Source organism: Mycobacterium sp. NTMscope_Eco_3, assembly GCF_976985685.1.
On the sequence record NZ_CDRJYZ010000001.1, the window covers coordinates 513,141 to 626,781 of the forward strand.

103 protein-coding genes, 2 tRNA genes and 4 pseudogenes (2 of these 109 only partly in view) are annotated in these 113,641 nt (G+C 67.9%); 62 read left to right on the top strand and 47 right to left on the bottom strand.

Features of this window, described 5'->3' with window-relative positions:
• Positions 1-68, bottom strand: the start of a protein-coding gene (locus AC0KTM_RS02545; protein ID WP_225327442.1) for a DUF2771 domain-containing protein. Its footprint begins 421 nt before the window's first position; the window shows 68 of its 489 coding nt (coding positions 1-68); the start codon lies at positions 66-68; its stop codon lies off the left edge, out of view.
• A gap of 8 nt (positions 69-76) precedes the next feature.
• A complete protein-coding gene (locus AC0KTM_RS02550) occupies positions 77-1,726 on the bottom strand; it encodes an MFS transporter (RefSeq protein WP_225327348.1) in 1,650 nt (549 codons plus the stop codon).
• A gap of 130 nt (positions 1,727-1,856) precedes the next feature.
• On the opposite strand from AC0KTM_RS02550, the pseudogene AC0KTM_RS02555 reads away from it, so the two are divergent.
• Positions 1,857-2,639 (top strand): annotated as a pseudogene (locus tag AC0KTM_RS02555) (DUF3027 domain-containing protein); the annotation flags it as partial.
• A 176-nt stretch (positions 2,640-2,815) separates the two neighbouring features.
• Here AC0KTM_RS02555 and AC0KTM_RS02560 read toward each other — a convergent pair.
• Complete coding sequence (locus AC0KTM_RS02560) at positions 2,816-3,280, bottom strand: SRPBCC family protein (protein WP_225327347.1); 465 nt, start codon at positions 3,278-3,280, stop codon at positions 2,816-2,818.
• Between the two features lie 23 nt (positions 3,281-3,303).
• Complete coding sequence (locus AC0KTM_RS02565) at positions 3,304-3,579, bottom strand: DUF2530 domain-containing protein (protein WP_225327346.1); 276 nt, start codon at positions 3,577-3,579, stop codon at positions 3,304-3,306.
• 192 nt (positions 3,580-3,771) lie between these two features.
• Between AC0KTM_RS02565 and AC0KTM_RS02570 the strand changes: the two genes are divergently transcribed.
• From AC0KTM_RS02570 to AC0KTM_RS02580, 3 genes are read left to right on the top strand one after another with little or no spacing between them, the layout of a single operon-like run.
• Entirely contained in the window at positions 3,772-4,203 is a 432-nt protein-coding gene (locus AC0KTM_RS02570) for an Rv0880 family HTH-type transcriptional regulator (RefSeq protein ID WP_225327345.1), read from the top strand.
• Positions 4,200-5,078: a TrmH family RNA methyltransferase gene (locus AC0KTM_RS02575; RefSeq protein WP_225327344.1), complete on the top strand. Its 879-nt coding sequence runs from the start codon at positions 4,200-4,202 to the stop codon at positions 5,076-5,078. The genes AC0KTM_RS02570 and AC0KTM_RS02575 overlap by 4 nt, the downstream gene beginning before the upstream one ends.
• Before the next feature lie 10 nt (positions 5,079-5,088).
• Entirely contained in the window at positions 5,089-5,367 is a 279-nt protein-coding gene (locus AC0KTM_RS02580) for a DUF2537 domain-containing protein (protein WP_374109696.1), read from the top strand.
• Between the two features lie 60 nt (positions 5,368-5,427).
• On the opposite strand, the gene sepH is transcribed toward AC0KTM_RS02580, so the two are convergent.
• The gene (gene sepH, locus AC0KTM_RS02585) at positions 5,428-6,198 is read right to left on the bottom strand and encodes a septation protein SepH (protein WP_225327342.1); all 771 of its coding nucleotides are present in this window, start codon (positions 6,196-6,198) and stop codon (positions 5,428-5,430) included.
• 134 nt (positions 6,199-6,332) lie between these two features.
• Positions 6,333-7,451: a phosphoserine transaminase gene (serC, locus tag AC0KTM_RS02590; protein WP_225327341.1), complete on the bottom strand. Its 1,119-nt coding sequence runs from the start codon at positions 7,449-7,451 to the stop codon at positions 6,333-6,335.
• 247 nt (positions 7,452-7,698) lie between these two features.
• Here serC and AC0KTM_RS02595 point away from each other — a divergent pair, with 247 nt between their 5' ends.
• Together AC0KTM_RS02595 and AC0KTM_RS02600 are read left to right on the top strand one after the other, a co-directional pair.
• Positions 7,699-8,724, top strand: coding sequence for an AurF N-oxygenase family protein (locus tag AC0KTM_RS02595; protein ID WP_225327340.1), 1,026 nt, complete (start codon positions 7,699-7,701; stop codon positions 8,722-8,724).
• Positions 8,725-8,745: 21 nt separating this feature from the next.
• Positions 8,746-10,434, top strand: a complete 1,689-nt coding sequence (locus tag AC0KTM_RS02600; protein WP_225327339.1) for an FAD-dependent oxidoreductase — start codon at positions 8,746-8,748, stop codon at positions 10,432-10,434.
• On the opposite strand, the gene AC0KTM_RS02605 is transcribed toward AC0KTM_RS02600, so the two are convergent.
• Both AC0KTM_RS02605 and AC0KTM_RS02610 read right to left on the bottom strand, forming a co-directional pair.
• On the bottom strand, positions 10,431-10,889 hold the full coding sequence (locus AC0KTM_RS02605; protein ID WP_225327338.1) for a VOC family protein: 459 nt from the start codon (positions 10,887-10,889) through the stop codon (positions 10,431-10,433). The genes AC0KTM_RS02600 and AC0KTM_RS02605 overlap by 4 nt on opposite strands.
• A gap of 135 nt (positions 10,890-11,024) precedes the next feature.
• A complete protein-coding gene (locus AC0KTM_RS02610) occupies positions 11,025-12,146 on the bottom strand; it encodes a citrate synthase 2 (protein ID WP_225327337.1) in 1,122 nt (373 codons plus the stop codon).
• A gap of 117 nt (positions 12,147-12,263) precedes the next feature.
• Here AC0KTM_RS02610 and pdxH point away from each other — a divergent pair, with 117 nt between their 5' ends.
• From pdxH to AC0KTM_RS02625, 3 genes are all read left to right on the top strand, one after another.
• Complete coding sequence (pdxH, locus tag AC0KTM_RS02615; RefSeq protein ID WP_225327441.1) at positions 12,264-12,893, top strand: pyridoxamine 5'-phosphate oxidase; 630 nt, start codon at positions 12,264-12,266, stop codon at positions 12,891-12,893.
• Between the two features lie 30 nt (positions 12,894-12,923).
• On the top strand, positions 12,924-13,823 hold the full coding sequence (locus tag AC0KTM_RS02620; protein WP_472414890.1) for an amidohydrolase family protein: 900 nt from the start codon (positions 12,924-12,926) through the stop codon (positions 13,821-13,823).
• Between the two features lie 271 nt (positions 13,824-14,094).
• Positions 14,095-15,390, top strand: coding sequence for a citrate synthase (locus tag AC0KTM_RS02625; protein WP_225327335.1), 1,296 nt, complete (start codon positions 14,095-14,097; stop codon positions 15,388-15,390).
• A gap of 44 nt (positions 15,391-15,434) precedes the next feature.
• Here the strand turns inward: AC0KTM_RS02625 and AC0KTM_RS02630 are convergent, their stop codons facing one another.
• The 5 genes from AC0KTM_RS02630 to AC0KTM_RS02650 all read right to left on the bottom strand — a co-directional run bounded on the left by AC0KTM_RS02630 (position 15,435) and on the right by AC0KTM_RS02650 (position 21,008).
• Positions 15,435-17,036, bottom strand: coding sequence for a phytoene desaturase family protein (locus AC0KTM_RS02630; protein ID WP_225327440.1), 1,602 nt, complete (start codon positions 17,034-17,036; stop codon positions 15,435-15,437).
• A complete protein-coding gene (locus AC0KTM_RS02635) occupies positions 17,033-17,296 on the bottom strand; it encodes a DUF2630 family protein (RefSeq protein ID WP_225327334.1) in 264 nt (87 codons plus the stop codon). Before AC0KTM_RS02635 ends, AC0KTM_RS02630 begins: the two co-directional genes overlap by 4 nt.
• Before the next feature lie 53 nt (positions 17,297-17,349).
• On the bottom strand, positions 17,350-18,687 hold the full coding sequence (locus tag AC0KTM_RS02640; protein ID WP_225327333.1) for a sensor histidine kinase: 1,338 nt from the start codon (positions 18,685-18,687) through the stop codon (positions 17,350-17,352).
• A gap of 15 nt (positions 18,688-18,702) precedes the next feature.
• Positions 18,703-19,413 (bottom strand): two-component system response regulator PrrA, encoded by a 711-nt coding sequence (gene prrA, locus AC0KTM_RS02645; protein ID WP_007777113.1) that lies wholly within the window; start codon positions 19,411-19,413, stop codon positions 18,703-18,705.
• Positions 19,414-19,526: 113 nt separating this feature from the next.
• Positions 19,527-21,008 carry a carboxyl transferase domain-containing protein gene (locus AC0KTM_RS02650; RefSeq protein WP_225327332.1) on the bottom strand — a complete coding sequence of 494 codons (1,482 nt, stop codon included), beginning with the start codon at positions 21,006-21,008 and terminating at the stop codon, positions 19,527-19,529.
• Between the two features lie 27 nt (positions 21,009-21,035).
• Here AC0KTM_RS02650 and AC0KTM_RS02655 point away from each other — a divergent pair, with 27 nt between their 5' ends.
• The 8 genes and pseudogenes from AC0KTM_RS02655 to AC0KTM_RS02690 all read left to right on the top strand — a co-directional run bounded on the left by AC0KTM_RS02655 (position 21,036) and on the right by AC0KTM_RS02690 (position 29,021).
• Positions 21,036-21,767 (top strand): enoyl-CoA hydratase, encoded by a 732-nt coding sequence (locus tag AC0KTM_RS02655; protein ID WP_225327331.1) that lies wholly within the window; start codon positions 21,036-21,038, stop codon positions 21,765-21,767.
• Between the two features lie 6 nt (positions 21,768-21,773).
• Positions 21,774-22,883: an MBL fold metallo-hydrolase gene (locus AC0KTM_RS02660; RefSeq protein WP_225327330.1), complete on the top strand. Its 1,110-nt coding sequence runs from the start codon at positions 21,774-21,776 to the stop codon at positions 22,881-22,883.
• 96 nt (positions 22,884-22,979) lie between these two features.
• Positions 22,980-24,557 (top strand): serine hydrolase, encoded by a 1,578-nt coding sequence (locus AC0KTM_RS02665; RefSeq protein ID WP_225327329.1) that lies wholly within the window; start codon positions 22,980-22,982, stop codon positions 24,555-24,557.
• On the top strand, positions 24,554-26,929 hold the full coding sequence (locus AC0KTM_RS02670; RefSeq protein ID WP_472414892.1) for a cation-translocating P-type ATPase: 2,376 nt from the start codon (positions 24,554-24,556) through the stop codon (positions 26,927-26,929). The genes AC0KTM_RS02665 and AC0KTM_RS02670 overlap by 4 nt, the downstream gene beginning before the upstream one ends.
• A gap of 65 nt (positions 26,930-26,994) precedes the next feature.
• Positions 26,995-27,183, top strand: a complete 189-nt coding sequence (locus tag AC0KTM_RS02675) for an antitoxin (RefSeq protein WP_225327327.1) — start codon at positions 26,995-26,997, stop codon at positions 27,181-27,183.
• A 3-nt stretch (positions 27,184-27,186) separates the two neighbouring features.
• Positions 27,187-27,648, top strand: a complete 462-nt coding sequence (locus AC0KTM_RS02680) for a type II toxin-antitoxin system Rv0910 family toxin (RefSeq protein ID WP_225327326.1) — start codon at positions 27,187-27,189, stop codon at positions 27,646-27,648.
• A 90-nt stretch (positions 27,649-27,738) separates the two neighbouring features.
• Positions 27,739-28,508: pseudogene (locus AC0KTM_RS02685) on the top strand (VOC family protein).
• Positions 28,509-28,586: 78 nt separating this feature from the next.
• Positions 28,587-29,021 (top strand): hypothetical protein, encoded by a 435-nt coding sequence (locus tag AC0KTM_RS02690; RefSeq protein WP_225327324.1) that lies wholly within the window; start codon positions 28,587-28,589, stop codon positions 29,019-29,021.
• A 4-nt stretch (positions 29,022-29,025) separates the two neighbouring features.
• On the opposite strand, the gene AC0KTM_RS02695 is transcribed toward AC0KTM_RS02690, so the two are convergent.
• The 3 genes and pseudogenes from AC0KTM_RS02695 to AC0KTM_RS02705 form a co-directional block, all read right to left on the bottom strand.
• A complete protein-coding gene (locus AC0KTM_RS02695) occupies positions 29,026-29,514 on the bottom strand; it encodes a VOC family protein (RefSeq protein WP_225327323.1) in 489 nt (162 codons plus the stop codon).
• Positions 29,511-31,028 (bottom strand): carotenoid oxygenase family protein, encoded by a 1,518-nt coding sequence (locus AC0KTM_RS02700; RefSeq protein WP_225327439.1) that lies wholly within the window; start codon positions 31,026-31,028, stop codon positions 29,511-29,513. The genes AC0KTM_RS02695 and AC0KTM_RS02700 overlap by 4 nt, the downstream gene beginning before the upstream one ends.
• A 53-nt stretch (positions 31,029-31,081) precedes the next feature.
• A pseudogene (locus AC0KTM_RS02705) lies at positions 31,082-31,597 on the bottom strand (beta-ketoacyl-[acyl-carrier-protein] synthase family protein); the annotation flags it as partial.
• Between the two features lie 845 nt (positions 31,598-32,442).
• Between AC0KTM_RS02705 and AC0KTM_RS02710 the strand changes: the two are divergent.
• Both AC0KTM_RS02710 and AC0KTM_RS02715 read left to right on the top strand, forming a co-directional pair.
• Complete coding sequence (locus AC0KTM_RS02710) at positions 32,443-33,978, top strand: DUF4185 domain-containing protein (RefSeq protein ID WP_225327322.1); 1,536 nt, start codon at positions 32,443-32,445, stop codon at positions 33,976-33,978.
• A gap of 48 nt (positions 33,979-34,026) precedes the next feature.
• Positions 34,027-34,413, top strand: a complete 387-nt coding sequence (locus AC0KTM_RS02715) for a hypothetical protein (protein WP_225327321.1) — start codon at positions 34,027-34,029, stop codon at positions 34,411-34,413.
• Between the two features lie 45 nt (positions 34,414-34,458).
• On the opposite strand, the gene AC0KTM_RS02720 is transcribed toward AC0KTM_RS02715, so the two are convergent.
• The gene (locus tag AC0KTM_RS02720) at positions 34,459-34,680 is read right to left on the bottom strand and encodes a hypothetical protein (RefSeq protein WP_308011542.1); all 222 of its coding nucleotides are present in this window, start codon (positions 34,678-34,680) and stop codon (positions 34,459-34,461) included.
• Between the two features lie 881 nt (positions 34,681-35,561).
• Between AC0KTM_RS02720 and AC0KTM_RS02725 the strand changes: the two genes are divergently transcribed.
• A complete protein-coding gene (locus AC0KTM_RS02725) occupies positions 35,562-36,794 on the top strand; it encodes a PPE family protein (protein WP_472414894.1) in 1,233 nt (410 codons plus the stop codon).
• Between the two features lie 35 nt (positions 36,795-36,829).
• Positions 36,830-38,206 (top strand): PPE family protein, encoded by a 1,377-nt coding sequence (locus AC0KTM_RS02730; protein WP_472414896.1) that lies wholly within the window; start codon positions 36,830-36,832, stop codon positions 38,204-38,206.
• A 26-nt stretch (positions 38,207-38,232) separates the two neighbouring features.
• Here AC0KTM_RS02730 and AC0KTM_RS02735 read toward each other — a convergent pair whose 3' ends face one another.
• The 7 genes from AC0KTM_RS02735 to AC0KTM_RS02765 form a co-directional block, all read right to left on the bottom strand.
• Positions 38,233-38,625: a hypothetical protein gene (locus AC0KTM_RS02735; RefSeq protein ID WP_472414898.1), complete on the bottom strand. Its 393-nt coding sequence runs from the start codon at positions 38,623-38,625 to the stop codon at positions 38,233-38,235.
• A gap of 145 nt (positions 38,626-38,770) precedes the next feature.
• Positions 38,771-38,843: transfer RNA gene (locus AC0KTM_RS02740), tRNA-Arg, on the bottom strand.
• 48 nt (positions 38,844-38,891) lie between these two features.
• Positions 38,892-39,716 carry an LLM class F420-dependent oxidoreductase gene (locus tag AC0KTM_RS02745; protein WP_472414900.1) on the bottom strand — a complete coding sequence of 275 codons (825 nt, stop codon included), beginning with the start codon at positions 39,714-39,716 and terminating at the stop codon, positions 38,892-38,894.
• Between the two features lie 6 nt (positions 39,717-39,722).
• The gene (locus AC0KTM_RS02750) at positions 39,723-40,802 is read right to left on the bottom strand and encodes a poly-gamma-glutamate hydrolase family protein (protein ID WP_472414902.1); all 1,080 of its coding nucleotides are present in this window, start codon (positions 40,800-40,802) and stop codon (positions 39,723-39,725) included.
• On the bottom strand, positions 40,803-42,044 hold the full coding sequence (locus AC0KTM_RS02755) for an Nramp family divalent metal transporter (protein WP_472417353.1): 1,242 nt from the start codon (positions 42,042-42,044) through the stop codon (positions 40,803-40,805).
• An 82-nt stretch (positions 42,045-42,126) separates the two neighbouring features.
• The gene (locus AC0KTM_RS02760) at positions 42,127-43,203 is read right to left on the bottom strand and encodes an NAD(P)H-dependent amine dehydrogenase family protein (RefSeq protein ID WP_472414904.1); all 1,077 of its coding nucleotides are present in this window, start codon (positions 43,201-43,203) and stop codon (positions 42,127-42,129) included.
• A 24-nt stretch (positions 43,204-43,227) separates the two neighbouring features.
• Complete coding sequence (locus AC0KTM_RS02765; protein ID WP_238958280.1) at positions 43,228-44,019, bottom strand: SDR family oxidoreductase; 792 nt, start codon at positions 44,017-44,019, stop codon at positions 43,228-43,230.
• A 247-nt stretch (positions 44,020-44,266) separates the two neighbouring features.
• On the opposite strand from AC0KTM_RS02765, the gene pstS (AC0KTM_RS02770) reads away from it, so the two are divergent.
• The 4 genes from pstS (AC0KTM_RS02770) to pstA all read left to right on the top strand — a co-directional run bounded on the left by pstS (AC0KTM_RS02770) (position 44,267) and on the right by pstA (position 48,654).
• Positions 44,267-45,373 (top strand): phosphate ABC transporter substrate-binding protein PstS, encoded by a 1,107-nt coding sequence (gene pstS, locus AC0KTM_RS02770; protein ID WP_472414906.1) that lies wholly within the window; start codon positions 44,267-44,269, stop codon positions 45,371-45,373.
• Between the two features lie 253 nt (positions 45,374-45,626).
• On the top strand, positions 45,627-46,739 hold the full coding sequence (gene pstS, locus AC0KTM_RS02775; RefSeq protein ID WP_238958278.1) for a phosphate ABC transporter substrate-binding protein PstS: 1,113 nt from the start codon (positions 45,627-45,629) through the stop codon (positions 46,737-46,739).
• A 69-nt stretch (positions 46,740-46,808) separates the two neighbouring features.
• Complete coding sequence (gene pstC / locus AC0KTM_RS02780) at positions 46,809-47,744, top strand: phosphate ABC transporter permease subunit PstC (RefSeq protein WP_255642376.1); 936 nt, start codon at positions 46,809-46,811, stop codon at positions 47,742-47,744.
• Between the two features lie 7 nt (positions 47,745-47,751).
• Positions 47,752-48,654 carry a phosphate ABC transporter permease PstA gene (pstA, locus tag AC0KTM_RS02785; protein ID WP_238958277.1) on the top strand — a complete coding sequence of 301 codons (903 nt, stop codon included), beginning with the start codon at positions 47,752-47,754 and terminating at the stop codon, positions 48,652-48,654.
• Between the two features lie 15 nt (positions 48,655-48,669).
• Here pstA and ku read toward each other — a convergent pair whose 3' ends face one another.
• Together ku and AC0KTM_RS02795 are read right to left on the bottom strand one after the other, a co-directional pair.
• Positions 48,670-49,584 (bottom strand): non-homologous end joining protein Ku, encoded by a 915-nt coding sequence (gene ku, locus AC0KTM_RS02790; protein WP_472414908.1) that lies wholly within the window; start codon positions 49,582-49,584, stop codon positions 48,670-48,672.
• 154 nt (positions 49,585-49,738) lie between these two features.
• A complete protein-coding gene (locus AC0KTM_RS02795; RefSeq protein ID WP_472414910.1) occupies positions 49,739-50,662 on the bottom strand; it encodes a carbohydrate kinase family protein in 924 nt (307 codons plus the stop codon).
• Between the two features lie 11 nt (positions 50,663-50,673).
• On the opposite strand from AC0KTM_RS02795, the gene AC0KTM_RS02800 reads away from it, so the two are divergent.
• A complete protein-coding gene (locus AC0KTM_RS02800; protein WP_472414912.1) occupies positions 50,674-52,941 on the top strand; it encodes an ATP-dependent DNA ligase in 2,268 nt (755 codons plus the stop codon).
• Entirely contained in the window at positions 52,938-54,881 is a 1,944-nt protein-coding gene (locus AC0KTM_RS02805) for a fumarylacetoacetate hydrolase family protein (RefSeq protein ID WP_472414914.1), read from the top strand. The genes AC0KTM_RS02800 and AC0KTM_RS02805 overlap by 4 nt, the downstream gene beginning before the upstream one ends.
• A gap of 75 nt (positions 54,882-54,956) precedes the next feature.
• Here the strand turns inward: AC0KTM_RS02805 and AC0KTM_RS02810 are convergent, their stop codons facing one another.
• On the bottom strand, positions 54,957-55,874 hold the full coding sequence (locus AC0KTM_RS02810; protein ID WP_472414916.1) for a class I SAM-dependent methyltransferase: 918 nt from the start codon (positions 55,872-55,874) through the stop codon (positions 54,957-54,959).
• 62 nt (positions 55,875-55,936) lie between these two features.
• Between AC0KTM_RS02810 and AC0KTM_RS02815 the strand changes: the two genes are divergently transcribed.
• Entirely contained in the window at positions 55,937-56,743 is an 807-nt protein-coding gene (locus AC0KTM_RS02815) for an enoyl-CoA hydratase/isomerase family protein (protein WP_472414918.1), read from the top strand.
• 6 nt (positions 56,744-56,749) lie between these two features.
• Here AC0KTM_RS02815 and AC0KTM_RS02820 read toward each other — a convergent pair whose 3' ends face one another.
• The 4 genes from AC0KTM_RS02820 to AC0KTM_RS02835 form a co-directional block, all read right to left on the bottom strand.
• Positions 56,750-57,616, bottom strand: coding sequence for an LLM class flavin-dependent oxidoreductase (locus tag AC0KTM_RS02820; protein ID WP_064940149.1), 867 nt, complete (start codon positions 57,614-57,616; stop codon positions 56,750-56,752).
• Positions 57,617-57,715: 99 nt separating this feature from the next.
• Positions 57,716-58,480 carry an STAS domain-containing protein gene (locus AC0KTM_RS02825; protein WP_472414920.1) on the bottom strand — a complete coding sequence of 255 codons (765 nt, stop codon included), beginning with the start codon at positions 58,478-58,480 and terminating at the stop codon, positions 57,716-57,718.
• 376 nt (positions 58,481-58,856) lie between these two features.
• A complete protein-coding gene (locus AC0KTM_RS02830) occupies positions 58,857-59,825 on the bottom strand; it encodes a DUF4873 domain-containing protein (RefSeq protein WP_472417355.1) in 969 nt (322 codons plus the stop codon).
• Positions 59,826-60,079: 254 nt separating this feature from the next.
• Positions 60,080-60,985, bottom strand: coding sequence for an AurF N-oxygenase family protein (locus AC0KTM_RS02835; RefSeq protein WP_225330103.1), 906 nt, complete (start codon positions 60,983-60,985; stop codon positions 60,080-60,082).
• A 126-nt stretch (positions 60,986-61,111) separates the two neighbouring features.
• Between AC0KTM_RS02835 and cobF the strand changes: the two genes are divergently transcribed.
• The 4 genes and pseudogenes from cobF (at position 61,112) to AC0KTM_RS02855 (ending at position 63,579) form a co-directional block, all read left to right on the top strand.
• Entirely contained in the window at positions 61,112-61,855 is a 744-nt protein-coding gene (cobF, locus tag AC0KTM_RS02840; RefSeq protein WP_472417357.1) for a precorrin-6A synthase (deacetylating), read from the top strand.
• Between the two features lie 4 nt (positions 61,856-61,859).
• Positions 61,860-62,102: pseudogene (locus AC0KTM_RS02845) on the top strand (DNA-formamidopyrimidine glycosylase family protein); the annotation flags it as partial.
• Between the two features lie 153 nt (positions 62,103-62,255).
• Complete coding sequence (locus AC0KTM_RS02850; protein WP_225330116.1) at positions 62,256-62,723, top strand: zinc finger domain-containing protein; 468 nt, start codon at positions 62,256-62,258, stop codon at positions 62,721-62,723.
• A 106-nt stretch (positions 62,724-62,829) separates the two neighbouring features.
• On the top strand, positions 62,830-63,579 hold the full coding sequence (locus AC0KTM_RS02855; protein WP_238958269.1) for an SDR family oxidoreductase: 750 nt from the start codon (positions 62,830-62,832) through the stop codon (positions 63,577-63,579).
• Between the two features lie 6 nt (positions 63,580-63,585).
• Here the strand turns inward: AC0KTM_RS02855 and pgi are convergent, their stop codons facing one another.
• The gene (gene pgi, locus AC0KTM_RS02860; RefSeq protein WP_472417359.1) at positions 63,586-65,250 is read right to left on the bottom strand and encodes a glucose-6-phosphate isomerase; all 1,665 of its coding nucleotides are present in this window, start codon (positions 65,248-65,250) and stop codon (positions 63,586-63,588) included.
• 130 nt (positions 65,251-65,380) lie between these two features.
• Positions 65,381-65,701 carry a chorismate mutase gene (locus AC0KTM_RS02865; RefSeq protein WP_472414922.1) on the bottom strand — a complete coding sequence of 107 codons (321 nt, stop codon included), beginning with the start codon at positions 65,699-65,701 and terminating at the stop codon, positions 65,381-65,383.
• A 387-nt stretch (positions 65,702-66,088) separates the two neighbouring features.
• On the opposite strand from AC0KTM_RS02865, the gene pcrA reads away from it, so the two are divergent.
• On the top strand, positions 66,089-68,428 hold the full coding sequence (pcrA, locus tag AC0KTM_RS02870) for a DNA helicase PcrA (protein ID WP_472414924.1): 2,340 nt from the start codon (positions 66,089-66,091) through the stop codon (positions 68,426-68,428).
• Between the two features lie 84 nt (positions 68,429-68,512).
• Here the strand turns inward: pcrA and AC0KTM_RS02875 are convergent, their stop codons facing one another.
• Entirely contained in the window at positions 68,513-69,103 is a 591-nt protein-coding gene (locus tag AC0KTM_RS02875; protein ID WP_225330107.1) for a hypothetical protein, read from the bottom strand.
• A 1-nt stretch (position 69,104) separates the two neighbouring features.
• A complete protein-coding gene (locus tag AC0KTM_RS02880) occupies positions 69,105-70,157 on the bottom strand; it encodes a M23 family metallopeptidase (RefSeq protein ID WP_225330108.1) in 1,053 nt (350 codons plus the stop codon).
• Positions 70,158-70,486: 329 nt separating this feature from the next.
• Between AC0KTM_RS02880 and sucC the strand changes: the two genes are divergently transcribed.
• The 3 genes from sucC to AC0KTM_RS02895 all read left to right on the top strand — a co-directional run bounded on the left by sucC (position 70,487) and on the right by AC0KTM_RS02895 (position 74,160).
• On the top strand, positions 70,487-71,650 hold the full coding sequence (gene sucC / locus AC0KTM_RS02885) for an ADP-forming succinate--CoA ligase subunit beta (protein ID WP_225330109.1): 1,164 nt from the start codon (positions 70,487-70,489) through the stop codon (positions 71,648-71,650).
• A 12-nt stretch (positions 71,651-71,662) separates the two neighbouring features.
• A complete protein-coding gene (gene sucD, locus AC0KTM_RS02890) occupies positions 71,663-72,565 on the top strand; it encodes a succinate--CoA ligase subunit alpha (protein ID WP_083018032.1) in 903 nt (300 codons plus the stop codon).
• Positions 72,566-72,633: 68 nt separating this feature from the next.
• Positions 72,634-74,160 (top strand): acetyl-CoA acetyltransferase, encoded by a 1,527-nt coding sequence (locus AC0KTM_RS02895; RefSeq protein WP_472414926.1) that lies wholly within the window; start codon positions 72,634-72,636, stop codon positions 74,158-74,160.
• A gap of 88 nt (positions 74,161-74,248) precedes the next feature.
• On the opposite strand, the gene AC0KTM_RS02900 is transcribed toward AC0KTM_RS02895, so the two are convergent.
• A complete protein-coding gene (locus AC0KTM_RS02900) occupies positions 74,249-75,097 on the bottom strand; it encodes an LLM class F420-dependent oxidoreductase (protein ID WP_238958265.1) in 849 nt (282 codons plus the stop codon).
• Positions 75,098-75,350: 253 nt separating this feature from the next.
• Between AC0KTM_RS02900 and AC0KTM_RS02905 the strand changes: the two genes are divergently transcribed.
• From AC0KTM_RS02905 to AC0KTM_RS02940, 8 genes are all read left to right on the top strand, one after another.
• Entirely contained in the window at positions 75,351-76,247 is an 897-nt protein-coding gene (locus AC0KTM_RS02905) for a DUF5336 domain-containing protein (protein ID WP_225330112.1), read from the top strand.
• Between the two features lie 38 nt (positions 76,248-76,285).
• The gene (locus AC0KTM_RS02910; RefSeq protein ID WP_238958264.1) at positions 76,286-77,722 is read left to right on the top strand and encodes a cell division protein PerM; all 1,437 of its coding nucleotides are present in this window, start codon (positions 76,286-76,288) and stop codon (positions 77,720-77,722) included.
• A gap of 224 nt (positions 77,723-77,946) precedes the next feature.
• Entirely contained in the window at positions 77,947-78,576 is a 630-nt protein-coding gene (gene purN / locus AC0KTM_RS02915) for a phosphoribosylglycinamide formyltransferase (protein ID WP_238958263.1), read from the top strand.
• Positions 78,577-78,589: 13 nt separating this feature from the next.
• Positions 78,590-80,173 (top strand): bifunctional phosphoribosylaminoimidazolecarboxamide formyltransferase/IMP cyclohydrolase, encoded by a 1,584-nt coding sequence (gene purH / locus AC0KTM_RS02920; RefSeq protein WP_238958262.1) that lies wholly within the window; start codon positions 78,590-78,592, stop codon positions 80,171-80,173.
• A gap of 171 nt (positions 80,174-80,344) precedes the next feature.
• Positions 80,345-80,914, top strand: a complete 570-nt coding sequence (locus tag AC0KTM_RS02925; RefSeq protein WP_225327995.1) for an LGFP repeat-containing protein — start codon at positions 80,345-80,347, stop codon at positions 80,912-80,914.
• A 187-nt stretch (positions 80,915-81,101) separates the two neighbouring features.
• The gene (locus AC0KTM_RS02930) at positions 81,102-82,496 is read left to right on the top strand and encodes a sigma 54-interacting transcriptional regulator (protein WP_238958261.1); all 1,395 of its coding nucleotides are present in this window, start codon (positions 81,102-81,104) and stop codon (positions 82,494-82,496) included.
• A complete protein-coding gene (locus AC0KTM_RS02935) occupies positions 82,489-84,525 on the top strand; it encodes a vWA domain-containing protein (RefSeq protein WP_238958260.1) in 2,037 nt (678 codons plus the stop codon). The genes AC0KTM_RS02930 and AC0KTM_RS02935 overlap by 8 nt, the downstream gene beginning before the upstream one ends.
• A 22-nt stretch (positions 84,526-84,547) precedes the next feature.
• The gene (locus AC0KTM_RS02940; RefSeq protein ID WP_238958259.1) at positions 84,548-85,396 is read left to right on the top strand and encodes an aldo/keto reductase; all 849 of its coding nucleotides are present in this window, start codon (positions 84,548-84,550) and stop codon (positions 85,394-85,396) included.
• Between the two features lie 21 nt (positions 85,397-85,417).
• On the opposite strand, the gene AC0KTM_RS02945 is transcribed toward AC0KTM_RS02940, so the two are convergent.
• The 7 genes from AC0KTM_RS02945 to AC0KTM_RS02975 all read right to left on the bottom strand — a co-directional run bounded on the left by AC0KTM_RS02945 (position 85,418) and on the right by AC0KTM_RS02975 (position 94,698).
• On the bottom strand, positions 85,418-86,023 hold the full coding sequence (locus AC0KTM_RS02945; protein ID WP_238958258.1) for a DUF1707 SHOCT-like domain-containing protein: 606 nt from the start codon (positions 86,021-86,023) through the stop codon (positions 85,418-85,420).
• A 132-nt stretch (positions 86,024-86,155) separates the two neighbouring features.
• On the bottom strand, positions 86,156-87,028 hold the full coding sequence (locus AC0KTM_RS02950) for an enoyl-CoA hydratase family protein (RefSeq protein WP_472414928.1): 873 nt from the start codon (positions 87,026-87,028) through the stop codon (positions 86,156-86,158).
• Positions 87,029-87,038: 10 nt separating this feature from the next.
• On the bottom strand, positions 87,039-88,205 hold the full coding sequence (locus AC0KTM_RS02955) for an acyl-CoA dehydrogenase family protein (protein WP_225328001.1): 1,167 nt from the start codon (positions 88,203-88,205) through the stop codon (positions 87,039-87,041).
• Entirely contained in the window at positions 88,202-90,193 is a 1,992-nt protein-coding gene (locus tag AC0KTM_RS02960) for an acetyl/propionyl/methylcrotonyl-CoA carboxylase subunit alpha (RefSeq protein ID WP_238958255.1), read from the bottom strand. Before AC0KTM_RS02960 ends, AC0KTM_RS02955 begins: the two co-directional genes overlap by 4 nt.
• Before the next feature lie 5 nt (positions 90,194-90,198).
• A complete protein-coding gene (locus AC0KTM_RS02965; RefSeq protein WP_472414930.1) occupies positions 90,199-91,794 on the bottom strand; it encodes an acyl-CoA carboxylase subunit beta in 1,596 nt (531 codons plus the stop codon).
• 49 nt (positions 91,795-91,843) lie between these two features.
• Positions 91,844-92,992 carry an acyl-CoA dehydrogenase family protein gene (locus AC0KTM_RS02970; RefSeq protein ID WP_225328004.1) on the bottom strand — a complete coding sequence of 383 codons (1,149 nt, stop codon included), beginning with the start codon at positions 92,990-92,992 and terminating at the stop codon, positions 91,844-91,846.
• Positions 92,992-94,698, bottom strand: a complete 1,707-nt coding sequence (locus AC0KTM_RS02975; protein ID WP_472414932.1) for an acyclic terpene utilization AtuA family protein — start codon at positions 94,696-94,698, stop codon at positions 92,992-92,994. The genes AC0KTM_RS02970 and AC0KTM_RS02975 overlap by 1 nt, the downstream gene beginning before the upstream one ends.
• Before the next feature lie 271 nt (positions 94,699-94,969).
• Between AC0KTM_RS02975 and rpmF the strand changes: the two genes are divergently transcribed.
• The 6 genes from rpmF (at position 94,970) to AC0KTM_RS03005 (ending at position 100,342) form a co-directional block, all read left to right on the top strand.
• A complete protein-coding gene (gene rpmF, locus AC0KTM_RS02980; RefSeq protein WP_003872812.1) occupies positions 94,970-95,143 on the top strand; it encodes a 50S ribosomal protein L32 in 174 nt (57 codons plus the stop codon).
• Positions 95,144-95,278: 135 nt separating this feature from the next.
• On the top strand, positions 95,279-95,965 hold the full coding sequence (gene mprA, locus AC0KTM_RS02985) for a two-component system response regulator MprA (protein ID WP_225328006.1): 687 nt from the start codon (positions 95,279-95,281) through the stop codon (positions 95,963-95,965).
• Between the two features lie 16 nt (positions 95,966-95,981).
• On the top strand, positions 95,982-97,544 hold the full coding sequence (locus AC0KTM_RS02990) for a HAMP domain-containing sensor histidine kinase (RefSeq protein WP_225328007.1): 1,563 nt from the start codon (positions 95,982-95,984) through the stop codon (positions 97,542-97,544).
• Positions 97,545-97,616: 72 nt separating this feature from the next.
• Complete coding sequence (locus AC0KTM_RS02995; RefSeq protein ID WP_225328008.1) at positions 97,617-99,062, top strand: S1C family serine protease; 1,446 nt, start codon at positions 97,617-97,619, stop codon at positions 99,060-99,062.
• A 59-nt stretch (positions 99,063-99,121) separates the two neighbouring features.
• Positions 99,122-99,619, top strand: a complete 498-nt coding sequence (locus tag AC0KTM_RS03000; protein WP_225328009.1) for a MogA/MoaB family molybdenum cofactor biosynthesis protein — start codon at positions 99,122-99,124, stop codon at positions 99,617-99,619.
• A 300-nt stretch (positions 99,620-99,919) separates the two neighbouring features.
• Positions 99,920-100,342 (top strand): large conductance mechanosensitive channel protein MscL, encoded by a 423-nt coding sequence (locus AC0KTM_RS03005; RefSeq protein WP_225328010.1) that lies wholly within the window; start codon positions 99,920-99,922, stop codon positions 100,340-100,342.
• Between the two features lie 36 nt (positions 100,343-100,378).
• Here AC0KTM_RS03005 and AC0KTM_RS03010 read toward each other — a convergent pair whose 3' ends face one another.
• The 3 genes from AC0KTM_RS03010 to AC0KTM_RS03020 all read right to left on the bottom strand — a co-directional run bounded on the left by AC0KTM_RS03010 (position 100,379) and on the right by AC0KTM_RS03020 (position 102,149).
• Positions 100,379-101,062 (bottom strand): SAF domain-containing protein, encoded by a 684-nt coding sequence (locus tag AC0KTM_RS03010; RefSeq protein WP_225328011.1) that lies wholly within the window; start codon positions 101,060-101,062, stop codon positions 100,379-100,381.
• Between the two features lie 63 nt (positions 101,063-101,125).
• Positions 101,126-101,461 carry an FmdB family zinc ribbon protein gene (locus AC0KTM_RS03015; protein ID WP_238958252.1) on the bottom strand — a complete coding sequence of 112 codons (336 nt, stop codon included), beginning with the start codon at positions 101,459-101,461 and terminating at the stop codon, positions 101,126-101,128.
• An 88-nt stretch (positions 101,462-101,549) separates the two neighbouring features.
• Positions 101,550-102,149: a 5-formyltetrahydrofolate cyclo-ligase gene (locus tag AC0KTM_RS03020; RefSeq protein ID WP_238958251.1), complete on the bottom strand. Its 600-nt coding sequence runs from the start codon at positions 102,147-102,149 to the stop codon at positions 101,550-101,552.
• Positions 102,150-102,225: 76 nt separating this feature from the next.
• Between AC0KTM_RS03020 and AC0KTM_RS03025 the strand changes: the two genes are divergently transcribed.
• The 5 genes from AC0KTM_RS03025 (at position 102,226) to AC0KTM_RS03045 (ending at position 106,550) form a co-directional block, all read left to right on the top strand.
• On the top strand, positions 102,226-103,137 hold the full coding sequence (locus AC0KTM_RS03025; protein ID WP_225328014.1) for a UTP--glucose-1-phosphate uridylyltransferase: 912 nt from the start codon (positions 102,226-102,228) through the stop codon (positions 103,135-103,137).
• Positions 103,138-103,199: 62 nt separating this feature from the next.
• A complete protein-coding gene (glp, locus tag AC0KTM_RS03030) occupies positions 103,200-104,486 on the top strand; it encodes a molybdotransferase-like divisome protein Glp (protein ID WP_225328015.1) in 1,287 nt (428 codons plus the stop codon).
• A 20-nt stretch (positions 104,487-104,506) separates the two neighbouring features.
• Positions 104,507-105,160, top strand: a complete 654-nt coding sequence (locus AC0KTM_RS03035) for a GNAT family N-acetyltransferase (protein WP_225328016.1) — start codon at positions 104,507-104,509, stop codon at positions 105,158-105,160.
• A 202-nt stretch (positions 105,161-105,362) separates the two neighbouring features.
• A complete protein-coding gene (gene sepX / locus AC0KTM_RS03040; protein WP_225328066.1) occupies positions 105,363-106,427 on the top strand; it encodes a divisome protein SepX/GlpR in 1,065 nt (354 codons plus the stop codon).
• A 50-nt stretch (positions 106,428-106,477) separates the two neighbouring features.
• Positions 106,478-106,550 (top strand) — tRNA-Ala (locus AC0KTM_RS03045).
• Positions 106,551-106,665: 115 nt separating this feature from the next.
• On the opposite strand, the gene AC0KTM_RS03050 is transcribed toward AC0KTM_RS03045, so the two are convergent.
• Positions 106,666-107,148 (bottom strand): MarR family winged helix-turn-helix transcriptional regulator, encoded by a 483-nt coding sequence (locus tag AC0KTM_RS03050; RefSeq protein ID WP_225328017.1) that lies wholly within the window; start codon positions 107,146-107,148, stop codon positions 106,666-106,668.
• 95 nt (positions 107,149-107,243) lie between these two features.
• Between AC0KTM_RS03050 and AC0KTM_RS03055 the strand changes: the two genes are divergently transcribed.
• From AC0KTM_RS03055 to AC0KTM_RS03085, 7 genes are all read left to right on the top strand, one after another.
• The gene (locus tag AC0KTM_RS03055; RefSeq protein WP_225328018.1) at positions 107,244-107,867 is read left to right on the top strand and encodes an NADPH-dependent F420 reductase; all 624 of its coding nucleotides are present in this window, start codon (positions 107,244-107,246) and stop codon (positions 107,865-107,867) included.
• 85 nt (positions 107,868-107,952) lie between these two features.
• A complete protein-coding gene (locus tag AC0KTM_RS03060; protein ID WP_225328019.1) occupies positions 107,953-108,852 on the top strand; it encodes a TIGR03619 family F420-dependent LLM class oxidoreductase in 900 nt (299 codons plus the stop codon).
• A 148-nt stretch (positions 108,853-109,000) separates the two neighbouring features.
• Positions 109,001-110,134 (top strand): M42 family metallopeptidase, encoded by a 1,134-nt coding sequence (locus tag AC0KTM_RS03065; protein ID WP_225328020.1) that lies wholly within the window; start codon positions 109,001-109,003, stop codon positions 110,132-110,134.
• A 146-nt stretch (positions 110,135-110,280) separates the two neighbouring features.
• Positions 110,281-111,297 carry a GHMP family kinase ATP-binding protein gene (locus tag AC0KTM_RS03070; RefSeq protein WP_238958247.1) on the top strand — a complete coding sequence of 339 codons (1,017 nt, stop codon included), beginning with the start codon at positions 110,281-110,283 and terminating at the stop codon, positions 111,295-111,297.
• Positions 111,285-111,902 (top strand): D-sedoheptulose-7-phosphate isomerase, encoded by a 618-nt coding sequence (locus AC0KTM_RS03075; RefSeq protein ID WP_472414934.1) that lies wholly within the window; start codon positions 111,285-111,287, stop codon positions 111,900-111,902. The genes AC0KTM_RS03070 and AC0KTM_RS03075 overlap by 13 nt, the downstream gene beginning before the upstream one ends.
• Before the next feature lie 8 nt (positions 111,903-111,910).
• The gene (locus AC0KTM_RS03080) at positions 111,911-112,465 is read left to right on the top strand and encodes a D-glycero-alpha-D-manno-heptose-1,7-bisphosphate 7-phosphatase (RefSeq protein WP_472414936.1); all 555 of its coding nucleotides are present in this window, start codon (positions 111,911-111,913) and stop codon (positions 112,463-112,465) included.
• A gap of 227 nt (positions 112,466-112,692) precedes the next feature.
• Positions 112,693-113,641: the 5' portion of a GNAT family N-acetyltransferase gene (locus AC0KTM_RS03085; RefSeq protein WP_225328068.1), read on the top strand. Its footprint extends 2 nt past the window's final position; 949 of the gene's 951 nt are visible here — the first part of the coding sequence; the start codon lies at positions 112,693-112,695; the stop codon is cut by the window's right edge — 1 of its three bases falls inside, at position 113,641.

The following is a 113,641-nucleotide window of genomic DNA, read 5'->3' on the forward strand; positions in this document are numbered from 1 at the left end:
CCGACTCCGACACCCACACAGAGCAGAGCCATCAGGCAGGCCAGCAGCACGGCCACGCCGCGGTTGATTCGGGGTTTCACTCGGCGACCACCGCCGGACTGCCGACGCCGCGACGGGTGCCCTCTTGCTCGACCATGATGGGCCTATTACCTCCCAGGCCGGGAATCAGCGAGTTGCCGCGGAAGCTGACCAGCGTCTGCGCCAGGCCCGGGATGAGCAGGGCAGTGACCGCGGTGAATCCGACCCACAGTTCGGTGTACACCAACACACCCACGGCGCCGCCGAGGACCCAGGCCAACTGCAGCGTCGACTCCGAGCGCCCGAAACCCGATGCCCGGGATTCCTCCGGCAGATCGTTCTGCAACGAGGCGTCCAGGGACGCCTTCGCGATCGCGCTGGCCCCCGACGTCACCAGCGTGGCGATCGCGGCCAGCATCAGGTTGCCGGCCACCGAGGCCGCCAATGCGACCGCGCTCACCGCCAGCGTGCAGCGCACCACCAGCACGGCGGGCCGGCCCAGTTTGAGGCGCGCGCTGGTGAAGTTGCCGACGAAGTTGCCGATGCCGGCCGCCGCGCCGATCACCCCGAGTATGGCGACCTGCGCCCACCCGCTGGCGTCATGCGCCTTGGCGACGAATGCCGGATACAAGAACAGAAACCCCACCATGACCTTGATGGTGCAGTTACCCCACAGCGAAGTAATGATGTTGCGGCCCAACGGTTGCCGAAGTGCCCCGCTGACCTCTTTGTGCCAGCTTCGGCGCAGGGGTTCGCTGTCCTGGCGGTAGCTCAAGGTGGCGGGGACCTCACCGGCGGTCACCTCGACCCAGCGCGGGATCCGCATGGACAGCGCCGCGCCGGCGATCGTGACCGCGACGACGACGAACAATGCGCCGGGCAGCTTGAACAGGTGCGTGCAGACGAATTCGACGCCCCCGGCGATGGCGCCCCCGGCGATGGTGCCGCCCAGCAGACCGAACATGGTCAGCCGCGAGTTGACCCGCACCAGGTCGATGGTCGGCGGCATCACCCTGGGTGTCACCGCGCTGCGCAGCACGCTGAACGACTTCGAGAACACCATCATGGCCAGCGCGCACGGGTACAGCACCATCGACGGGTAGCTCCCGCTGGCGCCGTCGTAGTTCATGATCAGCACCAGCGCCAACGCCGTGCGTAGGGCGAACGACGCGGCGAGCGCGACGCGGCGCCCGTGCTGCAGCCGGTCCAGCGCCGGACCGATGAGGGGGGCGATCACCGCGAACGGCGCGATGGTGATCAACAGGTACAGCGCGACGCGGCCCTTGCTCTCCCCGGTCGCCGCCGCGAAGAACAACGTGTTGGCCAAGGCGACGGCCATCGCGGCGTCCACCGCGAAGTTGGCCACCGTGGGCCAGGTGAGCGCCGTCAGACCGGACTTGTCGGCGCCGTCGGCCGTGGCCGCGCGCTGCACCATCCAATACATCCGGGAACCCATTTCGCGGCTGCGCAGCGCCGCGGCGCGGGTGACGGTGATCCGCTCGCCGGGAGTCGGGGCACGAGGGGGCGCGCCGGTGCTGTGGTCCGGCTCCGCCTGGTGGCTCAGCGGGGGCAGATAGCGGTTGGCGCTCGGCATCGGCGGTGGGCGGCGCGTCCGGCGCTGGGCGCCGTCGCCGGCAGGGTAGTTGGCCGCGCCCGGATGTTGTGCGGCAACGCCATTGGGGGCCCGGCGGCCCGGCCTGGAGCCCACCCGGCCCGGATCGCCTTGCCGCCGCCCAGACACTCCCCGATTCTCCCCTATGCCGGCGACATGCGTCTGCAGGTAACGGGGCGTGGCTCGTCAACCTAGTATTGGAACCGCAATGCAGACAGAAGACAGCGTGACCAGACCCATCGAGGGATCGCCCGTGGCGACCGTGGGCGAGTGGCCCGAACGGTTGGCGGCGGTGCTCACGGGCGCGGCGGACCAGGCCAGGGCCGCCGTTGTGGAGTTCAGCGGGCCGGAGACGCTCGGCGACTATCTGGGCGTCAGCTACGAAGACCCGAACACCGCCACCCACCGGTTCCTGGCGCATCTACCGGGCTACCAGGGGTGGCAGTGGGCCGTGGTTGTGGCCGCCTATCCCGGCGCCGATCACGCCACCGTGAGCGAAGTGGTGCTCGTCCCGGGCCCGACGGCGTTGCTGGCGCCGGAATGGGTGCCGTGGGAGCAGCGGGTGCGACCCGGGGACCTCAGCCCCGGGGACCTGTTGGCCCCCGCCGCCGACGATCCTCGGCTGGTTCCCGGCTACACCGCCAGCGGGGACCCACAGGTCGACGAGACCGCCGCCGAGATCGGGCTGGGCCGACGCTGGGTGATGAGCGGCGAGGGACGTGCGGAGGCGGCCGAACGCTGGCACACCGGCGACTACGGCCCCGACTCGCCGATGGCGCGATCCACCAAGCGGGTGTGCCGCGACTGTGGCTTCTTCCTGCCGCTGTCGGGATCCCTGGGGGCCATGTTCGGCGTGTGCGGCAACGAGCTGTCGGCCGACGGGCACATCGTCGACAAGCAGTATGGCTGCGGTGCGCACTCGGACACCCCGGCGCCGGCGGGCACCGGGTCCCCCGCGTACGAGCCCTACGACGACGGGGTGCTGGACGTCACCCAGGCGCCGGTCGAGCCGACGGCGCCACCGGAGCCGTCGGAGCCGCCCGAAACGTCGGAGCCGTCGGAGCCGTCGGACACGTCAGAAGCTCAGCCGGAGGCGGTGACCGAAACGCCGGAGGCGGAATCCGAAACCGGGTCGGCCGAGTCCGAGCAGCAGCCCGCGCCGGAGAACCAGAGCGAGACCCCCGACTAGCCCCGTGCGGCGCCTTCTGCGGCGGCCTTGATGCGCGCCAAAGAGGCGTTCATGCCGTCGAGCAATTCGTGTTCGAAATTATCGGTGCCGCCGAAGAGCGCTTTGACCGACAGGTTCGAAAACGCGGTGACGCCGTTTTCGGCGTGGCGGCTCTCGATCACCCGGGTGCCCTCGCCGGCCGGCTCGAGCTCATAGCTCCAGATGGTGTTGTTGGTGTCGACGCGGAACGCGAGTTTGCGGTCCGGGACGATCTCGACCACCGTGCAGGTGGTCGGCCAGAACATTCGATTGCGACGGTTGAGGTTGAGGGTGCGGGTGCCCTGACGCACCGGGCCGAAAGGCTTCATCCAGCGGCACTGCGGACTCCATTCCGGCATGCGCCGAAGATCGGAAATCAATTCCCACACTTTGGCAACCGGTGCGTTGATGTCGACGTGCGCTTGCAATAGCGGGGCTACCATCGCTCCTCCAACAGGTCAGCGAATCATCTTTGGTCGAGGTAATTTTCGAGTCCGGCCTGGGCGCCGCGCGCGCCACGGCGGGCCGCCGCAAGCTGCAGCAAGAAAATGGTCGTGCCGAGCACCCCCACGCCCAGCCCGGCCAGCGTCACCGGGCGCCAGCCCGCCAGAGCGGGCACCAGGAACGCCGCGGCCGCCGCGATCACCCATCCCAGCGCTCCGAGCGCGATGAACGGCCAGGCGTGCACCAGTACCGCGGGCAGGGGCGGCGCCGTGCGGTTGTGGCCAGGTTCGGCGGACATCGCGATTAACATAGCCCGCCGCCGGCGCCCGCTGGCGCCGCGCCCATTTGCCGAAACGGACCGTCGAAGGTTCCGAGCAGGACGGGGTGGCGCGCAGCTAAGCGTTTCGATGAAGTTTCGTGCGGTTTAGTGAACGCCCGTCGTTCACCGGTTGGTGTCCCGGTTTCTCAGGCTTCCGTGTAACCTCGCGCCATGCCTGACAGCGATGCGCGGCTGGCCAGCGACCTGTCACTGGCTGTCATGCGGCTGGCCCGCCAACTGCGGTTCCGCAACCCGTCGTCGCCGGTGTCGCTGTCGCAGCTGTCGGCGCTGGCCATGCTGGCCACCGAAGGTCCGATGACGCCCGGCGCCCTGGCAATTCGCGAACGGGTCAGGCCGCCATCGATGACGCGGGTGATCGCGTCGCTGGCCGAGATGGGTCTGGTGGATCGCGCGCCGCACCCCGTCGACGGCCGGCAGGTCCTGGTCTCGGTTTCCGAGGCCGGGGCGGAGCTGGTCAAGGCCAACCGTCGCGCCCGTCAGGAATGGCTGGCCAAGCGGCTGTCGACGCTGGACTCCGAACAACGTGACATCCTGCGCAGCGCGGCCGATCTGATGTTGGCGTTGGTCGACGAAAGCCCGTGAGCGCCGGCGCCGATGTTGGCAACGTTCACGACGTCGACGACCCCGACGACCCGAGGCTCGACGATTTCCGCGACCTGAACAGTGTCGATCGCCGTCCCGACCTGCCGTCGGGAAAAGGGCTGGTGATCGCCGAAGGCGTGCTGGTGGTGCAGCGCATGCTCGCGTCCCGGTTCCGCCCGCATGCCCTGCTCGGCACCGACCGCCGGCTCGCCGAGCTCAAGGACGACCTGGCCGGCAGCGCCGTGCCGTTCTACCGGACGTCGGCCGACGTCATGGCCCAGGTGGTCGGCTTTCACCTCAATCGCGGCGTGCTGGCGGCCGCCCGGCGGGTGCCGGAGCCGAGCGTGGCCGAGGTGCTCGCCGGCGCCCGCACCGTCGCCGTGCTCGAAGGGGTCAACGATCACGAGAACCTGGGCTCGATCTTTCGCAACGCGGCCGGGCTGGGCGTCGACGCGGTGATCTTCGGCAGTGGGTGCGCCGATCCGTTGTACCGTCGCGCCGTCCGGGTCTCGATGGGCCACGCCCTGCTGGTGCCGTACGCGCGCGCAACCTGTTGGCCCGCCGAGCTGATGACGTTGAAGGAGAACGGATTTCGGCTTCTGGCGATGACCCCGCAAGACTCGGCGTGCCCGTTGGCCGAGGCGATGACGGCCGCGCGCGGCGAACGCGTCGCGGTGTTGGTGGGCGCGGAGGGTCCCGGGCTGACGCCGGCCACCTTGCGATTGAGCGATGTGCGAGCGCGCATTCCGATGTCGCGGGGCACCGACTCGCTCAACGTCGCGACCGCGGCCGCGCTGGCGTTCTACGAGCGGGCCCGGCTCGGTGACGTCGCGGGCCGCTCGGCGGCGAAAGGCGGGGATGGACGGTCAGGCTAGGCTTCGGCTGATGAAGGACCAGTCCGTGCCCTGGGCAACGGGTTTGACGGTGACCGCGTTTGTCGCGGCGGTCACCGCCGCGGCGATCGTGGTGCTCAGTCTGGGCTTGGTTCGCGTGCATCCGCTGCTGGCCGTCGGGCTGAACATCGTGGCGGCCGGGGGACTGGCGCCGACCCTGTGGGGGTGGCGGCGCACCCCCGTTCTGCGCTGGTTCGTGCTGGGCGCCGGAGTCGGCGTGACGGGAGCGTGGATCGCGCTGCTCGCGATGGCGGCCGCGGGTCGCGCCTAGTGGTGATCGCGAGCGCGGCGTAGCCGGGCGAAGCGGGTCGCCACCATTTGCTCTAGCGGGCTAGCGCTGCCCGCCCGAGCGCACGCCGAGCAGCACGTCTTCCCACGCCGGGATGACCGGCTTGCCCCGGCGGGTGTGTACCGGCTTCTCGTCGGGCTCGGGGGCCGGCGCTTCCGCGACGGGTGGCTTCGCGGGCTCTTCGAAGTCGACGTGGGCCACCCGCGCCACCGGTCGCAACGGACGCTCGAAGGTCGGGTCGATCAACGCGCTGGCGGCGTCGTCGATGGCGGTGACCGTTCCGCCGTGGGCGCCGGGGGCGAAGCAGAAATGCGCGAGGTTGTCCGAACGACCGACCTTCCACGCGAGCTGCACCGTCCAGCGGTTGTCTTCGTTGCGCCAGGCGTCCCAGCTGAGTTTGTCGTGGTCGAGGCCCCGGGTCACCAAGGCGGTGCTGACGGTCTCCAGCAGGGTCAGCACGGCCGGACCGTCGGCCAGCATGGGGTGTGCGGCGGTTGCCAGTTCCGCGGCGCGAAACCGTTCCAACAGCACCGGGTGAGCGAAGCGGCGGATCCGCGAAACGTCCGAGCCCGACGCCGCGGCGACCTGCTCGACGGACGCGCCGGCGCGGATCTTGGCCTGAATTTCCTTGGGGCTGAGCATGTTGGTGACTTCAATCTCGAGCTGCGGTTGCTCGGGGTGCTGGGCCGCGTCGCGCAGAGCGGCTCGCAGGCGGTCGTCGGCCGCCAGCTTGAACTGCTCCGCGGGATCATCGCTCTCGCAGATGACGTATTTGCTGTCGGCGTCGAGCCCGACCACTTTGAGTTCCCGCATGGCTATCTCCTCGCAGGCTCCGTGCAGGTCAGCGACGGATCCGTCACGGCGCACTTTAGTCCAGCAACCGCCCATCATCTGTGCTGACACGCTGGGCGGTTGCGCGCGATTGCCGGCTGTTCCAGGGCGTGCGACTAAAGCCGCTCGACGACCCAGTCGACGCACTCGGTGAGGGCGCTGACGTCGTCGGGATCCACCGCCGGGAACATCCCGACCCGCAGCTGGTTGCGGCCGAGCTTGCGGTACGGCTCGGTGTCGACGATTCCGTTTGCCCGCAGGATCTTCGCCACGGCCGCGGCGTCGACGTCGTCGACGAAGTCGATGGTGCCCACCACCTGCGAGCGCAGCTTCGGGTCGGTGACGAACGGGGTGGTGTAGGGCCGCTCCTCGGCCCACGAGTACAGGCGTCCCGAGGAGTCCGCCGTGCGCTTGACGGCCCAGTCCAGCCCGCCGTTGCCCAGCATCCAGTCGACCTGCTCGGCCATCAGCGCCAGGGTGCCGACCGCCGGGGTGTTGTAGGTCTGGTCCTTGAGGCTGTTCTCCACCGCGATGGGCAGCGACAGGAAGTCGGGGACCCAGCGGCCGGATGCGGCGACCGATTCGACGCGGGCCAGCGCTGCGGGGCTCATGACGGCCAGCCACAGCCCGCCGTCGCTGGCGAAATTCTTCTGTGGCGAAAAGTAGTAGGCATCCGTCTCGGTGATGTCGACGGGCAGGCCACCGGCCCCGGACGTCGCGTCGATGACGACCAATGCCTCACCGGAGTCGGTGGGTCGGCGCACGGGCACGGCGACGCCGGTCGAGGTCTCGTTGTGGGCCCAGGCGATCACGTCCACGGAGGGATCGCTCTGCGGCTCGGGTGCGCTGCCCGCATCCGACTTGATGACGATGGGATCGCCGACGAAGGGGTTCTTGGCGACCGCGGAGGCGAACTTCGAGCTGAATTCGCCGTAGGAGAGGTGCAGCGAGCGCTTGTCGATCAAGCCGAACGCCGCGGCATCCCAGAACGCCGTCGCGCCCCCGTTGCCCAGAATGACCTCGTAGCCCTCCGGCACCGAGAACAGCTGGGCGAGCCCCGACCGCAGTCGGCCCACCAGATTCTTGACCGGCGCCTGCCGGTGCGAGGTTCCGAACAGCGGCGCCGCGGTCGTGGTCAGCGCCTGGAGTTGTTCGGGCCGGACCTTGGACGGGCCGCACCCGAAGCGGCCGTCGCGGGGTTTGATGTCAGCGGGGATCTCGAGCTGGTCAGCCATGTTCATCAGGGTAGTGAGCCGCCCTGGCGGCCCGATTCAGCGGGCCGTCCGCCGACGCCTGCCGTCGGGGCAAAAGGCCTGCTCGGACCCGCCGCAACGTTTCGCTGGTTGTGATCCAGGGCATATGAATCGGATGACCACTGGTCAGGTCACAGTGCGTCGGAGGGGTCTAGGAAATATCCGGTACCTCCGGTACTGTCTGGACATAGCACGTCCAAATGTAAACCTCGTTGAGGAGGCCTGAATTATGGCTAGGACGCGATTGGTCCGGCGTTGGCGCCGCAACATGGAAGTGCGCGACGACGTCGACTACGTCAACATGCTTGCCACACTGTCCGAGGGGTCGGTGCGGCGGAACTTCAACCCATACACCGACATCGATTGGGACTCACCGGAATTCGCTGTCACCGACAACGACCCCCGGTGGATCCTGCCGGCGACCGACCCGCTGGGCCGCCACCCCTGGTACGCGGCGCAGTCAGATGAGCGCAAGATCAAGATCGGGATGTGGCGGCAGGCCAACGTGGCCAAGGTGGGGTTGCACTTCGAATCCATCCTGATCCGCGGCCTGATGAACTACACGTTCTGGGTGCCCAACGGATCACCCGAATACCGGTACTGCCTGCACGAGTCGGTCGAAGAGTGCAACCACACCATGATGTTCCAGGAGATGGTGAACCGGATCGGCGCCGACGTCCCGGGCATGCCGCGGATGCTCAAGTGGCTGTCGCCGTTGGTTCCGCTGGTGGCCGGGCCGCTGCCGGTGGCGTTCTTCATCGGCGTGCTCGCCGGCGAGGAACCCATCGACCACACGCAGAAAAACATTCTGCGCGAAGGCAAGTCGCTACACCCGATCATGGAACGAGTGATGGCGATTCACGTCGCCGAGGAAGCGCGCCACATCTCGTTCGCCCACGAGTTCCTGCGCAAGCGGGTGCCCGAACTGACCAAGCGGCAGCGCTTCTGGACCGCGTTGTACCTGCCGCTGACCATGAAGGCGCTGTGCCGCGCAATTGTGGTGCCGCCCAAGGCTTTCTGGCGGGAGTTCGACATTCCGCGCGAGGTCAAGAAGGAACTGTTCTTCCGGTCGCCGGAATCGCGGAAGTGGCTCAGCGACATGTTCGGTGACGTGCGGATGCTGGCCTACGACACCGGCCTGATGGAGACGCGCTCGGCGCGGTTGATGTGGCGGTTGTGCAAGATCAACGGAAAGCCGTCGCGCTACCGCAGCGAGCCGCAGCGCCAGCACCTCGCCGCGGTCCCGGCCGCATAACGGGTCCGGTTTGTAGGTTTCATGCCGCACGTTATTACCCAGTCGTGCTGCAACGACGGGTCCTGTGTTTTCGCGTGTCCGGTGAATTGCATTCACCCCACACCGGACGAGCCCGGCTTTGCCACCTCGGAGATGCTCTACATCGATCCGGTGGCCTGCGTGGACTGCGGCGCCTGCGTGAGCGCGTGCCCGGTCGGGGCCATCGCGCCCGACACCCGGCTGGATACCAAGCAGCTGCCCTTCGTCGAGATCAACGCGTCCTTCTACCCGAAACGGCCCGAGGGCGAGAAGCTTCCGCCGACGTCGAAGCTGGCCCCGGTTATCCCGGCCGCCGAAGTGCGTGCCCGCCGCCGGCCGCTGACCGTGGCCATCGTCGGATCGGGTCCGGCGGCGATGTATGCCGCCGACGAGCTACTCACCCAGCACGGCGTGTGCGTCAACGTCTTTGAGAAGTTGCCCACCCCGTACGGGCTGGTGCGGGCCGGGGTGGCGCCCGATCACCAGAACACCAAGAGGGTCACCCGGCTCTTCGACCGGGTCGCCGGCCACGAGCGCTTCCGCTTCTATCTCAACGTCGAGATCGGCAACCACCTCAGCCACGACGACCTGTTGGCTCACCACCACGCCGTGCTGTACGCCGTGGGTGCGCCCGACGACCGCCGTCTGGACATCGAGGGCATGGGACTGGCCGGTACCGGCACCGCGACCGAATTGGTCGCCTGGATCAACGGTCATCCCGACTTCGCCGATCTGCCAGTCGATCTCAGCCACGAACGGGTGGTGATCATCGGCAACGGAAACGTCGCCCTCGATGTGGCCCGGGTGCTCACCGCGGACGCCGACGACCTGGCCCGCACCGATATCGCCGACCACGCGCTGGCGGCGTTCCGCGGCTCAGCGGTGCGTGAGGTGGTGATCGCCGCCCGGCGTGGCCCGGCCCAGTCGGCGTTCACGTTGCCCGAGCTGATCGGGCTCACGGGCGGTTCCGAGGTCGTGCTCAGCGCGGCCGACCACGAGCTGGTCGCGGCCGACCTCGCGACGGCGTCGGATGCCTTGACGAAAAACAAGCTGGAAATCTTGAGCACGCTCGGCGACGCCTCGGCGCCGGCGGCACGCCCGCGGATCAGGCTGGCTTACCGGCTCACTCCGAATCGTGTGCTGGGGGAGCAGCGCGTCTCCGGTGTGGAGTTCTCGGTCACCGGCACCAATGACGTGCGCCGCGTGAACACGGGTCTGGTGCTGACGTCGATCGGCTACCGCGGCAAGCCAATTCGCGGCCTTCCCTATGACGAATCGTCGGCCGTGGTGCCCAACGACGGCGGGCGCGTCGTCGATCCCGCCTCCGGCACACCGGTGCCCGGCGCATACGTCGCGGGCTGGATCAAGCGGGGGCCGAGCGGGTTCATCGGGACCAACAAGTCGTGCTCGTTTGAGACCGTGCAGGCCCTGGTCGCCGATTTCAACGCCGGCAACCTGACCGATCCGGCGGCCAAGCCCGAGGCGCTGACCGCCCTGGTGCGCGCCCGCCAGCCCGACGCCATCGACGCGGCGGGATGGCGTGCCATCGACGCCGCGGAGATCGCGCGCGGCAGCGGTGAGGGCCGGCCCCGCAACAAGTTCACCGACGTCGCCGCGATGCTCGCGGCCGCAGCGACCGCCGAGCCGGCGCCGCCGCCGCGACGCCGGCTCTTGGACCGGCTGCTCGGCTAACCGGCTCCCTGCCCGGACATCGCCGCCGTGATCTCTTCCATGCTGACCTCGCGGACCGGCTGCCCCAGCGACCAATGGTGGCCGAACGGGTCGGCGACCACGCCGTAGCGGTCGCCCCAGAACTGGTCCTCCAGCGGGGCCACCACGGTGGCACCGGCGTCCAGCGCCCGCTGGAAGCCGGCGTCGACGTCGGTGACGGTGAGGTGGATCGTGACCGGGGTGCCACCCAACGAGGTCGGGGTCATCGACTTGCCGCCACACATCTCCGGGAAGTCGTCGTTGAGCATCACCGTGAAGCCGTTGATGCGCACCGCGGCGTGGACCAGTTTGCCGTCCGGACGCGGCACACGGCCAATCTCCTCGGCCCCAAAAGCCTTGACGTAGAAGTCGATTGCCGCGGCGGCATTGTCGACCACGAGGTGCGGGGACAATGCGGGTTCGATGTTGATCGCCATGCTGGTTCTCCTTGCTATCGGTTCCGTCGCCTGCCCACGGCAGGGCAGGCTCACGACGTATGACTGCGTCGGTGACGCAAACTCATCGCGCGACAGCGACCATTAAATCGCCGGGTACCGACAAGCTGGAAGGGCTCAGGCGTTGGTGAGGCTGCGGTCCCAGCCCTCGACGGATTCCGGGCTGCGCGGGGCGGGGCCCACGTAGATCGCCGACGGCCGGACCAGCTTGCCGAGCCGCTTCTGCTCGAGAATGTGGGCGCACCACCCGGCGGTGCGCCCGCAGGTGAACATCGCGGGCATCATGTTGGCCGGCACCCGGGCGAAGTCCAGGATGACCGCGGCCCAGAACTCGACGTTGGTCTCGATGGCCCGGTCGGGGCGCCGCTCACGCAGCTCGGCGAGGGCGGCCTGCTCCAGCGCGACGGCAACCTCGTGGCGCGGCGCGGCCAACCGCTCGGCGGTGGCGCGCAGCACCCGCGCCCGCGGGTCCTCCGCGCGGTACACCCGGTGCCCGAATCCCATCAGCTTGTCGCCGCTGTCCAGGATCTTCTTCACCAGGCCGCGCGCGTCGCCGGTGCGCTCGACCTCTTCGATCATCGGCAGCACCCGCGCCGGCGCGCCGCCGTGCAGTGGGCCGCTCATCGCGCCGATCGCCCCGGACAGCGCCGCGGCCACGTCGGCGCCGGTGGAGGCGATGACCCGTGCGGTGAACGTCGAGGCGTTCATGCCGTGCTCGGCGGCCGAAACCCAGTAGGCGTCAATCGCTTCGACGTGACGCGGGTCCGGCTCGCCCTGCCAGCGCGTCATGAAACGGGCAGTGACCGTTTCGCACTCGTCGATCACCCGCTGCGGCACCGCGGGCTGATAAATACCGCGCGCGGACTGCGCCACATACGACAGCGCCATGACGGACGCCCGGGCCAGCTGGTTGCGGGCGGTGGCCTCATCGGTGTCCAGCAGCGGCTTGTACCCCCAGATCGGGGCGAGCATCGCCAGGCCCGCCTGCACGTCGACGCGCACGTCACCGGTGTGGATGGGCAGCGGGAACGGCTCGGCGGGCGGCAGCCCGTGGCCGAACTTGCCGTCGACCAGCAACGCCCATACGTCGCCGAAGGTGACGTGCTGACCCACCAGGTCTTCGATGTCGACACCGCGGTAGCGCAGCGCGCCGCCGTCTTTATCCGGTTCGGCGATTTCGGTGGTGAAGGCCACGACGCCTTCCAGTCCGGGGACAAAGTCTTCTGGGACCACAGTCATGCCGAAAATTCTCGCACCCCCCGCTCGGGCCGACGCTACCGGCCGGTAGCAAGCGCCGGTAGCGTGGACGCGATGGCAGGACGAGACCCCGAGCCAGGAAAAGAGCACCTGCAAAGAATGCGTGTGGAATACGGATCGGTGGAGAAGGACGGCAGTCCAGACCTCGACGCGGACTGGCTCGCCGACGGTTGGGTTTCGTTGTTGCGCAGATGGATCGACGACGCCGAGGCAGCGGGTGTCGCCGAGCCCAACGCGATGGTGCTGGCCACCGTCACCGCCGACGGCCGGCCGGCCAGCCGGTCGGTGCTGTGCAAGAGCATCGACGAGACCGGAATCACCTTTTTCACCAACTATGGCTCGGCCAAGGGCGACGATCTGGCCGCGACGCCGTACGCCGCGGTGACGTTTCCCTGGTACCAGCTCGGCCGCCAGGTCCACGTCCGCGGCCCGGTGCGCAAGGTCACCGCGGAGGCCACCGAGGACTACTGGTCGAAACGGCCGCGCGGGTCACAGCTGGGCGCCTGGGCCTCGCATCAGTCGCACCCGATCGCCTCGCGGGCGGCCCTGCTGGGCCAGCTGGCGGAGGTGACCGCGCGCTTCGCCGACCGCGACCAGGTTCCGGTGCCGCCGGGCTGGGGCGGCTATCTCATCGCGCCGGAGGTGGTCGAGTTCTGGCAGGGACGGGAAAACCGCTTGCATAACCGCATCCGGGTCAGCGGCGATCGCGTCGAGCGCCTCCAGCCGTAGCGCGCCGACCGGCGGCTAACTTGGCTGGCGATGGACGAAACGGAATCGGTGCGCCGGCTCACGAAGTCGCTCGGGCTGCCAGGCATCGTCGACGTGCACACGCATTTCATGCCCAAGTCGGTGATGGACAAGGTGTGGCGATACTTCGATGATGCCGGTCCGCTGGTGGGACGGCATTGGCCGATCGCCTACCGCAGCGACGAACAACAGCGCCTGCGGACCCTCCGGGGCTTTGGGGTCCGGGCGTTCACGTCGCTGATCTATCCGCACAAGCCGCACATGGCGGCCTGGTTGAACCAGTGGGCGAGATCGTTCGCGGCGACGACGCCCGACTGCCTGCACACCGCGACGCTGTACCCCGAACCGGGTGTAAAGGACTACGTGGGTCAGGCCATCGCCTCGGGCGCCCGAGTGTTCAAGGCCCACATTCAGGTCGGCCGATACAGCCCCACCGACCCGCTGCTCGACGGCGCCTGGGGCCTCATCGAAGACGCCGCAATCCCCGTCGTCATCCACTGCGGCTCGGGTCCCGTCCCCGGCGACCACACCGGCGTCGGGCCCGTCGCCGCCCTGCTCGCGCGGCATCCTCACCTGCGGTTGATCGTTGCCCACCTGGGCATGCCCGAGTACACGGGCTTCCTCGACCTGGCCGATCGGTACGACGACGTGCGCCTCGACACCACCATGGCGTTCACCCCGTTCATCGAGGAGGCCATGCCGTTCCCGCCCGCCGAGTACGGACGGCTTCGCGACCTCGCCGACCGCATACTCTTCGGGAGCGACTTTCCCAACATCCCGTATGGCTACCTCGACGCGATCCAAGTCCTCACCCGGCTGCCTGGCGTCGACGACGTGTGGCTGCGAAAGGTGTTACATGACAACGCCGCTCACGTCTTCGGGCTGGCTGAACCGATGTCCACGACGGGGTGATGGCCGCCGCTTGCCCGGGCAAGGGCGGTGCGGGTGAACCCGTTGCGGTCTGCGCTTCGGCGGATCGCGTCGCACCCGCGGGCGAGCGCCGGGCGCGCAGTGGCGAAAGTCACGAGCCGCCGGGACGGTCACCGCGCTACCTGATGAAAGCTTAAGGAAGGTTCGTAGACCCGACCCCGGACGGGCGCCTCGTCGCCATAACGACTACCTTCAGCTGTAAGCACCCAAGTCAGGGGGCAGCCGTATCAGCCGGAAGCACGAAGGGGTTCTCGTGGCCGACACCGACGACACCGCCACTCTGAAGTACCCGGGCGGTGAGACCGACCTGGAGATCGTCAGCGCCACCGAAGGCGCCGACGGCATCGCGCTGGGCTCGCTGTTGTCCAAGACCGGCTACACCACATTCGACAACGGTTTCGTCAACACCGCGTCGTGCAAGAGCTCGATCACCTACATCGACGGCGACGCCGGAATCCTGCGTTACCGCGGCTACCCGATCGAGCAACTGGCCGAGAAGTCGACCTTCATCGAGGTGAGCTACCTCTTGATCTACGGCGAGCTGCCCAGCAAGGAGCAGCTGGCCGAGTTCACCAAGCGGATCCAGCTGCACACCATGCTGCACGAGGACCTGAAGCGGTTCTTCGACGGTTTTCCGCGCAACGCCCACCCGATGCCGGTGTTGTCCAGCGCGGTCAACGCGCTCTCCGCGTACTACCCGGACTCGCTCGACCCGACCGACACCGAGCAGGTCGAGCTGTCCACCATCCGGCTGTTGGCCAAGCTGCCGACCATCGCCGCCTACGCATATAAGAAGTCGGTCGGTCAGCCGTTCCTCTACCCGGACAACTCGCTGACGCTGGTGGAGAACTTCCTGCGCATGACCTTCGGCCTGCCCGCCGAGCCCTACCAGGCGGACCCCGAGATCATTCGGGCGCTGGACATGCTGCTCATCCTGCACGCCGACCACGAGCAGAACTGCTCGACGTCGACGGTGCGGTTGGTTGGGTCGTCACAAGCCAACCTGTTCACCTCCGTTTCCGGCGGAATCAACGCGCTGTGGGGCCCGCTGCACGGCGGCGCCAACCAGGCGGTCCTCGAGATGCTCGAGCAGATCCGCGAAAGCGACGACAACGTCAGTGAATTCGTCCGGAAGGTGAAGAACCGCGAGGCCGGCGTCAAGCTGATGGGCTTCGGCCACCGCGTCTACAAGAACTACGACCCGCGGGCCCGCATCGTCAAGGAGCAGGCCGACAAGATCCTGGCCAAGCTCGGCGGCGACGACGACCTGCTCAGCATCGCCAAGGAGCTCGAAGAGGCGGCGCTGACCGACGACTACTTCGTCGAGCGCAAGCTGTACCCCAACGTCGACTTCTACACCGGCCTGATCTACCGCGCCCTCGGGTTCCCGACGCGGATGTTCACCGTGCTGTTCGCGCTGGGCCGGATGCCCGGCTGGATCGCGCACTGGCGTGAGATGCACGACGAGGGCGACAGCAAGATCGGCCGCCCGCGCCAGATCTACACCGGCTACACCGAGCGCGACTACGCGACGATCGACGCGCGCTAGTTTCCCTGCCGAGCAGACGCAGAATCGCCTGCGGGCGGCGGGATTTATGCGATTCTATGTCTGCTCGCGAGGGAGGCGAGCACTGCCATCGCGGCGTTGTGCCCGCCGATGCCCGACACCGCCCCGCCGCGGCGAGCGCCCGAGCCGCACAACATGATTCGTTGGTGAGTGGTGGCCACGCCCCATCGCCGCGCCGGGGTGTCCAGCGGCTCGTCATCGTCGGCGAACGGCCAGCACAGCCCGCCGTGGAAAATGTGGCCGCCGCTCATGCGCAGGGCGCGCTCGAGGTCCGATGTGGTCGTCGTCTCGATGCACGGGCGCCCGTGCGCATCGTGCAACAGCAGCTCTTGAATCGGTTCGGCCAGAACGGAATTCAGCGACGCCAGCACCCTGTCGGTCAGCTGGTCGCGCAGCGCGTCGGGGTCGGCGTCGTCGAACAGCGCGTGCGGGGTGTGCAGGCCGAACACCGTCATCGTCTGGGCGCCCGAGCCGCGTAGGTCGTCGGACAGGATGCTGGGGTCGGTCAGCGAGTGGCAATACGCTTCGCACGGCAGGGGATTCGGCGCTCGCCCCGCGGCCGCCTGCGCGTAGGCGGTATCCAGTTGCGTCCAGGTCTCGTTGACGTGAAAGGTTCCGGCGAAGGCCTGCTCGGGTGTGACGCCGCGGTCGCGTAGGCGGGGCAGTCGCCGCAGCACCATGTTGACCTTGACCTGCGCGCCGCCGGCCGCCGGTGGCGGTTCTTCGCCGAGTAGCCCGGCCAGCACGGTGGGCGTGATGCCGGCGAGGACGAACCGGGCCCGGACCCGCCGCTCTCGCTCGCCGATGCGATAGCGCACTTCACCGCTCGGGTCGACGGCGTAAACGTCTGCGCCGCTGATGATTTCGGTGCCGTGGCCGACGGCCGCCGTGGCCAGGGCGGTGGTCAGCGCGCCCATCCCGCCGATCGGCACGTCCCAGTCCCCGGTGCCACCGCCGAGCACGTGGTACAAGAAGCAGACGTTCTGCGTCAACGACGGATCGTCGAGGCGGGCGAAGGTGCCGATGAGGGCGTCGGTGGCCATCACCCCGCGGACCAGATCGTTGCCCACCGCGCCGGCGATGGCCCCGCCGATCGGTTCCTCGATCATGGCTTCCCAGGCCGCCGCCGCGCGGGGGTCGTTGCTTTCCACGACGCGGCGGCGGGCCTGCCCGCGGCTGCGCAGCGGTTCGAGCAGTGTCGGCCACAGCCGTTCGGTCACCAGCCGGCAGCGCTGGTAGAAGGCGGCGAAGCCGGGGGCGTCGTCGGCCGCGCCGATGGCGGCGAAGGTGTTACCGGTCGCCCCGATCAGCAGTCCGCCGCGGCCGCCGGTGGCCGGGTCGGGCGTGTACGACGAAAAGGGCCGTCGCGCCAGCCGAACCCCCGCGCCCAGGTCCTCCACGATGCGGCTCGGCAGCAAGCTGACCAGGTAGGAGTAGCGCGAGACCCGGACGCCGACGCCGTCGAAGGGTTGCGCCGAGATGGCCGCGCCGCCGGTCTGTTCCAGCCGTTCCAGCAGGCGCACCCGCAGGCCCGCCCGGGCCAGATAGGCCGCCGCGACGAGGCCGTTGTGCCCGCCTCCGACGACGACGACGTCTACCGCGTCGACGCCCGCCGCCTGGCCGCTCAGCTCAGGTAGCCCTCGACCTCGTCGGGCGGTCGCACCTCCGCCTCGCGTGGGTCACCGCCGCTCTCGCGGAGCGCCCGGCGCTGCCGCAGCAGATCCCAGCATTGGTCGAGTTCGATCTCCATGCGCCGAAGGCGGTCGTGTTCCTCCGACGTGTCGATGTCACCGCGCTGCAGTTGGGCCCGCAGCGCTTTTTCCTCGGCGACGAGGTCGCGGATGTGTGCCAGGGTGTCGTTGTCGGTGGGTTTGCTGCCGTTGGCCATCGCTCCAGTCTGCCCGACGCGCAAGCGGGCTGATAGCCGCCGACGGCCAGCGGCTAACTGGGGCCGGGGAGCCGCAGCACCAACCGCGCACCACCCAGCGGGCTGCTTTCCAGCGCGGCGGTCCCGCCGTGCAGCTGGGCCTGCTGGGCCACCAGGGCCAATCCCAGGCCCGACCCGGAATGCGACGCCGTCGATCCGCGGGAGAACCGGGCGAACACCACCTGACGCTCGTCCTCCGGCACGCCGCGCCCGTTGTCGTCGACGGTGATCTCCACGCCGGCGCGCGAGCTGACCGCCGACAGCTCAACGCGCGTGGCGCCGCCGTGCTTGACGGCATTGGCGATCGCGTTGTCGACGGTGAGGCGCAACCCGGCCGGCAACCCCACGATGATGCAGGTGGGCGACGGCACCAGCGAGACGTCGACACCGGGATAGATCCGCATGGCGTCGTGGGCGGCCCGGTCGAGCAGCTCGGTGATGTCGACCGGCACGTGATCGTCGGACGTCGACAGTTCGCCCTGGGCCAGCCGCTCGAGGGCGCTCAGCGTGGCCTCGATGCGCGACTGGGTGCGGATGACGTCGCCCAGCACCTCTTTGCGTTGTTCGTCCGGCATGTCCAGGGTGGACAGCACCTCGAGGTTGGTGCGCATCGCGGTCAGCGGAGTGCGCAACTCGTGCGAGGACACGGCGGCGAAGTCGCGCGCGGAGGCGAGCGCCTCCTTGGTCCGGTCCTGCTCCTTCCAGATGCGCTGCAGCATGCCCCGCATGGCCTCGGCGACCTCGACCGCCTCGGTGGCGCCGCGCACCGCCACCTGTGGCCGCTCGTCGGCGTCGATCGAGCGGGCTTGCTGGGCCAGGCGCTTGAACGGCCGGACCGCGAAAGCCGCCAGGAGCCAAGCGAATACCGCCGCCGCGCCGATCGACAGCGCGCAGATCAGGATCACCCGGCGATGCAGGTTGTTGGTCTGGGCGATCGTGTCGTAATACGTCGCACCCACTGCCACCGTCGCCGGCTGCGGCGTCGCGACCTCCAAGGTTCGGACGCGATAGCGCACGCCGTTGATGTAGGTGTCGGCATAGCCCACGTCCAGCGGCGGCAGCGTGACGTCCGAGTTGGACTTGACCTGGCCGTCGCGCCGGACGGTGATCACGGTGTCCTGATCGTGGGGAGCACGCGGGATGTCGTCGAGCCCGCGCGGCAGGAAGGGGATGGCGAAGCCCGCCGCCTCGTCCAGGCGCCGGTCCAGGCGCTCTTTCCAGGCGCTGGTGATGCCGAACCACACGACCGCCCCCGCGATCACCACCACGATGGCGGTGCCGATCGCGGTCGCGACCGCGACCCGGGCCCGTAACGACGGCGTACGGGTCAGGATCCGGGACAGGATGTTCATGGCCGCTCGCCCGGGTTACTGCATGCGCAGCACGAATCCCACTCCGCGCACGGTGTGCAGTAGCCGGGGCCCACCGTTGGCCTCCAGCTTGCGGCGCAGGTATCCGATGAAGACGTCGACGACGTTGGTGTCGGCGGCGAAGTCATAACCCCACACCAGCTCGAGCAGCTGCGCGCGGGACAAGACCGCGGTCTTGTGTTCGGCCAGCACCGCCAGCAGGTCGAATTCCCGCTTGGTCAGGTCGACGTCGACGCCGTTGACGCGGGCACGACGGCCCGGGATGTCGACTTCCAGCGGCCCCACCGTGATGGTTTCCGAGGAGGAGGTGGCGGTGGCGCCGCGGCGCCGCAGCAGCGCCTTGACCCGCGCTACCAGCTCGGCCAGCACGAACGGTTTGACCAGGTAGTCGTCGGCCCCGGCCTCCAGGCCCGCCACCCGGTCGTCGACCGAGCTGCGGGCCGACAGCACGCAGACCGGGACGTCGTTGTCCATGGCGCGCAGCGCGGTGACGACGCTGACGCCGTCCAGCACCGGCATGTTGATGTCGAGCACGATCGCGTCCGGCCGCGTCTCGGTGGCGCTGCGCAATGCCTCGGCGCCATCGACCGCGGTCGACACCTCGAATCCGGACAGCCGCAGGCCACGTTCCAGCGACGCGAGCACATCGGAGTCGTCGTCGACGACCAAGACCCGCGGTGAGCTAGCTCCTGTGTCCATGCCGCCCATTTTGCCTGATTGCTGCTTTCGGCGGTGGGAGGCGCGACCTGGGGCGAGCAGACGCGGAATCGCATCAAACTCGCTGATTCTGTGCGATTCCGCGTCTGCTCGCCGGAAGTGTTTCAGCGCACACCGATGTTGCGGTAGCGCCGCAACCGGGCGGCCAGCCGCTCGGCGGCGGGCATCCCGCGCAGCGCCTGCACCTCGGCGGCGATGGCCCGCGACAATCGCCGCGAGAACTCGACGGGCTCGTCGGCGGCGTCGGGATGTTCCGCGACGACGACGTCGACAATTCCGGACTCCAACAGATCAGCCGACCGAATGCCTTGGGCCGCAGCGAGTTCGGCGGCATGATCGGTGTCGCGGAAGACGATCGCGCTGGCGCCTTCCGGCGGTAGCGGCGCCAGCCAGCCGTGCAGCGCGGCCAACACCCGGTCGGCGGGCACCATCGCCAGCGCCGGCCCGCCGCTGCCCTGGCCCAGCAGCACGGAGACCGTCGGGGTATCCAGGGTCACCAGCTCGGCCAGGCACTGGGCGATCTGCCCGGCGAGCCCACCCTGCTCGGCCTCGGCGGACAGCGCCGGCCCCGCCGTGTCGATCACCAGCACCAGCGGCAGACGCAATTCGGCGGCCAGCGCCATGCCGCGCCGGGCCTCGCGCAACGACGCCGGGCCCACGGTGCTTGCCCGGCCGCCCGCTATCCGCTGCTGGCCGAGCACCACCACGGGCTGGCCGGCCAACCGGGCCAGCGCCAACAGCGTGGTCGCCGCCTCTCCTCGACCGGTCCCCGACAACAGCACCTGATCAGTTGCGCCGTGCCGCAACAGAAGTCCGACGCCCGGCCGGTCGGGCCGCCGCGATGCGACCACCGAGTCCCACGCCGCGACGTCGGGTGTCGGTTCGGGTGGTGGCGGCGCGGGCAGCGGCTCGGGAGGGTCGGCGATGACGGTCATCGCGCGGTCCAGCGTGGGGCGCAGCTCGTCGAGCGGGACGACGCCGTCGATCACGCCGTGCCGCTGCAGGTTCTCCGCGGTCTGGACGCCCTCGGGGAACGGTTCGCCATAGAGCAGCTGGTATACGCGAGGCCCGAGGAAGCCGATCAACGCGCCCGGTTCGGCGAGCGTGACATGGCCTAGCGAACCCCACGACGCGAACACGCCGCCGGTGGTCGGATTGCGCAGATAGACCAGATAGGGCAGTTGCGCCTGGGTGTGCAGCCGGACGGCGGCGGCGATCTTCACCATCTGCAAGAACGCGACCGTGCCCTCTTGCATGCGGGTGCCCCCGGAGCTCGGCGAGGCCAGCAGCGGCAAGCCCTCGGCGGTCGCCCGCTGCACGGCGGCGGTGATCCGTTCGGCGGCGGCCACCCCGATCGAGCCGCCGAGAAAGCCGAATTCGCAGACCACCACCGCGACCCGGCGCCCGAAGATGCGCCCTTCGCCGGTCAGCACCGACTCGTCCAGGCCCGTGGCGGCGCGGGCATCGGCCAGCTCTCGCGCATAGGCGGTGCTGAGCGGCACGGCGAGCGGCTCAGCGTCCCAGCGGATGAAGGAATTCTCGTCCAGGACCGCGTCGCGTAGTTGACCAGCCGAGATACGACTCACGTGACGAGGCTATATAGGGTGGCTCCCATGATCGGTGTCAGCCAGGCCGAAGCCGTTTTGACCATCGAGTTGCAGCGCCCCGAGCGCCGCAACGCCTTGAACTCGCAGCTCGTCGAGGAGCTGCGGGAGGCCGTGCTGAAGGCGGGCGACGGCTCCACCCGGGCGATCGTGCTGACCGGCCAGGGCACGGTGTTCTGCGCCGGCGCGGACCTGAGCGGCGACGCGTTCGCCGCCGACTATCCCGACCGGCTCATCGAGCTGCACAGGGTGTTGGACGCGACCCTCATCCCGGTGATCGGCGCCATCAACGGCCCGGCCATCGGCGCGGGCCTGCAGCTGGCCATGCAATGCGACCTCCGGGTGGTCGCGCCGGACGCCTTCTTCCAGTTTCCGACATCGAAATACGGCCTGGCCCTTGACAACTGGAGTATCCGGCGCCTCTCGACGCTGGTCGGTCACGGCCGGGCCCGCGCGATGCTGCTGGCCGCGGAAAAGCTGACGGCCGACGCGGCGCTGCAGACCGGGATGGCCAACCGCATCGGGACGCTGGCCGACGCCCAGGCCTGGGCCGCCGAGATCGCCGGCCTGGCCCCGCTGGCGATCCAGCACGCCAAGCGGGTGCTCAACGACGACGGCGCCATCGAAGAGGCCGGGCCGGTGCACAAGGAGCTCTTCGACAAGGCCTGGAGCAGTCAAGACGTCGTCGAAGCCCAGGTCGCCCGCATCGAGAAGCGGCCACCGAAGTTCCAAGGAGCCTGACGAACCATGCGCGGGGCGCTACGGCTGGTCGCCGGCACAGCGTCGCTGGCGGGCGGGGGTTGGCTGGTGCGCGCGCTGCACGGTGCGCCGGACGCGCTCGGCGCCCATCCCGCATCGATCGCCGCGGTGACGGCCGGGTCCCCGCACTGTCGCGACGGCGTTTTCGTCAACCTCGAGCCGGCCTCGGACACCAAGATGGACCGCGAGCAACTGCGGCTCATCGCGTGGGAGCTGGTGGGAAACCGGGGTGGAAGCCGGCCGCGGGGGCCGATCCCGCTGACGGCCCCGGGGGTCTTCGGCGCGGATCCGAGCGGGCTGGCCGTCAGCTGGTTCGGCCACTCCACGGCGCTGCTGGAAATCGACGGCTACCGGGTGCTCACCGACCCGGTGTGGAGCGACCGGTGTTCGCCGTCGGACATCGTCGGGCCGCAGCGGCTGCATCCACCGCCGATTCAACTCGAGGGGCTGCCCGCCGTCGACGCGGTGGTGATCAGCCACGACCACTACGACCACCTCGACATCGACACGATCAGGGCGTTGGCCCGCACGCAGCGGTCCCCGTTCTTCGTTCCGCTCGGTGTCGGCGCCCACCTGCGCAGGTGGGGGATACCCGAGCACCGCATCGTCGAGCTCGATTGGCACCAGAGCGCGAAGGTCGACGAGCTCACCGTGGTTTGCGTGCCGGCGCGGCACTTTTCGGGCCGCTTCCTGGACCGCAACACGACGTTGTGGGCGTCGTGGGTGTTCCGTGGGCCGACCCATCGCGCGTACTTCGGCGGCGACACCGGTTACACCAAGAGCTTCGCCCAGATCGGCGCCGACCACGGACCGTTCGACCTGACCCTGCTGCCCATCGGGGCCTACAACACGGCGTGGCCCGACGTGCACATGAACCCCGAGGAGGCACTGCGGGCGCACCTCGACGTCACCGACGGGGGACTGCTGGTGCCGATCCACTGGGGCACCTTCCGGTTGGCGCCGCACCCGTGGGCCGAACCGGTCGAGCGGCTGCTCGCCGCCGCGGAGCCCGAGCGGGTGAACGTGGCGGTGCCGGTGCCCGGTCAGCGCATTGATCTCGCGACCCCGGTGAAATCGAACCCGTGGTGGCAGCTCTGATTCATGCGGCGCGCATCGTCACCGGGCTGGGCTCGAGTGCCCGCCTCCTCCTCGCGCCCCATGCGGCGCGCATCGTCACCGGGCTAAGGTCGCGCCATGACCAAACGCGCGGCCGCTGCCATCGCGATACTGCTCGGGTTGACGGGATGCGGCTCCGCGCAGCCGACCGCCGGGCCCCCGCCCACACGGTCTGACGTCCCGCCCAACCAGGTGTCCGGCGTGGCGATTCCGGCCGGCCGCATCGACGATGCCGTCGCCAAAATCGACGGCCTGGTCGGCGACCTGATGAAAAGCACCGGTGTCCCCGGAATGGCGGTCGCCGTTGTCCACGGCGGGAAGGTGTTGTACGCCAAAGGCTTCGGCATCAAGGACGCGAGCAAGGGGCAGGGGCAGGACAACAAGGTGGACGCCGACACCGTCTTCCAGTTGGCCTCGGTGTCCAAATCGGTCGGTGCGACGGTGATCGCGCACGAGGTCAGCGGCAACGTCGTCGGCTGGGACACCCCGGTGGCCGCCAAGCTGCCGTGGTTCACTCTCAGCGACCCCTATGTCGCCGGCCATGTGACCGTCGCTGACATGTATTCGCATCGCTCCGGGCTGCCCGACCACGCCGGCGACAAACTGGAAGACCTGGGCTACGACCGCCGTCAGACCCTCGAGCGGCTCAAGTACCTGCCGCTGGCGCCCTTCCGGATCAGCTACGCCTACACCAACTATGGGATCACCGCCGGTGCGGAGGCGGTGGCGGCCGCGGCGGGCAAATCATGGGAGGATCTGTCCGACGAGGTGCTCTACCGCCCCCTGGGGATGACGTCGACCAGTTCACGCTTTGCCGACTTCATCGCCCGGCCCAACCATGCGGTCAACCACATCAAGGTCGCCGACAAGTGGGAGGCCCGTTTCCAGCGGGACCCCGATCCCCAGTCACCCGCGGGCGGCGTCAGTTCATCGGCCAACGACATGGCCCACTGGCTGATGATGTTGCTGGGCAACGGAACTCACAACGGCCAGCGGATCGCCTCGCCGGAAGCCTTGCTGCCCGCGACCAGTCCGCAGATGGTGTCGGCGCCCGCGACGACGCCCAAGGCCCGCACCGGTTTCTACGGATACGGCTTCAACGCGTCGGTCGACTCCTCGGGCCGCACCGAATACAGCCACTCCGGCGCTTTCGATTTGGGGGCGGCGACGAACTTCGTGGTGATGCCCTCGGAGGACTTGGGCATCATCGCGCTGACCAACGGCGCGCCCTACGGCATCCCGGAGACGCTGACCGCCGAATTCATGGACCTCGTCCAGTACGGCCAGATCCGCGAGGACTGGCGCGCCTTATACAAAAAGGCGATCGGCTGGCTGAACAATCCGGTGGGCTCGCTGGTCGGGAAGCAGCCCCCGCCCAATCCCGCCCCGGCCAAACCGCTCGGCGAGTACGCCGGCGTCTACGCCAGCGACTACTGGGGTCCGGCCGTCGTGACCGAACGCGACGGCGCCCTGCAGTTGGCGATGGGCCCGAAAAACCGGACGGTCACCCTCACCCATTGGGACGGAGACACCTTCACCTTCCCGCTGACCGACGAAAACGCCCCACCCGGAACAGTTTCCACAGCGGTGTTCGCCAACAACACGGTGAACCTGGAGTACTACGACACCGAGAAGTTGGGGACCTTCACCCGATGAGCGCCGGCCTGACCGATGCCGAGGTGACGCAGCGGGTTGCCGACGGCCAGAGCAACGCGATACGGAAACGCGCGACGCGCAGCATCACCGATATCGTGCGGGCCAATGTGTTCACCCGGATCAACGCGATCCTTGGGGTCTTGCTGCTGATCGTGCTCGCGACGGGTTCGCTGATCAACGGGATGTTCGGCCTGTTGATCGTCGCCAACAGCGTCGTCGGCATGGTCCAGGAAATCCGGGCCAAGCAGACGCTGGACAAGCTCGCGATCGTGGGACAGGCGAAACCCTTGGTGCGCAGGCAATCCGGAACGCGTGCGGTGCCGCCCGAGGAGGTGGTGCTCGACGACATCATCGAGCTCGGACCCGGCGATCAGGTCGTCGTCGACGGAGAGATCGTCGAGGAGGCGAACCTGGAAGTCGACGAGTCGCTGCTGACCGGCGAGGCCGACCCGATCGCCAAAGCCGTCGGCGACCCGGTGATGTCGGGCAGTTTCGTCGTCGCGGGCACCGGCGCCTACCGGGCCACCAAGGTCGGTCCGGACGCCTACGCGGCCAAACTCGCCGAGGAAGCCAGCAAGTTCACGTTGGTGAAATCCGAACTGCGCAGCGGCATTAACCGCATCCTGCAGTTCATCACCTACCTGTTGGTGCCGGCCGGCCTGCTGACGATCTACACCCAGCTGTTCACCACCCACGCGGGCTGGCGCGAGTCCGTGCTGCGGACGGTGGGCGCCTTGGTACCGATGGTCCCCGAAGGGCTGGTGCTGCTGACGTCGGTCGCGTTCGCGGTCGGGGTGGTCCGGCTCGGCCAGCGCCGCTGCCTGGTGCAGGAGCTGCCCGCCATCGAGGGACTCGCGCGGGTCGACGTGGTCTGCGCCGACAAGACGGGCACCCTGACCGAAAGCGGCATGCGGGTCGCGCGGGTCGACGAGCTCGACGACGCCGGGCGGCGTGGCCGGATCGGCGACGTGCTGGCCTCCTTGGCCGCCGCCGACCCGCGGCCCAACGCGAGCATGCGCGCCATCGCCGAGTCCTATCCCGATCCGCCCGGCTGGACCGCCACGGCGACAGCACCTTTCAAGTCGGCCACCAAGTGGAGCGGCGTGTCCTTCGAAGGACACGGCAACTGGGTGATGGGGGCGCCCGACGTGTTGCTCGAGCCGGCGTCGGCGGCGGCCGAACAGGCCGAGCGAATCGGGGCGCAAGGTTTGCGGGTCCTGCTGGTGGGCGCCGCTGACGTGGCCGTCGACCACCCGGACGCGCCGCAGCATGTCACCCCTGTTGCGCTGGTAGTGCTCGAACAGAAGGTGCGTCCCGACGCCCGCGAAACGCTGGATTATTTTGCCGGTCAAGGCGTTGCGGTCAAAGTGTTGTCCGGGGACAACGCCGTCTCGGTCGGCGCCGTCGCCGACAAGCTCGGGCTGCACGGCCAGACGATGGACGCCCGCCAACTCCCCTCGGAACCCACGCAATTGGCTGACGCGCTGGACACCCACACCACCTTCGGGCGGGTGCGGCCGGATCAGAAACGCGCCGTGGTGCACGCCCTGCAATCGCACGGGCACACCGTCGCGATGACCGGCGACGGCGTCAACGACGTGTTGGCCCTCAAAGACGCCGATATCGGCGTCGCGATGGGGGCCGGCAGCCCGGCCTCTCGCGCCGTGGCGCAGATCGTCTTGCTGGACAACAGGTTTGCGACGTTGCCGTACGTCGTCGGTGAGGGACGGCGGGTGATCGGCAACATCGAGCGAGTCGCCAACCTGTTCCTGACCAAGACCGTCTATTCGGTGCTGCTGGCGTTGTTGGTGGGCATCGAATGCCTGCTATCCAAAGCGCTGAAAGCCGACCCGTTGCTGTATCCGTTCCAGCCGATCCACGTCACCATCGCGGCGTGGTTCACCATCGGAATACCGTCGTTCATCCTGTCGCTGGCGCCCAACAACGAGCGCGCCGAGCCGGGCTTCGTGCGCCGGGTCCTGAGCTCGGCCCTGCCGTCGGGGCTGATCGTCGGCACCGCGACCTTCGCGTCGTACCTCATCGCCTACCACGGTCGTCACGCCAGCTTTCAGCAACAGGATCAGGCGTCGACCGCGGCCCTGATCACCTTGCTCATGACGGCGCTGTGGGTGCTGGCGGTGGTCGCACGTCCCTACCAGTGGTGGCGGGTGGCGCTCGTAATCGCCTCGGGCCTGGCCTATGTGGTGATCTTCAGCCTGCCACTGGCCCGCAAACAGTTCCTGCTGGATCCGTCCAATGTGACGGTGACCGCGACCGCTGTGGGGATCGGTCTGTTGGGTGCCGCCGCGGTCGAGGCCATGTGGTGGATCCGCGCCAGAATGCTGGGCGTGCAGCCGCGGTTGTGGCGCTGAGCACACCGAACTCGACTCCGGCCGGTTTCGCCGGGCAAGTACGATGCCGGGAAAAGGGAGGGCGCATGGGATTCCTGGACAAGGCCAAGGATCTGTTGTCGCAGAACGCCGACAAGGTCGAGATGGCCATCGACAAGGCCGGCGAGTTCGTCGACGAGAAGACGCAGGGCAAGTACACCGACACCATCCACCAGGTGCAGGAACAGGCCAAGAAGGCGACCGGCCCTGCGGACACGGGCGACCAGCAGAACTGAGCCATGGCCAAGCTTTCCGGATCCATCGATGTCCCGCTGCCACCCGAGGTGGCCTGGCAGCACGCTTCTGACCTGTCCCGGTACAAGGACTGGCTGACCATCCACCGGGTGTGGCGCAGCGCCTTGCCCGACGAGATCGAAAAGGGCTCGGTCGTCGAGTCGATCGTCGAGGTCAAGGGCATGCCCAACCGGATCAAATGGACGGTGGTGCGCTACAAGCCGCCCGAGGGCATGACGCTCAACGGCGACGGTGTCGGCGGCGTCAAGGTCAAACTGATGGCCAAGATCCAGCCCAAAGGGGACGGCTCCGTCGTCAGCTTCGACGTGCACCTCGGCGGCCCGGCGCTGTTCGGCCCCATCGGCATGATCGTCGCCGCCGCACTGCGCGGCGATATCAACCAGTCGCTGGAGAACTTCGTCGCGGTGTTCACCCGACCCGACCCGAGCACCAACGGGCATCGCTGATCGCCGGGGCCTGCCGATGAGTTTTGGGCACCGCAGCGGTCGATAGTTGTGAACCCCGTTGTCCAGGGGAAACACCACCAGGAGGTCACTGTGCCCATTCGTGACAGCGCGCCGCTGGGCGCCCCATGCTGGATCGATCTGACCACGTCCGACGTCGCCCGCGCCCAAGAGTTCTACGGCACGGTTTTCGGCTGGGCGTTCGAGTCCGCCGGTCCCGAATACCACGGATACGTCAACGCCGCCACGGACGGCCACGTGGTCGCCGGGATCATGGCGAACGGGCCCGAAGCCGAGACCCCGGACCGCTGGGTCACCTACTTCCACACCGCCGACATCGACACGACACTGACCGCGGCGAGCGGGGCGGGTGGTTCGGTGTGCATGGCGATCGAGGTGCCCGCCAAGGGCCGGATGGGCCTGGTGACCGACCCAACCGGCGCGATGTTCGGCTTGTGGCAGCCGCTGGAGCATCTCGGCTTCGAGATCACCGGCGCGGCAGGGGCCCGGTCTGGCACCAGCTGACCACGCGCGACTATGGCGCGGCCCTCGACTTCTACCGCGACGTCCTGGGCTGGCGTACCGAGTCCGCGTCCGACACCGACGAATTCCGCTACACCACAGCGTGGTTCGGCGACGAGCAATTGCTCGGCGTGATGGACGGCGCCTCATTGTTGCCGGAGGGGACCCCGTCGAACTGGGTGATCTTCTTCGGCGCCGAAGACGTCGACAACACCCTGCGACTGATCGTCGACCACGGCGGCGCGGTGCTGCGCGGCGCCGAGGACACCCCGTATGGACGGCTGGCCGCCGCGAGCGATCCGACCGGCGCCCTCTTCAATCTGTCCTCGTTGCCGAGCTGACGCCTCGGATCGCCGGCGCCACGCTAGCGCGGCGCTCGGTGCCGCGGCACGGCGTCGGAGTCGGTTAACCTCGCTACCATGACCCGCCGACTGCGCCCCGGTTGGCTGGTGGCGTTTTTCGCCGTGGTGGTTTCGGCCAGCGCGTGGCTGCCGTGGCTGAGGACGGCGGTCAACGGCGGGGGCTGGGCCAACGCCATCGGAGGCGCCCACGGCAACTTGGAACTGCCCCCGGGGTTCGGCGCCGGCCAGCTCATCGTGCTGCTGGCCTCGACACTGCTGGTGGCCGGCGCGATGATGGGCCGCGGCCTGTCGGTGAAGCTCGCTTCGGTTGCCGCGCTGTTGATTTCGCTGCTCATCGTGGCGCTGACGGTCTGGTATTACAAGCTCAACGTCAACCCGCCGGTGTCGGCCGAATACGGCCTCTACGTCGGTGCGGGCGGCGCGGTGTGCGCCGTGGCGTGCTCGGTCGTGGCTGTGATCGCGGCGCTGGCTTCCGGTCGGTCGCGGCGCTGAGCCCTCAGGCCGAGGGGAACTCGTGCTTTCCCGAGGCGGCGCTGGTGTCCGGTTCGTTGACGCCGAATACGAAGGGCGCGAAGACGATTTCGCGCCCGTCCGGGTCCCGATAGGTGATCGCGCCGGTGGCCGCCCAGTAAGGGTGCTGCTCGACGGGCTCGACGCCCGCGTCGTGCAGGCGCGCGAGGGCGGCTTGCTGTGCCTGGGGGTCGGGGAAATACAGGCAGAGCTGTTCATGGTGGTCGACCGCGACGGCGTCGACGGCCTCCACGATCTCCATGGTGAGGTTCCAGCTGGGTAGCCCAAAAATCGCGCCGTTGCTGCCGTAGCTTGCTTCGAACGTTTCGTAGAGGGGCAGCCCCACCAGGTCGCGGTAGAACCGCACCGTTTCCGCGAAGTGCGACGAACGGCGCGCGAAGCGGATGGCACCGATCGGCGCCAACTGCGGTGGCCAGTGCGTTGCGCGGTGCTGCTTGTGCTGGTCGGCGCTCATCGCAATCCGATCGCGTCCGCGGCGGACTCGGCGCTACCCCAGCACCGCAATTCGGAGCCGGGCGCCCATGTCGAGTGTGTGCCGCTGAAAACCCGTTCCGGCAGTGGGAGTTTGCACACCGGCCCGTCGCCGAGGCGGGCGGCGTCGAACACCAGGCAATATGAGGCGTCGGTGTTCATGTCGGTGGTGAGGGTGACCAGGTAGCCGTCGTCTTCGCCGGTGGCGCCCAATCGCGGCGCCATCGCGGTCTCGCTGCCGTAGACGCCGTCCCCGAACGAGAACCCCTCCTCGGTGCCGGTGAGCAGGTCGTGTTTGACCAGGCCGTCGAACAGGAACCAGCCCGGTCTCCCGGTGGCGGCGTAGGTGTAGCGGTAGTGGGCGGCGGCGTGGTCGGGGTTGATGGTGCCGAACTCGGTGATGCATTCGGAGAGCTGCTCTTCGCGCACCGCACCGGTGACCAGGTTGAAGCGCCACCGGTGCAGGCGGGACTGCAACCGATCCAGGGCCAGGAAACGAAACAGCTTGTCCCACTTGGTCCCACCGGTGTCGAGCGGGGACGGGTCTCCTTCGAACAAGCCGTCGAGCACGATCTCGTCGCCATCCTCGTAGGCGTTGGTGAAATGCAGCACGAACGTGGGGTCGGCCTCGAACCAGCGAATGTCCTCGGTCGCACCGCGGCGCGGGATCACCGCGAACCGCGACGGGATCTCGGGGTAGAAGCGCGGCAGGTGCACGTCGTGCTCGAGCAGCTGCGGATCCCAGAACAACGGGAAATCGTTGAGAATGGCGTAGTTTTCGGTGAACGCCATGTCGTGGGGGAGACGCGGCCCGGGCAGCGGGATGTCGACGTAGTGGGTCAGTTCGTTGTGCTCGTCGACGACACCGTAATGCATATACGGGTCTTGTTTGCTGTAGTTGAAGAACAGCAGTTCGCCGGTCGTGTTGTCTACCTTGGGATGTGCGGACACGCCCCACTCGGTCGGGAAGCGCCCGTTCCAGGACTCCTTGCCGAGCGTGTCGGCCGAATACGGGTCGATGCGGTACAGGTCGCCGCACTGGTAGAAACTGGTCAGCGCGATGCCGCGGTGCACGATGACGTCGGTGCTCGAGGCGTCCTTCATCCTCGTTCGCGCGCCCCACCCGTTCCGGCGCCGGGCTAGTTGCACCGGCTCGGCCAGACCCGGCCACAGCGGCCCGCCCGCTTCGTTCTCGGCCAGGAACCCGTCGGTGCGGATAAAGCGGTTGCGGTAGAACGCCTTTCCGTCGCGAAAGCCGACCACGTGCAGCATGCCGTCGCCGTCGAACGGGTGATAGGTCTTGAAGGCGGGGTGCAGCGGGTTCTCTGTGTTGCGTAGGTAGACGCCGTCCAGGTCGCGCGGGATTTCACCCTCGACGGCGACCAGATCGTCGGCGTCCCACTCGGTGGTCTGGGGACGCCAGGGGCCCGTCCGGTAGGGGTGGTCGTCGTCCTCGGGAAGGGTGGACAGGAACTTGCCGACGATCTCAACGTCCATCATCAGATGCCTTTGCCGACAGCGAAACTCACGGTGGCGGCGGTGTTGCCGCCGAAATTCAGGGTGCCGAAGGTGTGCGCGTCGCCCAATCCGTGACGGCGGTCGTACGCGTCGGCCACCCGGGCGAACATGGACGGCCACAGATAGCGCGCGTCGGCCCCCTCGTGACCGGTCCAGGCCGCGGCCCCCAGATGCTGCGCGGCGGTGTCGCCCGGGACCGTTTTCTCCAACCCGATCCCCACCTCCAGCGCGCTGTCGTAGGCGCCCGAGCGCGGATCGGCCATCGCCGCCAGCACCGCCACACTGCCGGACGCGCGGGCGGCTTCGTGGCGCGAGGCCGGGGTGTCCCGAAGGCCGTCGCAGACCGTGGCCGGCATGGCTCCGAGGTGGCCCTGCCGGGCGGACATCTCGGCGAAGGCGTTGCCAACGTGCACCACCCCGATGCCGGCCGCGTCCACCTTGGCCGAGGCCAGCTTCAGCGCGGCGACGTCGCAGCCTTCCTTGATGAGGTGGCGAGCAAAATCGCTTTGGTAGCCGCCGAGAATCCACCCACCGGGCGAGCCATCCATACGCCGACGGTACCCCCGCGCGGATGGGTTGTTGAGGCCAATCGGCGTGACGTGCCCGTCGCGGGGACGGCCAAAAAAGGGCGGCCCCGTCGGCTCTCGGGCTGAACCGACGGGACCTAGGCGGGCGCGAAGGCCGGCCGACGCACTCGCCTACTGTTGGATCATTGCCCCCCAGGGGCGCCGACAAACATGCGGCCTCAATCTGTTTGACGCCCGGGCGCCCACGGCGCCGGGCCCGGTTAACGACGATTCATCTTTTTTGAGTGCGCGCGGGGCGTACTGGGACGCGGTCGGGTGGAAGTCTGAGCTGCGGCGATGCGGCGGGGTTGTGCCGGGATTCAGTGGGTCGCACCACCAACGGGTCGAGCCGCATCGTGGCGTCGCGCCAGTCTGGGAACAGGCCGATATACGCACTCGTGGTTGGTTCGTTTAGCGGCCGTCCAGCAAAGTAGCCAGGCCTTCACCCGCGGGCGGCGACAACCTCACCAAGGCCGACAGGCGCGTGTGAGGGCGCGGCCGGATCTCCCGCACCGGGCGGAACCCCGCGGGACGGGCGCCCGTCCCCGGGGTGGCGTTGTCTGCGGTCCATCGTGACATCCCCTCGGTCGGATTCCGACCCGGGCAAGCGCGGCGTCGGCAAAGCTAAAAACTCCGTTCAGCTGCTTGCATCAGCCGTCAGCTAATGGCGCAAGGGGGGAGGTCGGCCGCGGATCGGCGCGTTGCGACACGGTCACGGATGCATACCTATCGGCTCATCGTTGGTCACATATGCCCCGCAGATAACTATCGTCACAGAAGCCAACTACGGACGTCAGCGCGGTGTCCTACCCCTCGAAAGGTGTTACATGTCGGCGATTCTTCGAAGTGTGTCGCTATCGATGGCGTCGGCGGCCGCTGTCGGATTCGTCCTCGTGGTCGGGCCCGCGCCTACCGCCCACGCGACACCGTGCGGCGCTCCCGAGGCGAACGTCGATCCTCCCGCCGCGCAGCCGGCCATGCCCGCGCCTCAGCCGGTGGTACAGCCGCCGACCGGGCGCAGGCCCACTCACACGAATGACCAGGCGCCGCTGCCGAGGCTGGGTCCGCTGATCTCCTCGTTGCTCAAGCCCGCGACACCGGGGCAGCGCTACTCCGCACCCGTGCATCCGCGTGCCGAGGGGCCGACGCTCGGACCTGGCCCGTCGGCGCCGTTGCAACAGCAGGCCGAGGTGTTGCCGCCTGGACCCAACCCGCCCGCGCCCGCGGTCCCGCAACCGCCGAATGCCAACCCGCTGCGGCCCAACGCCGCGCCGGTGCCGCAACCGCAACCCGAGCCGGGACCGCCGCCTCCGTCGATCTCGGGCGCCCCGACATCCCTCGTCGATTGGGTGACCGGACCGGACGGCCCCAACAAGACTCTGCAACGTTTCGGCATCTCCGGTACCGACCTCGGGATTGCCTGGGACAACGGCGATCCCGTCAACCGCCAGGTGTTGATGGCCTTCGGTGACACCTTCGGCTACTGCAAGGTGCACGGCCAGCAGTGGCGCTACAACACCCTGTTCCGCAGCAACGATCGCGACCTGTCCAGGGGAATCCACATCGCCGACGGCGTGCCCAACGACAAGTACTCCGGCTCACCGGTGTGGGCGCCCGGACTTTCCAAGCAGGTCGTCAACACCATCCACAAGGCCGCGCACGAGACGGGAATCATTCCGACCGGGGCGATGTCGATGGGCAGAACCCAATACATGAGCTACATGTCCATCCGCCAGTGGGGCCGTGACGGCGAATGGACAACCAACTATTCGGCGATCGCGCGGTCCAACGACAACGGCCAGAACTGGGGGATTTTCCCCACCACGATCCGCACGGCGTCCGCGGATGCCATTCCGGGAGCCGGGTTTACGCCCGGAAATGAGAACTTCCAGATGGGCGCGTTCCTCAAGGGCAACGACGGTTACCTCTACCAGTTCGGGACACCATCGGGGCGCGGCGGTGCGGCCTTCCTGTCGCGCGTTCCACCGAACCAATTGCCCGACCTGACCAAGTACCAGTACTGGAACGGCGACAACGGCGGTCACTGGGTCGCCAACAACCCGGGTGCGGCGACGCCGATCTTCCCGGCGCCGGTGGGCGAAATGTCAGCCCAGTACAACAATTACCTCAAGCAGTACCTGGTGCTCTACACCGACGGCGGCAGCAACGACGTCATCGCAAGGACCGCGCCGGCGCCGCAGGGGCCATGGAGTCCCCCGCAACCACTGGTGTCGTCGTTCCAAATGCCGGGCGGCATTTATGCGCCGATGATCCATCCCTGGTCGTCGGGACGGGACCTGTACTTCAACCTGTCGCTGTGGTCGGCATACGACGTGATGTTGATGCACACCGTGTTGCCGTAAAAACGTCGCCGTCGAAGATACGATGGTTCTAGTGAGAGGAGGGCGACGATGATCGCCTTGGAGTATCACGACAACTGTTGCGGTCTTGCTGATCCGCTCACTCCTCTCGCCGCGGCCGCGCTACCCGATGATGTGCCCGCCTCTTCGGCAGGCGAACTCCCCCAGGGGGAGAACGTCGATGGCGTGGACGCCCACACGGTCTTTGACGGGCATCGCCCGGACTACTGGACCGTCGGCAGACCGGGGCTCCGAGACATCGAGGTGTGCATCGAGAGTGCCCGCGCGGACGGCGCCATCAGTCTGGGCCTGGTGGTCAACGGTTTGGATTGCAGCGGGCTCCCCATTGACCAGGCGCTTTCGCTCGCAGACGCCCGGGGGGATGCGGGCGTCTGCGGCGTTAGCTGCCGGGGAGGCGGACACCTCAAAGCCAGTTGATCAGCGGCTGAGGGGATTTCGCCGGGCGAGCTCACGCGGTATCGGCTACGGAGGCGGCGGGATCCACCGTTTGCCATCCGTTGTCCATCCGCACGGCAGGTAGTTCCAGTGCGCCGGCGGATTGGGGTCGAAAGACAAACACTTCGGTGCGTAAAAATCGGGCGCCGGAGAAGGCGGCGGTGGCGGCTGGTCCGTGGCGCGAGCGGTAGCCTCGCCGCTGAGCATCAAGGCCCCAACGGCCATCAGTGTCGCGACTAGCTTCCGCATCGCAGGCCCGGCAAGTGCTATGCCCCAACGAAGCGACGGTCGCTACGTTTCTTCCCTTACACGCACGGTATCGATGGTAGTCCGCATTCCCGCGCTGTGTGGGACTTGATTGCATTCGCTTTGGCATTTCGGGGTGCCGCTCTGGTGTGGGATCGTGAGCGGCTTTGCGCAGCCGCGGGCCGTGCCGACCTGCTGGTATACCGTGGACGCGAACTGGACACGGTCTGACCGGGATAAGTACGATCGTGGTCTGTCATTTTTTTGTATGCAAGCAGGAGCACCGCGATGAGATCTGTCGATGGGGGTTCGCCGTCATCGACAGCGGTGAGCGCTCGACCGATTGTCCCGCGTGGCCTGATCCCCATGCCCGCCCGCACCCGGGCGCGGCTATGTCTCGCATCGGTCGCCGTTGAGCAAACACGCCAAGACAGCTGGCGCGCAATTGAAGTCATCGCCGACCGGCACAACCGCCGCGTCGAGTCCTATCTGCAGCGTCGACGGCACCGCCCGTGGCGCAACCGGGGTTCCTAGCCCTCGACGTTGACCTTCATGTCGACGACGATCGGCGCTGTTTCACCGCGCCGATGAGGTGGGCACACCACAACGGTGGAAGAACTGCCTAGCTCACGAGGAAGTTCGCCCCTCGCCTCCTAGCAGCGCCATGTCGGCACTGCTGTGGAATGGATGTGCCCGTCGTCGAATGGCCCTGCGCTACAACGGTAACGGCGCTTCGCCGGGGCTGCAGCGGTTGACGACTCTCACTGTCCGGCCGGTGGCATAGCGCCAGGGCGCGATTTCAAAGTTTCGTTTATCAATCAGGCGATCCGGCGGCCGACTCACGCCGCCCTCGAGCGTCGCGCACTGAGTTATGAGGTATAGCAATGGATTTCGCAGGGCTGCCGCCGGAGGTCAACTCCGGCCGAATGTACTCCGGTCCGGGGTCGGGGCCGATGCTGGCTGCCGCGACGGCGTGGGATGGGCTGGCAGCCCAGTTACACTCCGCGGCAGCGTCTTACGAGTCGATGATCTCGAACCTGGCCGCCGGGTGGCGGGGTCCTTCGTCGACCATGATGGCGGCCGCCGCGGCGCCGTATGCGGCATGGATGAGTGCGACCGCTGCCCAAGCCGAGCAAACCGCCAATCAGGCGAGGGCGGCGGTGGTCGCTTATGAGGCGGCCTTCCTCGCGACGGTGCCGCCACCGGTCGTCGCGGCCAATCGGGCGCAGTTGATGGGCCTGATCGCCACCAATTTTCTCGGCCAGAACACCCCGGCGATCATGGCCACCGAGGCCCAGTACGCCGAGATGTGGGCCCAGGATGCCGCGGCGATGTACGGCTACGCCGGTTCCTCGGCGTCCGCCGCACAGGTGACGCCGTTTGCCCCGCCGCCGCGAAGTACCAACCCGGGCGGGACCGCGGGACAGGCCGCCGCCGTCGCGCAGGCCACCGGCGGCTCGGTCGCGACGAACACGGAATCGGCGCTGCCGCAACTGATGTCCGCCGTGCCGCAATCGCTGCAGGCCCTGACCGCGCCCACCGCCGCCGCCGATCCGCCGTCGCTGCTGTCGGCATTCGACTCGGCGCTCACGGGCCCGTTGGGTCCGGTGTCGCTGTTCGGCATCGGGGGCAGCCCGTATCTGCTGGGCGTCGAAAACTACCTGGTGCCTCAGAACGTGGCGAATGTGAACAGTGCCCGCCAACGGCTGGACCGGGACCGGTCGGCGCTGCGCCTGCTGGGCGGCGGGGCTGATTCGGGGACGCGAGTGGTGAGCGCACCGGCGCCGGGCGGGGCCGGAATGCCGACGGGCATCGGCCGTGCCGGCGTCGTCGGGCGCTTGTCGGTGCCGCCGGGATGGGCGGCCGCCGCCCGGGAGATCCGGCCGGTCGCCGCGGTGTTTCCCCAAACCGCTCTTGCCGGCGCTCCGGCGGCCCTCGCGGCCGATGGAGAGGGATCACTGTTCTCCAGCATGGCCGCGTCGGCTCTGGCCGGGCGCGCGATGGCCGCTACCGGCGGTGGCTCGGCTCGGGCAATGGGCGTCGGTGGCGGCGCTTTCGGGCGCGCCGCGACCACGGCCACGATCATCGTCATCAACGCGGACGACCCGCAGGAATAGCACAGACCACTCATCGCGAATAATAAGGAGTAACAATGGATTTCGGAGCATTGCCGCCGGAGATCAACTCAGGTCGGATGTACGCCGGTGACGGTGCAGGCTCACTGCTGGCCGCGGCGTCGGCATGGGATGGGCTGGCCGCCCAGCTGCAGTCCGCGGCGACGTCGTATGAGTCGGTGATCTCGAACTTGATCAGCGGTTGGCAGGGGCCGTCCTCGCTGACCATGGCGGGTGCGGCCGCGCCGTATGCGGCGTGGATGAGCGCGACCGCCGCTCAAGCCGAACAGGCCGCCTCGCGAGCCAGGGCGGCGGCCGCGGCGTACGAGGGCGCGTTCACGGCGACGGTGCCCCCGGTGGCGATCGCGGAAAACCGCGGCCGCCTGGCCTCACTGGTGGCGACCAACGTTCTTGGGCAGAACACCGCCGCGATCGCGGCCACCGAAGCGGAATACGGGCAGATGTGGGCACAAGACGCCGCCGCAATGTACGGCTACGCCGGATCGTCGGCGATCGCCGCTCAGATGGAGCTCTTCACCGCGCCCCCGCAAACCACCAACCCGGGCGGGGCCCCTGGCCAATCAGGCGCGGTCGCCCAAGCCGTCGGCGCGGCGCCCGCCAACGCGCAGTCGGCGTTGTCGCAGCTGATGTCGTCGACGCCGCGAACCCTGCAAAGCTTCGCGTCGCCCTCCGCATTGTCGGCGGCCGATCCGTCGTCATTGGCGACGTGGTTGAACAACCTGAATTCCACGCCGTTGGCGAAGATCGCCGCGAACATCGAGTTCGTCACCAAAGGCATCCGCCCGGTCAACGACACGTTGCTGAGCCTCAGCTTGGGCCTGGTGGCAACGGCACGGACCTGGAGCGACACCGCGGTCGAACTCGAAGGGCCGCTGTTCGCGGCGCTGGGTTCGAGCACGCAGGCGGTGGGAGCCGCCGGCGCGTCCGCGGTGACCGCGGGCCTCGGTAACGCGGGTCTGGCGGGAGCGTTGTCGGTGGCGCCGAGCTGGGCCGTGGCCAGCCCCGCGGTCAAGCTGGCCGCCACCGTATTGGAGTACACCAGCGCGGGTGCCGCGCCGACGGTCGCGGCCGGCGCGAGTGCGCTCGGGCCGATGGCCGTGGCGGGCTTGGCCGGAGGAGCGCTGGGTGGTGCGGTGCCCCGAGCGGTCACCGCAAGCGCCGGCCGGGGATTGGGCCGCCGCTCGTCGGACAGCGACGACAAGACCCCGGACAAACTGAAGACCGTCCTGGCGGAACTGCAGGAGGCGCCGGAGTCCGTCCAGCACTGGCACACCGACAAGGCGCATCTGGAAAGCCTTTTGGATCAGCTGTCGAAGAAGCCGGGTGTCCACGCCGTGCACTTGTCCTCCGCCGACAAGTCCAAGGTGACCTCGCCACGGGTTACGTGGGGATAGGGAGAGGGACCTAACTCGCCACCGGCTTATCCCGTTGAAGCACTTGCGCGTTGTTGGTTGGCCAAGGCAGCAAGGCCTAAGCCAAGAAACAGCGCTGCGCCACCCCCGGTAACGATTGCGCCTGCTGGGGGCAACGTCTGGCGTTGGACGCCGCGCAGTGCTGCAACGATGTCCAGTGCGTCAGTGAGCAGTCCCAGTTGCAACGCGCGGGTGCGCAGCCGCTGTGACGGGTCCGTGACGGCGAGGGCCAACGTCAGTTCGCGAGACCCGAACAACTGGGTGATGAAAGGCTGCTGTCTCGCCGAAGCGAGCCCAAACAGACGCGCCGCCTTAGCCGGCACAGCCCATGCGGCGACACCGGTGGCGAATCGCAGTGCGGCGAATGTGGGGAGGAGGGCGCGGTTCGGTGCAGTGGTCATAGGACCATCCTCGTCCTCAACGCCGACGATTCACATGAGTGTCAAGGATCAGCCGAAGTAGCTGTCAAGCATCAGCCGAAACACCGTCAAGCATCACCCGAAGGCAAAACGACAAGCATCAACCGACGTCATACACGCCGCGCAGTGCCCCCGGCAGGATTCGAACCTGCGACACCGGCTTTAGGAGAGCCGTGCTCTATCCCCTGAGCTACGAGGGCGGACGGCCTGAGCTTACCGGGCAGGTTCAAACCCGAAGGCCACGGCGGTCAGCGCAGTTCGGCGATCACCTTCGAGAAGTTCTCGATGTTGTTGTCCTGCACGGTGAAGGACGACACACCGTACTTTTCCCGGTACGCGATCAACGTGTCGGCGATTTCGCGAGGCGAACCGCTGAGCACCGAGGGCTGCGACAGGATCTCCTCATCGGACAGGTCCGGCGCGTAGCTCCGGGTCAGTTTCAGTTCCGGCTCGGTCTCGCCGACGCGCGGCATCGCCGTGATCGCCAGGTTCAGCTCGAGGGAGTCGAATCGATCCCCGGCGGCGTTGCGGACGAAGCAGACACGCTCGGCGAACGGGTCCTCGACGGCGCGCACTTTGGAGCCGGTCAATCCGATGATGTCGGCGTTGCATGCGGCGATGGTCAGCACCCGGTCGCCGTTGCCGGCGATGATGAGTGGCGTCGACGGGTGGTGTTCCTTCAGATACTTCGTCATGTGTTCGAGGTAGTCGACCCGGGCGCCCGCGCTGGGATATGGGATCTCGGCGGCTTCGAACTCTTCGCGGACGTAGCCGGTGCCCAGCCCGATCTCGAGGCGGCCGTCGCTGAGCAGATCGAGGGCTTGCATGTCCCGGCTGAGCAGGGCCGGCTTGTAGAACGCGGAATTGAGCACGTACATGCTTAGCCGCAGCGTCGTGGTGACCATCGCGACCGCGGTCAGGGTCGGGAAGGGTGCGGCCGCGCCTAAATGGTCTGGCACACAAAGAATGTCGAAGCCGGCGTCTTCAGCGCGCTTCGCCTTGTCGAGCAACGCCTCGCGCGACTTGAAGAACCGCATGCTCATACCGAAGCGAAAATCCTTGGCCACCAACAACCTCCGTTAACGTTCTAATGACATTGACCAACTGCGAGCGGTAACCGCCAGCCCCTGGATCAGCGCGCTGGTGACCGATGACAAACCGTCATCGCCCGGCAGCGGGCTGCGCGGGCTGATCCCCCGGACCCGCGCGGAAAGCTCGAGCTGGGTTCCGCCCTCCCGCACCCGGTTCACCGGGTTGCGCGGGTGCAGGCCGCGTAATTCCGGTGGAATGTCGTCGAGGTCGGTGATCACCTGGTAGCCGGTCAGCCGGATGTGGCGGGCCAAGTGGGCGGCCAGCTCCCGGTTGCGCCCGCCGGCCAGCAGCTGGGTGCTGCGACCGTCGCGGCCGTAGCCGTGCAGGGACACCGCGACGTCGACGTGGTCGAGGAACTCGGCGAGCGACGGCGACTCGGCCGGATCGAACAGGGCTGACGGCAGGTGATGCGGGTAGTGGTCGGGATGACGCACGACATACACCGAAGCATCGGCGGCCTCGGCGGCGCGTTCGGCGATCACGTCGGTCATCTCTTCGAGTCCACCGCCGTGGATGGCGAGAAAGCCGAAACGCGAACGCAATTGGCTGACCTCGGTAACCCCGGGCTCGCTCAGCAACGCCGTAAGTGACTGTGGCGCAGGGCCGGACGCCGCCGACGGTTTCGGGCGAGGCCAGCCTGCGGGGTCCCAGCGGCGCAAGAAGTCCAGCCAGCGCTGGGGCAACCCGTGCTGCGTGGCGCCGTCGATGATGGTGGGCAGGTAGCCCGGGCGCGGGGGTCCCGGCGTCACCCGGTGGTCGATGTAGACCCACGCCGGTGACGGCCCGTCGTCGGTGTGCACGGTCAGCCGGTCGCGTCGGTAGCGCACCGGCACACCCTCGGCGCTGTCCAATGTCGCCAGGTCGCCGTCGGAGATCTGCCAGAGCACCCCATGCACCCGGTTTCCGGCCAACGGTTCGACGGTGGCCACGCCGCGCTGGTTGATCAGCCAGTCGTGATCGGCGAGGACCGCCGGCCGCGGATCGGCGGCGTCGGGACAACGCCGCGCCATCTGCCTGACGCATAGGTTCGAGCCGTATGCGAAGTACAGATGCCGCAGGGCCGGCATTCAGCCGGTCACCGTCAGCCAGACGAGCACCATGTTAAGCAGACTAATCAATATGCCGACGCCCCAGCCAAGAATTGTCGTGATGCGGTGGTTGGCGTCGTCGCCCATCAGCTCGCGATTGCTCGTCAGCTTGATCAGGGGCAGCACCGCAAACGGAATGCCGAACGACAACACCACCTGGGATAGCACCAATGCGCGGGTGGGGTCGAAGCCGAGCGCCAGGATCACCAGGGCGGGGCACAGGGTGATCAACCGGCGCGCCACCATCGGGATCGACCGGTGCAGCAACCCCTGCATGATCATGGCGCCGGCGTAGGCGCCCACCGATGAGGACGCCAGCCCGGACGCGAGCAGTCCGATCGCGAACAGCACCGCGATGGTCGCGCCCAGCGTGTTGTGGATGGCGGAATAGGCGCCCTCGATCGAAGCGCTCACGTTGCGGTGCTGCAGGTTGATCGCGGCGACCAGCAGCATCGCGGCGTTCACCGTGCCGGCCACCGCCATCGCGAGGACGACGTCCCAGCGGGTGATGCGCAGCAGCAGGCGGCGATGCGATCCGTGGTCGGGAGGCCCGTGCCGGTCCAGGACCAGACCCGAATGCATGTACACCGCATGCGGCATGACGGTGGCCCCCAGGATGGCGGCCGCCAGCAGCACACTTTCGGTGCCGCGGAACCTCGGCAGCAGCCCACCGAACACGTCGTGGGGCGGCGCGGTCTTGACGAAGAAGCTCGCCGCGAACCCGATCGCGATGACCAGCAGCAAGCCGGTGATGACCCGCTCGAAGATGATCTGTCCGCGCCGGTCCTGAATGCCCAGCAGCAGCAAGGCCACCACGCCCGTGATGAGCCCGCCGACCATCAGCGGCAGGCCGAACAGGATATGCAAGGCGATGGCCCCACCGACGACTTCGGCCGCGTCGGTGGCGATCGCCACGAGTTCGGCCTGGGCCCAATACACCAGCCGCAGTGGACGGCTCATCCGCCTGCCGAGGGCGGCCGGCAATGAGCGCCCGGTGACCAGTCCGAGCTTGGCCGACAGGTACTGGACCAGGCCGGCGAGGACGTTGGCCGCGACGATCACCCATAGCAGCAGGTAGCCGTACTGCGAACCGGCGCTGACGTTGGCCGCGACGTTGCCCGGGTCGACGTAGGCGATCGCGGCGACGAAGGCCGGCCCGAGCAGGTACCAGTTGCCCTTGAGCGAGCTCTGGGTGCGCTGCGCCAACGTGCCGACCTCGATTCACTTCACCGAATAAGAAAGTGAGGTTAGTCGAACATCTCGACGGGCCGGCTGGCGGCGCGACGTTTCACCCCCGTGGGGCTCACTCCGGGAGGTAGAGCCCCTTGCCGGTGACCAGCGGCAAGTCGAGCGTCGTCACGATTCCCGGGTCGGCGGCCACCACCGCCGGGATCGCGTTGACCACCCGCATCGCGGTGGCCACCAATCCGGCGTGGTTGTGATCGCCCTTGCGGCTGCTCAGGCAGATGTCCATGGCGTACGACGGTTCGCCGGTGACCTCGATGCGATAGGAGCCGCCCTCCTGTGCGGGCTGCGGCCACTCGGGGCACAGGTCCTCACGAAGTCGGGTGACGTGTTCGAGCACGACGGCGGGATGGCCGTTGACCATGCCGAACACCTCGAAGCGCAGCGCCGCGGCGGTGCCCTTGGCGATATGGCCCGAGGCGATGTCGAAGTCCTCCGGGGCCGGTACGCGAACGTGCGACTGGGTGACCTCATCGAGCGAAATGCCAAGGCCCGCCGCCATTTGCCGGATCACCGAACCCCACGCCAGGCTGAGCACACCGGGCTGCAGCAGCATCGGAATGTCGTCGAGTGGCTTACCGAATCCCATGACGTCGAACATGACCGCGGCGCTGTCATAGGTGGCGTAGTCGACGATCTCCATGCACCGGATCTGCTGGATGCTCTGGCAGGTGCCGGCCAGCGCCAATGGCAGCAGGTCGTTGGCGAAGCCCGGATCGATGCCATTGACGTACAGGCTTGAATTGCCTTCGCGCGCTGCGTCTTCGAGGGGTTTGATCAGCTCCTCGGGGATCACCTGCCACGGATACTGCAAGAAGACGGGGCCGCTGCCGACGATGTTGATCCCGGCCGCCAACACGCGGCGGTAGTCCTCGAGCGCCTCGGGCAACCGGTTGTCGGCCAGCGCGTTGTACACCGCGCATTGCGGCCCGGTGGCCAGCACCGCATCCAGGTCGGTGCTGGCGAGCACACCCGTCGCCTCCGCGAGCCCGGCGAGCTCTGCGGCGTCCTTACCCGCCTTGGCGTCCGAGGACACCCAGACGCCTTTCAAGTCGAACTCCGGATTGGTGATGAGCGCCCGCAGCGCGTGGATACCGACGTTGCCGGTGCCCAGTTGGACGACGGGGATGGGCATGACGTGCTCCTTAGCGGTCGGGGGTCACAGGTCCGGGACGGGGATGTCGAGGTTGGGGAACGTGAGGCCGCCGTCGACCTCGAGGGTCTTGCCGGTCAGGAAGTTGCCGGCGGGCGAGGCCAAATAGACTGCGGCAGCGGCGATGTCGACCGGATCGCCGAGCCGGCGCATCGGGGTGGCCTTCTCCATCGGGGAGCGCAGCTCGTCGTTGGAGGCCACCACGTCCAGCGCGGAGGTGAGGATCGATCCCGGCGCGATCGCGTTGACCCGAATCCGGGGGCACAGGTCCAGGGCGGTAAGCCGGGTGTAGTGAGACAGTGCGGCCTTGGCGGTGCCGTAGGCCGCGAAGCCACGTCCGGCCAGCCGGCCCATGGTCGAGGTGATGTTGATGATGCTGCCGCCGCCGGAGTGCTCCAGCATCAACGGCACCGCCGCCAGTGTCAGCGCGTGGGCGGTGCCGACGTTGAAGGTGAACGCGTCTTTGAGGTCCTTCGTCGAGGTCGTCAGCAACGTGTTGGGCATGGTTCCCCCGACGTTGTTGACGACGATGTCTAGTTTCCCGAACGCCTCGACGGCCTGACCGGCCAGCTCGGCGGTGGACTCCGGATGCGCCAGGTCGGCGGCCACGATGTGGGCACGGCGCCCGGCGGCGCGGACCTGTTCGGCGACGGCCTCTAGTTGGGATTCGGTTCGCGAGGCGATGAGAACATCCGCGCCCGCCTCGGCGAAAGCCAGCGCGATCGCCGCCCCGAGGCCGCGGCCTGCACCGGTGATGACGGCGACTTTGTCGTCGAGACGGAACCTGTCAAGGATCATGGAAGCCCCTCTTCGTTTCGGTGTCAGGCGACACCGTAGCAAGCCGGGCCGCCCCGGATAAGGCATTTCTAGAACAAGTTCTATTTTCCTGTTGGGCCCGCGGTCGGTGCGGCCCTCGGATTGCTGGCCGGTGGCGGGCCGAGTCGGCGACCGCGGCCCGCGCTGCCAGACCATTTGCCCGCCGTTCACCTTGTTGCGGTTAGCTCGGTGTCGCCGACCATTTTGGTCCTTACCGTGAGGAAGAGAATTGGGACGCAACCGATTTGGTGCCTTGTTGGGCGTCCTGGCCGCCGCCGCGTTCTTGTCGTCGGGATGCGGAATTCACGACAGCAGGGCCTGGGGAAGCGGGGCGGGCTCGCCGGGCACAGTCGACTGCGGCGGCACGACGGCCCTGAAGGCGGCGGGATCGACGGCCCAGGCCAACGCGATGACCCGGTTCTCCGGCGCGTTCGAGCGCGCATGCCCCGGTCAGACGCTGGACTACACCCCCAACGGCTCCGGCGCGGGAATCGGCCAATTCACCGGAAACCAAATCGATTTCGCGGGCTCGGATTCACCCTTGACCCCCATCGAATACTTCGCCGCGCGGACCCGATGCGGTTCGCCGGCATGGAATCTGCCCGTGGTGTTCGGCCCGATCGCGATCACCTACAACGTCAAGGGCGTCAGCTCGCTGATCCTCGACGGTCCCACCACCGCGAAGGTCTTCAAGGGTGCCATCACCGCCTGGAACGATCCGGCGATCCAGGCGCTGAACCCGGGTACCGCGTTGCCCGCCGAGCCCATCCGTGTCGTGTTTCGCAGCGACCAGTCCGGCACCACCGACAATTTCCAGAAATACCTGGATTCCGCGTCCGACGGTGTCTGGGACAAGGGCATCGGGAAGACGTTCCACGGTGGGGTCGGGGAGGGCGCCGACGGCAACGGCGGGACGTCGGCGGCCGTCAAGGCGACCGAGGGGTCGGTCAGCTACAACGAATGGTCGTTTGGCCTGGCGCAGCAGCTGACCATGGCCAGGATCGTCACCTCGGCCGGACCCGAGGCGGTGGGGATCAGTGCCGATTCGGTCGGGCGGACGATTTCCGGTGCCACCCTCACCGGGCAGGGCAACGACCTGGTGGTGGACACCTTCTCGTTCTACAAGCCGACCCGGCCCGGTTCGTACCCGATCGTGCTGGCGACCTACGAGATCGTGTGTTCGAAGTATCCCGACCCGAAGGTCGGCGCCGCGGTGAGGGCGTTCCTGCAAAGCACCATCGGCGCCGGGCAGAATGGCTTGGCGGACAACGGGTATGTGCCGGTGCCGGAGGCGTTCAAGTCGCGGTTGTCGAGTTCGATCAACGCCCTCGCGTGATCTGAGCATCCGGCTGGCGCGCCCTCGGCGGGGCGGATGCGTGCTTTGCTGACGAATGCCGACAAGGCGACGTCACGGTGTGCTCCCGTCGACGTCGCGACGGTGCGCCGGCGCGTTCAGCGGCGATCGCCGAAAAGTTTGCTCAACGTTCAATTGTTACTGTTACGTTCGTGGCTGCGAGGCGGACCGGTCGGCGCGCCATGGCTAACTGACCGGAGCCGATCATGGTTCATCCCCACCGTAAGGAAGCGAATTGAAACTCAACCGATTTGGCGCCGTGCTGAGTGTCCTGGGCGTTGGTGCGCTGGCGTTGTCGGGGTGCGGAAGCGACAACAACGGGACTGGCGCCAATGCACCGGTCGGTTCGTCGTCGGGCAAGGTGAGTTGCGGCGGGAAGAAGGCCCTCAAGGCCAGCGGGTCGACGGCCCAGGCCAACGCGATGACCCGCTTTGTCAACGCGTTCGAGCAGGCCTGCCCGGGCCAGACGCTGAATTACACGGCCAACGGATCGGGTGCGGGAATCAGCGAATTCAGCGGCAACCAAACGGATTTCGGTGGCTCTGATTCGCCGCTGGCGGCCAACGAATACGCTGCCGCGCAGCAGCGGTGCGGTTCGCCGGCCTGGAATCTGCCGGTCGTTTTCGGCCCGATCGCCATCACCTACAACGTGACGGGCCTGGATTCACTCACCCTCGACGGACCGACGGCCGCCAAGATCTTCAACGGCGCGATCACGATGTGGAACGACCCCGCGATTCAGGCGCTCAACGTCGGTGCCACATTGCCCGGCGTGCCGATTCACGTCGTCTTCCGCAACGACGAGTCAGGCACCACCGACAATTTCCAGAAGTATCTCGACGCGGCCGCGGACGGTGCGTGGGGCAAAGGCGCCGGAAAGACCTTCAAAGGCGGCGTCGGTGAGGGAGCCAAGGGCAACGACGGTACGTCGGCGGCGATCAAGGCCACCGAAGGGTCCATCACCTACAACGAATGGTCGTTTGCTCAGGCGCAGAAACTGAACATGGCCAAGGTCATCACCTCGGCCGGCCCGGACGCGGTGTCGATCAGCGCCGAATCGGTGGGCAAGACGATTGCTGGGGCCAAGATCTCCGGTCAGGGCAACGACCTGGTGCTCGACACGCTGTCGTTCTACAAGCCCAAGCAGGCCGGTTCCTACCCGATCGTGCTGGCGACCTACGAGATCGTGTGCTCGAAGTACCCCGACTCCGGTGTCGGTACGGCGGTGAAGGGATTCCTGCAAAGCACCATCGGCGCCGGGCAGAATGGCCTGGCCGACAACGGCTACATCCCGATCCCCGACGCGTTCAAGGCGAGACTGTCTGATTCCATCAACGCCATCGCATAGCCTGAGGTGGTCGTGACACGAGGAACAGCAACCAGCCCGTCGACCGCGGAAGAGCCGGCATCAACGGCGCTGAGTGCACGCGTGGCGCGGCGGGGGGACCGGCTGTTCAAGCTGGTCGCCGCCACCGCCGGCTCGACGATCGTGGTCGCCATCCTGTTGATCGCGGTGTTCCTGTTGCTGCGCGCCGTCCCGTCGTTGCGCGTCAATCACGCAAACTTCTTCACCAGCGCGGAGTTCAGCACCAGCAACCCCCACAAGCTGGCCTTCGGCATCCGCGACCTGCTCATGGTCACGGTGCTCAGTTCGCTCACCGCGCTGGTGCTGTCCGTGCCCATCGCGGTCGGTATCGCCGTGTTCCTCACCCAATACGCGCCGAAGCGGCTGGCGCGCCCGTTCGGCGCGGTGGTGGACCTGCTGGCCGCGGTGCCGTCGATCATCTTCGGGCTCTGGGGAATTTTCGTCCTCGCCCCGCGGATCGAGCCGGTGGCGGCGTTCCTCAACCGGCACCTGGGCTGGTTTTTCCTGTTCAAACAGGGCAACGTGTCCTTGGCCGGCGGCGGCACCATCTTCACCGCCGGCGTCGTGCTCTCGGTGATGATCCTGCCGATCGTCACCTCCGTCTCGCGCGAGGTCTTTCGGCAGACCCCCCACATCCAGATGGAAGCGGCGCAGGCCCTCGGCGCGACCAAGTGGGAGGTGGTGCGGATGACCGTGCTGCCGTTTGGCCGCAGCGGCGTCATCGCCGCCTCGATGCTGGGATTGGGTCGCGCGCTGGGTGAGACGGTGGCGGTGCTGATCATCTTGCGGTCGGCCGCCCAGCCGGGGCACTGGTCGCTGTTCGACGGCGGCTACACGTTTGCCTCCAAGATCGCGTCGGCGGCCGCGGAGTTCAGCGCACCGTTGCCCACCGGGGCGTACATCTCGGCGGGATTCGCGCTGTTCGTCCTGACGTTCGTCGTCAACGCGCTGGCCCGCGCGATCGCCGGCGGCAAGGTCAACGGGTGACGCGCCCATGACGGTTGACGCGCTCGACCGCCCGGTCAAGGCCGAGGTGTTCCGGCCGCTCAGCTTCCGGCGGCGGATCACCAACAGCGCCGCGACGATCTTCTTCCTCGCCTCGTTCCTTGTCGCGCTGGTGCCGCTGTTCTGGGTGCTGTCGATCGTGATCGCGCGAGGCTGGTATGCCGTGACCCGGTCGGGATGGTGGACCCACTCGCTGCGCGGCGTGCTCCCCGAACAGTTCCTCGGCGGCGTCTACCACGCGCTGTACGGGACCTTGGTGCAGGCCGGTGTGGCCGCCGCCCTGGCGGTGCCGCTGGGCCTGATGACCGCCGTCTTCCTGGTCGAATACGGTTCTGGCCGCCTGGTGCGGTTGACCACGTTCATGGTCGACGTGCTGGCCGGGGTTCCCTCGATCGTCGCGGCGCTGTTCATCTTCAGCCTCTGGATCGCCACCCTCGGCTTCCAGCAGAGCTCGTTCGCGGTGTCGCTCTCGTTGGTCTTGCTGATGCTGCCGGTGGTGGTGCGCTCCGCCGAGGAAATGCTCCGGTTGGTGCCTGACGACCTGCGCGAGGCCAGCTACGCGCTGGGCGTGCCGAAGTGGACGACCATCGTGCGGATCGTGTTTCCGATCGCGATGCCCGGCATCGTCTCCGGCATCTTGTTGTCCATCGCGCGGGTGATCGGCGAAACCGCGCCGGTGCTGGTGCTGGTCGGCTACAGCCGGTCGATCAACTTCGACGTCTTCCACGGCAACATGGCCTCGCTGCCGCTGCTGATCTACACCGAACTCACCAACCCCGAACACGCCGGTTTCCTGCGGATCTGGGGTGCGGCGCTGACGCTGATCATCATCGTCGCCGTGATCAACATCGTCGCCGCGGGAACCCGTTTCCTGGCAACCCGCAAACGCTGACCGAGGCGCGTCGGGTCAGGACTTCGAGGCCGCCTTCTTGGCCGGCGCCTTCTTGGCGGCGGTCTTTTTTGCGGGCGTCTTTTTCGCGGCGCTCTTTTTCGCGGGTGCCTTTTTCGCCGGGGCTTTGCCGTCCCCGCCACCGGAGCGCGCCTTCACGCTGGCCTCCAGCTTGGCCAGCAGATCGGAGACGTCCTCGGTCTCATCCAGCTCCTTGGGCTGCTCCTCGGTGGTAAACGCTTCTCCGCCTTCGAGTTTGGCTTGGACCAGCTCGTGCAGCTGCTCCTGGTAGTCGTCGTGGTAGCGGTCGGGGTTGAACTCTTCGGCCATCGAATCCACCACCTGCCCGGCCATTTTGAGTTCGGCGGGCTTGACTTCGACCTTCTTGTCGAGGATCGGAAAGTCCGGGTCACGAATCTCGTCGGGCCACAACAACGTATGGATGACCATCACGTCGCGCTTGCCGAAGTCCTTGACCCGCAACGCCGCCAGCCGGGTCTTGTTGCGCAGCGTGAAATGCACGATCGCCATCCGGTCGGTCTCGGCGAGCGTCTTGGCCAGCAGCACATAGGATTTCGACGACTTGGAATCGGGCTCCAGGAAGTAGCTGCGGTCGAACAGCATCGGGTCCACGTCGCTGGCCGGCACGAACTCCAGCACTTCGATCTCGCGGCTGCGTTCTTCGGGCAGGGTGGCGATGTCGTCGTCGGTGATGATGACCATCTGACCGTCATCGGATTCGTAGGCGCGGGCGATGTCCCGGAATTCCACGACTTCGCCGTCCACCTCGCACACGCGCTGGTATCGGATGCGGCCGTTGTCCTTGGCGTGCACCTGGTGGAACTTGATGTCGTGGTCCTGGGTGGCGCTGTACACCTTGACCGGGACGTTCACCAGACCGAACGCGATGGAACCCTTCCAGATGGAGCGCATGTAAGTCAGTATGCCCATAGTGTTCGCTGCCTAACAGCACCCGCGCCGTCGCGCCGCTGCTCAGACGCCCGCGCGCGTAACGCCACGGCGAGATCGTCCTCGAATTTTCGCCGTGGCGTTACGGCCGCGAGCGCATGGGCCCCGCTCGAGAAAGCTAGGGGCCGCGGTTTGCCTCGGCCCGCAGCTCGGCGCGATCGGGGAGATCGGCGCCGGCCCGCGAGACCGTCAGCGCCGACGCCAGGCCGGCGGTCTCGAGTGCCGCCGTGAGCGCGTCGAGCCCGACCCGGCGCAAGGCGCCCCGCCGGTCGGCGCCCAACAAATCCAGTGCCCACAGCGCATCCAGCAGGCCGACCATGAACGCGTCGCCGGCACCGACGGTGTCGATCACCCGGACCTGCCGGGCATCCACCCGCGCATCCCCGGCCGCGCAGAACGCCGTAGCGCCCCGGCCGCCCATGGTCAGGACGACGATCGCGGATCCCGACGCCAGCCAGCCTCGGGCCGTGCGCTGCGGCTCGTGATCGGGATCGATCCACTTCAAGTCCTCGTCACTGACCTTGACGATGTCGCTGCGCTCGACCAGATGCGCGATACGGGCCCGCGCCGCTTCCCGGTCGGCGATCAGCGAGGGTCGCACGTTGGGATCGAAGCTCAGGGTGGCCGAGACGCGATAAGCCTCGAGGAGCGCCGCGACCGCCAAGCACCCCGGCTCGCGCACCGCCGCGATCGACCCGGTGTGCACCAGCAACGGCGGCGCCACCTCGGGGGTGCCGGAAAGCCGCCATTGCAGATCGAATGTGTAACTGGCCGAGCCGTCGTCGGCGATGGTCGCGATTGCGGTCGGCGTGCGTTCGGCCGAGACGCTTCCCGGAACGAGTTGCACACCAGCGGATTTCAGGTACTCGGCGATGCGCCGGCCGGGTGGGTCGTCGGCGATATGGGTCAAGAAGTCGACGCGATGTTCCAGCCGGGCCAGACCGACCGCCACGTTGAGTGGGCTACCGCCGACGTGCTCGGCGGCGCCGCGCCCTTCGACCCTGTCGATCAGCGCTTCACCGATCACCAGCGCGCCGCCCATAGACTCACAGTATGAGTTCGACGGCGGGTCCGCGGGTCAAGCTGACCAACGCCGAAAAAGTGCTGTATCCCGCCACCGGAACCACCAAGAGCGACATCTTCGACTACTACACGCGGATCGCCGAGGTGATGGTCCCGCACGTCGCCGGGCGCCCGGCCACACGCAAACGCTGGCCCAACGGCGTCGAACAGGAGTCCTTCTTCGAAAAGCAACTGGCCTCGTCGGCGCCCGACTGGCTGCCGCGCGCCAGCGTGACCCACCGATCCGGAACCACGACCTATCCGATCATCGACGACCCCACCGGACTGGCCTGGATCGCCCAACAGGCGGCGCTGGAAGTCCACGTGCCGCAGTGGCGGTTCGTCGCCGAGTGGACGCGGCGCCGGGCCGAAGAGCTCAAGCCCGGCCCGGCGACGCGATTGGTGTTCGACCTCGACCCCGGTGAAGGCGTGACGATGGCCCAGATGGCCAAGGTGGCGCGCGCCGTCCGCGACCTGATGGCCGGGATCGGGCTGACCACTTTCCCGCTCACCAGCGGCAGCAAGGGCCTGCACCTGTACGCGCCGCTCGACGAGCCAGTGAGCAGTAAAGGCGCCACGGTGTTGGCCAAACGCGTTGCGCAACAGCTGGAAAAGACGATGCCCAAGCTGGTCACGTCGACCATGACCAAAAGCCTTCGGGCGGGGAAGATCTTCCTGGACTGGAGTCAGAACAACGGCTCCAAGACGACCATCGCGCCGTATTCGCTGCGCGGACGCGAACATCCGACCGTCGCGGCGCCGCGTACCTGGGACGAACTCGACGACCCGTCGCTGCGCCAGCTGCGGTATGACGAAGTGCTGGCCCGGGTCGCGCGCGACGGCGATCTGCTGGCGCCGTTGGATGAGGACGCGCCGATCCCGGATCGGCTGACCAAGTACCGCAGCATGCGCGACGCGGCGAAAACCCCCGAGCCGGTGCCCGCAGCGAAACCCGCTGTTGGGCAAGGGAATAGCTTTGTCATCCAAGAGCATCATGCCCGCCGGCTGCACTACGACTTCCGGCTGGAGCGCGACGGTGTCCTGGTGTCCTGGGCGGTGCCCAAGAACCTGCCCGACACCACGTCGGTCAACCACCTTGCCGTCCACACCGAGGATCACCCGCTGGAATACGGCGGGTTCGAAGGCGTCATCCCCAAGGGCGAATACGGTGCGGGCAAGGTGATCATCTGGGACTCCGGAACCTACGACGCCGAGAAGTTCCTTGACGATGAGGTCATCGTCAACCTGCACGGCAGCAAGATCTCCGGACGCTACGCGCTGATTCAAACCAATGGCGACCAGTGGCTGGCGCACCGGATGAAGGACCAGAAGGCCTTCGAGTTCGACGCGATCGCCCCGATGCTGGCCACCCACGGTTCGGTGGCGGCCCTGAAGGCCGGCCAGTGGGCGTTCGAAGGCAAATGGGACGGCTACCGGCTTCTGATCGAGGTCGACCACGGCTCCTTTCGTGTGCGGTCGCGACGCGGTCGCGAAGTCACCCAGGAGTACCGCGAACTGAGTTGGCTGGCAGAAGATCTCGCCGAGCATCACGTGGTGCTCGACGGCGAGGCCGTGGTGCTGGACTCCTCCGGGGTGCCCAATTTCCACGAGATGCAAAACCGCGGGCGGGGCTCGCGGGTCGAATTCTGGGCGTTCGACCTGCTCTACCTCGATGGCCGTTCGCTGCTGCGGGCCCGCTACCGGGATCGGCGAAAGCTGCTGGAAATGCTGGCCGCCGGCAGCAAGCTCATCGTCCCCGACCCGCTGCCCGGGGACGGCAAAGAGGCGCTGGCGCACTCCGAGGAGCGCGGCTGGGAGGGGGTGATCGCCAAGAAGCGCGACTCCACCTACCAGCCGGGCCGCCGTTCGTCGTCGTGGATCAAGGACAAGCACTGGAACACCCAGGAAGTCGTCATCGGCGGCTGGAAAGCCGGTGAAGGCGGACGCAGCAGCGGCATCGGCTCGCTGCTGATGGGCATCCCCAGCGCGGAAGGGTTGCGGTTCGCCGGGCGCGTCGGCACCGGGTTCACCGAACGCGACCTGGCCAATCTGAAGAAGACGCTGGCGCCGCTGCACACCGGCGAATCCCCCTTCACCCCACCGCTTCCCAAGGCCGAGACCAGGGGCGTGACGTTCGTCGAGCCGGTACTGGTGGGGGAGGTGCGCTACAGCGAGTGGACCCCGGATGACCGGTTACGTCAATCGAGCTGGCGCGGGTTGCGACCGGACAAGGAGGCAAGTGAGGTGGTGCGCGAGTGAAATGGGTTACCTACCAAGATGGTTCGGGCGGTGAACGCGTCGGCGTGCTCTCGGGCGACGCCATCCATGCGATGCCGTCGGGCGCGACGCTCCTCGACCTCGTGGCCCGTGGTTCCGAGGGCTTGCGGCAAGCGGGTGAGGATGCGCAGCGATCCCCGGCGGCGGTCGTCCCGCTGGCGGAGGTGCGATTGCTGGCACCGATCCCACGCCCACCGTCGATCCGGGACTCGCTGTGCTTCCTTGACCACATGCGCAACTGCCAGGCCGCGCTGGGCGCCGGGCGCACCCTCGGCGACTCCTGGTACCGCATACCGGCCTTCTACTTCGCCTGCCCGGCAACCGTTTTGGGTCCGTACGACGACGCGCCGACCGCGCCCGGGAGTGCGTGGCAGGACTTCGAATTGGAGATCGCCGCGGTGATCGGGGCCGGGGGCAAGGATCTCACGGTCGAACAGGCGGAACAGGCGATCATCGGCTACACCATCTTCAACGACTGGTCCGCCCGCGACCTGCAGCAGATGGAGAGTCAACTGGGCATCGGGCAAGGCAAGGGCAAAGACAGCGGGGTCACGTTGGGCCCCTACCTGGTGACCCCCGACGAGCTCGAACCGTATTGCCGGGACGGCAAACTGGACCTGCGGGTCACCGCCCTGGTCAACGACGTCGTCATCGGCTCCGGATCGACCGCCCAGATGGACTGGACCTTCGGCGAAGTCATCTCCTATGCGTCGCGTGGCGTCACCCTCGCTCCCGGTGACGTCATCGGCTCCGGGACGGTGCCCACCTGCACGCTGGTTGAGCACCTCAATCCCGCGGCCCTGGAATCGTTTCCGGGCTGGCTGCACGACGGTGACATCGTCACGCTGCAGGTCCAAGGGCTGGGGGAGACCCGGCAGACCGTGCGTGCGAGCGGCGCGCCGCACCCGCTGGCCGCGCGGCCGAACCCGGACGCCGCCCCGGCCCGACCGCGGGTCAACCGGGCCCGCGCCCGAGTGCCCTACACCCGTGGGCTGCACGAGGTTGCCGACCGCGTGTGGGCCTGGACCCTGCCCGACGGCGGCTACGGATGGAGCAACGCCGGGCTGATCGCGGGCGACGGGGCCTCCCTGCTGGTGGACACCCTGTTCGACCTGGCGTTGACCCGCGAAATGCTCACCGCGATGCGGTCCCTCACCGCGTCCGCGCCGATCACCGACGCGGTCATCACGCACTCCAACGGGGACCACACGCACGGCAACCAACTGCTCGACCCCTCGGTGCGGATCATCGCCGCGCGCGGCACCGCCGAGGAGATCGAACACGGGATGGCCCCGGAGATGCTGGCCATGGCGCAGACCGCCAATCTCGGGCCGATCGCCACGCCGTACACGCGAGAACGCTTCGGGCACTTCGACTTCAGCAACATCACACTGCGCAATGCCGACCAGACGTTCGAGCGCAACCTGGCCGTCGAGGTGGGTGGGCGGCGCATCGATGTGCTGAATCTCGGTCCCGCGCACACCGCCGCCGACTCGGTGGTGCACGTGCCCGACGCGGGGGTGTTGTTCGGCGGCGATCTGTTGTTCATCGGCTGCACACCCATCGTGTGGGCCGGCCCGATCGCCAACTGGGTAGCCGCCTGCGACGCCATGATCGCGCTGGACGCGCCGACGGTGGTGCCCGGCCACGGACCGGTCACCGACCCGGAGGGAATCCGCGCGGTGCGTGGCTATCTCGTGCACGTCGCCGAACAGGCCGAGGCCGCCTACCGCAAGGGCCTGTCGTGGGCCGAGGCCGCCGACACCATCGACCTCGGCGAGTACGCGTCCTGGCTGGACGCCGAGCGCGTCGTCGTCAACGTCTACCAGCGATACCGCGAACTCGACCCGCAGACACCCCAATTGGAGGTCATGGCCCTGCTCGTGATGCAGGCCGAATGGCTCGCCAAACGGGCTGGGTGACGCTGCTTATGGCCGCGAAAGTGCAACTGCCAACGCATTTCTCGAGAAGACGCGCCGCCAGTTGCACTCTCGCGGTCAGATCCGCACCGCGCGAACGAAGCTGATCGTGGCGGCGGGGGCCTGGTGCTCGGCTTCCCCCAATTCCGGGAGGCCCGCGGCCGAAAATAGGTCGGAGAGCCGGAATTCGGTGGTCTCCCATCCGTTGGCCCGCAGATGCGCGGCCACGTCGGTGTGCTCCCCGGGATAGGTCAACGCGGTGATGTCCAGGTCGAGCCCCTGCCGTCGCCACCCCTCGGCCATGAGCCGGGATTTCTCCAGCGCCTCCGGCGACGTCCCGGCGGCGGCCCCGAAATCGGCGGCGAACCGGCTGCCCTCGCCCGACAGCGGAATGATGGCGTCCAGCAACCGCACCTCCGCCTCCGGCGGAAGAAATCCGATCAGCACTCCCTCGGCCAGCCACGCCGTCGGCTTGGCGGGATCAAAGCCCGACGCCTGCAGGGCCGCCGGCCAATCCTCGCGCAGATCGATACCCACGGTGCGCAGTTCGGCGGTTGGGGCCGCACCGATCTCGCCCAGCGTCGCGGTCTTGAACGCGATCACCTCCGGCAGATCAATCTCGTACACGGTCGTCCCCGCGGGCCACGGCAGCCGATAGGCGCGCGAATCCAGCCCGGACGCCACGATCACGACCTGGCGCAGGCCGGCCTGCCCGGCCGCGGCGAAGTAGTCGTCGAAAAACAGCGCCCGCGCGGCGAAGGTGTCGACGAACCGCGAAAACCCGACGCCGCTTTCGATGTCGGAGGAATCGAGTTCGCCGGTCGCCAACTTGGTGAACAGGTCGAGGCCGACGGCGCGCACCAGCGGCTCGGCGAATTCATCGGTGATGACCGGTTGCGGCCGTCTGGTGGCGGCCGCCCGGGCCGCGGCCACCATGGTGGCGGTGGCGCCCACGCTGTTGGCCAGGTCCCAGGTGTCACCTTCGGTTCGTGCCATGGCTGCTCCTTCGATAGGCGGCCAAACCACGGTATGCCTGATCGGTCGCCTACGGTCTCGGTATGCCTTCAGTGAAACTGGAAACCCTCGAGGACCACATCGCCTGCATCACGCTGAACCGGCCCGAACGCCTCAACGCGATCGACGGGTCGTTGATCGACGGTGTCGACGACGCCTTGGACGCGCTCGGCGCAGGCGAGTTCAGGGTGGCGATCCTGACCGGCGCCGGCCGGGGATTTTGCGCCGGTGCGGATTTGAGCGGCACCGGGCAGCCCTGGACTCGGAACAAGCCGACCACGCCGGCGTTCAAGGTCACCTACGACGCTCAGGTCCGGCTGGCCAACCTGTACACCCGGATCTACGAGCTGGACATCCCGGTGATCGCCGCGGTCAACGGGGTCGCCGTCGGGGGCGGCCTGGCGTTCACGTTGGTCAGCGACATCCGGGTGGCCTCGGATCAGGCGCGGTTCGGTTCGGTGTTCATCAAGGCCGGCTTCTCGTCGATGGACATGGGCACCAGCTACCTGCTGCCGAAGATCGTCGGTGCCGGGGTGGCGCGCGAACTCATGCTCACCGGTCGCATCATCGACGCCGCCGAGGCCCATCGCATCAAGCTGGTGCATGAGGTGGTCGCGCCCGACGACCTGATGCCCGCCGCACTCACGCTGGCGCGATCGATCGTCGAGAACAACGCATATGGCGTGTGGCAGACCAAGATTGGGCTCAACGCCGCGCTGGATGCGCCCAGCCTGCGCCACGCCATCGAGATCGAGAACCGCACCCAGATCCTGAGCGGCTTCACCAACAACCCGGTCGAGGCCGCCAAGGCTCACCAGGAGAAGCGCGCGCCCAGGTGGGACCCGCTGTGACGCTTGCTAGAGCTTCGCGATCACGTTCTCGGCGAACATCTCCAGGTTGCGGATCTTGCTCTCCAGCGGCTCGGTGTCCTTCCCCTTGATGTAGGGGATGCGGAAGCCGACGATGACGTCGGTGACGCCCTTGTCCTCGAGCCGCTTGATGCCGTCGGGGGTGTAGGCGTCGGCGGAGATGACGTGGATCTCGAAAGGCCCGGTCTTGCCGGCTTCTTCGCGGAACCGCTTGAGCTTGGCGAGCAGCTGATCGAGTTCCTCGGGGTCGCCGCCGCCGTGCATCCAGCCGTCCAGGCGGGCCGCGCGCCGCAGCGCCGCGTCGGCGTGACCGCCGATCAGGATCGGGACGGGTTTGGTGGGCGCGGGCGTCATCTTGGTCTTGGGGATGTCGTAGAACTCGCCGTGGAATTCGAAGTAGTCACCGGAGGTCAGGCCCTGAATGATTTCGATGCATTCGTCCATCCGCTTGCCGCGCTTGGCGAAGGGAACCCCCAGCAATTCGTAGTCCTCGGGCCACGGGCTGGTGCCGACGCCGAAACCCACCCGGTTGTCGGTCATCGCGGCCAGTGACCCAATTTGCTTGGCCACCAACGCCGGTGGCCGGATGGGCAGCTTGAGGACGAAGAAGTTGAACCGCAGCTTCGAGGTGACCGCGCCCAATGCCGATGTCAGCACAAAGGTTTCGATGAACTCCTTGCCGTCGAGGAACTCGCGGTTGCCGTCCGGGGTGTAGGGGTATTTCGAGTCGGATTCGAAGGGGTAGGCGATGCTGTCGGCGATCGTCATGGCGTCGTAGCCGGCCGCCTCGGCCGCCTTGGCCAGCGGGACATAGAACCGAAAGTCAGTCATCGCCTCTGCGTAGGTAAAACGCACGTCATCTGCCTTCCTGAAGGGGTCGTCCCACGACATTAGAACGTGTTCTAGTTTCAGCACAACCGGCAGATGGGTGTGGCTAGAACTGGTTGGAACGAGTTACAGCTGGTTCTCGGGGCCGATGACCGCCCACACCGTCTTGCCGGACGACGTCGGCGTGCTGCCCCACGCGCGGGACAACGCGTCGACGATCGCCAGGCCGGAGACGTCGATGCCCTTCGTCGGGGACGGAAGCCGCACGGCGGGGGTGGTGCTGGCGTCGGAGACCGCGATGGTCGCCGCCGTGCCCTGCGCCTCGATCCGTATCACCGGGACGCTGGCGGTGTGTTCCAGCACGTTCTCGACGAACACGTTGACGACCACCAATGCGACGGGGATGAGCTTGGCCTGCGACCACGTGGTGAGCCACTCGCGGACCAGCCGCCGCGACTCGCGCAGGCTGGTGAGGTCGGCGGGCAGCTGGGCATCGGCACGCCGCACCGCGCGGCGGCTGCTCTGACCAAGCGCCTTCATCGCCGCCTTCTGGCTGGAATACACCGGCATGAAGTGGGCGATCCCGCTTCGGGTGATCGCCTCGCGGGTCGTTCGGTTGGTGCAGGCGAACACGATCGGAACGTGGGTCGCGCTGCCGATCTGCCAGTAGGCGCCCATGAAGGTCGACCATGCCGGTTCGGTGTTCAATTTGAGCCCGGAGACGTCGACGATAACGGCGGAGGCCCCGTCGGACGTCGCTTTGATGAGGCGGTCGCGTAGCGCGGTGGAGTTGGCGGTGTCCAGCACGCCGTCGACGGTCAGCACGGCTATCGAGTCATCCGTGCGCGTCGCGACGGCCAACGAGCTGGCCGACTCAGCCACCGGGCTCATCCCAGCTCGATCGGGACGTCCGGAATCATTTCCCGCTCCTTGTGTTCTGCCGGGCCGACTGCTTGAGTATCCGCCCTCAGCGGCAAAAGTCTAGTTCGCGGTGGGCCGGCGTCGATGCATCGAGAAGCTGCAGGTTGCGATCGGGATCCCCCCGGACTCACGCCGCAGACCCGCATCGAATAAATCATGCGTCCCCCTCCGTGTTCGTCGAGGCGTCGACCTGCACCGCCCGAACGCGCCATGGAGTTCATTGCTCAGCACGCGCTATCCCTCGGGGTTACCACAGAGCGGGCGCGGCCAAACTTTTCGGTATGGCCGAAAAACAGGGCGTTTCCTGCAGAAATGCGCTAGCCGGCGGCGAGGTGCCGGCACCGGTTCATGCGTTGCTCAACGCGTAGGGGGGAGCGCCCACGCCGGCGACCGAATGCGTGCCCCAGGGCGTCCGTTCCACGATGCGCGCGGGTGCGCTGCGCTCACCCACCGTCAGCGTGGCCGTCCGCGCCTTTTTGAGGTCGTCGGACGGCGACCCGAATACCGTTCCCTGCCAGTGATAGCGCCCATCGATCGGGTCCAGGTGCCCGGTGAGGCGCACCCGTACCGGGTGGCGGTTCCCGGCGATCTCCAGCGTGGCGGCGCCGTCGTAGGCGTCGTCACCGGCCGGCGCGCTGGCCGAAAGGTCGAAGGCGGACGCCACCGGCGGCGGTTCGGCCGGTCCCAGTTGGGCGCGTTCGTTGAAGACATGCTGGCTGCTGGCGCGCACCTCGATGCGGTCGCTGCCGGTGCGCCTCATGAGTTTCAGGCACTCGACGATGTAGCGGGCTTGCGCGCCCGGATCGGGGCCGGTGATGAAGAAATAGTTGGGGAACCCGCGAACCGCCACGCCGCAGAACGGCTCCATGCCGTCGTGCCAGGCCTGCCGGATGGGCCGCCCGCCCGCGCCGGTCAGCGTCTCGTCGGCGACGTCATCGGGGATCGAGAATCCGGTGCCGTAGACGATGGCGTCGACGCTGTGGTGCACACCATCGGCGGTCCGCACCCCTGACGCGGTCACCGTTTCGACGGCCGACGAGACGATCACCATCGAAGGCCGCGACGCGCTCGGGCGGCGCAGCCAGCGGGTGGCGCGGGTAGACCACAGCGGCAACTCGGTGACGACGCGACGCGGGGCCTGCGCAAAGACGGTGGTGGACGCCGCCACGCCGGCCAGCCGGCCGAGGTGATAGCCGGCAGTGGCGTCGGTGCCGATGACCGCGATGCGCTTGCCGGACGGGTCAAATGCCGGATCCCACGCCGCGGCGTGAAACGACTCGCCGCGAAAGCCCTCGCGCCCGGCAATGGGCGGCAGCCACGGGACATAGATGCCTCGGCCGGCGGCGACGACGACATCGGCGCGAACGATCTCGCCCCCGGCCGTGGTCAACAGCCACGTGTCGGAGGGGTCGTCGAACCGCGAGCTGGTGACGTCGTGGCCGGGTTGGTCGAGCAGGACCAGGCCGGTGAACCGGGCGCCCGACAAGGCGTCACGGGCGTTCTGACCGCCGACCCCCGCGCCGACAATGGCGATGTGGCAGCGAGATTCACCGCCGAAGCGCGAAGCCGTCACAGAAACCTGCTGCGCTTCCAGCCGCGGCGCGCGAGCCGGCCCATCAGGCCTATCTCGGTCAAGAACGCCGCCAGTGGAGCGAAGCCGGCAACCTGAACGTCGCGGCGATGTGGGCTGGTGCGCGCGGTCTTTCGGGCGCGCTGCGGGTCGAGACCCGTTCGCGCATAAGGGACCGGGTTGCTGAACAGATAGTTGAAGAAGTAGCCACCCAGCCCGTTGATGTTGGCCATGAACCAGCGGTTGAACCGGGGCATTTCGGCGACGCGTTTGCGCGCCCCGTCGCGCGCGAATTGGATGTGACGCGCCTCTTCTGTGACGTGAATGCGCATGAGCCGCTGAATGATTGGCTGCAGTTCGGGGTCGTCCATCATCTGCCGCTGCAGCGAGTCGAAGATCTCCTCACCGATCAGCGCGGCCACCCACAGCATCGAGCCGCGCTGAAACGCCAGGGGGAGCATGTTGATGATCATCCGGTGAAACAGCCTGGGGCGCACCGGTTTTGCGCCGACGCGTTCGATGGCCTTGCCGAACATGACCATGTGACGGGTCTCGTCGCCCAGTTCGGTCAGCTTGTAATGCGTCGAGTTACTCGTCGGGTCTTCGTGCAGGATCGTGCGCAGCAGCGACTGGTTGAGCATGTTCTCGAACCAGATCCCGGCCGAGAGGGTGTTGACCAACTCCTGGCGGGAAAGCTCGATCTGCTGTTCGCGGGTCATCTCGTCCCACATCGGGGTGCCGTACAGCGACACCAACCGCGGCGGCAGATAGAACTTGTCCGGGTCGAGCGGAGCGTCCCAGTCGATGTCGACGACGGGCTCGTAGGACTTTTTGACCGAGCCCTTCAGCAAGCGTTCGGAGAACTCTTCACGGCTCGGCCCACCGGGCTTCAGCGACGTGGTCATCCCTGGCGTCCCTCCATTGGGTGCGTAGACAGTACCCATGGTACTGGGTACTTCAGGTCCCGACTAGGCCTGTGCGATATCGATTCGGCAATGTGGTCGAGCAGCGACGCGAGTCAGGAGAGTTCATTGGGCCGGCACATCCACGTCATCGGCATCGGCGCCGGCGATCCCGGCTATGTGACCGTGCAGGCGATCGAGGCGCTCAACGACACGCAGGTGTTTTTCGCGATGGACAAGGGTGAGCACAAAAGCGACCTGGTGGCGCTGCGGCGCGAGATCTGCAGCCGGTTCATCCGCGAACCGGGCTACCGGTTCGTCGAGCTGCCCGACCCCAAGCGCGCCGATGATGCCGAGTACCGCGACGCCGTCGCGGACTGGCATGCCGCACGCGCACAGATCTGGGCCACGGCCATCTCGGCCGAGCTGGGTCCGCACAGCGTCGGGGCCTTCTTGGCCTGGGGCGACCCGTCGCTGTACGACAGCACGCTGCGGATCCTCGACGCCGTTGGCGCGCAGGTCGATTTCACGTTCGACGTGATTCCGGGCATCACCGCGGTGCAGGCGCTGACCGCCCGGCACCGCATCCCGCTCAACGAGGTCGGCGAACCCGTTCTGATCACCACCGGACGCCAGCTGCGCGCACACGGATTGGCCGGGGATGCGGTCGTGATGCTCGACGCGGACTGCTCGTTTCAGACGTGCCCGCCCGAGACCCGGATCTGGTGGGGCGCCTACCTGGGTACCGACGACGAACTGCTCATCGCCGGCACGGTCGGCGAGGTGGGGCCCCGCATCGTTGCGCTGCGGGCCGAGGCCCGCGCCCGGCACGGCTGGATCATGGACACCTATTTGCTCCGACCGGCAGACTGACACCGTGCCCGAACTGCCCGAGATCGAAGCGCTGGTCGACCACTTACGGCGCCACGCCGTGGGCCTGTCCGTCGGCCGGGTCGACATCGCCGCCCTGTCCGTCCTGAAGACCTTCGACCCGCCGATCAGCGCGCTGCACGGCCAGACCGTGGTCGGGGCCGACCGCTGGGGCAAATACCTGGGGCTGCGGACGGACAACCTCTCCTTGATCGCGCATTTGTCCCGGGCGGGCTGGCTGCGGTGGTCCGACAAGTTGGCCGCGGCGCCGCTGCGACCCGGCAAGGGCCCGATCGCGCTGCGGGTGCATCTGGGCACACCGGGGGAGGCGCCCGGCTTCGACCTCACCGAGGCCGGCACCCAGAAGCGGCTGGCGGTGTGGCTGGTGAGCGACCCCCAGCAGATCCCGCAGATCGCCTCCCTCGGGCCGGACGCGCTGGAGCTCGGCCCAGACGATCTGGCCCGCGTTCTGGCCGACAACACCGGGCGGATCAAGACGGTCATCACCGACCAGAAGGTGATCGCCGGCATCGGCAACGCCTACAGCGACGAGATCTTGCACGTCGCGAAGATCTCGCCGTTCGCCACCGCTGGCAAGCTGTCCGAGAAACAACTCGCCACGCTGCATGACGCCATGGTCACCGTGCTCACCGACGCGGTGAGCCGATCCGTCGGCCAGGGCGCGGCCACCCTCAAGGGCGAGAAACGCTCCGGATTGCGCGTGCACGCCCGCACCGGGCTGCCCTGCCCGGTGTGCGGGGACACCGTGCGTGAAGTGTCGTTCGCGGACAAGTCTTTTCAGTACTGTCCGACATGCCAGACCGGGGGCAAGATCTTGGCCGACCGGCGGATGTCGCGTTTGCTGAAGTAGTCGCGCGTGCGGCTTCTGGGGGCCGCGAACGTGGACTAGTTGTGCCAACGAGCCGCTGTCGAGCCCAACAACCCGACGTTGGGCGGGCACTAGTTATGCTGCCCCGATGACTCGCCAGAAGATCCTCATCACCGGTGCCAGCTCCGGCCTGGGCGCCGGCATGGCGCGCGCCTTCGCCGCCAAGGGCCGCGACCTCGCCCTGTGCGCGCGTCGCACGGACCGGCTCGACGAGCTCAAAGCCGAGCTGACGCAGAAGCATCCGGGCGTCACCATCGCGGTCGCCGCGCTGGACGTCAACGACCACGAGGCCGTTCCCAAAGTGTTTGCCGAACTCAGCGACGAGCTGGGCGGCATCGACCGCATCATCGTCAACGCCGGCATCGGCAAGGGCGCCAAGCTCGGCTCCGGCAAGCTCTGGGCCAACAAGGCGACCCTCGAGACCAACCTGGTGGCCGCACTGGTGCAGATCGAGACCGCGCTGGAGATGTTCAACAAGAACGGTTCGGGTCACCTGGTGCTGATCTCGTCGGTGCTCGGCAACAAGGGCGTGCCGGGGGTGAAGGCGGCGTACGCGGCGAGCAAGGCCGGCGTGAGCTCGCTGGGTGAATCGTTGCGCGCCGAATACGCCAAGGGGCCCGTCAAGGTTTCGGTCATCGAACCCGGCTACATCGAGTCGGAGATGACCGCCAAGTCGAACAGCACAATGTTGATGGTGGACAACGAAACTGGCGTCAACGCGCTCGTCGCCGCGATGGAGCGTGAGCCGGGCCGGGCGGCGGTGCCGTGGTGGCCGTGGGCGCCGCTGGTGCAGCTGATGCGGGTGCTGCCGCCCCAGCTGACCAAGATGTTCGCCTGAGATCGATCAGCTGGTGCGCCCTCGTTCGCTGCGGTAGCGGCGGACCAGGGCATCGGTCGAGCTATCCGACTGCGGCGCCGGCGAGGCGTCCGCGGTAAGCACCGGCAGCAGGGCTTTGGCCTGAGTTTTGCCCAGCTCCACGCCCCACTGGTCGAACGAGTCGATTCCCCAGATCACGCCCTCGGTGAAAACCTGATGCTCGTAGAGCGCGATCAGCTGACCGAGCACCGACGGGGTGAGCCGGTCGGCGAGGATCGAGGTCGACGGCCGGTTACCCGGCATCACCTTGTGCGGCACGACATCCGCGGGTGTGCCTTCGGCGGCGATCTCCTCGGCGGTCTTGCCGAAGGCCAGCACCTGCGTCTGGGCGAAGAAGTTGCTCATCAACAAGTCGTGCATGCTGCCGTCGCCCTCGGCGGTGGGCAAATCGTCGATCGGTTGGCTGAAACCGATGAAGTCGGCCGGCACCAGCCGGGTGCCCTGATGCAGCAACTGATAGAACGCGTGTTGTCCGTTGGTTCCCGGTTCGCCCCAAAAGATTTCACCGGTGCCGGTGGTGACCGGGCTGCCGTCCGCGCGGGTCGACTTGCCGTTGGACTCCATGGTCAGCTGCTGCAGATAGGCGGCGAAGCGCGCCAGGTCGTTCGAGTACGGCAGCACCGCGCGCGATTGCGCGTCCATGAAGTTGGAATACCACAGGCCGATAAGTCCAAGCAGCACAGGCGCGTTGGACTCCAGCGGTGCGGTCTTGAAATGCCGGTCGACGATGTGGAATCCGGACAGGAAGTCCGCGAACGCTTCTCGGCCGATGGCGGCCATCACCGACAGGCCGATCGCCGAGTCCACCGAGTAGCGCCCCCCGACCCAGTCCCAGAACCCGAACATGTTGTCGGTGTTGATCCCGAAGTCGTCGACGAGGCGCTTGTTGGTGGAGACGGCCACGAAGTGTTGCGCCACCGCCGCGTCGCCGAGGGCGTCGGTCACCCAGCGGCGCGCGGCCGTGGCGTTGGTCAACGTTTCCAGCGTCGAGAACGTCTTCGACGCGACAATGAAAAACGTTGTGGCGGGGTCCAAATCGGCCAGGGTGGCGATCAGGTCGGCGGGGTCGACGTTGGAGACGAAGCGCGCCGAGATGCCCGCATCCGCGTAGTGGCGCAGGGCCTGGTAGACCATCACCGGGCCGAGGTCCGATCCGCCGATGCCGATGTTGACCACGGTGCTGATCCGTTTCCCGGTGGCTCCGGTCCATTCGCCGCTGCGCAACCGGTCGGTGAAGTCGCCCATCCGGTCCAGCACGGCGTGCACGTCCTCGACGACGTTTTGACCGTCGACGGTCAGTTCGGCGTCCCGGGGTAGCCGCAGCGCGGTGTGCAGCACCGCACGATCCTCGGAGGTGTTGATGTGGACGCCGGCGAACATCTGGTCGCGGCGTTCTTCGAGGTTCGCGGTGCGGGCCAGATCGACCAAGAGCCGCAGCGTTTCTCGCGTGATCCGGTGCTTGCTGTAGTCGATGTAGAGGTCGCCGACCGAGACGGTCAGCTCGCGGCCGCGATCGGGGTCCTCGTCGAAAAGCTGGCGCAGGTGGGTGTCGCCGATTTGTTCATGATGCCTGCGCAGGGCGTCCCACTCCGGGGTGGCGGTGATGTCGGGGAGAGTGTGCACGGAGGTCATGGGCGTCATGGGCGTCGCTCCTCTTCATCGCTGCGCTCTGCATCGTCGCCGACGCACGTCATGCTTCGACCCTATGGGCTCTGACGTGAAGGAGCCAGTGTGGCGATGAGGCCGGCGCCCGGCGCCGCGCTCAGTGACCGAGCCGGCCCCTGCCCAGCCGCAGCAGCAGTATCGCCAGGTCCTTACCCTCGGGGCCGAGCTCGCTGTAGCGCTCGATGACCTTCATCTCGCGGCTGTGGACCAGTCGCGTGCCCCCAGATGCCATCCGGGCCTTGCCGATCGCTTGAGATACCTCGGTGCGCCGTTTGACCGCGGCGAGGATCTCGGCGTCCAGGCGATCGATCTCGTGACGCAAGTCGTCGATGTCGGTGGCCTCTTGGGTCTCCACCATCTCGATGTTCATCTCTGCTGCCTCCGCGCCGTCGTCGTGATGTGTGGGTTCTGGACTCATGCAGTTGGGCCTCACTGAAGACGAGCCCCGGGTGCCGAAGCGGGCCCGGGGCTCTGCGGAAGCAGTTAGACCACGGGCGCCGCGGACCGGCACCCGTAGGGGAATCGGCGGCGCCACCCGAGGGTCGAGCAGCGTCGTCGGCACTGCAGATTGAGCACCAAATGAGTGTGCCACTAAAAACGGCTCACGCGCAAAAAAACATGTTTAAGCTGCGCTTTTTGGACTTGGGTGCAATTGCGGCGCCGGGCCGAGGAGGCATTGAATAGTGCATTCCGACACGCCGATTTTTCGGTAGAACGCGTGGCGCGATTCAGGCCGGCCGAGCCACTAGCCTGGTTTGATGCCTGGGCGCTTTGTGTCACTGGGCGGCGGTAAGTTTGGACTGACATGAGTGTGCACGCAACAGATACCAAGCCGGCCTCCGAAGCCGATCAACTGCTCGAGGGGCTCAACCCGCAACAACGCCAGGCGGTGGTGCACGAAGGTTCCCCGCTGCTGATCGTCGCGGGGGCGGGTTCGGGCAAGACCGCGGTGTTGACGCGTCGCATCGCCTACCTGATCGCGGCGCGCGGGGTCGGGGTCGGCCAGGTGCTGGCCATCACCTTCACCAACAAGGCCGCCGCCGAGATGCGGGAACGGGTGGTGCGGCTGGTCGGCAACCGCGCCCGCGCCATGTGGGTGTCCACCTTTCACTCGACGTGCGTGCGCATCCTGCGCAACCAGGCCTCCCTGATCGAAGGCCTCAATTCCAACTTCTCGATCTACGACGCCGACGATTCGCGGCGGCTGTTGCAGATGATCGGGCGCGACATGGGGCTCGACATCAAGCGCTACTCGCCGCGGCTGTTGGCCAACGCCATCTCCAACCTGAAGAACGAGCTGATCGACCCCGCCGACGCGGTCTCCAAGCTGACCGATGATTCCGACGAGTTGTCCCGCACGGTGGCCAGCGTCTACGGCGAGTATCAGCGGCGGTTGCGGGCGGCGAACGCGCTGGACTTCGACGACCTGATCGGGGAAACCGTGGCGGTGCTGCGGGCCTTCCCGCAGATCGCCCAGCACTATCGGCGGCGGTTCCGGCACGTGCTCGTCGACGAGTACCAGGACACCAACCACGCCCAGTACGTGTTGGTGCGGGAATTGGTCGGCCGCGGTTCAGAAGCACCGGAATCGTCTGATGAGGTGCCGCCCGCGGAGTTGTGCGTGGTCGGCGACGCCGATCAGTCGATCTATGCATTCCGCGGCGCCACCATCCGCAACATCGAGGACTTCGAACGCGACTATCCCGACGCGACAACCATTCTGCTGGAACAGAATTACCGCTCTACGCAGAACATTCTGTCGGCGGCCAACTCGGTGATCGCCCGCAATTCCGGGCGCCGCGACAAGCGTCTGTGGACCGCCGAAGGCGCCGGCGAGTTGATCGTCGGCTACGTCGCCGACAACGAGCACGACGAAGCCCGATTCGTCGCCGAGGAGATCGACGCGCTCGCCGAGAAGGGCGAGATCACCTACAACGCCGTCGCCGTCTTCTATCGCACCAACAACTCGTCGCGGTCGTTGGAAGAGGTCTTCATCCGCGCCGGAATCCCCTACAAAGTCGTTGGGGGAGTGCGCTTTTACGAGCGCAAGGAGATTCGCGACATCGTCGCCTATCTGCGGGTCCTGGATAACCCGGGGGACGCGGTCAGCATGCGGCGCATCCTCAACACCCCGCGTCGCGGCATCGGAGATCGCGCCGAGGCCTGCGTCGCGGTGTACGCCGAGAACACCGGGGCCAGCTTCGCCGACGCGCTCGTCGCCGCCGCCGAAGGCAAAGTGCCGATGCTGAATTCCCGCGCGGAGAAGGCGATCGCGGGCTTCGTCGAGCTGCTCGACGAGCTGCGGGGCCGCCTTGATGACGATCTCGGCGATCTGGTCGAGTCGGTGCTCGAACGCACCGGGTACCGCAGGGAGCTGGAATCCTCCACCGACCCCCAGGAACTGGCGCGGCTGGACAACCTCAACGAACTCGTCAGCGTGGCACACGAATTCAGCACCGACCGCGCGAACGCCGAAGCCCTGGGTGAGTCGCTGCAAACCCCCGAGGACGAGGACGTGCCCGATACGGGTGTGCTGGCGGAGTTCTTGGAAAGAGTGTCGCTGGTTTCCGACAGCGACGAGATCCCCGAGGACGGCGCCGGCATGGTCACGCTGATGACCCTGCACACCGCGAAAGGCCTGGAGTTTCCGGTGGTGTTCGTCACCGGGTGGGAGGACGGGATGTTCCCCCACATGCGGTCATTGGACGACCCGACCGAACTGTCCGAGGAGCGACGGCTGGCCTACGTGGGCATCACCCGCGCACGGCAGCGACTGTACGTGAGCCGGGCCATCGTGCGCTCCTCCTGGGGGCAGCCCATGCTCAACCCGGAATCCCGTTTCCTCAGGGAGATTCCGCAAGAACTGATCGAATGGCGCCGCACCGCACCGGCCCCGTCGTTCAGCGCGCCGGTGAGCGGTGCCGGACGATTCGGCACGCCGCGCGCGGCGCCCACTCGTTCCGGGATGAGCAAACGACCGCTGCTGGTGCTCGAGCCCGGCGACCGGGTGACGCACGACAAGTACGGCCTGGGCCGCGTCGAGGAAGTGTCCGGCGTCGGCGAATCGGCGATGTCGCTGATCGACTTCGGCAGCTCGGGACGGGTCAAGCTGATGCACAACCACGCCCCGATCAGCAAGCTCTAATCGGGCGAAGACCAGGCGCGTCGAACGTGCACTCAGGGCGGAGAAATCGCGAAAACATCGCCGCCAGTACACGTTCGGCGAAGGTCAGGCCTCCAGCCAGCGTTTGGTTTGCGGCAGCATCACCAGCACCACCGTGGCGATCGGCAACAGCGGCAGCAGGTGCACGACCCACGCCACACGGGCACCGGCGATGAACACGCCGATGTAAGTAAGGAAAGCGACGAGCGCGCCGGCCAACAGGAGGTAGCGGCTGACCGACCGGCGCTGCAGCAGCGCGATCACACCCGTCACCGTGGTGGCGCCGAACACGAGGGCCAGAAACGCGACCGCGATGCAGAACAGGCGATCGGTTCGCCACCAACCGGCGATCAGATCGGTGGCCACCACCGACGTGGCCCACCCGCTGACGATGCTGACCGCGCACGCGGCGACGGCCGTGCGATCAGTGGGCTCGAAGGCCGGCATTCCGGCATAGCCGGTGCGCCCCGCACGCGGGCCACCCCGGTACGGCGGGGCCGGCGGCACGAACTGACTAGTCGGAGAGTCCGGGGCGGTGGGAATGGGTCCGGTCGGCGCGCGGCGGATGATCCGTGTCCGTGAGTCGGAGGGCGATGAGGGCTCCGCACTGGCCTCGGGCGGACGCGGACCGGAAGGCTGTTCGTTCGGCGCGGTCACCCTAACCAGCGTAGTTGCCGACCATAAGTCCACGCTTAGCCAGCCACGGCACCGGATCGATCCGCTCGGTGCCGCCCTGCAGCACCTCGAAATGTAGGTGCGGGCCGGTGGAATTGCCCCGGTTGCCCATGGTGGCGATCTGGTCGCCGGCCATGACGCGCTCGCCGACGCTGACCAGGGCGGTGTTGATGTGTCCGTAGAGCGTGACGGTGCCGTCGGCGTGCCGCAGCTTGACCAGCATCCCGTAGCCGCCGGCCGGGCCGGCTTCGATGACGACGCCGTCGGACACGGCGAGGATCGGCGTGCCGATCGAGTTGGCCAGGTCGATACCGGCGTGCAGCACGCCCCAGCGGTAACCGAAGTTGGAGGTGAATATCCCCTTGGTCGGCATCACGTAGAGCGGTTGCTGCAGGCGCGCCTCGCGCTGGGCGCGGTCGTTGGCGAAGGCGACGCCCCTGGCGAGTTCCTGGTTGTGCAGGGCCGCGTTGGCCGCGGGCTCCACCGCGATCACCTGGGGGCCGCGGACGGTGTTGCTGCCCGACCCGCCGGTGAGTGCGGACGCGTTGGCGGTCAGCACCGCCTCGGTCTTGGGGGTGTCGGCGTGGCTGGTGGCCGTGTGGGCAGCCGCGGCGGCCGCGCCGGCGGCCATCGCCGAGATCAGCAGGCGGCCGCGGGCCGCGCTGGTGGGCTGCTTGCGGTGCTGCCCGCCGCGGCGCGCGGCGCCGACGACGTCGGTGGTGTGCGGGTGCTCGAGGCGCCGCTCGGTGCGGGGGCCGACGGTGACCCGGGGCAACACCTCGGTGGCGGGCGCCGCCAGCCACCGAGGCTTCAGGTCGTCGGTCTCGTGGAGGTCGTCGAGCTCCGGCGCCAGCAGGACCTGCGCTGCGTTGTCGAACGTCGAGTCGTTGCTGAAGTCCAGGCCGGCGTGATCGCCGAGATCGTCACCGGAGTCGCTGAAATCGAGGTCGTCGAAGTCAAAGCCGTCGAGCGGAAGGATCTCCGTGACTTCGGTCCGATGGGGCTCCGCCGACCGGGCGCCTGCTGCGCGACTCACCCTCAAGATGCCTGTTGTTACGGCAGAGGGCGTGGCAAAACGGTGCTGGGGCAACCTGAAATGTCCTCGTATCGTGACCATAACGTTATCTGGACCCTAGGAAGGTATCCGCTGACGCGCGGGACTGGCAACCTCGTCGCACAATCCGGGCGGAATTGTGATTTGGATCACGCGGACGGTCTATCCATGTCCCGTGAGCTGTGCCACATCGGCGGACGCGGCGGTCAAAGCCATTTCGAGGGTGGATACAGTTCGTCCGTGCGAGTTGCCGGATGCGGCACCGCCCACCAAGAGGCCTAGCAGTTGAGTCGAGCGAAGACAGAGAGTCCATGGACCTTTTCGAGTATCAAGCAAAAGAATTGTTCGCCAAGCACAACGTACCGACTACGCCGGGACGCGTGACCGACACCGCCGAAGGCGCTCGCGAGATCGCCACCGAGATCGGTCGCCCGGTGATGGTCAAGGCGCAGGTGAAGGTCGGCGGACGCGGCAAGGCGGGCGGCGTCAAGTACGCGGCGACGCCCGACGACGCCTTCGAGCACGCCAAGAACATCCTCGGTCTCGACATCAAGGGACACGTCGTCAAGAAGCTGTTGGTCGCCGAGGCCAGCGACATCGCCGAGGAGTACTACATCTCCTTCCTGCTCGACCGCGCCAACCGCACCTACCTGGCCATGTGCTCGGTCGAGGGCGGCATGGAAATCGAGGAGGTGGCCGCCACCAAGCCCGAGCGGCTGGCCAAGGTTCCGGTGGACGCCGTCAAGGGTGTCGACCTGGCGACCGCGCGTTCCATCGCCGAACAGGGCCACCTGCCGGCCGAGGTGCTCGACGCCGCCGCGGTCACCATCAACAAGCTGTGGGAGGTCTTCGTCGCAGAGGACGCCACCCTGGTCGAGGTCAACCCGCTGGTGCGGGATCCCCAAGACCGGATCTTGGCGCTGGACGGCAAGGTCACCCTCGACGCCAACGCCGACTTCCGTCAGCCCGGCCACGCCGAGTTCGAAGACCGCGACGCCACCGACCCGCTGGAACTCAAGGCCAAAGAGCACGACCTCAACTACGTCAAGCTCGATGGTCAGGTCGGCATCATCGGCAACGGCGCGGGCCTGGTGATGTCCACGCTCGACGTCGTCGCCTACGCCGGCGAGAAGCACGGCGGGGTCAAGCCGGCCAACTTCCTGGACATCGGCGGTGGCGCGTCGGCCGAGGTGATGGCCGCGGGCCTCGACGTCATCCTGAACGACAAGCAGGTCAAGGCCGTCTTCGTGAACGTGTTCGGCGGCATCACCTCCTGCGACGCCGTCGCGAACGGGATCGTGACCGCGCTGAACATGCTCGGCGACGAGGCGAACAAGCCGCTCGTGGTCCGGCTCGACGGCAACAACGTCGACGAAGGCCGGCGCATTCTGGCCCAAGCCAACCACCCGCTGGTGATCCAGGCCGAGACCATGGATGCCGGTGCCGACAAAGCCGCCGAGCTGGCGAACAAGTAAGGGACCCAAGCCATGTCGATCTTTTTGAACAAAGACTCCAAAGTCATCGTCCAGGGCATCACCGGTGGCGAGGGCACCAAGCACACCGCGCTGATGATGAAGGCCGGCACCCAGGTGGTGGGCGGGGTGAACGCCCGCAAGGCCGGCACCACCGTGTCGCATGTGGACCCGGTCGGCAAGGACGTCGAGCTCCCGGTGTTCGGCACCGTCGCCGAAGCGATGAAGGAGACCGGGGCCAACGTGTCGGTCGTCTTCGTGCCGCCGAAATTCGCCAAGGACGCCATCATCGAGGCCATCGACGCCGAGATCCCGCTGCTGGTCGTCATCACCGAGGGAATTCCGGTGCAGGACAGCGCCTATGCGTGGGCCTACAACGTCGACAAAGGACAAAAAACCCGCATCATCGGACCGAACTGCCCCGGCATCATCACCCCGGGCGAGGCGCTGGCCGGCATCACCCCCGCCAACATCAGCGGCCCCGGCCCCGTCGGGCTGGTGTCCAAGTCCGGCACCCTGACCTACCAAATGATGTACGAGCTGCGCGATTTCGGTTTTTCCACCTCGATCGGCATCGGTGGTGACCCGGTGATCGGCACCACCCATATCGACGCCATCGAGGCCTTCGAGAAGGACCCCGACACCAAGGTCATCGTGATGATCGGTGAGATCGGCGGCGACGCCGAGGAGCGCGCGGCCGACTACATCAAGGCCAACGTGTCCAAGCCGGTCGTCGGCTATGTCGCGGGATTCACTGCGCCGGAAGGCAAGACGATGGGCCACGCGGGCGCCATCGTGTCCGGCTCGTCGGGCACCGCGGCCGCCAAGAAGGAAGCCTTGGAGGCCGCCGGCGTCAAGGTCGGCAAGACCCCGTCGGAGACGGCGGCGCTGGCCCGGGAGATCCTGCAGAGCCTGTAGGGGCGCGAGCCGATGCTGCGAGGGCCCCGGATTTGGCCGGGGCCCGGCCCAAGGTAGATAGTGGGTCTATGAATCTCGACCCGAACACCCCAGTCATCGTCGGCGTGGGGCAGTTCACCGAACGCATCGAGGACTCCGGCTACCGCGGAATGTCGTCGGTGGAACTGGCGACGGCAGCGGCGCAGGCCGCGCTGCATGACACCGGGGCCGACGCCACCGCCGTCGCCGCAGCCATCGACACCGTCGCCGCCCTCCGGCAGTTCGAGATCTCCGGGCGCACACCCGCGCCGATGGGCAAGTCCAACAACTACCCGCGGTCGGTGGCCAAGCGCCTCGGCGCCGCGCCGGCCCGCGCGGTTCTCGAGCCCATCGGCGGCCAGGGACCCCAGCATCTGGTCACCGAATTCGCCGGCGTCATCGCCTCGGGCGAGGCGGAGGTCGTGATGATCTTCGGCTCCGAAAACACGTCCAGCATCCGGTATTTCGCCGACCGGGATAAGCCGGATCATTCCGACACGGTCGAGGGGTCCCTCGAGGACCGCGGCTTCGGATACGAAGGCCTGTTCGACGACTACACCGTCGCGCACGGGCTCATCGGAGCGCCGGCCCAGTACGGGCTGCTGGAGAACGCGCGCCGCGCCCGGCTGGGCTTGAGCGTCGCCGACTACCGGCGCCAGATGGGTGAGTTGTTCGCCCCGTTCACCAAGGTGGCGGCGAAGAACCCGTTCGCGTCCTCCCCGGTGGAGCGCAGCGTCGACGAGCTCATCACCGTGACCGCGTCCAACCGGATGATCTGCGACCCGTACCCGCGGCTGCTGGTGGCCCGCGACCAGGTCAATCAGGGTGCGGCCGCGCTGCTGATGTCGGTGGCCGCCGCCCGCCGGCTCGGGGTGCCCGAGGAGCGCTGGGTGTTTCTGCACGGGCACGCCGACATGGTGGACCAGCCGCTGCTGGACCGCCTCGACCTGACCTATAACTCGGCGTCGGTGCTGGCGGTCCAGGAAGCGCTCGCCGGGGCGGGTGTGGCCATCGACGACGTCTCGACCTTCGACCTCTACAGCTGCTTCCCGGTGCCGGTGTTCAACTTCTGCGACGGGACCCAGCTGGCCACCGACGATCCCCGCGGGCTGACGCTCACCGGCGGTCTGCCGTACTTCGGCGGACCGGGCAACAACTACTCCCTGCACGGCATCGCCGAGACGGTCAGCGAAATGCGGGACCTCCCAGGGCAATTCGGCCTGGTCGCCGCCAACGGCGGGATCATGAGCAAGTACTCCGTCGGGGTGTACTCGACCACGCCGGTGGACTGGAAGCCCGACAACAGCGCCGCGCTGCGCGCCGAGGTCGCCGCCCGTCCCAAGATGTCGGTGACCGTCAAGGCCGACGGTCGCGCGAGGATCGAGACTTACACCGTGCGCTACGACTGGCCGGTGCACACCGGCATCATCATCGGCCGCCTCGACGACGACGGTAGCCGTTTCCTGGCCCTGAGCGAGGATCCCGAGCTGGTCGGGTTGCTCAGCGACGGCGAGCCGCTGGGGGCGTCGATCGTGGTCCGGCCGACCGAAAAGGACAACCGGGCCACGCTGGCCTGAGCGGCCGTCCGCGCCGCGACACTTAAACCTGGTACACGACACGCCGCTGCGCGTCGCAATGGTTTAAGTCTCGACGCGCACCGCGCAACTAAACGAGAGCCGCTAGTTTGCCGGCGAGCCGCTCGACGTAGGCGGCGACCTCGGCATCGGGCTTGTCCGGCAGCCCGAACAACACCTCGGTCACCCCGAGCTCGGCCCATTTGGCGAGCTTCTCGGGAACGGGCTTGAAGTCCAGCGCCACGATCTGCGGGGCGGCGTCGCGGCCGGCGGCCGCCCAGGTGTCCTGCAGCAGCTTGACCGGTTCGTCGATGTCGAAGTCGCGCGGAGTGGTGATCCAGCCGTCGGCGCTGCGCGCGATCCACTTGAAGTTCTTTTCGGTGCCCGCGGCCCCCACGAGCACCGGGATGTGCGACTGCACCGGCTTGGGCCACGCCCAGCTGGGACCGAACTTGACGAACTCACCGTCGTACTCGGCTTCTTCCTGGGTCCACAGCGCCCGCATCGCTTCGAGGTATTCGCGCAGCATGGTGCGCCGCCGCCCGGGCGGCACGTTGTGGTCGGCGAGCTCGTCGGTGTTCCAACCGAATCCGACGCCCAGGCTGACCCGGCCGCCGGAGAGATGGTCCAGGGTGGCAATACTTTTCGCCAGCGTGATCGGGTCGTGTTCGACCGGCAGCGCCACCGCGGTGGACAGCCGCACCCGCGACGTGACGGCACAGGCCGCGCCCAGGCTCACCCACGGGTCCAGCGTGCGCATGTAGCGGTCGTCGGGCAGCGACGCGTCGCCGGTGGTGGGGTGGGCAGCCTCCCGCTTGATCGGGATATGAGTGTGTTCGGGGACGTAGAAGGTTTGAAAGCCGTGGTCGTCGGCAAGCTTCGCGGCCGTCGCCGGAGAGATGCCGCGGTCGCTGGTAAAAAGCACAAGCCCGTAATCCATGCAGAGAATTAGAACGTGTTCTACCTCTACTGAGCAAGCTGTAGTGATACGGACCGTCTCGCCGGAGGGCCGCGGCATCGCCGCCGCGGGCCCCGCCTTCCAAGCCAGTGGCAGCGGCACCGGTTGTCGCACGTGCGCTAGCGTGGGTGATCGACCGCGTCGCAACGCAGTGACGCGCCTGCAGGCACAGCGTCGCATCGCCACCGTGGCGCCCGCTCGGCACTTAAAGGCACTGGAAGCAACAGGAGGAGCAATGACCTACTCTCCCGGTAGCCCCGGATACCCACCGGGTCAGCCCGGCGGCACCTACGCAGGCGCCACGCCCTCGTTCGCCAAAGAAGACGACGGCAAGAGCAAGCTTCCGCTGTACCTGAACATCGCGGTGGTGGTGCTCGGTTTCGTGGCCTACCTGCTGAACTTCGGGCCCACGTTCACCATTAGCGCCGACCTCGGTCCGGGCATCGGCGGTCGCGCCGGTGATGCCGGCACCGCGGTCGTGGTTGCCCTGTTGGCCGCGCTGCTCGCCGGGCTGAGCCTGCTGCCGAAAGCCAAGAGTTACGTGGGGGTTGTCGCGGTCATCGCGGTACTGGGCGCGCTGCTGGCCATCACCGAGACGATCAACCTGCCCGCCGGTTTCGCGATCGGCTGGGCGATGTGGCCCCTGGTGGCGGCCGTCGTGCTGCAGGCGATCGCCGCGGTCGTCGTCGTGCTGCTGGACTCCGGCGTGATCACGGCGCCGACGCCGCGCCCCAAGTACGACCCCTATTCGCAGTATGGCCAGTACGGGCAATACGGGCAGTACGGCCAGCAGCCCTACTACGGTCAGCCGGGCGGCCAGCAGCATGGCGGCCAGCAGGGATACGGATCGCAATACGGCGGGTATGGGCCCGGCGGGTCGCCGACCCAGGGCGGCGCTCCGACCGGCGGTTTCGGCGCCCAGCCCTCGCCGCAGTCGGGGCAGCAGCCGTCCGCGCAGCACCAGGGCTCGTCGACGCCCCCCACCGGCTTCCCCAGCTTCAGCCCGCCACCGAACGTCGGCGGCGGATCGGATGCCGGTTCACCCACCAACTACTCGGAGCAATCCGGCGGTCAATCCTTCGGCCAGGAGCAGCAGTCGCCGTCATCACCGTCTGGGCCAGCGCCCGCCTAACCGTGCGCTGTTGCGTCTAGTCGGGGACGTGCCCAAGAGTGACACGGCTAGAGGACAACCGGGCAGCGGGCGCTCGCCAGGCGCGTGACCTCGTCAGGGTCGCGTTCGCCCCGGCCGTGGTGGCGTTGGTCATCATCGCCGCGGTCACGCTGATCCAACTGCTGATCGCCAACAGCGACATGACCGGCGCACTGGGCGCCATCGCCAGCATGTGGCTGGGCGTGCACCAGGTTCCGATCTCCATCAGTGGCCGCGAACTCGGTGTGATGCCGCTGCTGCCGGTGCTGCTCATGGTCTGGGCCACCGCGCGCAGCACGGCGCGGGCCACCTCACCTCACTCGTCGTGGCTGGTCGTTCGCTGGGTGGTCGCCTCGGCGCTGGGCGGACCGTTGCTGATGACGGCGATCGCCCTGGCGGTCATCCACGACGCGTCCTCGGTGATCACCGAGCTGCAAACACCGAGCGCGCTGCGCGCGTTCCTCAGCGTGCTCGTGGTCCACGCCGCCGGCGCGGGGATCGGTGTGTGGTCCCGGGTGGGGCCACGCGCGCTGGCGGTGTCGTCGCTGCCCTATTGGCTGGGCGATTCGTTGCGCGCCGCGTCCGCCGGCCTGCTGGCGTTGCTCGGGCTCTCCGGGTTCGTGACGGCCGGGTCGCTGATCGTGCACTGGTCGACCATGCAGGAGCTCTACGGCATCACCGATTCGATCTTCGGCGAATTCAGCCTCACCCTGCTGTCAATGTTGTACGCGCCCAACGTGATTGTGGGCACCGCGGCGGTCGCCGTAGGATCCAGCGCTCACATCGGTTTCGCGACGTTCAGCTCGTTCACCGTGTTCGGCGGCGACATCCCGGCCTTGCCGGTGTTGGCCGCGGTCCCCAGGCCGCCGCTGGGGCCGGTATGGGTTGCGCTGCTCATCATCGGTGCATCGTCTGGCGTGGCGGTCGGACAGCAATGTGCCCGGCGTGCGCTGCCGCCGGCCGCGGCGCTGGTCAAGCTGCTGGTCGCCTCAATCGCCGGGGCGTTGGTGATGTCGCTGCTGGCATTCGCCGGAAGTGGGCAGCTGGGTAACTTCGGCCATGTCGGGGTGGACCAGGGCGCATTGCTGCTCGGTGTCTTCTTCTGGTTCGCGGTGATTGGCGGGATCACCGTGGTGCTGAGCGGGGGGATCAGGCCTCGACCCAGGCGGCTGCGGGCCAAACCCGCGTCGGCCGCACCGGCCGAGGAGCCGGCCGATTTCGCCGATGTTTTCGACGACAGGGTGGCGGAGGAGGACTTCTTCGAGCCGACCGCGGGCGACCCGGGGGAGGGCGAGACGGAGCCCCCCGCCGAGCGCGATCCCGGGGCAGGCGAGACGGAGCCTCCCGCGGACGAGGGCGATCCCGGGGGAGCCGAGCCGGGGCCGCCCGCGGTTGGGCCCGATCCGGGGGAAGGCGAGCCGGGGCCTTCCGCGGTTGGGCGCGATCCGGAGCAATAGGCAATTGCCCTACCGGCCAGTGTGATCGTCAAACGCACGACGCCGGCCGCCGCCCGTCGGGCTCCTCAGCGCGCCCGTGAGGGCGCGCATCGTCGCCCGCTGTGTGGATGGTCGGGCTCCTCAGCGCGCCCGTGAGGGCGCGCATCGTCGCCCGCTGTGTGGATGGTCGGGCTCCTCAGCGCGCCCGTGAGGGCGCGCATCGTCGCCCGACTAGGCTCGCCGATGTGGTCGAACCCCTCCATGTGCCCCCCAACGCGTCGGCGCGGGTAGTGGTACTGGCCTCGGGCACCGGATCGCTGCTCAACTCCCTGATCCAGGCCGCCGTCGCGGACTATCCCGCCCGGATCGTCGCCGTCGGCGCCGACCGTGACTGCCTGGCCACCGAGATCGCCGCGGCCGCGTCCCTGCCCACCTTCACCGTCCGGCTCGGCGATCACGCCGACCGCGACGCCTGGGACGCCGCGATCACCGACGCCACCGCCGCCCACTCGCCCGATCTGGTGGTTTCGGCGGGGTTCATGAAAATCCTTGGACCGCAGTTTCTTTCACGTTTCTACGGACGCGTCATCAACACCCATCCGGCGCTGCTGCCGGCGTTCCCGGGTGCGCACGGGGTGGCCGACGCGTTGGCCTACGGTGTGAAGATCACAGGCTGTACGGTGCACCTGGTGGACGCCGGGACGGACACCGGGCCGATCTTGGCGCAGCAATCCGTTCCGGTGCTCGACGGCGACAACGAAGAGACTCTGCACGAACGCATCAAGGTCACCGAACGCAAGCTGCTCGCGGACGTGGTGGCCGCGATCGCAACCGGCGGCCTGACGCTGGTCGGGAGAAAAGCGACGATCGGATGAAAGGCGACAACGGATGAGCACCGACGACTGGCGGGAGAACGCCAAAAGGCCGATCCGCCGCGCCTTGATCAGCGTGTACGACAAGACCGGGCTCATCGACCTGGCCCAGGGGCTGACCGCGGCCGGCGTCGAGATCGTCTCCACGGGATCCACCGCGAAGAACATTGCCGAAAAAGGCATTCCGGTGACCCGGGTCGAGGAGCTGACCGGTTTCCCCGAAGTGCTCGACGGCCGGGTCAAGACCCTGCACCCGCGCGTGCACGCGGGCCTGCTGGCGGACCTTCGCAAACCCGAGCACGCCCAGGCACTCGAGCAGCTCGGCATCGCGGCCTTCGAACTCGTCGTCGTCAACCTGTACCCGTTCAGCGAGACCGTCGACTCCGGCGCGAGCATCGACGAATGCGTCGAACAGATCGACATCGGTGGACCGTCGATGGTGCGCGCCGCCGCGAAGAACCATCCCAGCGTGGCGGTGATCACCGACCCCCAGGGCTACGACGGGGTGCTCGCCGCGGTCCGGCAAGGCGGATTCACCCTCGCCGAGCGCAAAAGGCTAGCGGCGCTGGCGTTTCAGCACACCGCCGAATACGACATCGCCGTGGCGGGCTGGATGGAGTCGACGCTGGCTCCCGAACATCCACCCACCGCCTTCCCGAAGTGGCTGGGCCGCAGCTGGCGCCGCTCGGCGATGCTGCGCTACGGCGAGAACCCGCACCAGCAGGCCGCGCTCTACAACGACCCCAGCGCATGGCCGGGCCTGGCGCAGGCCGAGCAGTTGCACGGAAAAGAGATGTCCTACAACAACTTCACCGACGCGGACGCGGCGTGGCGGGCCGCCTTCGACCACGAACAGAAATGCGTGGCAATCATCAAGCACGCCAACCCATGTGGGATTGCGATCTCGTCGGCATCGGTGGCTGACGCGCATCGCAAAGCCCACGAATGCGATCCGCTGAGCGCATTCGGCGGGGTCATCGCGGCCAACACCGAAGTCAGCGTCGAGATGGCCGAGTACGTCAGCACCATCTTCACCGAGGTCATCGTCGCGCCCGCCTACGAGCTGGCCGCCCTGGACGTCCTGACGCGCAAAAAGAACATCCGGGTGCTGGTGGCGTCCGAGCCGCTGACCGGTGGCACCGAACTGCGGCCGCTCAGTGGCGGGCTGTTGGTCCAGCAACGCGACGAGCTCGACGCGCACGGGGACAACCCGGCGAATTGGACCCTGGCGACCGGGGAGCCCGCCGATCCGGAGACGCTGGCGGACCTCGTTTTTGCGTGGCGCGTGTGTCGCGCCGTCAAATCGAACGCGATCGTGATCGCCGCCGGCGGCGCCACCATCGGTGTGGGCATGGGGCAGGTGAACCGCGTCGACGCCGCGCGGCTGGCCGTCGAACGCGGCGGCGACCGGGTGCGCGGCGCGGTCGCGGCCTCGGATGCGTTCTTCCCCTTCCCCGACGGGCTCGAGACGCTGACCGGCGCCGGAGTGAAGGCGATCGTGCATCCGGGGGGATCGGTGCGCGACGACGAGGTGACCGCGGCCGCCGCCAACGCCGGCATCACGCTGTATTTGACGGGGGCGCGCCACTTCGCCCATTAGCCCCGTGACGGGGGTCACACAAGGCGGCCGAATCCGTGCTCGGTACGATGCGTTCGGGGAAGACCGGCGGGCATCGTTGCTGCAGGTTCTTCCGTCGGGGGGTCGCGGATCGGCCTACTTCCCTTTTCGATACGCGGACGGCGAATCCCGTCCATTATCGAGAGGAATGAGATGCGCGAGATTACAAAACGAACGGCGGCCTTCTCTGTAGCGCTTGCGGGGTTCGCGCTGATCGGTGGCGGTTGCAGTAAGTCCAACAACGCCGGTCAAACAACCAGTCCTGCCAGTTCTTCGGTGACATCGTCGGCAACCGCGGGATCATCCGCAAGCGCGGCGCCATCGGAAAGCACCACGGCGAGCGGTGCCCCGAGCTCGACACAGATCAACGGCGCCAACGGCACCCCCTACACCGTCGAGGGGCCAATCCTGGCGAAGTACAACGCCCTCGACGACAAGGCGCGCAAAGACCTGGGTGCCCCCACCGGCAACGAGCAGAAGAACCCGGATGGCGGTGTCTACCAGCAATTCGACGGCGGCGTAATCGTTTACAAGTCTCAGGCCTACGTCGTGTGGGGCAAGATTCGCGACAAGTGGAACGAGCTCGGCGGTTCGCAGGGCAAACTGGGGTACCCCACGAGCGACGAGGTGGACACCCCCGACGGCGTGAAGAAGTCGACATTCGAGCACGGCAGCATCACCTGGAAGCCGGGTGACGCCGAGGCCACCGTCACGTCCAGCTGACCGGTCCTGCCCGACCGCCGAGGCGCGGAGGGCTCGGTAACCCAGTACGAGGGCCGGACAGTCGCTTCACGCTGTCCGGCCTTCGTCGGGCATCGGCGGCCCGCGAACGGTGGTGGGATCCGCGTGTCAATACGCCTGAAGTGAACGCCCTTCGCATGACTCGTCTGAGCCCGCGTCGTAGCGTGGAGTGGTGACGTCACCGAGCAACCTGCCCCGCACCGTCGGCGAACTGCGTGCCGCCGGTCACCGTGAACGGGGAGTCAAGCAGGAAATCCGCGAAAATCTGTTGACCGCGTTGGCCGACGGGCCGGACAGCGCAGCCATCTGGCCCGGCATCCTGGGATTCGACGACACCGTCTTGCCCCAGCTCGAGCGGGCTTTGATCGCGGGGCACGACTTCGTCCTGCTCGGCGAACGCGGCCAGGGCAAGACCCGGCTGCTGCGCGCGCTGGTCGGGTTGCTCGACGAGTGGACGCCGGTGATCGCCGGCGCCGAACTCGGTGAGCATCCCTTCTCGCCGATCACGCCGGAGTCGATCCGCAAGGCCGCCACCCTGGGCGACGACCTTCCGGTGGAATGGAAGCATCGCAGCGAGCGCTACACCGAAAAGCTCGCCACCCCGGATACCAGCGTCGCCGACCTGGTGGGCGATATCGACCCGATCAAGGTCGCCGAGGGCCGCAGCCTCGGGGACCCGGAGACCATCGCCTACGGGCTGATTCCACGCGCGCACCGCGGCATCGTCGCGGTCAACGAACTTCCCGACCTCGCCGAGCGCATCCAGGTGTCGATGCTCAACGTGATGGAGGAACGCGACATCCAGGTCCGCGGTTACACGCTGCGCCTGCCGCTGGACGTGTTGGTGGTCGCCAGTGCGAACCCCGAGGACTACACCAACCGCGGGCGCATCATCACCCCGCTCAAGGACCGCTTCGGCGCGGAGATCCGGACGCACTACCCGCTGGAGCTGGAGGCGGAAGTCGGCGTGATCGCGCAGGAGGCGCACCTGTCGGCCCAGGTGCCCGACTACCTCATGCAGATCATCGCCCGGTTCGCCCGCTACCTGCGGGAGTCGAACTCCGTCGATCAGCGCTCGGGGGTGTCGGCGCGGTTCGCCATCGCCGCCGCCGAGACCGTCGCGGCCGCCGCCCGCCATCGCGGCGCGATCCTGGGGGAGACGGACCCGGTGGCGCGGGTGGTCGATCTGGGCACCGTGATCGACGTCCTGCGCGGCAAGCTGGAATTCGAGTCCGGTGAGGAAGGCCGCGAACAGGCGGTGCTCGAACACCTGCTGCGCCGGGCGACCGCGGACACGGCGTCGCGGGTGCTGGGCGGCATCGACGTCGGTTCGCTGGTCTCCGCGGTCGAGGGTGGTTCCGCGGTGACGACGGGCGAGCGGGTCTCGGCCAAGGACGTGCTGGCCGCGGTGCCGAGCCTGCCGGTGGTGGAAAAGATCGCGGACAAGGTCGGCGCGCGGTCGGAGGGCGAGCGCGCCGCCGCGCTGGAACTGGCGCTCGAGGCTTTATATCTGGCCAAGCGCATCGACAAGGTGTCCGAGGAGGGGCAAACGGTCTATGGCTGATTCTGATCGTGACGACCCGCGGCGCCCGGCCTCGCCGCGCTCGCGATCGTCACGAGGGCACTCTTCGCGGTACTCGGCGTACACCGGCGGGCCCGACCCGCTGGCGCCGCCGGTGGATCTGCGTGAGGCGCTCGAACAGATCGGCCAGGACGTCATGGCCGGCACCTCGCCGCGCCGTGCGCTTTCGGAGCTGCTGCGCCGCGGCACCAAGAACATGCCCGGCGCGGACCGCCTGGCGGCCGAGGCCAACCGGCGACGACGGGAGTTGTTGCGGCGCAACAACTTGGACGGAACCTTGCAGGAGATCAAGAAACTGTTGGACGAGGCGGTGCTGGCCGAACGCAAGGAGCTGGCCCGCGCGCTCGACGACGACGCCCGTTTCGGCGAACTCCAGCTCGACGCGCTGCCGGCATCGCCGGCCAAGGCCGTCCAGGAGCTCTCCGAGTACAACTGGCGCAGCGGCGAGGCGCGCCAAAAGTACGACCAGATCAAGGATCTGCTCGGCCGCGAGATGCTGGACCAACGTTTCGCGGGCATGAAGCAGGCGCTAGAGGGCGCCACCGACGAGGACCGTCAGCGCGTCAACGAGATGCTGAAGGACCTCAACGATCTGCTGGACAAGCACGCCCGCGGCGAGGACACCCAAGAAGACTTCGAAAACTTCATGGACTCCCACGGCGAGTTCTTCCCGGAGAACCCGCGCAACGTCGACGAGCTGCTGGACTCACTGGCCAAGCGCGCCGCCGCCGCGCAGCGCTTCCGCAACAGCCTGAGCGCCGAGCAGCGCGCGGAACTGGATGCCTTGGCGCAGCAGGCATTCGGCTCCCCGGCCTTGATGGAGTCGCTGAATCGGCTCGATGCGCACCTTCAGGCGGCGCGGCCGGGCGAGGACTGGAGCGGGTCCGAACAATTCTCCGGTGACAACCCGTTCGGGATGGGCGAGGGCACCCAGGCGCTGTCCGACATCGCCGAACTCGAGCAACTGGCCGAGCAGCTCTCCCAAAGCTATCCGGGCGCCACCATGGATGACGTCGACCTGGACGCGTTGGCACGCCAGCTCGGCGACGAGGCGGCCGTCGACGCCCGCACGCTTTCCGAATTGGAACGCGCGTTGGTCAATCAGGGCTTTTTGGACCGCGGTTCCGACGGCCAGTGGCGGCTGTCGCCGAAAGCCATGCGCCGGCTCGGCGAGACGGCGCTACGCGATGTGGCACAACAACTTTCCGGGCGGCGCGGCGAGCGTGATCATCGGCGCGCCGGGGCGGCCGGCGAGCTCACCGGCGCCACCCGGCCCTGGCAGTTCGGCGACACCGAACCGTGGAACATCTCCCGCACCCTGACCAACGCCGTTCTGCGGCAGGCGGGAACGGCCACCCTCGACGGGCCGGACGCGCGGTTGAAGATCTCCGTCGACGACGTCGAGGTCTCCGAGACAGAAACCCGCACGCAGGCCGCCGTCGCGCTGCTGGTCGATACGTCGTTTTCCATGGTGATGGAGAACCGCTGGCTGCCCATGAAGCAGACCGCGCTGGCGCTCAACCACCTGGTGTGCACGCGTTTCCGCTCGGATGCCTTGCAGATCATCGCCTTTGGCCGCTACGCCCGGACCGTGACCGCCGCCGAGCTCACCGGACTCGAGGGGGTTTACGAGCAGGGCACCAACCTGCATCACGCGCTGGCGCTGGCGGGCCGCCATCTGCGACGCCACCCAAACGCCCAACCCGTCGTGCTGGTGGTGACCGACGGCGAGCCGACCGCTCACCTGGAGGACTTCGACGGTGACGGCACAACGGTCTTCTTCGACTACCCGCCGCACCCGCGGACCATCGCCCACACCGTGCGCGGCTTCGACGAAATGGCCCGCCTCGGTGCGCAAATCACCATATTCCGGTTGGGTAGCGACCCCGGCCTGGCGCGCTTCATCGACCAAGTCGCCCGGCGCGTCGAAGGACGTGTCGTGGTGCCCGATCTCGACGGGCTGGGAGCGGCGGTCGTCGGCGACTACCTACGATCCCGCCGCCGTCGGTAAACCTCAGAAGGAGAAACGCCCCATGAGCAAGGTTCCCACGATCGAACTCAACGACGGCGTCGAAATCCCGCAGCTCGGTTTCGGGGTGTTCCAGATCAAACCCGACGAGACCGCCTCGGCGGTCAAGACGGCGCTGGACATCGGATACCGGCACATCGACACCGCCGAGATGTACGGCAATGAAAAGGAAGTCCGAGAAGGCATCCGCGACGCCGGCCTGGACCGCGGCGAGGTCTTCATCACCAGCAAGCTCAACAACGGCTTTCACAGGCCCGACGACGCGCGCCGCGCGTTCGACCAAACGCTCAAGGCGCTCGATTCGGACTACGTCGACCTGTTCCTCATCCACTGGCCGCTGCCCACGCTGTACGACGGCGATTTCGTCTCGACGTGGAAGGTCTTCGAAGAATTCGCACGGGACGGGCGAGCCCGCAGCATCGGTGTCTCGAATTTCCAAGTCGCACATCTGAATCGGCTCGCCGACGAAACCGGTACTGTCCCGTCGGTCAACCAGATCGAGGTGCACCCCTACTTCGGCAATGACGAGGTGCGGGCGTATGGACGCGAGCATGGCATCGCCACCGAGGCGTGGGCTCCCATCGCCCAAGGCAAGGTGCTCGACGATCCGGCGATCAAGCGCATCGCCGAGTCCCGTGACAAGACGCCCGCGCAGGTGGTGTTGCGCTGGCACATTCAGCGCGGCGACATCGTCTTCCCCAAGTCGGTGACACCGGCACGGGTCAAATCCAACTTCGAGCTGTTCGACTTCGAATTGGACGGCTCCGACATGGACGCGATCTCCGCGCTGAACAAGGGTGAGTCGGGACGCAACGGACCCAACCCCGACACCTTCGACTACGTGCCCGGCTGACGCTCCGTTACCAGGGAGGGCCTACCCGCCGCGCGGCCTGCGGGCTTTGCGCACGATCCCGACGCCGCCCCACAGCGAAAAGCCGCGAACGTGGACCGTCGGTGCCCCGGGAGCGCCCTGGCCGTCGACGCCGCGGTCGAAGTTTCCCATCACGCCGCGGCCATGCACCTCCACGTTGACCTCGGGCGGCAGCAAAATGTTTTGCACACCCATGATCGACATCGCATGGATGTCGACCTCGGTCGAGGTGAAGTCGGCGTAGCGCAAATCGACCACTCCGCTGCCCCACAGCGTGAAGGTGGTCAGTTTCTTCGGCACGTTCCATCGGCCGCGCCGCTCGAAGCCGCTCATCAGGGCCAGCAGCAGCGTCGAGGGCGCCGGGTTGGGTTTGCCGCCGCGGCGCGGGCTGATCGGCGCGCCGGGCAGATCGGCCCTCAACCGGTCCAGTTCCTCATACGTCGTTGCGGCATAGGCCCTGGTCAAACGGTCTTCGTAGTCGTTGAGCTGCAGGCGGCCCTGCTCGGCCGCGTACGCGAGCAACTGCGCAGTCTGTATGCGATCGGTATCGGCCGCGCGCGACGGCTGGTCGTGCGTGTCCTCCGCATCCCGTTGCGTTGAGTTGCTCATCACCCACGAGCCTACGACGTCCAGGTTTTGCTGCAAGAGGATTGGCTAAACTGCAACCTTGCACCGGCGCGGGCGCGACCGCCGACCGATTTGACCGGACCGCTCTTAGACATCTGGCTAACTTGTCGGTGGCTAACTCGTCCAGCTCGGCGGCCGCTTCTGCAAGAACGCCAACATGCCTTCGCGGGCCTCGTCGGACACGAACAGCCGCGCCGATTCCTCGGCGAGCCGTTCGGCATCGCGGTCGAACCCCTCGAGCACCGCGGCGGTGGTCAATGCCTTGGAAGCCGCGAGCCCTTGAGGCGACCCGCGGCCGACATCGGCGACGAGTTTGTCGACCGCCGCGTTGACGTCCTCGGCGGCGATGGTGATCAGCCCGATTTCGGCCGCCGCATCGGCGTCGAATTTTTCGCCGGTCAGGTAGTAGCGCGCCGCAGCGCGCGGCGACAGCTTCGGCAGCAGCGTCAACGAGATGATCGCCGGGGCGACACCGATGCGGGCCTCGGTCAGCGCGAAGGTGCTGCGCGGCCCGGCGACCGCGATGTCGCAGGCGCCCACCAAGCCGAAGCCGCCCCCCCGGACATGCCCATTGATGGCGGCGATCACCGGCAGTGGCGAGGCGACGATGGCCCGCATCAACGCGGCCATCTCCCGGGCCCGGGCGACGGCCGTGTCATATGACGATGGTGGCGACCCGCTTCGCCCGGCCCCGCCGGCCTCGCGATCGCCACGTGCCGACGGTGGCGACCCGCTTCGCCCGGCTGCGCCGCCGGCCTCGCCCCCGCCGGCCTCGCTCAGATCCGCACCGGCGCAGAAGGTGCCACCGGTGTGGCCCAGCACCACCGCGCGCACCGCCGGATCCGACGAGGCGTCGCGCAGCCCCTGATGCAACTGGGCGACCAGTGTGGTGGAAAGCGCGTTGCGGTTATGCGGTGAGTTCAACGTCAGCCGCGCGTACGGCCCGCCCGTGTCGGCGGGCCCGGCGTATTCGACGAGCGTGTCCATCGGCAGGATCTCAGTAGCTTCGCGGCAGGCCCAGTGACGTCTGCGCGACGAAGTTCAGCACCATCTCGCGGCTGACCGGGGCGATGCGGCCCAGCCGCGCCGAGGTCAGCATGGCACCCACACCGTATTCTTTGGTGAGCCCGTTGCCGCCCATCGACTGCACCGCCTGGTCCACCGACCGGGTAGCCGCTTCGGCCGCAGCGTATTTGGCCATGTTCGCGGCCTCGGCCGCGCCCATGTCGTTGCCGGAGTCATACAGCGTCGCGGCCTTCTGCATCATCAGCTTGGCGAGTTCGACCTCGATGTGGCACTGCGCCAAGGGATGTGACAGGCCCTGGTGCGAGCCGATCGGCGCGCCCCACACCTGCCGGGTCTTGACGTACTCGGCGGCCCGGTCGAGCGCGAACCGCCCCATCCCGACGGAACTGGCCGCGCCCATGATGCGTTCGGGGTTCAGGCCGGCGAAAAGCTGTGCGATGGCGGCATCTTCGGCGCCGACGAGCGCGTCGCTGGGTAACCGGACGTCGTCGAGGAAGACCTGGAACTGGCGTTCGGGGCTGATCAATTCCATTTCGATGGGCGTATAGGTGAAGCCCGGCGAATCGGTGGGCACCACGAACAGCGCGGGGCGCAGCTTGCCCGTTTTAGCCTCCTCGGTGCGGGCCACCACGAGCACCGCCTGCGCCTGGTCGATGCCGGAGATGAACACCTTCTGGCCCTTGAGGATCCAGTCACTGCCGTCGCGGCGGGCGGTGGTGGTGATCTTGTGTGAGTTGGATCCGGCGTCCGGCTCGGTGATGGCGAACGCCATCGTCAGGGTGCCGTCGGCGATGCCGGGGATCCAGCGCTTCTTTTGCTCCTCGGTGCCGAACTTGCTGATAATGGTGCCGTTGATGGCGGGCGACACCACCATCAGCAGCAGCGCGCTGCCGGCGGCCGCCATTTCCTCCATCACCAGCGACAGCTCGTACATTCCGGCGCCGCCGCCGCCGTACTCCTCGGGAAGGTTCACCCCGAGGAAGCCGAGTTTGCCTGCCTCCGACCATAATTCGTCGGTGTGCTCGTGGGCGCGCGCCTTTTTCAGGTAGTATTCGCTGCCGTAGTTGGACGCCCACTCGGCTACCGCCTTGCGCAGGGCCTGGCGTTCTTCGTTCTCGATGAAGCTGCTGTCGGTCACTGGGGATCTCCTTCGGATTGCGGGGCTTCCACTCGTGCCAGCACGGCGCCCACTTCGACTTGCTGACCGGTCTGGACATTGAGCTCGGCGAGAACGCCGTCGACCGGTGCGGTGATGGTGTGTTCCATCTTCATGGCCTCTAACCAGATCAGTGGCTGCCCGGCGGTGACGGTGTCGCCGATCGTGGCACCGAGCCGGATGACGTTGCCGGGCATGGGCGCAACCAGCGAACCCTTTTCGACGGTCGAACCGGGCTCGGGGAACCGTGGCAGCGCGATCAGGTGCACGGGTCCGCGCGCGGAATCGACGTAGACGTCGGAATCTCCCGTGTCGTAGCGTCGCACCGAGAAGTGGTGGTCCACGCCGTCCGTCCTCAGCACCACCGCTTTCGCCGTGGCCGACACCAGTTGCACGGAAGGGTCGTCGGGGAGGGCCAACCGGGTTCTGTCGAAACGGTATTGGACGCGGTGTTCGTTGCCGTCATCGTCACTGTAGGTCTTGACCTGGAAGCCCGACCGCAGGTTGCGCCAGCCGCTGGGGATGGCACCCAGCACCGGCGCGAGGGCGCGGTTACGCGCGGCGTCGGCGAGGGCGGCGGCGATCGCCGACAGACGAACCGCTGCGGCGTCGCCCAGCGGCGCCGCTAGCCCCGCCAGGCCGTGCGTGTCGAAAAACGCTGTGTCGGTGGCGCCGTCGAGGAACGCCGGGTGACGCAGCACGTTCACCAGCAGGTCGCGATTCGTGCGCAGCCCGTGCACCCGGGCGCGGGCCAGCGCGTCGGCGAGGACCAGCGCCGCCTGACGGCGCGTCGGGGCGTAGGAGATGACCTTGGCCAGCATGGGGTCGTAGTGGATGGACACCGTGGACCCGTCGACGATCCCCGAATCCAGCCGGATGCCGGTCCGTCGTCCCAGCGAGCCGAATTCGGCGCGCACCGACGGCACCTCGAACGCGCGCACCACACCGGCCTGCGGCTGCCACCCGCGCGCCGGGTCCTCGGCGTAGAGCCGGGCCTCGATCGAATGACCCTGGGCGGCCGGAGGTTCGGCGTCCAGGCGGGCGCCGTCGGCAACCGCGAGCTGCAGCTCGACCAGATCCAGCCCGGTCGTCTCTTCGGTGACCGGGTGCTCGACCTGCAGCCGGGTATTCATTTCCAGGAAATAGAACTCGCCGTCGTCGTCGGCCAGGAACTCCACCGTCCCGGCGCCGGTGTAGCCGATCGCACCGGCCGCCAGCCGGGCCGCGTCGAACAGCTTCGCGCGCATGCCCGGCGTGCGCTCCACCAGCGGTGCGGGAGCCTCCTCGATGATCTTCTGGTGGCGACGCTGAATGGAACATTCGCGTTCCCCGACCGCCCACACTGCGCCGTGGGTGTCGGCCATGACCTGAACCTCGATGTGGTGACCGGTCGGCAGGTAGCGTTCGCAGAACACCGTCGGATCGCCGAAGGCGGACTGCGCTTCGCGGCGCGCCGCCTCGACTTCGCCCGGCAGGGCGGTCAATTCGCGCACCACCCGCATCCCGCGTCCGCCACCGCCCGCGGAGGCCTTGACCAGCACAGGCAGCTGCGCCTCGGTGACGGTGTCGGGATCGAGCTCGTCGAGGACGGGCACGCCCGCGGCGGCCATCATCTTCTTCGACTCGATCTTGGAGCCCATCGCGCGCACCGCGTCCACCGGCGGCCCGACCCAGATCAGTCCGGCGTCCTGGACGGCTGCCGCGAAATCGGCGTTCTCCGAAAGGAACCCGTAACCCGGGTGGATGGCGTCCGCACCGGCCGCGCGGGCCGCGGCGATGATGGCCTCGGCGTTGAGGTAGTCGTTGGTCTTGGGCAGCCGCACCCGGGCGTCGGCCTCGGCGACGTGTGGCGCGCCGGCGTCCGGGTCGGTGTAGACCGCGACGGTACCCAGGCCGAGCCGTCGGCACGTGGCGAACACCCGGCGCGCGATCTCGCCGCGGTTGGCAACTAGAACTCGCGTGATTCCCATGGGGCTCACATCCGGAAGACGCCGAAGTTCGACGTCCCCTTGATCGGGCCATTGGCGATGGCGGACAAACAGATTCCCAGCACGGTGCGGGTGTCGCGCGGGTCGATCACCCCGTCGTCGTAAAGCATCCCGGACAACACCAGCGGCAGCGACTCCGCCTCGATCTGGCCCTCGACCGCGGCCCGCATCGCCGCGTCGGCCTCCTCGTCGACCTGTTGGCCGCGGGCTTCCGCGGCCGCGCGGGCCACGATCGACAGCACGCCCGAGAGCTGGGCGCCGCCCATCACCGCGGACTTCGACGTCGGCCAGGCGAACAGGAAGCGCGGATCGTAGGCGCGGCCGCACATGCCGTAGTGGCCCGCGCCGTAGGAGGCGCCGATCAACAGCGAGATGTGCGGGACCGTCGAATTGGACACGGCGTTGATCATCATCGAGCCGTGCTTGATCATCCCGCCCTCCTCGTAGTCCTTGCCCACCATGTAGCCGGTGGTGTTGTGCAAAAACAGCAGCGGCGTGTCGGACCGGTTGGCCAACTGGATGAACTGCGTGGCCTTTTGCGACTCCTCGCTGAAGAGCACCCCGCGCGCGTTGGCCAGGATCCCGATCGGATAGCCGTGCAACTGGGCCCAGCCGGTCACCAGCGAGGACCCGTACAGCGGCTTGAATTCGTCGAATTCGGACCCGTCGACGATCCGGGCGATCACTTCGCGGGGATCGAACGGGATCCGCAGATCCGCGGGAACGATGCCGATGAGCTCCTCGGTGTCGAACAGTGGCTCGCTGATCGGTTTGGGTTTCGGGCCCTGCTTGCTCCAATTCAACCGGGCGACGACGCGGCGGCCGATGCGGATCGCGTCGAGTTCGTCGACGGCGAAGTAGTCGGCCAAACCCGAGACGCGGGCGTGCATTTCGGCGCCGCCCAGCGATTCATCGTCGGATTCCTCGCCGGTGGCCATCTTCACCAGCGGGGGACCGGCGAGGAACACCTTGGAGCGTTCCTTGAGCATCACCACGTGATCGGACATGCCGGGGACGTAGGCACCGCCCGCGGTGGAGTTGCCGAATACCAATGCGATGGTGGGGATTCCGGCCGCCGAGAGCCGGGTCAGGTCGCGGAACATCCGCCCGCCGGGGATGAAGATCTCCTTCTGGGTGGGCAGGTCCGCGCCGCCGGATTCCACGAGCGAGATCACCGGAAGCCGGTTCTCGAAGGCGATCTGATTGGCCCGCAGGATCTTCTTGAGGGTCCACGGGTTGCTGGTGCCGCCTTTGACCGTCGGGTCGTTGGCGACAATCATGCATTCGACGCCTTCCACCACGCCGATGCCGGTGACGGTGCTGGCACCGACCTTGAACGCGCTGCCCCAGGCCGCCAGCGGGCTCAGCTCCAAAAACGGCGAGTCCGCGTCGACGAGCAACTCGATGCGCTCGCGCGCGGTCAGCTTGCCGCGGCCGTGGTGGCGCTCAACGTATTTGGGCCCGCCGCCCGCGAGCGCATTGGCCAGCTCGGCGTCGATCTCGTCGAGTTTCGTCATCGCCGCCGACGCCGCCTCGGTGAACACGGCGTCGTCGCGGTTGAGCGTGGACTGCAGCGCGGTCATGACCACCGCCGACGATGCAGAGCGACGCGATGACAAGGACGCGGTGTGATCATGATTGGAATCCCAGGAGTTTGGCGGACAGTGCGGTCAGGATTTCGGTGGTGCCGCCGCCGATGCCCAGGATCCTCATATCCCGGTATTGGCGCTCGACCTCGGATTCGGCCATATAGCCCATCCCACCGAACAGCTGGACGGCCTGATTGGCGACCCATTCGCCCGCCTCGACGGCGGTGTTCTTGGCGAAACACACCTGCGGAATCAGATTCGTCTCGCCGGCGAGCTGGCGTTCCACCACGCTGCGCGAATAGACACGGGCAACGTCGATGCGGCGGGCCATCTCGGCCAGCGTGTTCTGCACCGACTGCCGCGAGATCAACGGGCGACCGAACGTCTCACGGTCGCGGCACCATTGCACCGTCAGGTCCAGGCAGCGCTGCGCGCTCGAATACGCTTGCGCGGCAAGGCCGATGCGCTCGGCGACGAAGGCCTGCGCGATCTGGGCGAAACCGCTGTTCTCGGCGCCGACCAGGTTCGCCACCGGCACCCGAACGTCGGTGTAGGAAAGCTCGGCGGTGTCCGAGGACCGCCAGCCCATCTTGTCCAGCTTGCGGGTCACCTCGAAGCCGGGAGTCCCCTTTTCGACGACCAGCAACGAAACCCCCGCCGCGCCAGGGCCTCCGGTGCGGGCCGCCGTGACCACGTAGTCGGCGCGCACCCCGGAGGTGATGTAGGTCTTGGCGCCGTTGACGATGTAGTGATCACCGTCGCGCTCAGCCGAGGTCCGCAGGTGCCCGACGTCGGAACCGCCGCCGGGCTCGGTGATGGCCAGCGAACCGATCTTCTCGCCGGCCAGCGTCGGGCGCACGAACTCCTCGATCAGCCGGGCATCGCCGGAGGCGATCATGTGCGGCACCGCGATGCCGCAGGTGAACAGCGACGCGAAGACGCCCCCGGGGGCTCCGGCCTGATGCATCTCTTCGCAGATGATCACCGCGTCGGCGCCGTCGCCGCCCCCGCCGCCGACCGATTCGGGGAAGCCCGCGCCCAGCAGCCCGGCGGCTCCCGCGCTGCGGTGCAATTCGCGCGGCAGCTCGCCGCTGCGCTCCCACTCGTCGACATGGGGCAAGATCTCGCGTTCTGCGAAGGAGCGCACTGTCTTTCGCAGCTGCTCGCGCTCGGGCGTGGTCCAAAGGTTCATCACAACAGACTCTCCGGGATGTCGAGGTGGCGGCCGCGCAGCCATTCGCCCAACCCCTTGGCTTGAGGATCGAAGCGGGCCTGGTAGGCGACGCCCTGGCCGAGGATGCCGTCGATGACGAAGTTGACCGCCCGCAGATTCGGCAACACGTGGCGGGTGACATCGAAGTCCGCCGCTTCGGGCAGCAGCTCCTTGAGTCGTTCGACGGTCAACGTGTGGGCCAGCCATCGCCATTGCTCGTCGGTGCGCACCCAGACCCCGACGTTGGCGGAGCCGCCCTTGTCGCCGCTGCGGGCGCCGGCGATGCGGCCCAGCGGCGCCCTGCGCACCGGGCCATCCGGAAGCGGCTCGGGCAGCGGCGGGGCATCGGCCGGAGCCAACACCAAAGTATCGGTGGCGCAGGGGATGTCGATGCGCGTCCCGTCGGCGTGCACCGCGACGTGCGGCACCTGGTCGGCGTCGACGTAGCCGGGGGTGAACACGCCGTAGACCTGGCCGTCGCCCGGCGGGGCGGTGACGTGGAAGCCCGGGTAGCTGGCGAGCGCCAATTCTACGGCGGCCGAGGAGAATTGGCGTCCGACGTTGGCGGGGTCGGGGTCGCGCACGACGCAGTGCAGCAGTGCGCTGGCGGCTTCTTCGGTGTCGGCGTCGGCGTGGTCGGTGCGGGCCAGGGTCCACTCGAGTTCGGCGGGCTTGACGGTGAGCGCGGCGTCGAGCTGCCGGCGCACCAACTCGGCCTTGGCCTCGATATCGAGGCCGGTGAGCACGAAGGTCATCGAATTGCGGAACCCGCCGATGCTGTTCAGCGACACCTTGTAGGTGGGTGGCGGGGCTTCGCCGCGCACGCCGCTGATGCGCACCCGGTCGGGGCCGTCGGACGCGAGCTCGACGGTGTCCATCCGGGCGGTGACATCGGGGTTGGCGTAGCGGGCCCCGGTGATCTCATAGAGCAGCTGGGCGGTGACTGTGTCGACGCTGACCAAACCGCCGGTGCCCGGGTGCTTGGTGATCACCGACGATCCGTCGGCGTAGACCTCGGCGAGGGGGAAGCCGGCGTGGGTCAGGTCGGCGATCTCGGTGAAGAACGAGTAGTTGCCGCCGGTGGCCTGGACCCCGCATTCGATGACGTGGCCGGCGACCACGGCGCCGGCGAGCCGGTCGTAGTCGCTGCGATCCCACCCGAAATGCGCGGCGGCCGCCCCGACGATCACCGAGGCGTCAGTGACCCGGCCGGTGACGACGACGTCGGCGCCGTCGCCCAGGCAGTCGACGATGCCCCACGCACCCAGGTAGGCGTTCGCGGTGAGCGGGCTGCCGAGCCCCAGCTCCGCGGCGCGCGGCAACAGATCGTCGCCTTCCACGTGGGCGATCCGGGCGTCGATGCCCAGACGCTCGGTCAGCGCGCGGATCGCGTCGGCCAGGCCGGCCGGATTGAGGCCGCCGGCGTTGGCGACGATGCGCACACCGCGGTCGCGGGCCTCGCCCAGGCAGTCTTCGAGCTGCGTCAGGAAGGTTTTGGCGTAGCCGCGCTCGGGGTGCTTCATCCGGTCCCGGCCCAGGATCAGCATGGTGAGTTCGGCCAGGTAGTCGCCGGTGAGGTAGTCGACCTCGCCGCCGGTGAGCATTTCGCGCATGGCCGACAGCCGGTCGCCGTAGAACCCGGAGCAGTTCGCGATCCGGACGGAAGCGCCGGAAGCAGAGGCCATGCCCGTCCTCCATTCAGGGATTCACCGGTGAGACCCAACCAACCAACCGGTAGGTTATCGGGTACCGCGGGTGTCACGTCAAGGATCCCACTTCGGGGCGGGTGCGCCAGGGCCGTGCCCGCACGGCGGTGCGCGAGCGCGCGGCGGCGTCCGTTTTGGCGACGAGCGGACCAGCGACTATCCTGATACGCGATCGTCGCCCGTTCGGCCCCCCCGGCCACGCCGCGCGACATGCCGAACCGCAAGCCACATTGAGGAGTTAGGCCCGACCATGGCCGTACCCAAGCGCAGAATGTCGCGCGCGAACACCCGTAGCCGGCGCGCGCAGTGGAAGGCCGAGAAGACCGAACTCGTCGGTGTCACGGTCGCAGGTCAGCGGCACAAGGTGCCGCGCAGGCTGCTCAAGGCCGCGCGCCTCGGTCTGATCGACCTCGACCGCCGCTGACCTGATGGCGGCGGCCCGCTGCGCCCGGCTTCGCCGCGCTTGCGACCACCGCTGACCTGATGGCGGCAGCCCGCTGAATGCCTCACCGGCGCGCCTCTCAGGTCAGTCTCAGGCGGTGGGACGAAACTAGGGGCCGTGCGAATACTGGTCGTCGACGACGATCGCGCCGTGCGCGAGTCGCTGCGTAGGTCGTTGTCCTTCAATGGCTACTCGGTCGAGTTGGCCCATGACGGGGTCGAAGCTCTCGAACTGATCGCCAGCGATCGGCCCGACGCACTCGTCCTGGATGTGATGATGCCGCGGTTGGATGGCCTGGAGGTGTGCCGCCAGCTCCGCAGCACCGGCGACGACTTGCCGATCCTGGTGCTCACCGCCCGCGATTCGGTCTCCGAGCGCGTCGCCGGGCTGGACGCCGGCGCCGACGACTATCTGCCGAAGCCGTTCGCTCTGGAAGAACTGTTGGCCCGGATGCGCGCGTTGCTGCGCCGGACCAAGCCGGAGGACGACGCCGAATCGGTGGCGATGAAGTTCTCCGACCTCACCCTGGACCCGGTGACCCGCGAGGTCGCCCGCGGGGAGCGCCGGATCAGCCTGACGCGCACCGAATTCGCGTTGCTCGAAATGCTGATCGCCAATCCGCGCCGCGTGCTCACCCGCAGCCGCATCCTCGAGGAGGTTTGGGGATTCGACTTCCCCACCTCGGGCAACGCGCTGGAGGTCTACGTGGGCTATCTGCGCCGCAAAACCGAGGCCGACGGTGAGCCCCGGCTGATCCACACGGTGCGCGGGGTGGGTTACGTCCTTCGGGAGACGCCACCGTGACGACGCAATCCCCACGATGATCAAGTTCCCCCGGCCTCAGCGCCCACCCATGCGCCCACCGCTGCGCGCCACCCCGTCGCTGTCGTTGCGGTGGCGGGTCATGCTGCTGGCGATGTCGATGGTCGCCATGGTCGTGGTGCTGATGGCGTTCGCCGTCTACGCCGTGATCTCGGCCGCGCTGTACAGCGACATCGACAATCAACTGCAATCTCGGGCGCAGCTGCTGATCGCCAGCGGTTCACTCGCCGCGGACCCCGGCAAAGCCATTGAAGGCACCGCCTATTCGGACGTCAACGCGATCCTGGTGAACCCGGGCCATGCGATCTACACCGCCCAGCAACCGGGTCAGACCCTGCCGGTCGGCGCGCCGGAGAAGGCGGTCATCCACGGCGACCTGTTCATGTCGCGGCGTACCGCCGGCGATCAGCGCATCCTCGCCGTCCACCTGCAGAACGGCACCTCGTTGCTGATCTCCAAGAGCCTCAAGCCGACCGAGGCGGTGATGAACAAACTGCGCTGGGTGCTGCTGATCGTCGGCGGCGTCGGGGTGGCGGTCGCCGCGGTGGCGGGCGGCATGGTCACCCGGGCCGGCCTGCGCCCGGTGGGCCGCCTGACCGAGGCAGCCGAACGCGTGGCGCGCACCGATGACCTGCGACCCATCCCGGTGTTCGGCAGCGACGAATTGGCCCGGCTCACCGAGTCGTTCAACCTGATGCTGCGCGCGCTGGCCGAGTCGCGGGAGCGCCAGGCGCGGCTGGTCACCGACGCCGGACATGAACTGCGCACCCCGCTGACGTCGCTGCGGACCAACGTCGAGTTGCTGATGGCGTCGATGGAACCGGGAGCGCCGCGGCTGCCCGAACAAGAGATGGTCGACCTGCGCGCCGACGTGCTCGCGCAGATCGAGGAATTGTCAACGCTGGTAGGCGATTTGGTGGACCTCACCCGCGACGACGCCGGCCAGGTGGTGCACGAGCCGGTCGACATGTCCGATGTGGTCGACCGCAGCCTGGAGCGAGTCAGGCGGCGCCGCAACGACATTCACTTCGACGTCGACGTGACGCCGTGGCAGATGTACGGCGACGCCGCCGGGTTATCGCGTGCGGTGCTGAACCTGTTGGACAACGCGGCCAAGTGGAGCCCGCCCGGTGGCCATGTCGGCGTCACCATGCGACAACTCGACCCGTCGCACGCGGAGCTGGTGGTCGCCGACCACGGCCCCGGCATTCCACCGCAAGAGCGGCGACTGGTGTTCGAACGCTTCTATCGCTCGACGTCGGCGCGCGCCATGCCCGGCTCCGGGCTCGGGCTGGCGATCGTCAAGAAGGTCGTGCTCAACCATGGCGGACTGCTGCGCGTCGAGGACACCGTCCCGGGCGGCCAGCCCCCGGGTACCTCCTTCTATGTGCTGTTGCCGGGGCGGCCGCTGCCACCCACGACATACTCCGCATCCGAGCCGGAAGCCGGCCAGGTAGACGCAGCGTCCGACGCAGGTGTGCCGGTGGCCGGCGACGAGGCGAACTCTCGGGAATCGGCGAACGTTATCTCAGTGGACTCTCAGTCCGCGCGGGCAAGGTAGGTCTGCGGCTACTGTTAAACCCAGCCGTCGACTTGCCGAAACATTGAGATAGAGGAAGAGCGACTTAGCGACATGACGAATGACCCGAGGTATTCGCCACCGCCGCAGCAGCCGGGATACCCTCCCGCGCCGAATCAGACTGCGTCCGTCCCGAGCCATGCGGGGTCCTCAGGCTATGCCCAGGGGCAACAGCAGCCGTACAACCAGCAGTTTGACTGGCGTTATCGGTCGCACCCGTCGCAGACGACCCAGTTCCGTCCGCCCTATGACCCGTATGGCAACACCGGCCCCGGCCGGATCCCCGGCACGGGCCAGATTCCCGGCATGCTGCCCGGAATGCCGGCCGCGCCGGAACCGCGAAAGCGTTCTCGCGCAGGGCTTTTGACGGTCGGGGCGTTGGCCATCGCGGTGGTGTCGGCCGGTATCGGCGGCGCGGCGGCAACGGCCATCGAGCTTGGCGACCACGCGTCGGGCAACGGCGGCGGGCGCATCGTGGGTGCGGCGCCCAGCGTCCCGGCCGCGAACATGCCACCGGGCAGCGTCGAACAGGTGGCCACCAAGGTCGTGCCCAGCGTCGTGATGCTCGAGACCGACATCGGGAGACAGTCCGAAGAAGGCTCCGGCATCGTCCTGTCGACCGACGGGCTGATTCTGACCAACAACCACGTGGTCGCCGCCGCGGCGGGTCCGCCCAAGGCTCCCGCGGGGCCTCCCGGGGCCCCGCTGCCTCCCGGTGGACCCGGCGGCCCGACGCCGAAAACCACGGTGACCTTCTCTGACGGTCGCACCGCCCCGTTCACGGTGGTCGGCACCGACCCCACCAGCGACATCGCCGTGATTCGCGTGCAGGGCATGTCCGGGCTCACGCCCATCTCGCTGGGCTCCTCGTCGGACCTACACGTCGGTCAGCCGGTGGTGGCGATCGGGTCGCCGCTGGGCCTGTCGGGCACGGTGACCACCGGGATCGTCAGCGCGCTGAACCGGCCGGTGTCCACGACCGGTGAGTCGGGCAACCAGAACACCGTGCTGGACGCGATCCAGACCGATGCCGCGATCAACCCCGGTAACTCCGGCGGCGCGTTGGTCAACATGAGCGGCCAGCTGGTCGGCGTCAACTCGGCCATCGCCACGCTGGGCGGTGAGTCGCCGGACGCCCAGAGCGGCTCGATCGGCCTGGGCTTCGCGATACCGGTCGATCAGGCCAAGCGCATCGCCGACGAGCTGATCGCCACGGGCAAGGCGTCGCACGCCTCGCTCGGCGTCCAGGTGACCAGCGACAAGGGCACCCCGGGCGCCAAAGTCGTCGACGTCGTCGCGGGCGGCGCGGCCGCGGCCGCGGGAGTGCCGAAGAACGTGGTCGTCACCAAGGTCGACGACCGCCCGATCAACAGCGCCGACGCGCTGGTGGCCGCGGTGCGGTCCAGGGCGCCCGGCGACAAGATCTCGCTGACGTTCTCCGACCCCGCCGGCGGCGGCAGCCGGACTTTGCCGGTGACTCTCGGGAAGGCGGACCAGTAGTGAGAGTGGACGAACCCTCGGCGACCGGGCTGTCGGACCTCGGATATACGGTTGCACCCATGGAAACGGGGGCGGAGTTGGTAGTTGGCCGGGCTCTGGTCGTGGTGGTCGACGATCGCACCGCGCACGGTGACGAGGACCATAGCGGCCCGTTGGTCACCGAGCTGCTGACCGAGGCGGGTTTCGTCGTCGACGGCGTGGTCGCGGTCTCCGCCGACGAGGTCGAGATCCGCAATGCCCTGAACACCGCCGTGATCGGCGGGGTGGACCTGGTCGTCTCGGTCGGCGGGACGGGTGTCACCCCTCGCGACGTCACCCCGGAGGCCACCCGCGAGATCCTGGATCGCGAAATCCTTGGTATCGCAGAGGCCATCCGCGGCTCGGGGCTGTCCGCGGGCATCATCGATGCCGGTTTGTCCCGCGGTCTGGCCGGGGTCTCCGGCAGTACGTTGGTGGTCAACCTGGCCGGCTCCCGCTATGCGGTGCGCGACGGAATGGCGACGCTGAATCCGTTGGCGGCCCAGATCATTGGGCAGCTGTCGAGCCTCGAGATCTGATTCGCGGTCCTGGGGTTCGGCGGTGACAAGACCTTCCGGTGTCGAGGCCGAATTGGTTTCACGAACCCAGGAGTCAACGGACGGGCTCGATTCCGACGCGTACGAGCACGAGCAGTGGTTGCGGGAGAACGTGCCCCCACACCACCGTTGAGCAGCGGCTCCCAGGTAAAGACATCACGACGCGGTCAACCTTTGGTGACTAATCGTTCGGGAAATGTGTGATAGCGCACAACCTGGCATAGCGTTTTCTCCGGGCGGCAGCGCGCTGCCCTGATTGTTGGCGCTACGGGAGGTGTGCGCATGATAAAGGGATTCAAGAGTTTCGTGATGCGCGGTGACGTGATCACCGTGGCCATCGGTCTGGTCGTAGCCTTGGCCTTCTCCAACCTCGTCAAGGCCTTCACCGACAGCGTGATCAACCCGCTGGTCGCCGCCGTGCAGCCCGGTACGAAACTCGGATTGGGTTGGCAGCTCGGCGATGCGGGCAACAAGGCGACCTTCCTCGACATCGGATCGTTCATCTCGGCGATCATCTACTTCGTCGTCTTCATGACGGCCGTGTACTTCATGATCGTGGTGCCGTACAAGCACATCCAGGCCCGCCGCGGCGTCACCGTGTTCGGGGAGGAGCCGGCCACCAAGGCATGCGCGGAGTGCAAGTCCGACATCCCGGAGGCCGCGCGCAAGTGCAAATACTGTGCCAGCCTCCAGACGGCCGCCTGATCCAGCGAATACGGATGCGAGGGTGGGGCGACGCGCTCAGTGCAGGGTGAGCGTGACCGATTGACCCAGCGCCGAGCCCGCCACCGTGTTGGCCACACGGGCCGGCAACGCAACCAACACCACGCGGTCGCCATCGGCGGCCTGGAGTTTTTCCTTGGCCGACACGAGGACAACGACGGCGTCGGTGGCCACCACCTTGGGGGCGGCGTGGGCGGTTTCCGGCCCGCCCGTCGCCGCCGGTGCGGCCAGCACATCGACGACGTCCCCGACCCGGACCAGGTCGATCAAGGCACCGTCCGACAGATGCAGCGGCACGATGCGGGCCCCCGGTCCCGCCTTCGCCCCGAGCGCGGCATCGGCCAGCCGGCTGCCCAGTAGCCGGACGTCGGTGAGCACCTCGCCGCGCCTGGCCGGGCCGGCCAGCGTCGAACCCACCACCGCGCCCACGTCGGCGCGTGCCCCGTCGGGAACCGTTGCAGCCAAACGCTTTTCGAGTCGAACGTCGGTGGCGGTCAACGCGGCGCCGGGCCGCAGGTCGTGATCGGCGACCACCACCTGCGCGTAGTCACCGGCGGGATTGGAACGCAGAGTCGCGATTCCGGCCAGCACGACCAGCACGCCCGCCGCGACACGGCGCGCCAGCACGGTGCGCGTCCAGTCCGGTCGCAACCACAGCGACAGCCGGCTCAATACGCTTGGGTTCAGCGATGATTCGCCCACGCCGCAACGGTAGGCGCAACGCGGCGCGCGGGTCGCCGGTCAGCAACGCCCGTGTGGATAACCTCAGCTGGTGGCGGCGGCGGTGGACGCTGTGGAGGTGCTGCTCGACTTCTCGCTCGAGCTGGACTTGTCACTGGAACTGGACTTGTCGCTGGAACCCGAGCTCGATCCCGAGTCGCTCGACGACGAGCCATTGGTGGAGGCCGCCGACTTCTTGCCGGACTCGCGGCTGTCGGTGCGGTAGAACCCGCTGCCCTTGAACACCACTCCGACGGAGTTGAAGCGCTTGCGCAGCCGACCGGAGCAGCGTTTGCACGTGGTCAGCGCATCGTCGGTGAAGGCCTGCACGATGTCGAAGCGATCGTCGCACTCGGTGCACTGATAGCTGTAAGTCGGCACGAAAACCTCCGGATGATTGCAAACCTGGCTAGCACTCTAGCGTCTCAAGTGCTAGAACCGCCACGTGACATGTCTCATTCCCGACGTGTCAGCGCGAATCGAGGGCGATCAGTCCTCGCTGCGGAGTGAGCGCATGGGTCATGGGGACGTCGTGCGGACCGGCCGGGATCTCGTCGAGAAGTTCCGCGTCGCGGACGAGCGCGACCAGCGGCGCCCGGGGGTCGCGGCCGCCCAGCGAGCGGTCGTAGAAGCCCCGGCCCCGGCCCAACCGCACCCCGCCGCGGTCGACGGCCAGCGCCGGCACCAGCACCAGGGCGGCCTCCGCCAGGGCCGATGCCGGCAGCCACGGCTGCGGCGGCTCGAGCAATCCCCACCGTCCGGTGGTCAGGGTGCCGGGCCGGTATTCACCCCAGGACAACGGCAAGGGCGTGTTGTCGGCGGTGGTGCGCGCGACCGGCAGCAGCACCCGCCCGGCGCGCCGCAGCAACATGTCCAGCAGCTCGATCGACCCCGGCTCGGTGCCCACAGGCACGTAGGCACAGACCGTGCTGTCGCCGCTCACAATGCTTTCCGAGGCTTCCAGCCTCTGCCGCAGCAAGTCCGCCTCGGCGGCCCTAACGTCGTCGGCAACGCGGCGCCGGGCCGCGAGTAGCTGTTCGCGCAACGCGGCCTTGCCCGTGGTTGCCATGCGACAACCATGACAGCCAGGACTTTGCCCGCGCCACATCGACTCGGCAAAGAGGATGCGGGTTATCGTGTGAACGATGTCATGCCCAAACGTGGTGGTGCCACGCACGGCTGTTGTGCCCGCCGCCGGTCTCGGTACCCGCTTCTTGCCGGCGACCAAAACGGTCCCCAAGGAACTGCTGCCGGTCGTCGATACCCCGGGCATAGAGCTGGTCGCCGCCGAGGCGGCCGAAGCCGGCGCCGAACGCCTGGTGATCATCACCTCCGAGGGCAAGGACGGTGTCGTCGCGCATTTCGTCGAAGACCTGGTGCTGGAAAGCACGCTGGAGGAGCGCGGCAAAACCGCGATGCTCGACAAGGTCCGCCGCGCCTCGCGACTGATCAAGGTCGAGTCCGTCGTGCAGAGCGAACCGCTGGGGCTGGGCCACGCGATCGGGTGCGTGGAATCGCGGCTGTCCGACGACGAGGACGCGATCGCGGTGCTGCTGCCCGACGACCTGGTCCTGCCGACCGGGGTGCTCGGGACGATGTCGAAGGTGCGGGCCCACCACGGCGGCACCGTGTTGTGCGCCATCGAGGTCACCCCCGAAGAGATCAGCGCCTACGGGGTTTTCGACGTCGAGCCCGTGCCCGACGACGACAACCCCGACGTGCTCCGGGTCAAGAGCATGGTCGAGAAGCCGAAGGCCGAGGACGCGCCGTCGCTGTTCGCCGCGGCGGGCCGATACGTGCTCGACCGCGCCATCTTTGACGCGCTGCGCCGCACCGAGCGCGGGGCCGGCGGCGAAGTGCAACTCACCGACGGGATCGCGCTGCTGATTTCGGAGGGCCACCCGGTGCATGTGGTCGTGCACCGCGGATCTCGACACGACTTGGGAAATCCTGGCGGCTACCTCAAGGCTGCGGTTGACTTTGCATTGGATCGTGACGACTACGGCCCGGAATTGCGGCAATGGTTGGTGGCGCGATTGGGCCTGGCCGAGCAGTAGCCCGGCGGTAACCCGGCCGGCGGGCCGCCGCCTGTCAGGCATTGAGGGCAGAGAGGCGCGCTGTGCGTTCTGTGGAAGAGCAGCAGGCCCGGATCACGGCTGCCGCGGTGGCCCCGCGGCCCATACGTGTGGCGATCGCCGAGGCGCAGGGACTGATGTGCGCCGAGGAGGTGGTGACCGAACGCCCGATGCCCGGTTTCGATCAGGCCGCGATCGACGGCTATGCGGTGCGCAGCGTCGACGTCCTCGGCGTCGGCGAGGTCGGCAACGACAGTCTCCCCGAGCCGCTCGACGACTCACCCGAGAACGACGCGCGCGACGGGTTGGTGCTGCCGGTGATGGGAACCGTCGAGGCCGGTTCGCGCACGCCCAGCCGCTTGCAGCCACGCCAGGCCGTCCGCGTGCAAACCGGAGCCCCGCTGCCCACGCTGTCCGACGCGGTCCTGCCGATGCGGTGGACCGACGGCGGAACGTCGCGGGTGCGGATCTACCGGGGAGCGCCGTCGGGTGCCTATGTGCGGCGCGCGGGCGACGACGTCCAACCCGGTGACGTCGCGGTGCGCGCCGGAACGGTCATCGGCGCTGCCCAGGTCGGGCTGCTCGCCGCGGTCGGTCGCGAACGCGTGCTGGTCCATCCGCGGCCGCGGGTCACGATCATGGCGCTGGGCGGCGAACTGGTCGACATCTCGCGCACCCCGGGAAACGGGCAGGTCTACGACGTCAACTCCTATGCGCTGGCGGCGGCGGCCCGCGATGCCGGCGCCGAGGTCAACCGCGTCGGCATCGTCGGCGGCGGCCCCAGGGAGCTCCGCGACATCGTCGAGGGCCAGATCAATCGCGCCGAGGTCATCGTCGTCGCCGGCGCGGTCGGGGGCGCCGCGGCCGAAGCGGTGCGCTCGGTGCTCTCCGAGCTCGGCGAGCTCGAGGTCGTCCGGGTCGCGATGCATCCCGGCTCCGTTCAGGGCTTCGGGCAGCTGGGCCGCGAGGGCGTTCCGACGTTTTTGTTGCCGGCCAACCCGGTGAGCGCGCTGGTGGTCTTCGAGGTGATGGTCCGCCCGCTGATCCGGCTGTCGCTGGGCAAGCGCCAGCCGATGCGCCGCATCGTGCAGGCTCGCACACTGTCGCCGATCACGTCGGTGGCCGGGCGCAAGGGTTACCTGCGCGGCCAGCTGATGCGCGACCAGGAGAGCGGGGAGTATCTGGTGCAGGCACTCGGCGGCGCCCCTGGCGCGTCGCACCTGCTGGCCACCCTTGCCGAAGCCAACTGTCTGGTGGTGGTGCCCACCGGCGCCGAGCAGATTCGCACCGGCGAGATCGTCGACGTCGCTTTCCTGGCCCAGCGCGGCTGAGCGGAACGACTGCGTCCACGGTGAACCTGTTGCGCTCCACTTCTCGTCATCCGGGCTGGCCCATGAGCGTTGGGCCGCTGCGGGTTCCGGCCGGCGTGGTCCGGCTGCGAGCGGTGCGGCTGCGCGACGGCGCACAGTGGAGCCGGATCCGGCTGGCCGATCGTGCGCACCTGGAACCGTGGGAGCCCAGCGCCGAGGGCGACTGGACGGCCCGGCATGCCGTGGCCGCGTGGCCGGCGCTGTGTTCCGGCCTGCGGGCGGAGGCACGCCAGGGCCGGATGCTGCCCTACGTCATCGAGCTCGACGGCCGGTTCTGCGGCCAGCTGACCGTCGGCAACGTCACGCACGGCGCGCTGCGCTCGGCATGGATCGGCTACTGGGTGCCGCGGTCGGCCACCGGCGGCGGAGTGGCGACCGCGGCCTTGGCCCTCGGCCTCGATCACTGCTTCGGACCGGTGATGTTGCACCGGGTGGAGGCGACCGTGCGCCCGGAAAATGCCGCGAGCCGGGCCGTGCTGGCGAAGGTGGGGTTTCGCCAGGAGGGCGTGTTGCAGCGCTACCTCGAAGTCGACAAGGCGTGGCGCGATCACCTGCTGATGGCCATCACCGTCGAAGAGGTCACCGGGTCGGTGGCATCGGCGCTGGTCCGCGCCGGTAACGCGAGCTGGGTATGACCGCCGCCGATTAAATAGGCGCCGCGGTGGCGCGCCGGGGGAGATGCAATCCTTACCAGTTTGGGACTAGCGCGACACGAGTGACTCATGGTGCTTGTGAGAGGCAAATTACAGGTGTGTAATTGTCCTGGTCGTCATGACCCGGCCGCGGTGGCCACCGATGGGCTTCGCGGGGGACGAGAACCAAAGAGAGCAGGTCGTCATGCCAAGCATCCCGCAGTCGTTGTTGTGGATATCGCTCGTGGTGCTGTGGCTGTTCGTCTTGGTGCCGATGCTGGTCAGCAAACGAGACGCGGTGCGCCGCACCAGCGACGTGGCGCTGGCGACCCGAGTCCTCAACGGCGGGGCCAACTCCCGGCTGGTCAAGCGCAGCGGTCCGGCCGCCGGCCACCGCAGCGACCCCGACTGGCAGCCGCCGGAAGACTCGGCCGACACCGACCTCGACGACGAGCACGACCTCTCCGAGAATGAAGACCGCGACCGGGAACCGGACGACGACGCCGACACCGACGAGCTGAGCCGCCGGCGCCCGGTGGTGATGAAGATGGCCATGACCGAGCCCGCCGAGGCGGACGAGCCCGACTACCTCGACGTCGATGTCGTCGAGGATTCGGCGGCACTTCCGGTGGGGGCCAGCGCTTCCGCGGGCGAGGACTCCGATGAAGAACCCGCCGAGGCCGCCGAGGATGACGACGCCGACACCGAGGCTGTCGCCAAGCACGACGACGACCGCTACGAGTACGTCGAGGACTCCTCCGGATTGGAACCTGCCGCCGACAGCGACGACGCCGACGAGGAGGCGCCGGCGCCGATCCCGCGCAACGCCGCGCGGCGGCGCCGCTTCGACGCCAAGACCGCCGCCGCGGTCAGTGCCCGCAAGTACGCCTTCCGCAAGAAGGTCTTGATGGCGATGGCGTTCGTCCTGGTCGGCTCGGCCACCGCGGCGTTCAAGATCTCGCCGAGCGCCTGGTGGGTGTGCGGCAGCGCGATCGGCATCACCCTGCTGTACCTGGGTTATCTGCGGCGCCAGACGCGCATCGAGGAGAAGGTGCGCCGCCGCCGGATGCAGCGGATGGCGCGGGCGCGCCTCGGCGTCGAGAACGCCTACGACCGCGACTACGACGTGGTCCCCTCCCGCCTGCGCCGCCCGGGCGCGGTGGTGCTGGAGATCGACGACGAGGACCCGGTCTTCGAGCACCTGGACTACGCGATGGCGATGCGGACCTACGGTTGGCCCCGGGACTTGCCGCGCGCTGTCGGCGAATAGCGCTGGCGTTTCGGCCGTGGGTGCCGCGGCTGGTAGCCTGCTAGCGGTCAGGGGCTATGGCGCAGTTGGTAGCGCGACTCGTTCGCATCGAGTAGGTCAGGGGTTCGATTCCCCTTAGCTCCACAAAGTTTGAGCAGATCGGGGCGCATTTCCCGGTTTATTCGCATTCACCGAGCGATGCCCGGCGCGCAGCGGCCGCCGGACTCGGTAACCGCCCACCCGTAACGCTGCATCTCACCTATGAGGGCTCGTCTTCCGCGGGGGAGCCGCCGTCTGTGGCCAGGTGGTGCAGGACTCGTTCGTTGAGGGCGGCGAGCATGTCGAGCTCAGCCGGCGTCAGCAATCCGATGAAGTTCCGGCGGACGTCCTCGACGTGCTTGGGTGCCGCCTTCTCGATCGCGGCGCGGCCGGCCGGCAGCAGGCAGACCATGGTGCTCCGGGCGTCGTCGGGGTTCGGCTCGCGGCAGATCAGCCCGCCCTTCTCCATGCGTCGCACCTGGTGGGAGACACGGCTTTTCTCCCAGCCCAGTGCGTTGCACAGGGCGCGGGCAGGCATGCGGTCCCGTTCGTGCTCCGAGAGCACCGCCAGGATCTGGTAGTCGGCCCCCGACAGGCCCAATTCCTGCAGACCCCGGTTCAGGTGCACGTCGAGCTGATGATGCGCGTGCTGAAAGGCCCGCCAGGCGCGGTCTTCACGAGGGTCCAGCCAGTTCGGTTCCATCAGCCCCAATGTTACCCAATTGGTTGACGCATCACCAAAACTGGTCTTAAGGTAGACACATCAACCTTTTCTTCGATAATCAGGATGGACACCTTATGGGCAGCATCAGCATCATCGGCACCGGGAACATGGCCCGCGCCATCGGCGCGCTGGCAGTAGCAGGCGGCAACACCGTCGAGATCACCGGCCGCGACGAGTCCAAGGCCGCCGACCTGGCCAAGGCCCTCGGCGGCGGCGCCACGACGGGAGAGTTCGGCGCCGTCCCGGCCGGCGACATCGTCATCGTGGCCCTGTTGTACGCCAATGTCGTTCCGGTCGTCGCCCAGTACGGAGAAGCCCTCGCGGGCAAGGTCATCGTCGACATCAGTAACCCCTTCAACGCCGCGGCGGACGGGCTGGCCATCCCCGATGACACCTCGATCGCGCAGGAAGTTGCCAAGGCCGCCCCGGCCAGCGCCAGCGTGGTGAAGGCGTTCAACACCATCTTCGGTGTCGTCCTGACCCAGGGCCGGCCGCTCGACGTCTTCATCGCCGGCGACGACGCGCGCGCCAAGGCGGGCGTTGCGGAGTTCGTCGGGAGCCTCGGGCTGCGCCCGCTGGACGTCGGCGAGTTGCACATGGCGCACTGGCTGGAAGGAACGGGCCTGGTCGTGATGGGCCTCGCCCGCCACGGGGTGGGGAATTTCGACTTCGCCCTCGGCGCCACCGTTCCCGCCTGAGCCGCACCGCCCCGGTCCACGCCGTGAACGGACCGGGGCGCCGTGCGCCCAAATAATGGTTGATCGATCACCGAAAGGATTCGCGATGAAGCTAGGTTTCGCACTTCCCATAGTCGGGTCCGCCGTCAGCGGCGCCGCTGGTCTGAGCGCGTTCTGCCGCGGACTCGAGGACCTCGGCTACGACACGCTGTGGGTCGGCGATCGCCTGGTCACGCCGGTTGCTATGCACAGCACCTATCCGGGCAAAGAGCAGCCGTACCCGCCGCAGATGACCCGGTACCTCGATCCGGTGCTGCTGTGGACGGTGGCCGCGGCGGCGACCAGCCGGGTGCGGCTGAACTCCAGCACGCTCAGCACGTTCTACTACGAGCCGGTGCACCTGGCCCGGCTGCTGACCACGCTCGACGTGCTCAGCGACGGCCGCCTTGACGTTGGCGTGGGAGTCGGGTGGATGAAGGACGAACACGACATCGCCCGCGGCGCGGACTGGAGCCGACGCGGCCGGATGCTCGATGACCTGCTGGCGTTTCTGCACGAGTGGTGGACGACCACCCCGGTGTCCTGGGACAGCGAGTTTTTCTCGCTGCCGCCGGTCCATGCCGACCTGCGCCCGGTCCAGGCCGGTGGTCCGCCCATCTGGATCGGCGGCGCCAGCGAGGCCGCGATGCGCCGGGTCGGCCGCAGCGGCACCGGCTGGCTCGGGGTCGAGGGGCTGCAGGACGAGGTCACCGACCACCTGTGGTCGATTGCGCGGGGTGCGGCAGAAGACGCCGGCCGCGACCCGGACGCGTTGAAGACGGCCATGCGGATCAACCTCGAACCGGGCACGTCCGTTGACGCTGTCGCCGACAGGCTCGAACGCCTCGCCAAGTCGGGTGCCGACGAGGCGGTCGTGGATGCTTTCGCCATGTTCCCCACCCTTGAGGAGTTGCTTGACTTCGCCGGTCAGGTAATCGCCCGATGGGGTGACGCAGGGAAGGCCTGACGGCAAATAGCGGTGAACACGGGCGGATGCAACGTGTTCGCCGAAGAACTCGGCATCGCGCTCGCCTGACGGCGGTTTCGCATCCGTCGCGATAGCCGCAGGCTATCGCGGGTACTGATCCTCTGAACCCAATGACGGAGAGGATCTCATGGCGCACCCCGACCGCGACTCAACCGACGAGTTGCTGCAAGAACTCCTGTGGACCTACGGGCCGTGCGGTCAGGAGGACGAGGTGCGCGCGGTCATCGCCCGCGAGCTGCAACCCCTCGTCGACGACATGTGGACCGACGACGCCGGAAACCTGATCGGATACATCGCCGCCGACGCGTCGGCCGGCGACGCCGGGGCTCCCGACCACCGCCAGCGGACCGAGGCCATCCCGGGCACCGCGACCCGGGTGATGGCGCACATGGACGAGCTGTCGATGATCGTCAAGCGCGTGGAATCCGACGGCACGCTGCATTTGACTCAGCTGGGCACGATGTACCCGGGCAACTTCGGGCTCGGCCCGGTCGCGGTGCTCGGCGACAACGAAACCCTCACCGCCGTACTGGCTCTCGGCTCCGAGCACACCACGCAGGAAAGCTCGCGGATCTGGGAGACCAAGCCCGACAAGGGCGACCGCGCGCTGGACTGGCATCACGTGTACGTGTTCACCGGCCGCAGCACCGAGGAGTTGGCCGAGGCGGGAGTGCACGCCGGCACCCGCGTGTGCGTTGACCGCAGCAAGAGATCCGTGGTCGAGATCGGAGACTACGTCGGCGCCTACTTCCTGGACGACCGCGCCGCGGTGACCGCGCTGCTGAACGCCGCCCGCCTGTTGCGCGAGCGCGACCAACGCCCCGCCGACGACGTCTACCTGGTCTTCACCACCAGCGAGGAGATCGGCGGGGTGGGGGGCACCTACGCCAGCGCCACCCTGCCCGGCCACCTCACGCTCGCCCTGGAAGTCGGCCCCACCGAAGTCGAATACAACACCACCGTCACCGGCGGCCCGATCATCGGCTACAGCGACGCGTTGTGCATTTACGACAAGGAGGTCGCCGACCGGCTGCTGAAAATCGCCACCGACCACGGCATGTCCCCACAGCCGGCCGCGCTGGGCGCATTCGAATCCGACGCGTCGCACGCCAAGGCCACCGGGCAGGCCGCGCGCGCCGGCCTGCTGTGCCTACCCACGCTGAGCACTCACGGCTATGAGGTCATCGCGCGCAGCGCGATCGACGACATGGCCGCCGTCGTCGTCGATTTCGTGCTGCAACCCAGTCAGCAGATCGCCTGAACCGGGCCCGGGGCAGTCGGGCGAAAACCCGATAATCGTGCTGGTCAGCCTGTTAGTCTGGCGGCGCTTCCGGACGCAGAACGATGGGGTTGGCACGTGGCACGCGTGGTCTCGCAGCTGAGCGATCCGCTCGACAGAGAATCCCCATGACACGTCCACGAATCCGCGCACGCGCGCCGCTGCGGATCTCGTTCGCCGGCGGCGGCACCGACGTGCCGCCGTTTCCGACGACCGAAGGCGGTTGCGTCCTGTCGGCGACCATCGATCGCTACGCGCAGGGATCGCTCGCCCCGCGCACCGATCGCCGGGTCAGCATCGAGTCGGTGGACTTCAAGACCACGCACGAGATGACGCTCGACAGCGAGATTCTCTACGACGGCAGCCTCGATCTGATCAAGGCGGCGGTGCGCAGATTCGGCCGTGACGGCACGGACGGCTACGACCTGGTGCTGCGTTCCAGCGCCCCGCCGGGCTCCGGGCTGGGCTCGTCGTCGACGATGATGGTGGCACTCACCGGCCTGCTCGCCGAGCATTACCGGGTGCCCATGGGCGAATACGAGACGGCCCAGCTGGCGTGCGCCATCGAACGCGACGACCTGGGCATCGCGGGCGGGATGCAGGACATGTACGCCGCGACGTTCGGGGGGTTCAACTTCATCGAGTTCACCGACCGGGTGATCGTCAATCCGCTGCGGATCCGCGACGAGACGGCCTTCGAACTCGAGCTCAGCCTGCTGCTGTGCTACACGGGCATCACCCGGGACTCCGCGCGGGTGATCGAGGACCAAACCCGGCGCGCCACAACGGGTTCGGACGACACCCTGGCGGGGCTGCGGGCCCAGAAGGATTTGGCGGTCGCGATGAAGGCGGCGCTGCTGACGGGCAAGCTGAACGATTTCGGTGCTCTGCTCGGCGAGGCGTGGAGCCACAAGAAACGCATGTCGCCCTACATCACCAACGAGCGCATCGACGATCTCTACGAGCTGGCCCTGAAAAACGGTGCGCTGGGCGGCAAGCTCACCGGGGCCGGCGGCGGGGGATACATCCTGCTGTTCTGTGACTTCGCCAAAAAGCACCGTCTCATCGAAGCGCTCGAGGGCGCCGGGGCCGGCATCACCGAATTCGCCTTCGAGAGCAAGGGTTTGACCACATGGCTGGCATGACCGGGTCGGACGTCGTCGCGCCGAGCGTGCAGCTGGTGCAGCAGCGCTTGGCCGAGACCATCGCGGTCAAGCAGCAGATGCAGCAGGGCGATGTCGCCGCGCAGACCGTCGAGGTCGCGCGAGCGATCATCGGCTCGCTGCGCGCCGGCGGAAAGGTGATCTTCTTCGGCAACGGCGGATCCGCGCAAGACGCCGGGCACCTGGCGGCAGAACTCATGGGCCGCTTTGCCTTTGACCGCCCGGGCCTGGCCGCGATCAGCCTGCCCGATGCCACGGCCGCGATCACGGCGATCGGCAACGACTACTCCTACGACGAGGTGTTCGCCCGGCAGGTCCTCGCCACCGGGCGCCCCGGGGACGTCGTCGTCGGGCTGACCACGTCGGGCAACTCTCCCAACGTCGTTCGCGCGCTCGAGGTCGCCCGCCAGGCGGGGATGACGACCGTCACCCTCACCGGCGCAAGCGGCGGCAAAGTCGCCGACGTCGCCGAATTGTGCATCCGGGTTCCCAGCGAGGACACCGCGCGGATTCAGGAAGCGTGCCTGCACCTGGGCCACTCGATTTGCGAAATGGTCGAAGCGGCACTGTTTCCCGGACCCTCCTGACATCGACGATGGCCGCACCCGACCTGCGCAACGTGCGCACCGTCTTCTTGGACCGGGACGGCACCATCAACGTCAAGGCCGCCGACGGCGAGTACATCCGATCACCGGCCGAGTTGGTGCTGTTGCCGGGGGCGGCCACGGCGCTGGCCGCGCTGAACGCCGCGGGGCTGCGGACCGTGCTGGTGACCAACCAGCGGTGGCTCTCCGAACCCGCCTCCGATCCAACGCATTTCGCCGATGTGCAGCAGCGCTTGCAAGAACTGCTCGCGGACCAAGGCGCCCGGATCGATGCCGCCTACCATTGCCCGCACGCGGCGAACAGTTGCGACTGCCGCAAGCCCGGCACCGGCATGCTGTTACGCGCCGCGGCCGAGCACGCCATCGATCTGACCGCGTCGGTGATGATCGGCGACAGCGACAAGGACATGAGGGCGGGCAGGGCGGCGGGAACGGCGACCATCCTGCTTCGCTGCGGCGGCGAGGAGTCTCCCGACGCCGACATCGTGGTCGACGACCTCGCCGCCGCCGTCGGGCTGATCCTGGACGCCCAAGCGGCGCTTTAGTTCGATCATGAACACGCCGCGGATCCTTGCCGCGGCCGCAACCTGCTCATAACCTGGCAACATCCGAGCGTGTCCAGGAGTCTCGGGCCTGGCGCACCAGACGACGGCAAGCAGGCGGGACAGGTCATGGCACCATCGCGACGCGCAGAGCGGTGTCGCGATGCTGCGGGCGGCGGTCCGTAGCGGTGGCCGGACTGACCGGCGCCCGGGTGGACGAACTGGCGACGATGGACATCTTCAAGGGATGTCCCGCCGAAGACCTTGCACCGCTGGCGGGCCGCCTACAGCCCCTGCGTGCCGCCGCCGGCGAAGTGCTGATGCGGCAGGGGGAGCAAGCCGTCTCGTTCCTGCTGATCTCCTCGGGCACCGCCGAGATCAAACACGTCGGCGACGACGGCGTGGTGATCGTCGAGCATGCGTCCCCCGGCATGATCGTCGGCGAGATCGCCCTGCTGCGCGACATCCCCCGCACCGCGACGGTGACCGCCGCCGAACCGCTGACCGGTTGGGTCGGTGACACCAGGTCCTTCGCCAGCATGGTGCACATCCCGGGCATCACGCCCCGACTGCTGCGCACCGTGCGCCAGCGCCTCGCCGCGTTCATCACGCCGATCCCGATCCGAGTTCGTGACGGCACGCTCCTGTTGCTGCGCCCGGTGCTCCCCGGCGACAGCGAGCGCACCGTGCACGGACACATCTACTTCTCCGGCGACACGCTGTATCGGCGCTTCATGACCCCGCGTCTTCCCACCCCGGCGCTGATGCACTACCTGTCGGAGGTCGACTACGTCGATCACTTCGTGTGGGTGGTCACCGACGGCAGCGACCCGGTGGCCGACGCGCGCTTCGTGCGCGACGAAAACGACCCGACGGTCGCCGAGATCGCCTTCACCGTCGCCGATGCCTATCAGGGTCGCGGCATCGGCACCTATTTGATCAGCGCCCTGTCGATCGCCGCCGATGTCGACGGCATCGAAAGGTTTTCCGCGCGAATGCTTTCCGACAATGGTCCGATGCGCGCGATCATGGACCGCTACGGCGCCGTCTGGCAGCGCGAAGACATCGGCGTGGTCACCACCGTGATCGACGTGCCGCACCCGCGTCACCTGCCGTTCAGCCAGGACGAGGCCGAGCAGATCAAGCGCGTGGCCCGGCAGGTGATCGAGGCGGTCGGCT

Bases quoted from the DNA above. Each gene is read 5' to 3' on its own strand.
- AC0KTM_RS02825 (WP_472414920.1), bottom strand. From the start codon at position 58,480: ATGAGCCCGGTGGCTGAGTCGGCCAGCTCGTTGGCCGTCGCGACGCGC.
- AC0KTM_RS02595 (WP_225327340.1), top strand. From the start codon at position 7,699: ATGGCTAGGACGCGATTGGTCCGGCGTTGGCGCCGCAACATGGAAGTG.
- AC0KTM_RS02635 (WP_225327334.1), bottom strand. From the start codon at position 17,296: ATGGCCAACGGCAGCAAACCCACCGACAACGACACCCTGGCACACATC.
- AC0KTM_RS02800 (WP_472414912.1), top strand. From the start codon at position 50,674: ATGAGTTCGACGGCGGGTCCGCGGGTCAAGCTGACCAACGCCGAAAAA.
- AC0KTM_RS03060 (WP_225328019.1), top strand. From the start codon at position 107,953: ATGAAGCTAGGTTTCGCACTTCCCATAGTCGGGTCCGCCGTCAGCGGC.
- AC0KTM_RS02760 (WP_472414904.1), bottom strand. From the start codon at position 43,203: ATGCCCATCCCCGTCGTCCAACTGGGCACCGGCAACGTCGGTATCCAC.
- AC0KTM_RS02620 (WP_472414890.1), top strand. From the start codon at position 12,924: ATGGACGAAACGGAATCGGTGCGCCGGCTCACGAAGTCGCTCGGGCTG.
- AC0KTM_RS02725 (WP_472414894.1), top strand. From the start codon at position 35,562: ATGGATTTCGCAGGGCTGCCGCCGGAGGTCAACTCCGGCCGAATGTAC.
- AC0KTM_RS03025 (WP_225328014.1), top strand. From the start codon at position 102,226: ATGTCATGCCCAAACGTGGTGGTGCCACGCACGGCTGTTGTGCCCGCC.
- AC0KTM_RS02605 (WP_225327338.1), bottom strand. From the start codon at position 10,889: ATGGCGATCAACATCGAACCCGCATTGTCCCCGCACCTCGTGGTCGAC.
- AC0KTM_RS02700 (WP_225327439.1), bottom strand. From the start codon at position 31,028: ATGGACGTTGAGATCGTCGGCAAGTTCCTGTCCACCCTTCCCGAGGAC.
- AC0KTM_RS02660 (WP_225327330.1), top strand. From the start codon at position 21,774: ATGCGCGGGGCGCTACGGCTGGTCGCCGGCACAGCGTCGCTGGCGGGC.
- pgi (WP_472417359.1), bottom strand. From the start codon at position 65,250: ATGACCTCCGTGCACACTCTCCCCGACATCACCGCCACCCCGGAGTGG.
- sucC (WP_225330109.1), top strand. From the start codon at position 70,487: ATGGACCTTTTCGAGTATCAAGCAAAAGAATTGTTCGCCAAGCACAAC.
- AC0KTM_RS02940 (WP_238958259.1), top strand. From the start codon at position 84,548: ATGAGCAAGGTTCCCACGATCGAACTCAACGACGGCGTCGAAATCCCG.
- AC0KTM_RS02670 (WP_472414892.1), top strand. From the start codon at position 24,554: ATGAGCGCCGGCCTGACCGATGCCGAGGTGACGCAGCGGGTTGCCGAC.
- AC0KTM_RS03055 (WP_225328018.1), top strand. From the start codon at position 107,244: ATGGGCAGCATCAGCATCATCGGCACCGGGAACATGGCCCGCGCCATC.
- AC0KTM_RS02815 (WP_472414918.1), top strand. From the start codon at position 55,937: ATGCCTTCAGTGAAACTGGAAACCCTCGAGGACCACATCGCCTGCATC.
- AC0KTM_RS02810 (WP_472414916.1), bottom strand. From the start codon at position 55,874: ATGGCACGAACCGAAGGTGACACCTGGGACCTGGCCAACAGCGTGGGC.
- pdxH (WP_225327441.1), top strand. From the start codon at position 12,264: ATGCGTGTGGAATACGGATCGGTGGAGAAGGACGGCAGTCCAGACCTC.
- AC0KTM_RS02695 (WP_225327323.1), bottom strand. From the start codon at position 29,514: ATGAGCGCCGACCAGCACAAGCAGCACCGCGCAACGCACTGGCCACCG.
- AC0KTM_RS03075 (WP_472414934.1), top strand. From the start codon at position 111,285: ATGGCTGGCATGACCGGGTCGGACGTCGTCGCGCCGAGCGTGCAGCTG.
- AC0KTM_RS02720 (WP_308011542.1), bottom strand. From the start codon at position 34,680: ATGCGGAAGCTAGTCGCGACACTGATGGCCGTTGGGGCCTTGATGCTC.
- AC0KTM_RS02900 (WP_238958265.1), bottom strand. From the start codon at position 75,097: ATGGATTACGGGCTTGTGCTTTTTACCAGCGACCGCGGCATCTCTCCG.
- AC0KTM_RS02905 (WP_225330112.1), top strand. From the start codon at position 75,351: ATGACCTACTCTCCCGGTAGCCCCGGATACCCACCGGGTCAGCCCGGC.
- AC0KTM_RS02945 (WP_238958258.1), bottom strand. From the start codon at position 86,023: ATGAGCAACTCAACGCAACGGGATGCGGAGGACACGCACGACCAGCCG.
- AC0KTM_RS02610 (WP_225327337.1), bottom strand. From the start codon at position 12,146: ATGACTGTGGTCCCAGAAGACTTTGTCCCCGGACTGGAAGGCGTCGTG.
- AC0KTM_RS02640 (WP_225327333.1), bottom strand. From the start codon at position 18,687: ATGAACATCCTGTCCCGGATCCTGACCCGTACGCCGTCGTTACGGGCC.
- AC0KTM_RS02560 (WP_225327347.1), bottom strand. From the start codon at position 3,280: ATGGTAGCCCCGCTATTGCAAGCGCACGTCGACATCAACGCACCGGTT.
- AC0KTM_RS02835 (WP_225330103.1), bottom strand. From the start codon at position 60,985: ATGACCACGTCGCTGAAGCCCGGTGGGCCGAGCCGTGAAGAGTTCTCC.
- AC0KTM_RS02970 (WP_225328004.1), bottom strand. From the start codon at position 92,992: ATGAACCTTTGGACCACGCCCGAGCGCGAGCAGCTGCGAAAGACAGTG.
- AC0KTM_RS02995 (WP_225328008.1), top strand. From the start codon at position 97,617: ATGACGAATGACCCGAGGTATTCGCCACCGCCGCAGCAGCCGGGATAC.
- rpmF (WP_003872812.1), top strand. From the start codon at position 94,970: ATGGCCGTACCCAAGCGCAGAATGTCGCGCGCGAACACCCGTAGCCGG.
- serC (WP_225327341.1), bottom strand. From the start codon at position 7,451: ATGGCTGACCAGCTCGAGATCCCCGCTGACATCAAACCCCGCGACGGC.
- AC0KTM_RS02715 (WP_225327321.1), top strand. From the start codon at position 34,027: ATGATCGCCTTGGAGTATCACGACAACTGTTGCGGTCTTGCTGATCCG.
- AC0KTM_RS02570 (WP_225327345.1), top strand. From the start codon at position 3,772: ATGCCTGACAGCGATGCGCGGCTGGCCAGCGACCTGTCACTGGCTGTC.
- pstA (WP_238958277.1), top strand. From the start codon at position 47,752: ATGACGGTTGACGCGCTCGACCGCCCGGTCAAGGCCGAGGTGTTCCGG.
- AC0KTM_RS02925 (WP_225327995.1), top strand. From the start codon at position 80,345: ATGCGCGAGATTACAAAACGAACGGCGGCCTTCTCTGTAGCGCTTGCG.
- AC0KTM_RS02965 (WP_472414930.1), bottom strand. From the start codon at position 91,794: ATGACCGCGCTGCAGTCCACGCTCAACCGCGACGACGCCGTGTTCACC.
- AC0KTM_RS02675 (WP_225327327.1), top strand. From the start codon at position 26,995: ATGGGATTCCTGGACAAGGCCAAGGATCTGTTGTCGCAGAACGCCGAC.
- AC0KTM_RS02795 (WP_472414910.1), bottom strand. From the start codon at position 50,662: ATGGGCGGCGCGCTGGTGATCGGTGAAGCGCTGATCGACAGGGTCGAA.
- AC0KTM_RS02565 (WP_225327346.1), bottom strand. From the start codon at position 3,579: ATGTCCGCCGAACCTGGCCACAACCGCACGGCGCCGCCCCTGCCCGCG.
- AC0KTM_RS02990 (WP_225328007.1), top strand. From the start codon at position 95,982: ATGATCAAGTTCCCCCGGCCTCAGCGCCCACCCATGCGCCCACCGCTG.
- AC0KTM_RS02655 (WP_225327331.1), top strand. From the start codon at position 21,036: ATGATCGGTGTCAGCCAGGCCGAAGCCGTTTTGACCATCGAGTTGCAG.
- sepX (WP_225328066.1), top strand. From the start codon at position 105,363: ATGCCAAGCATCCCGCAGTCGTTGTTGTGGATATCGCTCGTGGTGCTG.
- ku (WP_472414908.1), bottom strand. From the start codon at position 49,584: ATGCGCTCCATCTGGAAGGGTTCCATCGCGTTCGGTCTGGTGAACGTC.
- AC0KTM_RS02680 (WP_225327326.1), top strand. From the start codon at position 27,187: ATGGCCAAGCTTTCCGGATCCATCGATGTCCCGCTGCCACCCGAGGTG.
- purH (WP_238958262.1), top strand. From the start codon at position 78,590: ATGAGCACCGACGACTGGCGGGAGAACGCCAAAAGGCCGATCCGCCGC.
- AC0KTM_RS02935 (WP_238958260.1), top strand. From the start codon at position 82,489: ATGGCTGATTCTGATCGTGACGACCCGCGGCGCCCGGCCTCGCCGCGC.
- AC0KTM_RS02865 (WP_472414922.1), bottom strand. From the start codon at position 65,701: ATGAGTCCAGAACCCACACATCACGACGACGGCGCGGAGGCAGCAGAG.
- AC0KTM_RS02710 (WP_225327322.1), top strand. From the start codon at position 32,443: ATGTCGGCGATTCTTCGAAGTGTGTCGCTATCGATGGCGTCGGCGGCC.
- AC0KTM_RS03005 (WP_225328010.1), top strand. From the start codon at position 99,920: ATGATAAAGGGATTCAAGAGTTTCGTGATGCGCGGTGACGTGATCACC.
- AC0KTM_RS03050 (WP_225328017.1), bottom strand. From the start codon at position 107,148: ATGGAACCGAACTGGCTGGACCCTCGTGAAGACCGCGCCTGGCGGGCC.
- AC0KTM_RS02730 (WP_472414896.1), top strand. From the start codon at position 36,830: ATGGATTTCGGAGCATTGCCGCCGGAGATCAACTCAGGTCGGATGTAC.
- AC0KTM_RS02765 (WP_238958280.1), bottom strand. From the start codon at position 44,019: ATGATCCTTGACAGGTTCCGTCTCGACGACAAAGTCGCCGTCATCACC.
- AC0KTM_RS02580 (WP_374109696.1), top strand. From the start codon at position 5,089: ATGAAGGACCAGTCCGTGCCCTGGGCAACGGGTTTGACGGTGACCGCG.
- AC0KTM_RS03000 (WP_225328009.1), top strand. From the start codon at position 99,122: ATGGAAACGGGGGCGGAGTTGGTAGTTGGCCGGGCTCTGGTCGTGGTG.
- prrA (WP_007777113.1), bottom strand. From the start codon at position 19,413: ATGGGCGGCATGGACACAGGAGCTAGCTCACCGCGGGTCTTGGTCGTC.
- AC0KTM_RS02960 (WP_238958255.1), bottom strand. From the start codon at position 90,193: ATGGGAATCACGCGAGTTCTAGTTGCCAACCGCGGCGAGATCGCGCGC.
- AC0KTM_RS02895 (WP_472414926.1), top strand. From the start codon at position 72,634: ATGAATCTCGACCCGAACACCCCAGTCATCGTCGGCGTGGGGCAGTTC.
- pcrA (WP_472414924.1), top strand. From the start codon at position 66,089: ATGAGTGTGCACGCAACAGATACCAAGCCGGCCTCCGAAGCCGATCAA.
- AC0KTM_RS02855 (WP_238958269.1), top strand. From the start codon at position 62,830: ATGACTCGCCAGAAGATCCTCATCACCGGTGCCAGCTCCGGCCTGGGC.
- AC0KTM_RS02975 (WP_472414932.1), bottom strand. From the start codon at position 94,698: ATGGCCTCTGCTTCCGGCGCTTCCGTCCGGATCGCGAACTGCTCCGGG.
- sepH (WP_225327342.1), bottom strand. From the start codon at position 6,198: ATGCGGGAACTCAAAGTGGTCGGGCTCGACGCCGACAGCAAATACGTC.
- sucD (WP_083018032.1), top strand. From the start codon at position 71,663: ATGTCGATCTTTTTGAACAAAGACTCCAAAGTCATCGTCCAGGGCATC.
- AC0KTM_RS02735 (WP_472414898.1), bottom strand. From the start codon at position 38,625: ATGACCACTGCACCGAACCGCGCCCTCCTCCCCACATTCGCCGCACTG.
- AC0KTM_RS02665 (WP_225327329.1), top strand. From the start codon at position 22,980: ATGACCAAACGCGCGGCCGCTGCCATCGCGATACTGCTCGGGTTGACG.
- AC0KTM_RS02950 (WP_472414928.1), bottom strand. From the start codon at position 87,028: ATGGACACGCTCGTCGAATACGCCGGGCCCGCCGACACGGGCGGGCCG.
- AC0KTM_RS03070 (WP_238958247.1), top strand. From the start codon at position 110,281: ATGACACGTCCACGAATCCGCGCACGCGCGCCGCTGCGGATCTCGTTC.
- AC0KTM_RS03065 (WP_225328020.1), top strand. From the start codon at position 109,001: ATGGCGCACCCCGACCGCGACTCAACCGACGAGTTGCTGCAAGAACTC.
- AC0KTM_RS03020 (WP_238958251.1), bottom strand. From the start codon at position 102,149: ATGGCAACCACGGGCAAGGCCGCGTTGCGCGAACAGCTACTCGCGGCC.
- AC0KTM_RS02750 (WP_472414902.1), bottom strand. From the start codon at position 40,802: ATGCCGGCCCTGCGGCATCTGTACTTCGCATACGGCTCGAACCTATGC.
- AC0KTM_RS03080 (WP_472414936.1), top strand. From the start codon at position 111,911: ATGGCCGCACCCGACCTGCGCAACGTGCGCACCGTCTTCTTGGACCGG.
- AC0KTM_RS02600 (WP_225327339.1), top strand. From the start codon at position 8,746: ATGCCGCACGTTATTACCCAGTCGTGCTGCAACGACGGGTCCTGTGTT.
- AC0KTM_RS02690 (WP_225327324.1), top strand. From the start codon at position 28,587: ATGACCCGCCGACTGCGCCCCGGTTGGCTGGTGGCGTTTTTCGCCGTG.